The 115343-nt window shown below is 63.4% G+C and carries 97 protein-coding genes, 1 tRNA gene and 1 riboswitch (1 of these 99 running past the window's edge); of the genes, 52 read left to right on the top strand and 46 right to left on the bottom strand.

Annotation, left to right across the window (positions count from 1 at the left end; genetic code table 11):
- Both AC5RU3_RS12110 and AC5RU3_RS12105 read right to left on the bottom strand, forming a co-directional pair.
- Positions 1-87 carry the start of a DUF3618 domain-containing protein gene (locus AC5RU3_RS12110; protein ID WP_493965701.1) on the bottom strand. It extends 402 nt beyond the left edge of the window, so 87 of the gene's 489 nt are visible here — the first part of the coding sequence; it begins with the start codon at positions 85-87; its stop codon lies off the left edge, out of view.
- 206 nt (positions 88-293) lie between these two features.
- Entirely contained in the window at positions 294-1103 is an 810-nt protein-coding gene (locus AC5RU3_RS12105) for a hypothetical protein (protein WP_493965700.1), read from the bottom strand.
- A gap of 296 nt (positions 1104-1399) precedes the next feature.
- Between AC5RU3_RS12105 and AC5RU3_RS12100 the strand changes: the two genes are divergently transcribed.
- The 4 genes from AC5RU3_RS12100 to AC5RU3_RS12085 all read left to right on the top strand — a co-directional run bounded on the left by AC5RU3_RS12100 (position 1400) and on the right by AC5RU3_RS12085 (position 4993).
- Positions 1400-3220, top strand: coding sequence for an ABC-F family ATP-binding cassette domain-containing protein (locus tag AC5RU3_RS12100; protein WP_493965699.1), 1821 nt, complete (start codon positions 1400-1402; stop codon positions 3218-3220).
- A 139-nt stretch (positions 3221-3359) separates the two neighbouring features.
- The gene (locus AC5RU3_RS12095; RefSeq protein ID WP_309072816.1) at positions 3360-3827 is read left to right on the top strand and encodes a DUF4383 domain-containing protein; all 468 of its coding nucleotides are present in this window, start codon (positions 3360-3362) and stop codon (positions 3825-3827) included.
- 122 nt (positions 3828-3949) lie between these two features.
- Positions 3950-4378, top strand: coding sequence for a MarR family winged helix-turn-helix transcriptional regulator (locus AC5RU3_RS12090; RefSeq protein WP_309072815.1), 429 nt, complete (start codon positions 3950-3952; stop codon positions 4376-4378).
- Positions 4379-4801: 423 nt separating this feature from the next.
- Positions 4802-4993, top strand: coding sequence for a hypothetical protein (locus AC5RU3_RS12085; protein ID WP_493965698.1), 192 nt, complete (start codon positions 4802-4804; stop codon positions 4991-4993).
- 110 nt (positions 4994-5103) lie between these two features.
- Here the strand turns inward: AC5RU3_RS12085 and AC5RU3_RS12080 are convergent, their stop codons facing one another.
- From AC5RU3_RS12080 to AC5RU3_RS12055, 6 genes are all read right to left on the bottom strand, one after another.
- The gene (locus AC5RU3_RS12080; protein WP_493965697.1) at positions 5104-6909 is read right to left on the bottom strand and encodes a choice-of-anchor G family protein; all 1806 of its coding nucleotides are present in this window, start codon (positions 6907-6909) and stop codon (positions 5104-5106) included.
- A complete protein-coding gene (locus AC5RU3_RS12075; RefSeq protein WP_493965696.1) occupies positions 6906-7592 on the bottom strand; it encodes a hypothetical protein in 687 nt (228 codons plus the stop codon). Before AC5RU3_RS12075 ends, AC5RU3_RS12080 begins: the two co-directional genes overlap by 4 nt.
- A 14-nt stretch (positions 7593-7606) precedes the next feature.
- Entirely contained in the window at positions 7607-8170 is a 564-nt protein-coding gene (locus AC5RU3_RS12070) for a signal peptidase I (protein ID WP_493965695.1), read from the bottom strand.
- A 3-nt stretch (positions 8171-8173) separates the two neighbouring features.
- Positions 8174-8842, bottom strand: coding sequence for an acyl-CoA dehydrogenase (locus AC5RU3_RS12065; protein ID WP_309072639.1), 669 nt, complete (start codon positions 8840-8842; stop codon positions 8174-8176).
- Positions 8843-9173: 331 nt separating this feature from the next.
- Positions 9174-13355, bottom strand: coding sequence for an Ig-like domain-containing protein (locus AC5RU3_RS12060; RefSeq protein ID WP_493965694.1), 4182 nt, complete (start codon positions 13353-13355; stop codon positions 9174-9176).
- A gap of 423 nt (positions 13356-13778) precedes the next feature.
- Entirely contained in the window at positions 13779-14117 is a 339-nt protein-coding gene (locus tag AC5RU3_RS12055; RefSeq protein WP_493965693.1) for a hypothetical protein, read from the bottom strand.
- A 56-nt stretch (positions 14118-14173) separates the two neighbouring features.
- On the opposite strand from AC5RU3_RS12055, the gene AC5RU3_RS12050 reads away from it, so the two are divergent.
- Positions 14174-14311, top strand: a complete 138-nt coding sequence (locus AC5RU3_RS12050; RefSeq protein WP_493965692.1) for a hypothetical protein — start codon at positions 14174-14176, stop codon at positions 14309-14311.
- A gap of 9 nt (positions 14312-14320) precedes the next feature.
- Here the strand turns inward: AC5RU3_RS12050 and AC5RU3_RS12045 are convergent, their stop codons facing one another.
- Entirely contained in the window at positions 14321-15079 is a 759-nt protein-coding gene (locus AC5RU3_RS12045) for a FadR/GntR family transcriptional regulator (protein WP_493965691.1), read from the bottom strand.
- Between the two features lie 92 nt (positions 15080-15171).
- Here AC5RU3_RS12045 and AC5RU3_RS12040 point away from each other — a divergent pair, with 92 nt between their 5' ends.
- From AC5RU3_RS12040 to AC5RU3_RS12020, 5 genes are all read left to right on the top strand, one after another.
- On the top strand, positions 15172-16557 hold the full coding sequence (locus tag AC5RU3_RS12040; RefSeq protein WP_493965690.1) for a GntP family permease: 1386 nt from the start codon (positions 15172-15174) through the stop codon (positions 16555-16557).
- Positions 16554-17324 carry a glucose 1-dehydrogenase gene (locus AC5RU3_RS12035; RefSeq protein ID WP_493965689.1) on the top strand — a complete coding sequence of 257 codons (771 nt, stop codon included), beginning with the start codon at positions 16554-16556 and terminating at the stop codon, positions 17322-17324. Before AC5RU3_RS12040 ends, AC5RU3_RS12035 begins: the two co-directional genes overlap by 4 nt.
- 65 nt (positions 17325-17389) lie before the next feature.
- Positions 17390-18409, top strand: a complete 1020-nt coding sequence (locus AC5RU3_RS12030; protein ID WP_493965688.1) for a zinc-binding dehydrogenase — start codon at positions 17390-17392, stop codon at positions 18407-18409.
- Complete coding sequence (locus AC5RU3_RS12025) at positions 18391-19983, top strand: gluconokinase (protein WP_493965687.1); 1593 nt, start codon at positions 18391-18393, stop codon at positions 19981-19983. The genes AC5RU3_RS12030 and AC5RU3_RS12025 overlap by 19 nt, the downstream gene beginning before the upstream one ends.
- A 43-nt stretch (positions 19984-20026) precedes the next feature.
- A complete protein-coding gene (locus AC5RU3_RS12020) occupies positions 20027-20461 on the top strand; it encodes a hypothetical protein (protein ID WP_493965686.1) in 435 nt (144 codons plus the stop codon).
- A gap of 265 nt (positions 20462-20726) precedes the next feature.
- On the opposite strand, the gene AC5RU3_RS12015 is transcribed toward AC5RU3_RS12020, so the two are convergent.
- Complete coding sequence (locus AC5RU3_RS12015; RefSeq protein WP_493965685.1) at positions 20727-20900, bottom strand: hypothetical protein; 174 nt, start codon at positions 20898-20900, stop codon at positions 20727-20729.
- A gap of 170 nt (positions 20901-21070) precedes the next feature.
- Between AC5RU3_RS12015 and AC5RU3_RS12010 the strand changes: the two genes are divergently transcribed.
- The 8 genes from AC5RU3_RS12010 to AC5RU3_RS11975 all read left to right on the top strand — a co-directional run bounded on the left by AC5RU3_RS12010 (position 21071) and on the right by AC5RU3_RS11975 (position 33030).
- A complete protein-coding gene (locus AC5RU3_RS12010) occupies positions 21071-22129 on the top strand; it encodes an LCP family protein (RefSeq protein WP_493965684.1) in 1059 nt (352 codons plus the stop codon).
- A gap of 388 nt (positions 22130-22517) precedes the next feature.
- Positions 22518-22826, top strand: coding sequence for a hypothetical protein (locus tag AC5RU3_RS12005; RefSeq protein ID WP_493965683.1), 309 nt, complete (start codon positions 22518-22520; stop codon positions 22824-22826).
- 327 nt (positions 22827-23153) lie between these two features.
- Entirely contained in the window at positions 23154-24341 is a 1188-nt protein-coding gene (locus tag AC5RU3_RS12000) for a glycosyltransferase family 4 protein (RefSeq protein WP_493965682.1), read from the top strand.
- Positions 24342-24376: 35 nt separating this feature from the next.
- The gene (locus tag AC5RU3_RS11995; protein WP_493965681.1) at positions 24377-26059 is read left to right on the top strand and encodes a glycosyltransferase family 4 protein; all 1683 of its coding nucleotides are present in this window, start codon (positions 24377-24379) and stop codon (positions 26057-26059) included.
- Positions 26059-26952, top strand: coding sequence for an ABC transporter permease (locus AC5RU3_RS11990; RefSeq protein ID WP_493965680.1), 894 nt, complete (start codon positions 26059-26061; stop codon positions 26950-26952). The genes AC5RU3_RS11995 and AC5RU3_RS11990 overlap by 1 nt, the downstream gene beginning before the upstream one ends.
- Positions 26939-27823: an ABC transporter ATP-binding protein gene (locus AC5RU3_RS11985; RefSeq protein ID WP_493965679.1), complete on the top strand. Its 885-nt coding sequence runs from the start codon at positions 26939-26941 to the stop codon at positions 27821-27823. The genes AC5RU3_RS11990 and AC5RU3_RS11985 overlap by 14 nt, the downstream gene beginning before the upstream one ends.
- Positions 27824-27932: 109 nt before the next feature.
- The gene (gene wecC, locus AC5RU3_RS11980; protein WP_493965678.1) at positions 27933-29213 is read left to right on the top strand and encodes a UDP-N-acetyl-D-mannosamine dehydrogenase; all 1281 of its coding nucleotides are present in this window, start codon (positions 27933-27935) and stop codon (positions 29211-29213) included.
- Between the two features lie 55 nt (positions 29214-29268).
- A complete protein-coding gene (locus AC5RU3_RS11975; RefSeq protein WP_493965677.1) occupies positions 29269-33030 on the top strand; it encodes a glycosyltransferase in 3762 nt (1253 codons plus the stop codon).
- An 876-nt stretch (positions 33031-33906) separates the two neighbouring features.
- Here the strand turns inward: AC5RU3_RS11975 and AC5RU3_RS11970 are convergent.
- The 4 genes from AC5RU3_RS11970 to wecB all read right to left on the bottom strand — a co-directional run bounded on the left by AC5RU3_RS11970 (position 33907) and on the right by wecB (position 39939).
- Positions 33907-36750, bottom strand: coding sequence for a heparinase II/III domain-containing protein (locus tag AC5RU3_RS11970; RefSeq protein WP_493965676.1), 2844 nt, complete (start codon positions 36748-36750; stop codon positions 33907-33909).
- Positions 36747-38474 carry a hypothetical protein gene (locus AC5RU3_RS11965; RefSeq protein ID WP_493965675.1) on the bottom strand — a complete coding sequence of 576 codons (1728 nt, stop codon included), beginning with the start codon at positions 38472-38474 and terminating at the stop codon, positions 36747-36749. The genes AC5RU3_RS11970 and AC5RU3_RS11965 overlap by 4 nt, the downstream gene beginning before the upstream one ends.
- Before the next feature lie 94 nt (positions 38475-38568).
- Entirely contained in the window at positions 38569-38763 is a 195-nt protein-coding gene (locus tag AC5RU3_RS11960; protein WP_493965674.1) for a hypothetical protein, read from the bottom strand.
- A 33-nt stretch (positions 38764-38796) separates the two neighbouring features.
- On the bottom strand, positions 38797-39939 hold the full coding sequence (gene wecB, locus AC5RU3_RS11955; protein WP_493965673.1) for a non-hydrolyzing UDP-N-acetylglucosamine 2-epimerase: 1143 nt from the start codon (positions 39937-39939) through the stop codon (positions 38797-38799).
- 553 nt (positions 39940-40492) lie between these two features.
- On the opposite strand from wecB, the gene AC5RU3_RS11950 reads away from it, so the two are divergent.
- The 3 genes from AC5RU3_RS11950 to AC5RU3_RS11940 all read left to right on the top strand — a co-directional run bounded on the left by AC5RU3_RS11950 (position 40493) and on the right by AC5RU3_RS11940 (position 43069).
- Positions 40493-40564: transfer RNA gene (locus AC5RU3_RS11950), tRNA-Gln, on the top strand.
- 46 nt (positions 40565-40610) lie between these two features.
- On the top strand, positions 40611-42092 hold the full coding sequence (gene glmU / locus AC5RU3_RS11945; protein ID WP_493965672.1) for a bifunctional UDP-N-acetylglucosamine diphosphorylase/glucosamine-1-phosphate N-acetyltransferase GlmU: 1482 nt from the start codon (positions 40611-40613) through the stop codon (positions 42090-42092).
- A complete protein-coding gene (locus AC5RU3_RS11940) occupies positions 42089-43069 on the top strand; it encodes a ribose-phosphate diphosphokinase (RefSeq protein ID WP_493965671.1) in 981 nt (326 codons plus the stop codon). The genes glmU and AC5RU3_RS11940 overlap by 4 nt, the downstream gene beginning before the upstream one ends.
- Positions 43070-43135: 66 nt before the next feature.
- Here AC5RU3_RS11940 and AC5RU3_RS11935 read toward each other — a convergent pair whose 3' ends face one another.
- Genes AC5RU3_RS11935 through AC5RU3_RS11920 form a run of 4 tightly spaced genes read right to left on the bottom strand, consistent with a single transcriptional unit; the run spans position 43136 to position 47570 of the window.
- Complete coding sequence (locus AC5RU3_RS11935) at positions 43136-43726, bottom strand: GNAT family N-acetyltransferase (RefSeq protein ID WP_493965670.1); 591 nt, start codon at positions 43724-43726, stop codon at positions 43136-43138.
- Between the two features lie 9 nt (positions 43727-43735).
- Positions 43736-44935, bottom strand: a complete 1200-nt coding sequence (locus tag AC5RU3_RS11930; protein ID WP_493965669.1) for a glycosyltransferase — start codon at positions 44933-44935, stop codon at positions 43736-43738.
- A 50-nt stretch (positions 44936-44985) separates the two neighbouring features.
- Complete coding sequence (locus tag AC5RU3_RS11925; protein WP_493965668.1) at positions 44986-46605, bottom strand: ABC transporter permease; 1620 nt, start codon at positions 46603-46605, stop codon at positions 44986-44988.
- On the bottom strand, positions 46605-47570 hold the full coding sequence (locus AC5RU3_RS11920; RefSeq protein WP_493965667.1) for an ABC transporter ATP-binding protein: 966 nt from the start codon (positions 47568-47570) through the stop codon (positions 46605-46607). The genes AC5RU3_RS11925 and AC5RU3_RS11920 overlap by 1 nt, the downstream gene beginning before the upstream one ends.
- A 381-nt stretch (positions 47571-47951) precedes the next feature.
- On the opposite strand from AC5RU3_RS11920, the gene AC5RU3_RS11915 reads away from it, so the two are divergent.
- The 7 genes from AC5RU3_RS11915 (at position 47952) to sufU (ending at position 57597) form a co-directional block, all read left to right on the top strand.
- Complete coding sequence (locus AC5RU3_RS11915; protein WP_493965666.1) at positions 47952-48590, top strand: 50S ribosomal protein L25/general stress protein Ctc; 639 nt, start codon at positions 47952-47954, stop codon at positions 48588-48590.
- An 11-nt stretch (positions 48591-48601) separates the two neighbouring features.
- Positions 48602-49189, top strand: a complete 588-nt coding sequence (gene pth, locus AC5RU3_RS11910; protein WP_493965665.1) for an aminoacyl-tRNA hydrolase — start codon at positions 48602-48604, stop codon at positions 49187-49189.
- Between the two features lie 317 nt (positions 49190-49506).
- Entirely contained in the window at positions 49507-52161 is a 2655-nt protein-coding gene (locus AC5RU3_RS11905; protein ID WP_493965664.1) for a LuxR C-terminal-related transcriptional regulator, read from the top strand.
- A 7-nt stretch (positions 52162-52168) separates the two neighbouring features.
- Positions 52169-54865: a LuxR C-terminal-related transcriptional regulator gene (locus AC5RU3_RS11900; protein WP_493965663.1), complete on the top strand. Its 2697-nt coding sequence runs from the start codon at positions 52169-52171 to the stop codon at positions 54863-54865.
- 207 nt (positions 54866-55072) lie between these two features.
- Positions 55073-55777 (top strand): cation efflux transmembrane domain-containing protein, encoded by a 705-nt coding sequence (locus tag AC5RU3_RS11895; RefSeq protein WP_493965662.1) that lies wholly within the window; start codon positions 55073-55075, stop codon positions 55775-55777.
- A gap of 60 nt (positions 55778-55837) precedes the next feature.
- Positions 55838-57139, top strand: coding sequence for an aminotransferase class V-fold PLP-dependent enzyme (locus tag AC5RU3_RS11890; protein ID WP_493965661.1), 1302 nt, complete (start codon positions 55838-55840; stop codon positions 57137-57139).
- Positions 57136-57597 carry a Fe-S cluster assembly sulfur transfer protein SufU gene (gene sufU, locus AC5RU3_RS11885; protein ID WP_493965660.1) on the top strand — a complete coding sequence of 154 codons (462 nt, stop codon included), beginning with the start codon at positions 57136-57138 and terminating at the stop codon, positions 57595-57597. Before AC5RU3_RS11890 ends, sufU begins: the two co-directional genes overlap by 4 nt.
- An 8-nt stretch (positions 57598-57605) precedes the next feature.
- Here sufU and AC5RU3_RS11880 read toward each other — a convergent pair whose 3' ends face one another.
- The 6 genes from AC5RU3_RS11880 to AC5RU3_RS11855 form a co-directional block, all read right to left on the bottom strand.
- The gene (locus tag AC5RU3_RS11880) at positions 57606-57965 is read right to left on the bottom strand and encodes an ArsR/SmtB family transcription factor (protein ID WP_493965659.1); all 360 of its coding nucleotides are present in this window, start codon (positions 57963-57965) and stop codon (positions 57606-57608) included.
- Between the two features lie 14 nt (positions 57966-57979).
- The gene (locus AC5RU3_RS11875) at positions 57980-59218 is read right to left on the bottom strand and encodes an MFS transporter (RefSeq protein ID WP_493966026.1); all 1239 of its coding nucleotides are present in this window, start codon (positions 59216-59218) and stop codon (positions 57980-57982) included.
- A gap of 55 nt (positions 59219-59273) precedes the next feature.
- Positions 59274-60341, bottom strand: coding sequence for a hypothetical protein (locus AC5RU3_RS11870; RefSeq protein WP_493965658.1), 1068 nt, complete (start codon positions 60339-60341; stop codon positions 59274-59276).
- Between the two features lie 137 nt (positions 60342-60478).
- Positions 60479-61822 (bottom strand): Na+/H+ antiporter NhaA, encoded by a 1344-nt coding sequence (nhaA, locus tag AC5RU3_RS11865; protein ID WP_493965657.1) that lies wholly within the window; start codon positions 61820-61822, stop codon positions 60479-60481.
- Positions 61823-61925: 103 nt separating this feature from the next.
- Positions 61926-62147, bottom strand: coding sequence for an SCO4848 family membrane protein (locus AC5RU3_RS11860; protein WP_309072006.1), 222 nt, complete (start codon positions 62145-62147; stop codon positions 61926-61928).
- Positions 62147-62644, bottom strand: coding sequence for a DUF2505 domain-containing protein (locus tag AC5RU3_RS11855; protein ID WP_309072007.1), 498 nt, complete (start codon positions 62642-62644; stop codon positions 62147-62149). The genes AC5RU3_RS11860 and AC5RU3_RS11855 overlap by 1 nt, the downstream gene beginning before the upstream one ends.
- Before the next feature lie 182 nt (positions 62645-62826).
- On the opposite strand from AC5RU3_RS11855, the gene mfd reads away from it, so the two are divergent.
- From mfd to AC5RU3_RS11805, 10 genes are all read left to right on the top strand, one after another.
- The gene (gene mfd / locus AC5RU3_RS11850) at positions 62827-66450 is read left to right on the top strand and encodes a transcription-repair coupling factor (RefSeq protein WP_493965656.1); all 3624 of its coding nucleotides are present in this window, start codon (positions 62827-62829) and stop codon (positions 66448-66450) included.
- 289 nt (positions 66451-66739) lie between these two features.
- On the top strand, positions 66740-67291 hold the full coding sequence (locus AC5RU3_RS11845) for an alternate-type signal peptide domain-containing protein (protein WP_309072009.1): 552 nt from the start codon (positions 66740-66742) through the stop codon (positions 67289-67291).
- Positions 67292-67337: 46 nt separating this feature from the next.
- The gene (locus AC5RU3_RS11840) at positions 67338-67889 is read left to right on the top strand and encodes a hypothetical protein (RefSeq protein ID WP_493965655.1); all 552 of its coding nucleotides are present in this window, start codon (positions 67338-67340) and stop codon (positions 67887-67889) included.
- Positions 67886-68473 (top strand): signal peptidase I, encoded by a 588-nt coding sequence (locus AC5RU3_RS11835; protein ID WP_493965654.1) that lies wholly within the window; start codon positions 67886-67888, stop codon positions 68471-68473. The genes AC5RU3_RS11840 and AC5RU3_RS11835 overlap by 4 nt, the downstream gene beginning before the upstream one ends.
- Positions 68470-69210: an LPXTG cell wall anchor domain-containing protein gene (locus AC5RU3_RS11830; RefSeq protein WP_493965653.1), complete on the top strand. Its 741-nt coding sequence runs from the start codon at positions 68470-68472 to the stop codon at positions 69208-69210. The genes AC5RU3_RS11835 and AC5RU3_RS11830 overlap by 4 nt, the downstream gene beginning before the upstream one ends.
- Positions 69197-69793, top strand: a complete 597-nt coding sequence (locus AC5RU3_RS11825) for a SipW-dependent-type signal peptide-containing protein (protein ID WP_493965652.1) — start codon at positions 69197-69199, stop codon at positions 69791-69793. The genes AC5RU3_RS11830 and AC5RU3_RS11825 overlap by 14 nt, the downstream gene beginning before the upstream one ends.
- On the top strand, positions 69723-70844 hold the full coding sequence (locus AC5RU3_RS11820) for a signal peptidase I (protein ID WP_493965651.1): 1122 nt from the start codon (positions 69723-69725) through the stop codon (positions 70842-70844). The genes AC5RU3_RS11825 and AC5RU3_RS11820 overlap by 71 nt, the downstream gene beginning before the upstream one ends.
- Positions 70845-71015: 171 nt before the next feature.
- Entirely contained in the window at positions 71016-72032 is a 1017-nt protein-coding gene (gene deoC, locus AC5RU3_RS11815; protein ID WP_493965650.1) for a deoxyribose-phosphate aldolase, read from the top strand.
- A gap of 10 nt (positions 72033-72042) precedes the next feature.
- Positions 72043-73515, top strand: a complete 1473-nt coding sequence (locus tag AC5RU3_RS11810) for an aldehyde dehydrogenase family protein (protein ID WP_493965649.1) — start codon at positions 72043-72045, stop codon at positions 73513-73515.
- Positions 73512-74393, top strand: coding sequence for an aldehyde dehydrogenase family protein (locus tag AC5RU3_RS11805; protein ID WP_493965648.1), 882 nt, complete (start codon positions 73512-73514; stop codon positions 74391-74393). Before AC5RU3_RS11810 ends, AC5RU3_RS11805 begins: the two co-directional genes overlap by 4 nt.
- A 108-nt stretch (positions 74394-74501) precedes the next feature.
- Here AC5RU3_RS11805 and AC5RU3_RS11800 read toward each other — a convergent pair whose 3' ends face one another.
- Positions 74502-74906 carry a DUF1304 domain-containing protein gene (locus AC5RU3_RS11800; protein WP_493965647.1) on the bottom strand — a complete coding sequence of 135 codons (405 nt, stop codon included), beginning with the start codon at positions 74904-74906 and terminating at the stop codon, positions 74502-74504.
- The gene (locus tag AC5RU3_RS11795) at positions 74903-75367 is read right to left on the bottom strand and encodes a cupin domain-containing protein (RefSeq protein ID WP_493965646.1); all 465 of its coding nucleotides are present in this window, start codon (positions 75365-75367) and stop codon (positions 74903-74905) included. The genes AC5RU3_RS11800 and AC5RU3_RS11795 overlap by 4 nt, the downstream gene beginning before the upstream one ends.
- Before the next feature lie 87 nt (positions 75368-75454).
- Here AC5RU3_RS11795 and AC5RU3_RS11790 point away from each other — a divergent pair, with 87 nt between their 5' ends.
- Positions 75455-76486 carry a helix-turn-helix transcriptional regulator gene (locus AC5RU3_RS11790; protein WP_493965645.1) on the top strand — a complete coding sequence of 344 codons (1032 nt, stop codon included), beginning with the start codon at positions 75455-75457 and terminating at the stop codon, positions 76484-76486.
- A 151-nt stretch (positions 76487-76637) separates the two neighbouring features.
- On the opposite strand, the gene AC5RU3_RS11785 is transcribed toward AC5RU3_RS11790, so the two are convergent.
- From AC5RU3_RS11785 to AC5RU3_RS11765, 5 genes are all read right to left on the bottom strand, one after another.
- Entirely contained in the window at positions 76638-77408 is a 771-nt protein-coding gene (locus AC5RU3_RS11785) for an amino acid ABC transporter ATP-binding protein (RefSeq protein WP_458116780.1), read from the bottom strand.
- Positions 77395-78054 (bottom strand): amino acid ABC transporter permease, encoded by a 660-nt coding sequence (locus tag AC5RU3_RS11780; RefSeq protein ID WP_309072756.1) that lies wholly within the window; start codon positions 78052-78054, stop codon positions 77395-77397. The genes AC5RU3_RS11785 and AC5RU3_RS11780 overlap by 14 nt, the downstream gene beginning before the upstream one ends.
- A 100-nt stretch (positions 78055-78154) precedes the next feature.
- Positions 78155-78985 (bottom strand): amino acid ABC transporter substrate-binding protein, encoded by an 831-nt coding sequence (locus tag AC5RU3_RS11775; protein WP_493965644.1) that lies wholly within the window; start codon positions 78983-78985, stop codon positions 78155-78157.
- A gap of 176 nt (positions 78986-79161) precedes the next feature.
- Positions 79162-79434 carry a hypothetical protein gene (locus AC5RU3_RS11770; protein ID WP_309072753.1) on the bottom strand — a complete coding sequence of 91 codons (273 nt, stop codon included), beginning with the start codon at positions 79432-79434 and terminating at the stop codon, positions 79162-79164.
- An 83-nt stretch (positions 79435-79517) separates the two neighbouring features.
- Positions 79518-80114, bottom strand: coding sequence for a LysE/ArgO family amino acid transporter (locus AC5RU3_RS11765; protein ID WP_309124591.1), 597 nt, complete (start codon positions 80112-80114; stop codon positions 79518-79520).
- 70 nt (positions 80115-80184) lie between these two features.
- On the opposite strand from AC5RU3_RS11765, the gene AC5RU3_RS11760 reads away from it, so the two are divergent.
- Complete coding sequence (locus AC5RU3_RS11760) at positions 80185-81051, top strand: LysR family transcriptional regulator ArgP (protein ID WP_493965643.1); 867 nt, start codon at positions 80185-80187, stop codon at positions 81049-81051.
- Between the two features lie 68 nt (positions 81052-81119).
- Here the strand turns inward: AC5RU3_RS11760 and AC5RU3_RS11755 are convergent, their stop codons facing one another.
- The 3 genes from AC5RU3_RS11755 to nirB are packed head-to-tail and all read right to left on the bottom strand — an operon-like array spanning position 81120 to position 85947.
- Positions 81120-82250, bottom strand: a complete 1131-nt coding sequence (locus AC5RU3_RS11755; RefSeq protein WP_493965642.1) for a uroporphyrinogen-III synthase — start codon at positions 82248-82250, stop codon at positions 81120-81122.
- Positions 82247-83314 (bottom strand): uroporphyrinogen-III C-methyltransferase, encoded by a 1068-nt coding sequence (cobA, locus tag AC5RU3_RS11750; RefSeq protein ID WP_493965641.1) that lies wholly within the window; start codon positions 83312-83314, stop codon positions 82247-82249. Before cobA ends, AC5RU3_RS11755 begins: the two co-directional genes overlap by 4 nt.
- The gene (gene nirB, locus AC5RU3_RS11745) at positions 83311-85947 is read right to left on the bottom strand and encodes a nitrite reductase large subunit NirB (RefSeq protein WP_493965640.1); all 2637 of its coding nucleotides are present in this window, start codon (positions 85945-85947) and stop codon (positions 83311-83313) included. The genes cobA and nirB overlap by 4 nt, the downstream gene beginning before the upstream one ends.
- Before the next feature lie 237 nt (positions 85948-86184).
- Here nirB and nirD point away from each other — a divergent pair, with 237 nt between their 5' ends.
- Complete coding sequence (nirD, locus tag AC5RU3_RS11740) at positions 86185-86565, top strand: nitrite reductase small subunit NirD (RefSeq protein ID WP_309072788.1); 381 nt, start codon at positions 86185-86187, stop codon at positions 86563-86565.
- On the opposite strand, the gene AC5RU3_RS11735 is transcribed toward nirD, so the two are convergent.
- Positions 86562-88277, bottom strand: a complete 1716-nt coding sequence (locus AC5RU3_RS11735; protein ID WP_493965639.1) for a phospho-sugar mutase — start codon at positions 88275-88277, stop codon at positions 86562-86564. The genes nirD and AC5RU3_RS11735 overlap by 4 nt on opposite strands.
- Position 88278: 1 nt before the next feature.
- Positions 88279-89091, bottom strand: coding sequence for a purine-nucleoside phosphorylase (locus tag AC5RU3_RS11730; protein ID WP_493965638.1), 813 nt, complete (start codon positions 89089-89091; stop codon positions 88279-88281).
- A gap of 116 nt (positions 89092-89207) precedes the next feature.
- Here AC5RU3_RS11730 and AC5RU3_RS11725 point away from each other — a divergent pair, with 116 nt between their 5' ends.
- From AC5RU3_RS11725 to AC5RU3_RS11715, 3 genes are all read left to right on the top strand, one after another.
- Positions 89208-90605, top strand: a complete 1398-nt coding sequence (locus AC5RU3_RS11725) for an NAD(P)H-quinone dehydrogenase (RefSeq protein WP_309072626.1) — start codon at positions 89208-89210, stop codon at positions 90603-90605.
- Between the two features lie 226 nt (positions 90606-90831).
- Positions 90832-91233, top strand: coding sequence for a hypothetical protein (locus AC5RU3_RS11720; RefSeq protein ID WP_493965637.1), 402 nt, complete (start codon positions 90832-90834; stop codon positions 91231-91233).
- The gene (locus tag AC5RU3_RS11715; RefSeq protein WP_493966025.1) at positions 91233-91655 is read left to right on the top strand and encodes an endonuclease domain-containing protein; all 423 of its coding nucleotides are present in this window, start codon (positions 91233-91235) and stop codon (positions 91653-91655) included. Before AC5RU3_RS11720 ends, AC5RU3_RS11715 begins: the two co-directional genes overlap by 1 nt.
- Before the next feature lie 138 nt (positions 91656-91793).
- Here the strand turns inward: AC5RU3_RS11715 and AC5RU3_RS11710 are convergent, their stop codons facing one another.
- From AC5RU3_RS11710 to AC5RU3_RS11700, 3 genes are all read right to left on the bottom strand, one after another.
- Positions 91794-93320, bottom strand: coding sequence for an FAD-dependent oxidoreductase (locus AC5RU3_RS11710; RefSeq protein ID WP_493965636.1), 1527 nt, complete (start codon positions 93318-93320; stop codon positions 91794-91796).
- On the bottom strand, positions 93317-95407 hold the full coding sequence (locus tag AC5RU3_RS11705) for a molybdopterin oxidoreductase family protein (protein WP_493965635.1): 2091 nt from the start codon (positions 95405-95407) through the stop codon (positions 93317-93319). The genes AC5RU3_RS11710 and AC5RU3_RS11705 overlap by 4 nt, the downstream gene beginning before the upstream one ends.
- Positions 95408-95483: 76 nt before the next feature.
- Positions 95484-96890: an MFS transporter gene (locus tag AC5RU3_RS11700; protein ID WP_493965634.1), complete on the bottom strand. Its 1407-nt coding sequence runs from the start codon at positions 96888-96890 to the stop codon at positions 95484-95486.
- Positions 96891-97153: 263 nt separating this feature from the next.
- Between AC5RU3_RS11700 and AC5RU3_RS11695 the strand changes: the two genes are divergently transcribed.
- The 4 genes from AC5RU3_RS11695 to AC5RU3_RS11680 all read left to right on the top strand — a co-directional run bounded on the left by AC5RU3_RS11695 (position 97154) and on the right by AC5RU3_RS11680 (position 101793).
- Positions 97154-98554 carry an MFS transporter gene (locus AC5RU3_RS11695; protein WP_309072486.1) on the top strand — a complete coding sequence of 467 codons (1401 nt, stop codon included), beginning with the start codon at positions 97154-97156 and terminating at the stop codon, positions 98552-98554.
- A 152-nt stretch (positions 98555-98706) separates the two neighbouring features.
- Entirely contained in the window at positions 98707-99897 is a 1191-nt protein-coding gene (locus AC5RU3_RS11690) for a serine/threonine-protein kinase (RefSeq protein ID WP_493965633.1), read from the top strand.
- Entirely contained in the window at positions 99894-100724 is an 831-nt protein-coding gene (locus AC5RU3_RS11685) for a hypothetical protein (protein ID WP_493965632.1), read from the top strand. The genes AC5RU3_RS11690 and AC5RU3_RS11685 overlap by 4 nt, the downstream gene beginning before the upstream one ends.
- Positions 100717-101793 (top strand): squalene cyclase, encoded by a 1077-nt coding sequence (locus AC5RU3_RS11680; protein ID WP_493965631.1) that lies wholly within the window; start codon positions 100717-100719, stop codon positions 101791-101793. The genes AC5RU3_RS11685 and AC5RU3_RS11680 overlap by 8 nt, the downstream gene beginning before the upstream one ends.
- A gap of 47 nt (positions 101794-101840) precedes the next feature.
- Here AC5RU3_RS11680 and AC5RU3_RS11675 read toward each other — a convergent pair whose 3' ends face one another.
- The 7 genes from AC5RU3_RS11675 to AC5RU3_RS11645 all read right to left on the bottom strand — a co-directional run bounded on the left by AC5RU3_RS11675 (position 101841) and on the right by AC5RU3_RS11645 (position 111235).
- Positions 101841-103646 (bottom strand): acetyl/propionyl/methylcrotonyl-CoA carboxylase subunit alpha, encoded by a 1806-nt coding sequence (locus tag AC5RU3_RS11675; RefSeq protein WP_493965630.1) that lies wholly within the window; start codon positions 103644-103646, stop codon positions 101841-101843.
- A gap of 125 nt (positions 103647-103771) precedes the next feature.
- On the bottom strand, positions 103772-104392 hold the full coding sequence (locus AC5RU3_RS11670; RefSeq protein ID WP_309072719.1) for a Maf family protein: 621 nt from the start codon (positions 104390-104392) through the stop codon (positions 103772-103774).
- 117 nt (positions 104393-104509) lie between these two features.
- Positions 104510-105901: a dicarboxylate/amino acid:cation symporter gene (locus tag AC5RU3_RS11665; RefSeq protein ID WP_309124373.1), complete on the bottom strand. Its 1392-nt coding sequence runs from the start codon at positions 105899-105901 to the stop codon at positions 104510-104512.
- Positions 105902-106037: 136 nt separating this feature from the next.
- Positions 106038-107660 (bottom strand): DUF885 domain-containing protein, encoded by a 1623-nt coding sequence (locus AC5RU3_RS11660; protein WP_493966024.1) that lies wholly within the window; start codon positions 107658-107660, stop codon positions 106038-106040.
- Between the two features lie 209 nt (positions 107661-107869).
- On the bottom strand, positions 107870-109114 hold the full coding sequence (locus tag AC5RU3_RS11655; protein WP_493965629.1) for a glycosyl hydrolase: 1245 nt from the start codon (positions 109112-109114) through the stop codon (positions 107870-107872).
- 16 nt (positions 109115-109130) lie between these two features.
- A riboswitch (cyclic di-GMP riboswitch) is annotated at positions 109131-109205 on the bottom strand.
- Positions 109206-109373: 168 nt separating this feature from the next.
- Complete coding sequence (locus AC5RU3_RS11650; RefSeq protein ID WP_493965628.1) at positions 109374-109604, bottom strand: acyl-CoA carboxylase subunit epsilon; 231 nt, start codon at positions 109602-109604, stop codon at positions 109374-109376.
- Positions 109601-111235, bottom strand: coding sequence for an acyl-CoA carboxylase subunit beta (locus AC5RU3_RS11645; protein WP_493965627.1), 1635 nt, complete (start codon positions 111233-111235; stop codon positions 109601-109603). Before AC5RU3_RS11645 ends, AC5RU3_RS11650 begins: the two co-directional genes overlap by 4 nt.
- Positions 111236-111466: 231 nt before the next feature.
- Here AC5RU3_RS11645 and AC5RU3_RS11640 point away from each other — a divergent pair, with 231 nt between their 5' ends.
- The 4 genes from AC5RU3_RS11640 (at position 111467) to AC5RU3_RS11625 (ending at position 115075) form a co-directional block, all read left to right on the top strand.
- Positions 111467-112315, top strand: coding sequence for an SDR family oxidoreductase (locus AC5RU3_RS11640; RefSeq protein ID WP_493965626.1), 849 nt, complete (start codon positions 111467-111469; stop codon positions 112313-112315).
- A 92-nt stretch (positions 112316-112407) separates the two neighbouring features.
- A complete protein-coding gene (locus tag AC5RU3_RS11635) occupies positions 112408-113292 on the top strand; it encodes a biotin--[acetyl-CoA-carboxylase] ligase (protein ID WP_493965625.1) in 885 nt (294 codons plus the stop codon).
- A gap of 39 nt (positions 113293-113331) precedes the next feature.
- A complete protein-coding gene (locus tag AC5RU3_RS11630) occupies positions 113332-113940 on the top strand; it encodes a PH domain-containing protein (protein ID WP_493965624.1) in 609 nt (202 codons plus the stop codon).
- Positions 113941-113992: 52 nt separating this feature from the next.
- The gene (locus AC5RU3_RS11625) at positions 113993-115075 is read left to right on the top strand and encodes an adenylate/guanylate cyclase domain-containing protein (RefSeq protein WP_309124374.1); all 1083 of its coding nucleotides are present in this window, start codon (positions 113993-113995) and stop codon (positions 115073-115075) included.
- Positions 115076-115343: the final 268 nt, after the last annotated feature.

The raw sequence follows: 115343 nt of genomic DNA, 5'->3' as shown, positions 1-115343 counted from the left end.
GCCGTCAATTGTTGTGTCACCGTTCAACCCGAGGTCGGCGCGGGTCTGTTCGATGTCGGCACGGATTTCTTTGGGTACTTGGCTCATGGGGTGTGCTCACCTGGTTTCAGGGTAGGAGGGATTTCTTTGACGGTTGCGGCAGTGGCTGGCACTCCGCAAATGGCTTTCATTTCCTTCTTGCCCGAAGGGCAATGGACAGGTCCCGGGTTACATCACCGAGGAGGTCCCCCAGCGACTTCTTGTCATGCTCCTGGGTGCGGTAACGCTCGTTGGTAGCGATGAAACGGAGGAACTCATGGCCGTGGGCCGGCTTCCGGATTGTCGGTGTACGCTCCCACGCCCGCCGGCGGTGCGTCCGCAGCCCACACCACGCCCGCGTCACTGCTGCTCGCGGTGCCACCCAGCGGGGCGGCAGGAATCGTCGGTGGATGCACAGGAGCAGGGCCCAGGTCCTGTGGTGAGGACCCGTTACCGGCCGTAAGACCCCGGGCCAGGCGCCCGGCCAGGAGGCCCGCACCGGCGGCAACGAGCAGGAAAGCTCCGGGACGACGACGGGCGAAACCCGTGACCTCGTCGAGGAGGGAGCCGGGATCGCGGCCGTCGAGCCATCCGGCCACGGCATCGGTGCGCCGTGCTGCCTGCTGCGCCAGGTCCTTGGCCAGTCCTTCATCGGTACTCTCTGCCATGGAGGAGAGCTCATCGCTGATTGAGCGGATGCCATCCGTCACCTTCTGTTGTTGGCTCCCGGCCTGGCTCTTCAGGTCGGAGCCGAGCTGTCCGAGGAGGTCCTTGGCCTGAGCGCCTGCCTCCTGGGCTACGTTCTTCACCTCAGCGCCGGCTGTCTGTGCGACGTTCTTGGCCGCATCGAGACCTTCATGCCCAACGTCAGTTGCTTCCTGCTTCACCGCGGTGGTGGTCGAAGGCGATTCCGGGGTTCCGTTGTCGGGAACGGGAGGGGTTGATGTAGCCGGTGCTACCAAAGGATCTTGTGACCAGTCAGTCGTCATTGCATCCATCGATTCTGTTCGGTGCTGTCCCTTGAAGAACAGCAGGTGCTCGGAAGATCCGGCGAACCGGATGTGAAGCTGGCTTACTAATTGCAAGCTAAGCATGCTTATTGTCTCTACACAAGAGCGCAGAACCGCATGACTCTGCCTACGGGACGCTCACCGGGGAAGATGTGGTGTCGATCCTCTTACGCTGTCGCAGTCAGTAGACTGGGTGAAGCATCCCCGAGTCGCGTGGGGATGGGCATCGCCGTGGTAGGTCAATAGGGCGCGTATTTGTCCGCGCCCTATTGTGCGCCCGCGACCGCAATCGGTCGTCGATAGCGCCGCCTGCCGCACGTCGCCGGCTGATCGCGGCTCCAGATAGACCTCTAACGAAAGCAGTATTCACGTTGGCCCACCTGCTCGGTGCTGAGAACATCAGCGTCACCTTCGCCACTCGGACTGTCCTGGACGGCGTCACCCTCGGACTGGAGGAGGGCGACCGGATCGGCATGGTCGGCCGCAACGGTGACGGCAAGTCGACCCTGATGCGCCTGCTCGCCCAGCGCACCACGCCCGACGACGGCCGCGTCACCAAACGCCGCGACGTCACCGTGGGCTACCTCAACCAGAACGACGTGCTCGACGGCGACCTCGACGTCGGTGCCGCCATCGTCGGCGACCAGGCCGACCACGAGTGGGCCTCCAACCCGAAGATCCGCGACGTCATGGGCGGGCTCGTGGCGGAGGTGGACTGGCACGCCCGGGTGTCCTCGCTCTCGGGTGGGCAGAAGCGCCGCGTGGCGCTGGCCAAGCTGCTGATCGGGAACGACGACGTCATCATGCTCGATGAGCCAACCAACCACCTCGATGTCGAGGGTGTGGCCTGGCTCGCGGAGCATCTGAAGCAGCGCTGGCGTCCCACCGAGGGCGGGCTGCTCGTGGTCACCCACGATCGCTGGTTCCTCGACGAAATCTCCACCCGCACGTGGGAAGTCCACGACGGCATTGTGGACGGGTTCGACGGCGGTTACGCCGCCTACGTGCTCGCCCGCGCCGAACGCGACCGCATGGCCTCCGTTGTCGAGGGCAAGCGCCAACAGCTCGTGAAGAAGGAACTCGCGTGGCTGCGCCGCGGCGCCCCCGCGAGGACGTCCAAGCCGAAGTTCCGCATCGAGGCAGCCAACGCGCTGATCGCCGATGTCCCGGAGCCGCGCGACTCGCTCGCTCTCAGCAAGCTCGCCACCGCCCGATTGGGCAAGGACGTGCTGGACCTTGAGAACGTCTCGCTGGAGCTGGGGGAGAAGCCCCTGTTCAAGGGAATCACCCTGCGGCTCGCCCCGGGCCAGCGCCTCGGGATTGTCGGCGTCAACGGCGCCGGCAAGACCACGCTGCTGCGGCTGCTCAATGGGGAGATGGCGCCGACGTCGGGCCGGCTGAAGCGCGGCAAGACCGTGCAGACGGCGATCCTGTCGCAGGACGTGCGGGAGCTCGACGACGTCAATCACCTCCGCGTCACCGAGGTGATTGAGCAGGAGAAGCGGGTGGTGTCGGTCGGCGGGAAGGAAGTGTCGGCGAGCCAGCTTGTGGAGCAGCTCGGGTTCACGAACCAACGGCAGTGGACTCCCGTCGGTGATCTGTCCGGTGGCGAGCGGCGGCGTCTGCAGCTCCTGCGCCTGCTGGTGGGGGAGCCGAACGTGCTGATGCTCGATGAGCCCACCAACGATCTCGACACCGATACCCTCGCCGCGGTGGAAGACGTGCTGGACGGCTGGCCGGGCACGCTCGTGGTGGTCTCGCACGACAGATACCTGCTGGAGCGCGTCACCGACACGCAATTGGCGCTGTTGGGTGACGGCAAAATCCGCGACCTGCCCGGAGGCGTGGATCAGTACCTGCAGCTGCGCCGCGCGGCAGACTCCGGTCAGGGCTTGGCCGGCACTCCGCTTTCAGCGGACGGCAACGGTACGACGGCGGCAGCCGGTTCTGCTGGCCCGTCGCCGGAGGAGGCCCGCCAGGCGAAGAAGGACCTGACGCGCATCGAGCGGCAGATGACCAAGACCAGTTCGCAGATCGAGAAGATCAACCAGCAGATGAGCGACGCCGGCAGCAAGGCAACCGTCGACTTCGAGAAGATGGCCGACCTCGACGCGAAGCTGCGTGAGCTGCAGGGGGAGCAGGAATCACTCGAGGAGCAGTGGCTCGCGGCCGCGGAGATCCTGGGGGAGTAGCGCCCACTGCGCCACCGAGCCCGCACTTGCACCTAAGTACTAAGGGTGCTTACCTTGTAGATAGTAAGGGAGCTTCATTAAGGGCCTTACTTGCCGAACAGAAGTTGCCAGACATTTATCCGTATCAAGGGAGAGCATCATGACAACAGCAAACACACCCGCCGCAGGTGACAGAACAAGGACGGATATTCAGAAGGCCGCGACCGCGGTCGGCGCCGTTTTCCTGCTTGTCGGGGTCCTTGGATTTATCCCGGGCATCACCAGCCAGTACGACCAGATGAGCTTCGCGGGTCACGACTCCGAAGCGTTGCTGCTTGGAATCTTCCAGGTCTCAATCCTGCACAACATCGTCCACCTGCTCTTCGGTGCAGCCGGTCTTGCCATGGCTCGCACCGCTGCCGGGGCACGGAACTACCTGATTTACGGTGGTGCCGTGTACCTGATCCTCTGGATCTACGGTCTGGTCATCGACCAGGACTCGGCCGCCAATTTTGTGCCGGTGAACGGCGCCGATAACTGGCTGCACCTGCTCCTTGGTGTAGGAATGATCGCCCTGGGTCTGCTGCTGAGCCGTAACCGCACCCGGACGACTCATACCAGCCACTAGACGATTGCGTCCGCGTCGGCCGGTGCAGGGGTGCAACAATCCTTTGCGCCGGCCGAAGGCCTTTAACCCGCCTCTGTTGGAGGAATCGATTCTCACAATGCTGTCTCTCAGAAGCGCCCCCCATGTCGAACCTTGATGAGTGGCCCACTGGACGCCTGATGTTCACCGCCGCACGGTTAGTCGAGAACGCTTACAACGAGGAACTCGCCGCCTACGGAATCACCTATGCCGCGCTCACCATCCTGTCGGTGCTCGCAGTCCGAGGGGCTCTGTCACAGAACCAGCTCGCCACGGACTTGAAGGTGCAGTCCCAGACGCTGGGGAAAATGGTGGACGCACTTGTTCGGAAAGGCCTAGTGACCCGCACCCGTCATTGGCGCGATCGCCGAAGCCACCTGGTCGACATCACACCGAACGGGCTGAACATTGTAGAAGATATCGCTGCACTCGAAGAGAAATTAGAGCAAGCTGGTGCTGCGCGGGAAGCTACCCTCAGAGATCACGCTCAGATGCTCATCCGAACCTTCGATCGAGAACGGTACATACCCTGAAACGGTGTGACACCGGAGCTTAGAAGGCTTTCGCTTCCGCCCGCGGTTCCTCCAGACTGTGATCGTCCTGTGGCCGGGGTTCAGGTTCTACGCGCGCATCCCTATGTGTCAACGCGGAGGCTGGACTTCCTAGCTTGGCGGTGCCACTATGGCCGCATAGCGGGCGGTCGCTCGGCAACAGCGCTCTGGAGGGGGAGGAGTAGTACCCATGTCTGCGCCCGTGGATGTGATCCTCGAGCAGATCTCCTTGTCATCGATAGCTCAAGAGTGACTGACACAAGTAGGTGACGATTGACTGGCACATCGATGACGCCGCACCCTGGTCAGCACCGTGCGGCAGCGTGGGCTCGCCGCCACCGGACCGCGGTCGGCTTTGTGGGTGCTGCGGCGGCAGCAGGTTTAACTGCGGTTTGGCTGGTAGTAGTGCCCGAGAAGGCTGATCAAACAACTGGGTTGCAGGAATTCGCCATTCGCTGGGGACACCCGCTCTGCTGGGTTTTTCTGGCGGTGGTGGGGGTTCTCTTTGCCCTCGATTCACCTAAGCGGATTCGTGATGGGTTTGCCTGGGCTGCGGCAGGTTCCTATGCAGCCTTCTTGGCCGGGATGGTGTTGTGATGCCCCCGGAACGCAATATCGGTTCGACGTAGGATTGCTGCTCCGGAACTCGCAGCGGGGGAGATCCCGGGGAAGTAGAGCGCCAGTCACCTGGGTAGGTGAGTAGGGGATCATCGCACGGTGTTAGGACCTATCGAGGAGCGCGCTAGGTCCAGAGTCACCAATCCGGGTGACCCGGGGACGTTGATCCGGAGGGCGGCGACGTCGTAGCGTCCTGTTCCCTCAAGCTCCGGGTAGGGGTCTGGCGCTACCCAGGCAGGATTTGAACCGGACATCTCCGCTGGGTCTGGCTGGTTTTGTGCATTGGCCACCAGTGAAAGGACGCTGTCGCCGCCAAAGAGTTCCGCTAGTGCGGAGGAAACCAACGAAACCAGCGGATCGGCCAGAGCGTGCAGGTCGGTTCTGAGGCCGGTGACCAGCGGCTGAAGATTGTGGTCTAGAACCCCGGCAAGGAGCGGACCCAGAATCTGATTCGACGCGAAGCCAGCCAGACTCTTGGTAACACCATCGACCACGCTGCAAAGGGAGCCGACGAGGGTGCCGGAACAGACTCCGGAAGCAGTCACATCTACTTTTATGTCGCCCTGTCCCGCCCTCAGTGCTGCCAGGCTGACTCCTGTCCCGGTGGTCGAGTCTCCAATGGAGATACTAAGCATGCCTACTTCGACGGGCAGCAGCCCGTTCATCAGCTTGAGCGGCAAAGTAATGCTGAGCTGTACTTCGATAGCGTCCAAACTGTGTTCGATCGCCGTCAAGACCCGGACGGTCCATTCGTCCAGTGTCGATTTCAGGGCGTGCGTCAGCGCGTCCAAACCCGTGTGGTTGATCAGCAACTGAGTATTGGGAGCCAAACCGTTCAGGCCGGCCGAATCCTGATATTCCGGGCCTAGCAGCGCAGCCAAATCTACGATGACAGTGCCTTGCTGCGGAGCGATAACCACGGTTCCCTGCGCATTGCTAATCGGCTCCGTGAGGAGAGATCGTACTGCGGAAAGATTTATGGTGAGGCCTAGGTCCGCCACCATGTTCTTCTCATCCAGCAACAGCGCGCCGAGCACTGGTCCCAGCCCGCTGGGGCCGAGGACGAGATCTGTTGTTTCGTCAATCGCCCCGGTAGGGCCGCCCAGCTTTGACACCGTTGACTCGAGGTCGCTTAGCCCGGCATTCGTTGTGGAGGTGAGACCTCCGACGAGGGGAGTCTCCAGCTCGGCCTCCACACCCGCAATCGCGTACTGCCGGCTCATCGCGGAATAGATGTTGCCTTGCCAGTCGGCCGTGCACTTGTCCAGTTGTGCCCTGCTGGCCACCGCTCCGATGCCGAGGCGTACGTCCGTGAGGTTGGTGATAGCGGCGCCCGTGCCTTCGCCCAAGACCAGGTCCAGGACCGTGCCCAGTTCAAGTGTGGCGAAGCGCGGGAGCTCGGGGTCTGTTTCGGGGTGCAGGTCGATGCCGCCGGAGTTGCTGACCGTGCCGGCCGCGCCCGCGGAGTAGCCGGTCTCCTTCGCCTGGCCGAACTGATTGATCATGCCCGCTTCGGCTCCCAATGGAAGGACCAGCACGCCCGTGAGCCCGGCGTTGGCCGACTGTAGCGCCTCGACATTCAACGGGTTGGCGTAGGCATCATCGCCGAGTCCTGTTGCGTTCTGGGGATCGACGCTCGACTCTATTCCGTCATGAGCAACGACGACGTCCTGCACCCCTGCGAGCGTGTCCAGATCTGTGCCGAGCACCTCACCCCCAAGTAGCTTGCCGGCCCCTCGGGTTGTTGCATTGTCGGTGGTCGCGCAGTCGAGCGTGCCGACGGCGGCATGGTTCCATTCACGGTCGGTCCAGCTTGCGGCAGAAGTGGGAATGATGAGGGTGCCGATAAGGGCGAGCCCGGCAGAAGCGGCAACAGGCCCACGCAGTGGCCTCATGACTCCACCCCTTTGTGCTTTCGGAAACGGACGGCGATTCCGGTAACGGCAAGCAGCAGGCCGAGACCACCCAGTCCGAGGAGGCCACCGGCCCCGGTATCTGCGAGCGGTGTGCGCGGAGGGTATGAGGTTGGAGGCGCGTTGGTGACGTTCTCGGCATCACCGAGCGCGTTGAAGCCCAGCCCGAAAGTGGCGGCGCTGTCCTGGAGGTGGTCGGGCAGGTTCATCGGCATGGTGAACCTCGCGTGGATGTACACGCCCTGCTCCGCTGACAGGAAGCCCAGGTCATGCACCCGCTCAGGATCGATGACGTTGAGCGGCGCGTCGACGATGCGAATCGCGCCGGAAGCGCACTGTTCCTGTATCCACGGCTGACCGCAACGTAGCAGCGTGAGCTGAGCACCGGCGTCGTTTTCTGCCAGGGGTCCGGCCGAAACTATTTGTAGGCTCAGGGGGCCGGAGAAACCCACCTGCAGCTTGGGCGTGACAGTCCATGCAACCGAGTCGCCCGGCGTGAGGTCCTTGAATTTGAGTGGATAGGGGGAGACCTCCAGACTCAGGGGACCATCCGTGGTGTTGACGACAGCCAGCGCATGCTCCTGAGAGGTTGCATCCTCTGCGCTGGCAGGTAAGGAACCCATGAGGCAGGAAAGGAGCAGCACTCCCGCTGCCCGTAGAGTCATTGCCAACATTCGAGCTAACTTTCGATCGGTCTGGCTAGGGTGTTCTTGCCTGCCGGCCAGAGCACCCACAGCACTAATGAGCTGAACAGCACGGTCAGTACGCCCATGCCCACTGGAGACCGGACGAACTCGGCCATTTGACCGCCCCACGGGACGCCGACGATCATCAGACCAACGCGCTCGACCAGATACGGGTGGGGATCGTCCGTCTCATTGGCGTCTCCGCGCAGCGTGAGCGCGATTCTGCCGCCGGTCTCAACTGAAGGCGGAGCGACGGCGACCACCCGGTGTGTCACGGGGCGGTGGTCCGGGCGCTGGACCATCACCACATCGCCGGGCACGACCTCGGCTGCGGGAGTGTCCTTGACCACCAGCAAGGCGCCGGCGGGCAGGCTCGGAGACATGGATCCAGTTACCAGTCGCACAGTGTGCAGGCCGGCCACAGGACCCACCACAGCCACCGCAACAACCAGAGCTGCAATGGCCATGGACACGGCATAGAGGATTCCGGACCGGTCGATGCGATTGTTGCCCCGGTGCCTGGGCTGTCGCCTGGTAGTGACGCTGAAGGGAGCCACGAATTACTTGGAGATGGCCTCGAAGTTCCAGACTGGGGAGGCAGCCTGGCCCTGAAGTTGTTTATTGGCAGCGTTGGCTTCGGTGTTTGGCAGAGTGAGAGCGAAACAGAGAGTTTCTTCGTTGCCGCTGTCGGCCTTTAGTTCAAATTCGCGTTCTTCATCTACCGCGTTCAAAGCAGAACCGGCAGCAACGATTTGCTTGCCTTCAGTAAGACTCTGAGCGAGACCCACAGCGTTACATGCCTGAGGGCCGCTGACCCGACCCGCCTGATACGTGAGCGCGCTGTACAGCAACTGGGAAGAGCCCTCAAGCGGAGCCTCAGCGTTCAGCGTCAGATCACCGGCGTCCGAACCGCTTGCCGTCCTGAGGCGAACGAATGCATACACCGTTTCGCCCGGTACCAGCGACGACGCTTCTGCGCTGAAGTCGATTCGGCCGCCCGGACGTGTTTCCCTATCGGTCCAGGAGGTAGCGTCAGCGGTAACGTTCTGCTGTACATTGAAGCTGCTTGTGCCGATGAGCCCAGGGTCTGCGCCCGCGCCACCAAAAATCCATTCAGTGTCGGTCCAGGCTGCGAGCGAGGTGACGGTGGCCCCTGCCACCAGGACGAGTCCTGCGGCAGACAGCGCTATAGCCTTTTTTTGAGTTGCCTGGCCATGATGGTTGCCCATTTGATTCCCCCATTTGTACGTTCATCCGCCAGCGACTATCACGCTGGCAACATCCAATAACGGCAGGGGAGATAAACCCGGTTTCCCCAACCGCGAAGTCCATTGATGAATATTTCATCTCCCAACTATGTTTTCGGCCCAAACCGCTCAAATTATTCTCAACTTTTCTTCAAGATTCCGTTTGAGAAAAGGGGAGCGGTAGCTGGCGGCACCATGGGGAGAGCGCCGCAGGCGTGGAGGGTCCAATCTCTTAGACCCTCCAGTCCCGAACTGTTGCAGGACGCAGGGAAGGTCCGGCATCGAGATGCCGGACCTTCCTTTCTACCTTCCGCTATGCTTGGCGCCGACGGAGAACGAGCACCAGACCTGCGCCCAGCAATGCCAGTGCGAGAGTTACGGCGCCACCAATCTTCGCTCCGGTGTCCGCCAGCGGCTGTCCGCCCTTAGCCGGTGTCTTGTCGGCGTCGTCCGTGACCGGATTGCTGCCGCCGTCGTCCGTCACCGGATTGCTGCCGCCGTCGTCCACGACCTCTACGGGCACGTAGGTGACTGTCACCTGAGCTTCTACGGTGTTTCCGCGGGTGTCGGTCACCGAGTAGGTGATCGGCGTCGGGTTACCGGTGAAGCCGTTAGCCGGGGTGAAGGTGATCGCGCCGGTTTCGGTGTTCACGGTCCAGCTGCCCTGTCCGGCTACGACCAGCTCGGTGACGGGGTTTCCTTCACCGTCGATGATGCGAACGCTGCCGGGGTCCAAATCGCCCTGGTCGTTGCCGATGACGTCGACGGTGACCGGGGTGCCCTGCTTATTGTCCAGTGACTCGTCGTTCGCAGCTACCGGGGTGTATGCAACGGTGATCTCGGCCTGGACGGTGTTTCCGCGGGTATCGGTCACCGAGTAAGTGATCGGCGTCGGGTTGCCGGTGAAGCCTTCTTCCGGCGTGAAGGTAATCGCGCCGGTTTCGGTGTTCACGGTCCAGGTGCCCTGTCCGGCTACGACCAGCTCGGTGACGGGGTTACCTTCACCGTCGATGATGCGAACGCTGCCGGGGTCCAAATCGCCTTGGTCGTTGCTGATGACGTCGACGATTGCCGGGGTGCCCTGTTCGTGGTTCTCGGACTCGTCATCGATGGCGATGGGCAGGTAGGTGACTTCGACCTCAGCCTCCACGGTCTTTCCGCGGTTGTCGGTTACCAAGTAGGTGATTTCCGTCGGGTTGCCGCTGAAGCCTTCTTCCGGTGTGAAGGTGATGGCACCAGTGTCGGTGTTTACGGTCCAGGTGCCTTCGCCGGGAACGACGAGCTCGGTGACCGGGTTTCCTTCGCCGTCGATGATGCGCACGCTGGTTGGGTCCAGATCGCCCTGATCATTGCCGACGGTGTCGACCGTCACCGGTGTGCCCTGCTCGTTATCCTCGGACTCATCATCGGTTGCAACGGGCAGGTAGGTGACCGTTACGTCAGCTTCGACTGTGTTGTCCCGGGTATCGGTCACTTCGTAGGCGATCGGTGCTGGGTTGCCGCTGAAGCCGTCCGCCGGCGTGAAGGTGATGGCGCCGGTTCCGGTGTTGACCGTCCAGGTGCCCTGGCCGTCAACCACGAGCTCGGTGACAGGGTTGCCTTCGGCGTCGAGGATGCGAACACCGGTTGGGTCCAGGTCACCCTGGTCATTAGCGACGACATTGACCGTCACCGGTGTGCCCTGCGCGTTGTCGAGGTCCTCGTCATCGGCAGCTACCGGAAGGTAGGCGACGGTGACGTCCGCCTCTACGGTGTTGCCGCGGGTATCGGTCACCGAGTAGGTGATCGGGGCGGGGTTGCCGGTGAAGCCGTCGGCCTGAGTGAAGGTGATGGCGCCGGTGTCGGGGTTCACCGTCCAGGTGCCTTGGCCATCAACCACGAGCTCAGTGACGGGGTTGCCTTCACCGTCGAGGATGCGGACGCTGGCCGGGTCGAGCGCGCCTTGGTCATTGGCGACGACATTGACCGCCACCGGTGTGCCCTGGGCGTTGTCGAGGTCCTCGTCATCGGCAGCTACCGGAAGGTAGGCGACGGTGACGTCCGCTTCTACGGTGTTGCCGCGAGTATCGGTCACCGAGTAGGTGATCGGGGCGGGGTTGCCGGTGAAGCCGTCGGCCTGAGTGAAGGTGATGGCACCGGTGTCGGGGTTCACCGTCCAAGTACCTTCGCCGGGGACGACGAGCTCGGTCACCGGGTTCCCTTCGCCGTTGATGATGGACACGGTCGAGGGGTCCAGGGCACCCAGGTCGTTGCCGACGACATCGAGGGTCACTGGTGTGCCCTGCGCATTGTCCTCGGACGCGTCGTCGGTAGCGACGGGCAGGTACGTGACCGTTACGTCAGCTTCAACAATGTTGTTCCGGCTGTCGACTACTTCGTAAGTGATCGGTGTCGGGTTGCCGCTGAAGCCGTCGGCCGGGGTGAAGGTGATGGCACCGGTTTCAGGGTTCACGGTCCAGACGCCCTGGCCGTCGACCACCAGTTCGGTGACGGGATCGCCGTCACCGTTCAGGATTGCCACGGCGGAGGGGTCGAGGTCGCCCTGATCATTCGCGAGGACATCGAGCGTCACCGGTGCGCCCTGCGCGTTGTCGAGGTCCTCGTCATCGGCAGCAACCGGCACGTAAGCGACAGTCACTTCTGCTTCTACGGTGTTGCCGCGGGTATCGGTTACCGAGTAGGCGATCGGCGCCGGGTTGCCGGTGTAACCATCCGCCGGGGTGAAGGTGATGTCCCCGGTGGCCGGGTTCACGGTCCAAAGGCCCTGACCTTCAACGGCCAGTTCCGTGACGGGGTTGTTCTCCCCGTCGATGATGCGGACGGTGCTTGGATCGAGATCGCCCTGGTCGTTGCCGGCTACGTTGACTGTGACGGCCGAACCCAGGATGTTATCGAGATCCTCATCGTCAACTGCCACTGGCGAGTAAGCGATGGTGACCTGAGCGTCGACGGTGGTGTCGCGGGAATCAGTCACCTGATAGGTGATCGGTGTCGGGTTGCCGGTGAAGCCTTCGGTCGGTGTGAAGGTGATTGCACCGGTTTCGGGGTTCACCGTCCACACGCCCTGGCCGTCAACGACGAGTTCGGTGACCGGGTTGCCGTCACCGTTGACGATGGAGACGCTGCCCGGGGTCAGGTCTCCCTGATCGTTTTGGAGGACGTCGAGCGTCACTGCCGAGCCCTGCGTGTTGTTCAGGGACTCGTCGTCGGCTGCGTCCGCGGGAATGGGCGCGTAGGTGACGGTGACCAGAGCGTCAACGGTGTTGTCGCGGGAATCAGTCACCTGATAGGTGATCGGTGTCGGGTTGCCGGTGAAGCCGTCCGCTGGGGTGAAGGTGATTGCGCCGGTCTCGGTGTTCACCGTCCAGGTGCCCTCCCCGTCAACAACGAGTTCCGTGACGGGATCACCCTCGCCGGTGATAATCCGGACGCTGTCGCGTTCCAGGTCACCCTGATCGTTTGCGACGACGTCCACGACAACGGGGGTGCCATTCACGTTATCCAGTGATTCATCATTCTCTGCTTGGGCCGGAGTCAGAGCGGTGGACGTGAAACTGCACGCGACGTTCTGCACTCCGGCCGGAAGAGTGAACTCACCCACGGTGCCGCTGCCGGACGCAATAACCGCGCCGGTGGCAGGGTCGATGCACTGCCATACGGTGCTGTAGTTGTTTGGATCGGTTGCACCTTCGGGTGTCTGCTCAATCGTATAGGTCTCACCCGGCAGGAGCAGGAGCGGTCCTACCGTGGCGGAAGCGTCTTCACCGACGGTGGTTGCGATGTTGCCTGTGCTGATACCGCCCCCGCCGATCGTGATCGTGAACTGGTCTTCGGGATTGACTCGGCCGCCGGGGAGAGTGACGGACGCCGAACCCGTGAAGGGCACAGCATTAGTTGCAAGGTCGGTGACTGCGACGCTCAGAGTCCGGCGTTCGAGGACGGCCCCGGTGATTGGATTGACCCGAAGGAAGCCGTTCTGTCCGCTGCCGGCGATGTAGAGGTAGCCGTCGTTGGCGAAAGCCATGGAATTGAGCGCCAGGCCGGAGCTGATGGAGGCGCCTACCCGGGTTGCCCTTGCCGTGCCAGCACCGAGCTGGCCCGCATCCACCCGGTAGAGCTGGGCAGAGGATGTACTACCCGACACGAAGTAGAGGTTTCCCAGGCTATCGAAAGCCAGGTCGCCGTTGCCGCCGGGGGCACCGTCGGCTGTCACAGCGATCGTGCTGGCCCCAACCACGTTGGTAGCGGGGTTGTAGGTGGTGAAGGTGAAGACGTTCCCGTTGGACTGGCCGCCGAAGTAGTACAAACCGGTCACCGGGTCGACACCGCCCATGGTGTTCGCAACCGCAGTGCCAGCACGGGAAGCTGTTTCCCAGGACTCTGTGGCCGCGGTGTACTCGTAGACCGTCGTACTCGTTGTGAAGAACAGCTTGCTTCCATCACCGGCGACGCCGATCTGGTTGAGCCCTGTCACGCGGCCCGGTGCGGTGAGCACGGTGCTTGTCTCACCAGTCGCCCGGTCGACAACGACGATGTTTGATGAGTTCGTTTGCGTCGCGTACATCGCCGACGCTGGGAACGGCTCCGCGGCGAAGGCCTGCTGAGGAATTCCTATCAGAGAACCTGCAAGTACTGCTGTGGAGAGAGTGGCTCCCCCGATTTTCGGGAATTTTCGGGCATGACTAAGAGACTGGTGAGACTCGGGTGACAACGATCTTCCTTCCAAAACAGGGCATGGCGCGGCCCCAATGCGCGTGTGTGAAAGCCGGTTTTCCCCCAAAACCAGGATCGCGGCCTGTTTCACTCTAATGCCACTGTGTAGGGCTTTTTCAACGCAGAAGATAACAAGTCGGATACGGTTCAAACTGGCACAGTGATCGGTCACTCCGAAGCGCGCGGGTCATGCGGGGACTAGGGCTCAGATTTCCCTAAGTTCCTTCCGCTGGCTCTCCCCGGAGGAAGCCCGCCAGGCGAAGAAGGACCTGACGCGCATCGAGCGGCAGATGGCCAAGACCAGTTCGCAGATCAACCGGGAACCCGGCGCCATTCCTCGGAAGGGCCCCTCTATGACATCGCCGCAGAAACCCCTATTGCGCCTTATTCGATCGATCCGCGGTGGCACGAACTGAACCACGCGGGAGGCTTGTCCGGCGATGACGCCGGCTTGAACCGTTTTGATCCCAAGCACTTCCTCTTGCTTGGCGGCGTTATCCCTGCCCGGCCGCGAGGCGACCCGTGTGTGGGCGATCTCCGCCATGAAGGCGAACATCGCGACGGGAAGCAGGCGACCAACATTGGTGGCCCATAGTGAATGTGGATTACTTTCCGACGCGGACCCGATTCCTCGACGGGTCCGGAGCAGCCGACAAACACACGATCGCGGTCGACTTCCTGCATTGGATCACGGGAAGGGTCCTCGCCACGCGCACGGTCGCCATCACGGCCGGCTGATCGTAGGGCTCAGAGCTGGTCTATTTCCCGCCAGACCTCCATCACCACAGCTCGGGCGAACTGCTCCGCTTTTTCGGGTTCCCTGTCGAGGATTGCGCGGGCAACGCCTTCGTGGTTGTCGAACGAGACCGGCGCCGGGTTGGCCGGTGAGAGGCCGAGATCGGTACGACCGGCAAGGACCTCGGTCACAATGCCGTGCAGTGAGGTGAGCATGTCGTTGCCGCTGGCTGCAAGTAGCAGCGCGTGGAAGGCGATATCGGCTTCGAGGTAGGGCTGCTGATTGCCCTCACCCTTCTCCCCGAGCGTCCGCAGTGTCCGGGCCAGCTCGAGCAGCTCATTGGCCACCTCAGGGGTTGCGCGGGTGGCGGCGAGGCGGGCAGCGGTGGGTTCGAGTGCCAGCCGCATCTCGGTCAGGCGGCTGAGTTGGGCGACGCGTTCGGATCCCATGAGTCGCCACCGGATGATCCGGGGATCGAGGACGTTCCAGGCGCTGACGGGAAGTACCGTGATGCCGACGCGCCGGCGGGACTCGATCATGCCCATCGACTCGAGGATCCTCATCATCTCGCGGAGAACTGTCCTGGAGACGCCGGTTTCCTCCTCGAGCCGGGCAAGGGTGATCACGCTGCCCGTCGGCCTGATCCCCTGAGCAATCTCAATGCCGACGCGCTCAAGAACCGAGTTATGCAGTACGGGGGCAGGTGCCGCCGACCCGGCCTGCGCGGACGGCGCGGGCAGTGAAGACGCCGCACCATGCAAAGATGTCACCTTTTCTTGCTCCTGCATTGAAGTGTGTGCCAGACTACGAGGCGAATCGTCATTTCGCCCTGCCTGGGCCCCGGAAATCAATGGAGAATCGTATGGAGAATTTCACCCAGACGCTGGGGGCGGGGCCTCTACTGGGGATTGCCGCGGGCGCGATCGCCCTCATCCTCATATTGGTCATCAGGTTCAAGGTACACGCGTTCCTCACACTGGTCCTAGTCTCCCTCGTGACAGCGTTCGCCACTGGAATTCCTACCGGCGAAATCGTCAACGTGCTCGTATCGAGCTTCGGCGGAACGCTCGGATCTGTCGCATTGCTCATCGGTCTTGGAGCGATGCTCGGCAAGATGGTCGAACACAGCGGCGGCGCCAGGGTCCTCGCAGACAAGCTGGTCGGCGCCTTCGGTGAGAAGCGCGCCCCCTTCGCCCTCGGCCTCGCCTCGCTCATCATGGGCTTCCCCATCTTCTTCGACGCCGGCCTGATCGTCATGCTGCCCATCATCTTCGCCGTGGCCCGGCGGATGGGCGGCAACAACGTCCTGCTGTACGGTATCCCGGCCGCCACCGCCTTCTCGGTGATGCACGTCTTCGTGCCGCCCCACCCCGGCCCGGTGGCAGCCACCGAGCTTTACGAAGCGAACCTCGGTTTGGTGCTTCTCATCGGCCTGCTGATCGCCTTCCCGGTCTGGTACGTGACGGGTTACCTGTGGGGCAAGTTCGTTTCCTCGAAGTACGTCATTCCGGTCCCCGCTCTGTTCGGATCGATCGACAACGACCAGCCCGTCAACCCGCCCAAGGCATCCACCGTGGTGGCGATGCTGCTGCTGCCGCTGGTGCTCATCTTCATGAACACAGGTCTCGACTACCTGAACGCTGCCGGCGTCGTCAACGCCGATGAACAGGTCTGGGTACAGGTCCTGACCACTATCGGTTCATCACCGGTGGCGCTGCTGATCTCCGTGCTTGTCGCTACTGCCGTCCTGGGTCACCGTCGCGGTGAGAACGGCACGGCCCTGGAGAAGGTGCTGGATTCCGCGCTGGGTCCGGTGTGTTCCGTCATCCTCATCACCGGTGCAGGCGGAATGTTCGGTGGCGTGCTCCGTGCGTCCGGCATCGGTGACGCTCTCTCGGATTCGCTCGCAGAAGTCGGCCTGCCGGTTATCGTGGCTGCCTACGTCGTCGCGGTGATCCTCCGCGTTGCGCAGGGTTCGGCAACAGTGGCGCTGGTAACGACGGCGGGCCTCATGGCACCGGCTGTCCTGGCCGGCGGGTTCAGCCCTCTCCAGATTGCTGCCGTCGTGCTCGCCAGTGCTGCAGGTTCGGTCTTCGCCAGCCACGTCAACGACTCGGGCTTCTGGTTGGTCGGCCGACTCATGGGCATGGATGTGAAGACCACGCTGAAGACTTGGACCGTTCAGCAGTCACTCCAGTCCGTCGCCGGTTTCCTGCTGACCCTCGTTGTCTTCTGGATCGGCCGATGACGGCGAATACCTTCGACATCACCGGCCGGCTTGCGCTGGTCACCGGCTCCTCCCGTGGCTTGGGCTATGCCCTCGCCTCAGGCCTGGCGCAGGCAGGCGCGCGGGTTGTGGTGCACGGACGTGACCCTGAAGCCGTGCAGCGTGCCGCAGACTCCATCGGAGAAGCAACCGGTACGACGCCGGCGACCACCACGTTCGACGTCACCGACGCCGGTGCCGCCGCACAGGGCATCGAGGCGCTCGTTGCCGAGCATGGAGTGCCGGACATCCTGGTCAACAACGCGGGCATCCAGCGCCGCGCACCGTTCAACGACTTCGATCCGGCCGACTGGGACGCCATCGTCACCACGAACGTGTCCAGCGTCTTCTACGTTTCCCAGCAGATAACGCGGCGTATGGCCGAGCGCGGTTCGGGCAAGGTCATCAACATCGGTTCGGTCCAGTCGATGCTCGCACGGCAGACCATTGCGCCCTACTCAGCCACCAAGGGCGCCGTCGCCATGCTCACCAAGGGCATGGCGGCGGACCTCGCGCGTTACAACATCCAGGTCAACGCCATTTCCCCGGGCTACTTCGCCACCGAGATGAACCGTGCCCTGGTTGAAGATGAGGCCTTCAACTCCTGGGTGATCAACCGCACCCCCGCCCAGCGGTGGGGGAAGTTTGAGGAACTCGTTGGAACGCTCATCTACCTGTCGTCCGATGCATCAACCTTCGTGTCGGGACAAAACATCTTTGTTGACGGTGGGATGACGTCCGTCGTCTGACGCCGCGCTTGGCGGCCACCGTCGTCGTCAGCTGAAACAGTGGAAATCGAAGGAGAGCCACCACCATGAAAGCCCTCGTCATCAATGGGAAGCTCGACCTCGTCGAGACGGAACTTCCCACGCCCGAGCCCGGACCGGGGCAGGTCCGGCTCCGGATGGCCTTCGGGGGCATCTGTGGATCTGACCTGCACTACTACAACGAAGGCGCCAACGGCGAGTACGTGGTGCGCGAACCCCTCGTCCCGGGCCACGAAGTGTCAGGCACCGTGGATCTGGACCCCTCCGGGGAGTTGGCCCAGGGCACCCCTGTGACAGTCCATCCGGCTACCTTCGGGAACCCCGAACCCGGGATCGAGGACCGGCGCCACCTGTGGCCCGGCGGCGCGTACCTGGGCAGTGCGTCGACCCAGCCCCACACCCAGGGTGGTATGAGCGAGTTCCTGATCGTGGGCAAGGACATGGTCCGGGTGCTTCCGGAGGGCCTATCGCTGCGGCGGGCATCCCTGGCGGAACCACTGGCCGTGGGGTTGCACGGGATCACCGTCGCCGGCGGAATGCGGGGCAAACGCGTGCTCGTGTCCGGCTCAGGGCCGATCGGTCTGCTCGCCGCCGCCGCGTGCCTGGCTGAGGGTGCCGCTGAGGTCGTTGCGAGCGATGTGCTGCCGGGACCGCTCGAACGAGCGCGGCGCCTCGGTGCCCACGGCACCATCCAGGTAGGGGCCGAAGACATCCCGGCCATGGCGTTCGACGTCGTCCTGGAGTGTTCCGGCGTTCCCGCCGCCGTCAGTGCTGCGCTGGTGGCCGCGCGGCGGGCCGGCGTCGTCGTTCAGGTAGGAATGGTGCCCAACGAACCGCGGGCGATCAACCTCGCACCGCTGGTGTCCAAGGAGATTCAGCTCCGAGGGGCCTTCCGATTCAATGACGAGATCGACCGGGCCATCGAACTGCTTGAGGAGAACCCTGCCATCGAGGACGTCATCACGCATGAACTTCCGGCGGACAGGGCGCTTGAAGCTTTCGCGATGGCCAAGGATTCCGAGAAGTCCGGCAAGGTCATCGTCTCGCTGTGGCAAGACGAACGATGAGCACGCTGAGCGAGCACCAGGTGACAGGGGAGACCGGGAAGGTTGTCCTCGGGGTCGACCTCGGCACAACCAGTACCAAGGTGGTTGCCTTCCGGACCGACGGCACGCTTGAAGCGTCGCACTCCGCAGGCTATCCGCTGGATGAACCGCATCCGGGACACGCCGTGCAGGACCCCCAGCTCATCCTTGCTGCGGTGCTCGAATGCGTCCGTGAAGTTGTGGCCGAGGTGGGCGCGAACCGGGTTGCGGGGCTGTCGTTCAGTTCGGCGATGCACAGCCTGATCGGTCTTTCCCCGACCGGAAAGCCGCTGACCGGCGTAGTCACCTGGGCGGACACCCGCGCACAGGTTCAGGCGGAGCGCCTGCGTGCCTCGGCCGGTGGCCTCGCGCTGCACCGGCGCACGGGCACGCCGTTGCATCCCATGTCGCCGTTGCCGAAGCTGGTCTGGTTCCGGGAGCAGGAGCCAAAGCTGTGCGAGAGCATCGGCTTCTGGGTCGGCATCAAGGAGTTCGTCCTCTCAAAGCTATGCGGTGCCCTGGTCGTCGACTATTCCGTGGCCTCGGCAACCGGGCTGCTGAACATGAACACCCTTGCCTGGGATGAAGAGGCCCTCGCCATCGCCGGTGTGCAGCCAGAGCAGTTGCCGGAGGTGGTGCCGACAACCACCGTGCTGCCGGCCCTGACTGACGACGCCGCTGCCTGCATGGGCTTGCCGGCGGCGACACCGGTGGTGGTCGGCGCCGCGGACGGTCCCCTCGCTAATCTCGGCGTGGGCGCGGTTCATCCGGGTACGGCGGCGTGCTCCATCGGAACGAGCGGGGCAATGCGGGTTGCTGTGGAGCGCCCGGCCGTCGACCCGCTCGGCGGTGTGTTCTGTTACGCGCTCACGGCTACCCGTTGGGTGGTCGGCGGCGCGATCAACAATGGGGGAGTGGTGATGGGGTGGGCTGCTGATTCTCTCGCGCCTGACCTGGCCGACCCGCCGGAGGAGGAATTGCTCGCGCTCGCGGCGAAGGTTGCGCCCGGGTCCGGCGGGCTCCTGATGCTCCCGTACCTGCTGAGTGAGCGGGCCCCTCATTGGAGCTCGCTCCCGCGGGGGGCCTATGTTGGTCTCACCCGTGCACATCGCCGGGAGCACCTGGTGCGGGCGGCAATTGAAGGGGTGTGCCTCCAGCTGGCGCTGGTGCTGCATTCGATGCGGTCGGCCGGGCTGGAGGTGAACCGCATCCGGGCGACCGGTGGTGTGATGCGGAGCCCGCTGTGGCGGCAGCTGCTGGCGGATACGTTCGGGATGCCCGTTGAGTTCGCGAGCGGCCAGGAAGGGTCGGGCTTCGGTGCTGCGCTGCTGGGTATGGAGGCTCTGGGGCTAATCGAGTCGATCGACGTGGTTGAGGACATGGTCCAGATCGAGGAAACCGTGCGGCCGCACCCTGCTTCTGCCGCTGTGTATGCCTCCCTGCTGCCGGTCTTCTCCGAGCTGTATAACGCGCTGGTCCCGACTTTCACGTCCCTGCGTCGGCTTGCCCCGTCGCTGCCGATCGACCTCGCCGAAGATTCGGCTGGACCGGAGTAGCGCTGGATAGAATCGGGTGAACTGATCTCACCTTGGGGGATTCATGAAGCGCCTTTTGATTCCGCTCGTCCTTGTGATCGCTGTGACTGGCTGTACAACGACGACGCCGGACCGAGCTCCCGCCACGACCTCGGAGCAGGCGTCCGCACCGAACCCTGAAGCGATGGGTCCAGGCGATTATGCGTTTGTTACCCAGTCCGGTGCTGAGGGCGTGGTCTCGATCCCGTCGACAGGCGGTGCCACGAGTATCGCCGTCTCGGTCGACAACACCGCCGGCACGGACCCCGTGAGCTTGACCGGTGTGACCATCCAGGGGACGGACGGCCAGGAAATCCTCTACACGAACCCAGGGGGCGACGTGCCTCCCTTGAGCGAGGAGAACCTGGTGTTCACGGGCGAGGAGATCCCGTCAAGCTTCAGCGGCGTGTCGGTGCATGAGTTCGAGGGCTCGTCCGTCAACGCGGTTCCGGCCGAATAGGCAGGCTCTCGGCTTCTAGCCATTCAGCCGCGGCGGCCGACGTGCCGAGAGAGTAGTTCGCACTTAGCGCTGCAGGCTTTTCGCAAGGAGTCTCGGGCAATCTCTGAAGGTGCGCACTGTTGCTGCTGAAGGGCTGGTGAGAAGCATGAGGCTCATGAAAAGAACTGTTACGGCCATCAAACGGTTCCTTCAGAGAGTGCGGAACAACATCGTGATACTCGAAGGCCCGGACGAGTTCACTTACTGACACCCTCGTGGGTGGTTGCTAGGGCCGGCGCCGTTTCCTGAACTTGCTGCGTAGCTTGTTCCAGTCCAGAGACGTGAACCCGATATATAGGGCTATGGCGCCACCAATCAGCAGGGCCACCATGCCGATGATTGCGACGACGCCGGCGGCCCCGGGCCGGTCGATGTGGAATCCGTGAAGGCGAATCGCCAAGATGATCGCTCCTAAACCGGAGATAAGAGCGATTCTCGCTCGGCGCGGTTGAATCCTCATCCGCCGACTCTATCCCGCTGTTTCCTACCGCTTGTACCCCACCGCCGGGATGCACCGACCATTACCGATACCATTAGGGGTCAGTCTTTGGGAACAGGGGAGCCATTCGCTTGAGTACGCAGAACTATTACGACGACGACGCCTCGCCTCGTCCGGTTAAGAGGAAGCACCCTGTCCGAAACGTTCTTCTGGTCCTGCTCGCGTTCGTAGTGATCGCGGCGGGAATCGTCGCGGTGTACACACTTAGCCTTGCGAACTCGTTCAACTCCAAGACGACCACCATCGAGACGGCGTTTCCTGAGGAAGCGACGCGGCCGACCCGGGCCGCTGCCGCTGAAGGGGCAATGAACATCCTGCTGATGGGAAGCGACGAACGAGCCGCTGATACGGGCGCCGACGCGGCGCCCGTAGGCGCGGATGGCGGGCGCTCCGACACGATGATGTTCATGCATATTCCGCAGGACAGAGCGAACATCTACGTCATGTCGATCATGAGGGATACCTGGACTGCGATTCCCGGCCACGGCGAGCACAAGATCAACGCGGCGATGTCTCTTGGCGGGGTGCCGTTGGTCGTCCAAACTGTCGAGACAATGTTCGATGCACCGATCGATCACGTCGTGATGGTGGATTTTGAGGGTTTCCAAGGTCTCACCGATGCCTTGGGAGGCGTAACCGTCAACAACCCGGTTGCTTTTCAGTCCCGTGGCAGCGAAGGCGAGTTCTTCGAGCAGGGCAACATCAACCTGGACGGCGAATCTGCGTTGAAGTTCGTTCGTGAGCGGTACGCCTTCAGCGACGGTGACTATCAACGCGTACGCAATCAGCAGCTCTACATCAAGGCTGTTATGTCGGAGTTCCTCAGCCGGGAAACGCTCACAGACCCGGCCAAAATCAGCCGCATAGTGGACGAGATCTCGCCCTACCTGAGCGTTGATGAGGAATTCGACGCTGGGACCGTCGCATCGCTGGCTCTCGGCATGCAAAGTATCCGGACCAACGATGTCGAATTCTTCACACTCCCAAATCTCGGCACCGGCAGCTCCGCCGACGGTCAATCAATCGTCATCAAGGATGATGCGGCGATTGCAGAGATAGCCGGTGCCCTGGACGAGGGTTCGTTGGGGGAGTATCTCGAGTCTGCAGACCCCGCGGCAGCCGGGTCCTGAGGTCGCGATGAGAATTATCTTCGCGGCGGTTATCTGCCTGCTTATGGTGTCAATGCCTGCGCCGGCCTTGGCACAGGAGGACGGGCCGCGTTTGATACTCCCGGTGGTGACACTGCCGTCACAGCAGCCGGTTCCCGCTCCGACCTCAGACCCAGCCCCTTCGCAGGAACCCGCCCCGGACCCGGCGCCGGCGCCCGCCGAACCTCCCGCGCCGGCACCAGCGCAGCAGCAACCCGTCCAGCAGCCGGGTCGTGCAGTCGACCCTGAGACAGGGTTCGCAATTGACCCGGTGACCGGATACCTGGTCGAACCCCAGACCGGGTTTCTCATAGAACCCGGAACGGGAAACCTAATCGACCCTGCAACATACTTCTATACAGATTTTCGTTTGGACTTTGAGACTGGGGCCGTCGTCGAGATTGAACCCGAGACCGACGAGCCCACAGATGAGCCTTCCACGGAGGAACCCGAGCCGTCGCCGACTGCGACGACACACAGCGCCACACCGTCCCCATCGCCTTCCCCGTCAGCCACCACTGCAACGCCCAGCCCCACTGCAGTTGACTCAGAAGCGACGGCTGACCGGGACGAAGTTTCGGTTGGAGCACATCCGATCACGCGCGCACTGGTCATTCTTATGCTTATAGGTTTGGGAGTGCTCTACTACGCCAAGCTGCGCGGCAGTAGCCGACGCTGACGGGTCTTTAGTAGATCAGTAAGCCTATTCTTCTGGTGCGGCGAGCACATTGATCTCGCTGCGCGCTCTGACAGCGATTATTCTCATCGGGACTAGCACTCTGCCTATTGCGCTCTTGATGAGATTGTCAACTATCGGCTTCGAACGGTTCATCGCGAATCCCTTCTAACGGTCTCACTGAGGTAGTAAGCCTACTTCGCTTATTGTGAAATCATTGCCCGTATCGGGTTGATAGTCGCACGATTGTTAGACTGTCAAGAGGTCCCACGCGATTTAGCGTGAAATGTCAGGAAATGAAGGGGGGATCTGCATTTGCGTGTGTTACTTATGACGCACTCTTATTCGCCTGAACACAGCCCCCCACAGCGCCGTTGGACCCAGTTCGTCCAGTCGTTTCGGGCCGCTGGTTGGAATGTCGACGTGGTGGCGCCAGTAGCGCACTCACCGCATGGGCGTAGGACCCTGCCGAAGAAATTAGCAGGACGCGCGTTCAGAGCTGACACCGGCGCGTACGGAGAGATTGTCCGCCGTGTTCCCTACCTTTGGCACCCGACTACGCGCATCGGCCGGCTGATGAATCATCTCTTTTCGGCCGGGATGAGCATCCCCGTCGCCGCACTTTGCGCAAGGCCTGACGTCGTTATCGTGACAGTACCAAGCCTGCCGATACTCGGCGCTGGGTATGTGGTGGCGCGCATGCTCAAGCGACCGCTAGTTGTTGATATGCGGGATGCCTGGCCGGATATCGCCCGCGACGCTCGCCTGATCCAGGGAAGCGCGAAGAGCATCACCGAGCAGGTGATTATGGCGATCCAGGCCCGCGCTAATCTGGTGGTGACGGTGACGTATGGTTTCGCACGGACGTTGCGCGAGCGGGGCTTGAAGAATGTAGCGACCGTCAGCAACGGCGTGGACATCGACCGGCTGGAAAAACTGGACCCGGTCCCGCTTGAGAAGAGCCGGTTGGACGTGCTGTATCTGGGAAATCATGGTGAAAGTCAGCATCTTGATATTCCCATCCGCGCGGCAGCACTCGTCGGGGACCGAATGCGCCTCACAATGGTGGGCCACGGCGTGCGGCGGAATGAGCTGAAGGAACTCGCGGCGGGGCTCAAGGCCCCAGTGGAATTTCATGATCCCGCGTATGGTCCCGAAGTGATCGAGTACTACCGTCAAGCTGACAGTTGCATTGTGGCGCTGCGGGACGATTGGAAATCATTCGAAACAACTGTGCCCTCCAAGACCTACGAGGTCCTTTCGATCGGTCGGCACGTGACTGGGATGGTCCGCGGTGAGGCCAGGAAGATCCTGGAAGACGCCGAAGCAGGCCATATCGTGAAGGCCGACCCCGACGCGCTCGCCGAGCTCTGGCGGCTTCTCGCCGATGATCGCACCCAACTGCAGGTGAACGGCAGCGGGCGCCTCTGGGTGCAGCACAATGCTCATGTGCATACGCTGGGACAGTCCTACATCGACCTGCTTGCTGAAGTTGCGGGCGGCGGCCCGCACAGGTGAGCCTCCTTCGCAACGCCCGACTTATTGCTGCAACTGTGGCACAGCACTTGGGCGACGATCCCGTTTTGCTTGCATTGCAGATATTTCGCCGTCTGCCTGCACGATTGATGCATCCGGCGGCACATGCCTTGCGCCTCCTTCCGGGCCCCGTTCCACAAGCGATGGGAGCCCATCTCCTCGGAAATTATGACGTACGCAATCGCGTACTCGATAAGGCATTGAAGTCGAAATTATCGAGAGCGAAGGCAGCCCGGCTGGCGGAAATTGCTCTGGCTGCCAACGAGCCGGAGAGGTGCGATCGCTTACTCGCCCAAGCAGGTTCAGCATCAGCCACCCGTGCCCGGCGCCGTTGGTATGACGGAGACATGACCGGCGCAATCGCCGAACTCTCTACTGCCGGTCAACTTAAGAAGGCACAGCGCCTGCAGAGTGAGTTGCGGGTTTTTCAGGGTTGGTCCCCGAAGCTCGAAGCGGTTCAAGGGTACAAGCCGAAGAGGAAGACGGTTCTTCACATTCTGACAAATTCCATTCCACACACGGGGAGCGGGTACGCCCAACGATCCCACTCAATATTGAGTGCCCAGTCACAGCTCGGATGGTCGGTGCATGCAGTAACGCGGTTGGGTTACCCCGTGCAGATCGGCAAATTTCTCGCAAAGGATCAAGACGTGCTGGACGGCGTCAATTACCACCGCTTGCTGCCCGGTACCATGCCGACGGGCTTTGACGAGCGTCTGCAAGCTCAGGCGGAAGCGGTTTTGCAGCTCGCGTTGATTGTAAGACCAGTCGTCCTTCACACCACAACGCACTTCGTGAACGGACTGGTCACTCGCGCAGTGGCTGACGCTCTTGGTATCCCGTGGGTGTATGAAGTGCGCGGAAACCTGGTGGACACTTGGGCATCCACGCGTAGTGATGCGGTTAAATTTAGCGAGCGATATAAACTCTTCACTGAGTGTGAGGCGGCTGTGACACAAAACGCGGCCCTAGTGGTTACTTTGGGCGAGGTCATGAAGCAGCGAATCCTGGACGCGGGCGGTGTCCGTCGCGAAGTCCTGCTGTGCCCAAACGCCGTTGGAGGCAAATTCCTGGACGAACCTATGGAACCAAGTGCTGCTCGTGAGCTCCTTGGGCTGCGCGGGGACGGTGTCTTCGTCGGATCAGTAAGCAGCTTGGTGGATTATGAGGGACTGGACACGCTCATCCGGGCCGTTGCACTTTTGGCCGATGACCGTCCCAACTTGCGGTGCTTGATAGTTGGGGACGGTGTCGCGGCACCGGGACTAGAGCAACTTGCCCGGGAGCTGGAAGTCGACTCCCGTGTCACCTTTACCGGTCGGGTACCGCGCGAGCAAGCCCACCTGTACCACCAAGCGCTGGACGTGTTTGTGGTGCCGCGAAATGACCTTGAAGTAACGCGAACTGTAACTCCGCTGAAGCCTGTGGAGGCCATGGCTGCAGCCCGACCCGTGGTGGTTAGTAGACTTCCGGCGCTGTGCGAAATAGTGACCAGCTCAGTGACGGGCCTCTCGGTTGAACCGGGCGACGTTGCGGCGCTGGGTCGCGCGTTGATGGCGTTGACTGATGCTCGCGGTGCGCGGGTCACTCCCGCGGCTATTGCCATGGGAGCAGCGGGACGGCAGCGTGTACTGGCAGAGCGCACATGGGCTCGTAACTCACAATCCATCGTCGACGCGTATGGCAAGCTAGCCTGCTGATGGCCGATATGAACTCACCCATATCGCTGCCAGATCCGGCAGGTGTTCGCTCTTTGCCGATCGACACGCGGGGTCTGATTCGGGTGGGAGCCCGGCCGGGATTCATCGATTATTTAATTCAATTGTGGGAACGTCGTCAATTCATAGTTTACGATGCGAAAGCGAAGATTCAGAGCGGAAGCCGAAAGGATCGTCTCGGCAGCTTTTGGCTAATCCTGAATCCGGTGCTGAACGGTTTAACCTACTTCCTCATTTTTGGCTTGCTTCTCCAGACGAGCAGGGGCATCGATAACTTCATCGGGTACCTGGTCATAGGTGTTTTCCTCTTCCAGATCTCTTCGCGTTCCATATCCAACGGGGCTAGATCACTTCAAACAAATCGATCGATAATAAAGGCGTTCACATTCCCTCGGGCGACCCTACCCATAGCGGCTAACATGCGGGAGCTCCTCGCAGCAGTCCCCGTCGTGATAACGATGCTGGTCATCATCCTTCTCCTGCCACCAACCGAGGATATTACTTGGCTTTGGTTTCTTCTGCTCCCCGCTCTTGGACTCCAGATCATGATGAACCTTGGACTTAGCCTCATCTTGGCGCGGATAGTCTCCCACGTGAATGACTTCGCACACCTGATCTCGTTTGGACTTCGACTATGGATGTATGGGTCGGCCGTTTTCTTCTCCTATGACAGGTTCATTGGAAACGACTTCTTGCTTGCTTTGGTAAAGCTCAATCCTCTCTTCAACGTGTTGGACATCGCACGGGATTGCCTCCTGTACAGTCAATTGCCCACCTGGCAGTCCTGGGCGATTCTTTCAGCTTGGGCGTTGGCATTCATTGCATTTGGCACCGTTTTCTTCTGGCGAGGTGAGGAATCTTATGGTGCCGAGTGAGTCAACAGTGAGCACTTACATGCGGGCGCGTCCCACAGTCGTCATCGACCGGGTGAGTATGAGGTATCAAGTCACCTCGTCAAGCGAGCGCAATACACGACCAGTCAACCGATTAGCATCGCGATTACGGCGGGGAAGGTCGACGGTTACTGTGCGGGCGCTGAATGAGATGTCGCTTGTTGTGAACCATGGCGAGTCCGTGGGAATCATCGGTAGGAATGGTTCTGGCAAGAGTACTCTCACCAGGCTAATCAGCGGTCGAACGCGTCCAACTAGTGGCTCTGTATACGCATCAGATATTCCAGTGATGTTGGGCGTTAACGCAGCGCTGATTCCTGAACTTGCGGGAGATCAGAATGTCATATTGGGCTGTCTGGCCATGGGTATGGATCGTAGAACAATTTCCGCGAGATTCCCTGACATCGTCGAGACTTCGGGATTAGGCGATGCAATCTATCTTCCTATGAAGTCGTATTCTTCGGGTATGGCGTCACGGTTAAGGTTCGCAATCGCCACCTCGATTGACCCCGAGATCCTCCTCATCGATGAAGCGCTGAACACAGGAGATGCCCAATTCCGAGAGCGAAGCAAAGTTCGAATTAGTGAGTTGCGGCAGGAAGCAGGGACTGTCTTTATTGTCAGCCACAGCCTGAGCACCGTCGCTGACATGTGCACGCGGGCAATTTGGTTGGACAAAGGGGACCTACTGATGGACGGGGATGTAGGTACTGTCACTGAGGCGTACTCGCGCTTCACCTCCTTACTATCAAAGGGAAACGACGCCTCAGCTGAGGAACTACGCAGAGCTGCGCGCGAGAGTCTGATCGCCACGCAGGTGTTGGAGCGGGTAACGGGTAGGCGAAGTGCGTGAGAGGTGCCCCGCGCTTCTGGGCGTTGCGGTCGTTCGAATGGGCAACCAGGGCGACGTCGCTCGTACGCAACATGTCTCACGTTGGGCAAATGACTAGAAGGGGAACCGAATGAACAAGATCACAAACGTTGCTGTAATAGGACTCGGATATATAGGCCTGCCCACCGCCGCGATCCTGGCGACTAATGGGTTGGATGTAACCGGCGTGGACGTCAACGCGGAGACTGTTGAAGCGGTCAACAGGGGAGAAGTACCCTTCGTTGAGCCTGACTTGAGCGTGCATGTTGCTGGAGCGGTAAGCCAAGGTCATCTGTCTGCATCAGCAGAAACTCCAAAAGCGGAGGCATATATCGTCGCCGTGCCGACCCCGTTTTTGCACGACAAGAGCGCGGATTTGAGCTACATCGAGGCTGCAGCTCGCGGCATCGCGCCTCAACTCGAAGGTGGAGAGCTTATTATCCTCGAGTCCACGTCCCCCCCAGGAGCTACCCAGTATCTTGGGGAATATCTGATAGATCTTCGGCCAGATCTATCACTCGACGGCAAGGATGGTAGGCCCGCGATTCTCCTCGCGCACTGCCCAGAAAGAGTATTGCCCGGACGAGTGATGATTGAATTAGTGACGAATGACCGGATCGTCGGTGGTATCACGCGAGAGGCAGCCATAGTTGCAAAGCACCTTTACGAGGTGTTCTGCCAAGGCGCAATTCATCTGACTGATGCAAAGACTGCAGAGATGGCGAAACTGGTTGAGAACTCCTATAGGGATGTGAACATCGCCTTCGCAAACGAGCTATCCATTATCAGTGAGAAGATTGGGGTCGATGTTTGGGAACTCATCTCGCTGGCAAACCACCACCCGCGCGTCAATATCTTAAAACCTGGCCCGGGTGTTGGAGGGCACTGCATTGCCGTCGACCCTTGGTTCATAGTCGCTGCTGCCCCCGATGAATCCCGGCTGATCCGCGCGGCACGGATGGTCAATGACGACAAGCCAGAATACATTCTTGACCAGACATGTGCTGCGGTTGCGGCGACGGGTGCGACGGCAATCGCGGCCCTCGGGCTAGCCTTCAAAGCGAACATTGATGATCTCCGCGAATCTCCAGCGGTCGACATCGTTGATGCCTTGAGTTCTCGACTGCCGGAGGTCGCTGTTAATGTAGTCGAGCCTCACATTCGGGAGCTTCCGTCCCGCCTGTCGAATGAAAACGTTCAACTCATGTCCCTCGAGTCTGCGCTGTCGGATGCTGGAGTCCTCCTCCTTCTCGTTGACCATGATGATTTCCTCGAAATACCGAGCGAATCGCTATCGCATGTTCAGATCATCGACACTAGGGGATGTCTAAGGACGAGCCCAGAGGTCGCAGAACTGGTGGCTCGGGCTTGATCAGCTGAGAGATGCGCGGTGGTGAATAAAGACGTTGCCCTGAAGTAGGAGAACTGTGAGAGATTTACGCAAGATTAAATTAGGCAAATGGACCAAACTTCTCCTGATAAGCAGCGCTATTTTCATCGTGACTTCATTGGGGCTAGCGGTATTAATTGGTGGAACCTCACCGGCTGGTAGCGTCTCTTCGCTGGTGTTTCTTGCCCTAGCGCTTATGATTTTCTCGCTTGGTGGGCTAGTCGAACTGCGCTCGAGATTCATTCGTTCCTCCCGTAAACAATCAGCGCTTAATAATGGCGCCCTCCTCCGGCAGGAGAGCGATATCCGGTCGATTCTGGATCAGGAGCGCGCTTGGGTTCGGGACGCACTCAAGAGGGTCGACACTCAAGGTCTGATGCGCTCTCTTCAATCGGCTATTTCTCAGCAGGATAGGGAGAGGCGCGCAACTAATCGTCGGATAGTTCAACTGGCGGTAGAAACGGGTGCCTGTAAGGGGCTCTTCACTGAGACTGAACTGCTGCAGATCGTGCCCGACATGATTCAGGATGACCCACTGACCGCCTTTTGGTTGCTAGACCAAAACGGCGTGCTTCAGCTGCTTCCACTTACACCCCGGCGCAGGTTGTCAATCGAATTGCGTTCTCGCGGCTACTTGGAGAAGAGCCTGATGGTGCTCGATAGCATCGCATCAGTCACCCGAACGGAGCGGGACCTCAGCGCACTCGCCAGCCGGCAGTCCGAACTCGACGTCCTTCGTGGGAATTATGCTTCGAAGCTGCAACCGAACGGTACCACGCTAGAAACGATCCCCGGGCATGTCCTTCACATCGTAGGAAAAGCGTTCCCGAAGACAGAGTCTGGTTACACTTTGCGGACGCATTACACTGCGCGCGCGCAACGGGACATTGGCTTTCAAGTCTCGGTGGTAAGCCAGGTAGGTGAGAATTTGGAGCCCGAGCAATCCAATTGGGAGACGATCGAAGGCGTGACCTATTACACGCTCGCGGGGTCCCCGAGGTCAGGTCGATCGTATTCTGATTGGCTTGATGAAAATATCGAGGGGGTGCGAGAGGTGGTTGAACGCGCACGTCCAGCCCTTCTGCATGCCCATTCGGACTTCTTCAATGCCATCACTGCTCAAGCAATTGGTAATCATTTCGGTATTCCGGTCATCTACGAGAACCGCGGTTTCTGGGAAGAATCATGGCTCTCTCGCACCTCCCAAAAGTATGGTATCGAAGACTGGACCGATATTGAGCGCCGGTGGGGAATGCCGGATGCCTATACGTTACGCCGGGATCAAGAGGTGGAGCTTAGGTCTTCAAGCGCGCATATCGTCACGTTGGCTGAAGTGATGAAGGGGCACATATCTCAGTCTGGTTACCCTGCTTCGCAGATCAGCATCGTCCCCAACGCGGTGAGTGTTGACGATTTTCCTGTTCTGACTGACGAATCTGACGATTTGCGCGAAACCTATGGCATTCCCGCTGGCGCTATAACTGTCGGCTATATCTCTTCGATCGTCGAGTACGAGGGTATTGACACCCTCATTGAGGCATTTTACGACTTGAGGGAGCACGTGTCCGAGGATGTGAGACTTGTAATCGTCGGAGACGGTCCTCACCTGCTCAAACTTGAAGCGCTCAATGCTCGACTCGGTGCAGCGGGGGTGACGTTCACAGGACGTGTACGCCATGATGAAGTCCTGCGATATTACGGTCTCATAGATATTTTCGTAGTACCACGACGGCCTTCGAAGGTGTGTCAGCTTGTGACTCCGCTCAAACCATTCGAGGCGTTCTCTACAGGTCGCACGGTTGTGATGTCCGATGTAGAAGCATTGAAAGAGATAGCTGAGGACTCAGGAGCGGCCACTCTATTCACTGCGGGTGATAAAGATTCGTTGTCGGACACTTTGCGCGGACTCATCGCTAGCGAGCAGCAGCGCAAGTCACTTGCACACGACGGTGCTGCTTGGGTTCGCTCGGAACGAACGTGGGCATCTAACGCGCAACGCTACGCTGAGGTCTACGCCAACTTTGAGGTGTTGCCCTATACCGCGAACGTCGTGCTGGCCGAAGCAGCCGACAAGGTTGACTACGAGGAACTTCAACGATGGATTTTGGCCCGCGACATCTCCGATTACATTCGGTGGTTCGACACTGAAACTGGAGCTTCTCCGGAAGAGATCGAAACTGTTGGATGGACTCTAACCGGGTTCCCCCCGGTTCCACTTTCCCTGCCACTAGACTGGGACACCCTATGCACCACTAACCGATCCTGGGCTTTTCACCTGCACGCCTGGGAATTCATGGATCCGATGGTGCGGGCCTATATGGCGTCGCGAGATCTGCAACTGCTCGAGTGGTGCTTGGATCGGGCTCTCTCATGGCTCGATACTTACGTAACTCGCGACTCCGGTCGGGACGACAGTATGGCTTGGTACGACATGTCGCTTGGGCTGCGCTCTCCGCGTTTGGTCGGACTGATCGCCCTTGCGTTCGACGCGGGAATTGATGCCTCTGTTGTCCGGCGTTTGCTACTTGGTGCATTCAAACACCGCCACGAGCACTACCTCGATAAGTCATTCAACCCGCGAACGAATCATGGTTACTACGCTGCGGTTGGTCAGACAGTCCTGGGACGCACCTTGCGGCCGCTGGTCGGAATGGCAGAGCTAGAGAGCCAAGGGGAGCAACGCCTCGGAATGATGGCTGCGGCTCAATTCAAGGAGGATGGTTTACATAGTGAGCATTCACCTGATTATCACCGCATGGTTCTCCGGTCTTTCGAGCTCTGTATAGAGCAGGGCTTGATTCGCGATCCCGAAGTGATTGAACGAGTGGAAAAGGCTGCTCATGCTCTTGGCTGGCTTATCCAGCCAAATGGGCGACTCGTTCAATTCGGTGATACTCCTGAACGCGTGATGAGTTCGAATAGAGCTCCGCTTTCGGCAGACGATAACACCAACTTCCTTATATCTAACGGCAGTGTAGGCCGCCCGAACGATAAGACCTTGGCGGTTTACCCCCACGCTGGATATGCGTTCGTGCGGCAGCCGCAACCCATGCAGGCATCGGCCTTCGATGGGTCTTCTTATCTTGCTTTTTCCTCTGCGTTTCATTCGCGGGCGCACAAGCACGCGGATGACCATACTTTCGTTTGGTATGACCGCGGTGCCGAAATATTGGTAGACGCCGGTCGGTTCGGCTATGGGGAGTTGCTACCGATGGACTCCCCACTCCGGTCGAAGGGCTACTACTACAGTGCTCCCGAACGACAGTATGTAGAGTCGACCATTGCTCATAACACCGTCGCACTGGACGGTGAGAATCACGAGCGTAGGCGGCGAAAGCCATTTGGGTCGGGTCTAAGGGACTGCTACCAGGAGGATGAGATCTATGTCCTCACTGGTGTTGTCGACCACCCCGACTGGAGCCATCATCGTCGGCTGACGTTCCTCCCGGGACGATGGTTGGTGGTCGAAGACGATATTGCCGACAACAGCGGACAGCCACGAGACATGCGTTCTTGGTTCAACCTAGCCGGCAACTTCGATTTGGAAGTGTATGACAATACAGTGAAGGTATCGTGCGAGGATTGGGACGAACCGTTGTGGGTCGCCAGCGACGCTCCGGATGGTTTGATAGTGCCCGTACGAGGCCAAACAGACCCGCTTAGGGGTTGGAGGTCGGTACGTGACAGAACGATGACCGAGACCTGGTCATTAGGTTTCGCTGCGTATCAGGAAACCGCAGCAGTGCTGACTACGGTTTTCAATTTCGGAGAATACCCTCTGCAAACGGATCCGCGCTGACTTCAGGGCACCGCCGCCGTGCAAATTGCGACTACCGCCCATGTTCGCGGTGTCCCGGTCCCCGATCACCAGACCTCGGACCTGCCCGCAACTGCGGCATTACCGTGCTGGCATGCCAATTTGCGGACCTCGCAGCCAAGGGCGGGGTCGGTGCGGCGGTGAGAACTCGCCCAAGGCCGACCTCGTTCGAACCGGCGCAAATTCCTGCGGCGACAACGCGTCCTCAACTGAACTGGATGTGCCGGGCGAGGTGGCCAACCGGGTGCGGTTGAAGTTGCGAGCGCCGCGGTGCTCGTGCAAGCAGTCCGGCCATGATTGATGAGCCCTTCCGGGAACCACGACCCGGACCCCGGGCGATTACACAGTTGAGGCCTGCACCGCCGACGAGGCCGGGTTCCTCGACCTCAATGGAGGTACTCGGACCTTGCTGGTCGAAGCAGCCACCACGGGCGCCTAGCGTATGAACGCGAGGATGGCCGAAGCCCTCACCCTGGCCGCATCCTGCGCCACCCCCGTGTCCTCGGAACGCCGCGCTACAGACGTTTTCGCGCGGCGACCTATCCTCAATACTCAACGCCTTCACCAGCCGTCCACCACACACGCTGCCAAGGAGAACCGATCCCTGACCCAAGGCACGTAGCCTGGTACAAGCTGGGGAGCACAGAGGAGGCAGCTGAATAAGCCAGCTCAAACGACGATCGCTCCGCCGGTGCCAGTCCGGAATCTTAAGAAGCGCCCTAGGAAATCGATTTGTTCCCGCTATACGAAACATTGCAGGTCAGGAATCTTTGGATAGCTCCGTTACGTCTGAAAAGAGTGATGAACGGAGATGAGCCGCGGCAAAATGAGTGCACGCCAGTTTCTCAACGACAGGTTTCATCTCCCAAGAAACATCTCCATACCTTTACGTACTTCTTGCATGTATTCGTCCGGTGGTGGTACACGGTGCCCGGGGCCGAGGTCAGGTGTGTACACCCGAAGGTTGCCTGCATTGTTCGAATTCTCGAAAGCAAACTTCAAAGGTAAGAAGTGCTCTTGAAAGTGATGGTCGTCACCCGTGTTCTGAATCAGATATACGCGCCGGTCGAAATCAATTTCCTCGAACCGTTGGATTACGTCCATACGCGAGGCCAGATTGGGGTCGTCCGAAACACTGGAACGCCCAAACAGGTTTTGATGAGCCTCTTCGGCGATTCGGGGGGCGTACCTGTCGATTGTTACCTGAGGGTTGAACGCGACGACGGCCGACTCAGGTAAGTAGCTAGATACTTGAAGAGCTGTGAATGCACCTCCAGAATTGCCTACGAGAAGGACTTTCGATGCTCCTGTTGACCGAGAAATCCCAACTATTGTCTCAGCAATCTTTGCATGCAGGTTCAGATTCTCCCGGCCGGCGTACCATGACAAAATCATGTTAGCGTCCAGATCAAGACACGGATCCGAGAAGAATGCTAGGGGGCCGCGCTTTAGTGTCTCCATTGACCGCATTCGTTCGAAGCGAGGCATCGTATTTCGTACGCGGTCGGTGGCGCCGTGGAACATCACAGAGAGGATTGAGCCAGAGCTTTCAAAGTTTAGATAGGACGGCAGTACAAGCTGACCAAAATCAGTCGTCCAAATGTACCGGCTGGGCGTCGTTTCGAAGTGGGTGGGGACCTTCGTTCCAGTGACCAGGGGAACCCCATAGTATTCGTGATGAACGGCGACATCGTTACTCCAGTTAACGACGGGGGTTCTCTTCTGCTGTGAAACAAGGCCGCAGCGGTTTACTAGATCCTTGTATTCGGATCCAGCCAGATCAATAAGTGCGGCGCCCAACCCATAATCGCGGTACCCGACGATTTCGTGTTGCTCGATAAAGGCTAGTAGATTCTCTATTCCCTGACGCCTAGAGCTGATAGTTCCGTCACTTGAACGAACTACATTCTTCGCGGTCTCGATAGCCGCAATGGCCTTCAGTTCTAGATCTTGTGAAGCATTCGCATCACGCCCACCGTGAAGAGCGCCATTTCGAATCGCTTCTGCGATTTCGTCGGCGGGGGACTCGAAAGACCCAACCCCCGCGCCCTCAGGAGTAACCACTAGCTGTTCTCGATGAGCTCCTTTTGTGACTAGAACGGCTACGCTTCCACCGTCCATCGGCACTCTAGACACGTCGAGCGGGTTCTTTTTGCTTACCTCGCTAATCAGGACGATGAGACGTGTGCTGCGCGCATTGATACGGACGAATATCCTTTTTCCGAGCAGCGCGTCCTCTCTAGCCGTTTGCCGGATGGGCTCGACTCGGACTTCGATTGGTTGATTGAGCCACTCAATAGCTATCTGTTTTCCATTTTGATGGATTACGACGCCGGAGCCCGTCACTTCTACTTCAGCGTCAGGGGGCACAACCCAGTTCTGGGTCCCCACGTGAGCCTCAGTACTCCTGAGCTGATCGATCACTAGTAGGTAGTCGCCAGACTCTGAGTAAATGACACGACGCCTGAACTGAACAGGACGGTACGCAAGATCGTTCAGCACATACTCTCGTGACCGCATCGCTCGCCGGATGCGAACAATTTCTGACTTTCCATGCGGCCTATAACGATAATTGTCTATCTCGATAGTGTTGTGGAGATACCGTTTGTCGGCGTTGCCATCCTTGAACGCTAGATGCGAATTGATGTCGGTAAGCCATTGTTCGCCGTTAGTGAAGAAAGTAAGTGCTCCGTTGTCGGGGCGCCGGCCTTCCGTTCGAGCATCACCATAGCGAACCGAGAAGAAAGTCTCGTCCTCAGCCGCCCGCTCTGTCTCTCCCCAGCCACTTCTGCTGAAAATCCAGCCGGACGAGGCGATGAAATCTAATTCTGGCGGGGGATCTCCTTCCGCTCCCGCGGTAAGAGCATAAGATTCAGTCCTGGTTCTGGGGGGAAAGACGTCCCACTCATTTTGGCCATCGACGCCAGCGAGGTACCCATCTGGTCGGGTGGCATGTACCAACAGGTCGCGCGCCCCGGTGAGTCTCTGTTCCCACGCGGAATATTCTTCGAAGCAGGAGCGGAACTTTACGACCGTGTTGAGCCACATTTCGGCAGCTCGAACTGCGTGCCCGGGCGATGCACCCTGCGGAAGGCCCTTCTCATCGACGAACGTGTTCAGAGCAAGCCTGAGAAACTCACTGATACGCTTTTGCGGGTTTGGAAGCACGAAGGAACACAAAGCGTGCACGCTGAGAATCTCTTCGAGGTAGGCGCCTCGACCGGCTTTGATTCGATTAGAAAAATACTGGAGGTGATTCTCGAGCGCCCCATGTAATGTTTCGACGTTCGTTGCTGATGGCATATTGGCGGCGAGACCACGCGCGATCACCTCGGCTCTCTGAAGGGCGGGGATAAGCCCCCAAGCGCTCTCCGGCACTTTCCCAGATTTTTCTGCTGCGCACCAATCAGCTACGATTTCTTCCCAAAGATGCTTATCACGCGAATGGGTGGGCTCATTCCTCCGGAGCACATCTACCCAACGCAGCGAATTCAATTCCATCTGCCACAGACGATCACCATAAGGATCTGATATCCATATTTCGGAGGCGGGTAGATCCCAAAAGGCACCTCGAATCCAAGCGCTCCGTTCGTGGAGTCTGACCGCCTGCTGATCATCTGTACGGCGAGCCCGCAAGAGTCGCAATTGATCATCTAAAGCGTTGCGCAGATCATCACACATCTCTAACTGAAGCCCTGTCATGCCAATGCCCGATTTTTGGCTGACGATATAACCCTATTGAGCCGAGACACATGCTCCGGAAGAAAATCAATCCATATTGCACGGTTGAACCAGGATTCATGAGAACCAACTGCTTCGTTTTGATCGACGAGTTGCAGAAAGTGTGTTAGCCGCTCGTTCTTCAGATAACGATTCCATAGTTTAGGACTTTGAATTGTATGGCGGAAGTACTCAGCATCAATATGCCAAGTACGCAAACCCTTATTGTTGGCAACCTTACTTTCCGCCGCCTGCGCTTTATAATACGGGACACCGTCCCATTCAGGGATCGCAAGCTTTGCGAGGGTCCGTGGAGCTAGTTTATCAATGCGTTGCTGAACCGTCAGGTCATACGCTGCTCGAATGTACGCGGCCGTTCCAAGCAGAACAGTGCTTGTCGTGTTAAGAGATTGATTGTGCCACCGTCGCAGTTTCTCCCTTAGGTAGAAGACATCAAGACTCGCTAGCCCACTCTGCCCTGCGCTGCTTGCCTGCTCGTATTCCTCGTCGAAAAAGTCCGGCAACAGGGAGTGCGCGAACTCGGTTGGTACGTTTCCGGAGTACACGCGCTCGAGGCGCTTGAGCGGATGCGGCAATTTAGAGATTTGCTCGGTGAGGCCCGGGCGGCTGTAAAAGTATCCGTGTGTTATCTCGCCGTTAGTTCCGCCAATCGAAAGGGCGGCGGCAGATGCCGGCGGGCGAACGTTGGTCTTCATGTTCGTCGGGGCTGCGTCGCCGTCCCACATATCGAAGGCCTTCGCGAGGCGTTCTTCGATGGGCATCGTTACACCTGAAGGTTTCGGCTCGGTGACACGGTGGGTTATGCCTTGCGCTTGGAAATCGACCCGACCCGCATATATGTCAAGCAACTGGCGGGCAATCTCCACCTCTCTTTCGAGCACGCCCAGCGTAACTACGTTCGCGCTGCTTCCCCCAGACAGCCACAGGCCTGCCGTCATTCTTGAGTCTTGGCCACCGCTCAGGTAAACGGTCGGAGTCTTGTGGCTCAGGTTGTCCAAGTTTCTTGCTACTACCCGAGACTGTCGAACTGTGTCCGCGAAGTCCACTGGCTGGTCCCTTGCGCCCACAAGTTCCCTTAGCGGAAGGTAAGTTTCGCGCGTAATCGATCCGTCTTGGCCTACGTTTATGCGTGCAGCGGCAGGCACTCTCTCGATTCCCACAAAAGGAGTTGAAGAACCACTGAACCACCCGAAGTTTGCGAACTTGCCCACAGCGGCATCGTCGATTTGGACTTCTTTCTGAAGAAAGAATGAAACCATCCCGATATGGTTACTAATTGCTACGAATTCGTCATTCTCCACCATGTAGCAGCGTCCGAATCCAAGGATATCTGTCCAAACCTCAACTCCATGATCTCGCCGTACGCGGTAGCCGAAATGATTGATCAAGAACTCGTTCTGCTGAGCCCTTCGCACCATCGCAACGATAGTTTGTGACCAGGTAGATGATGTGACTTCTTGGTTAAGTGGAACCGGTGGTTGAGAGAATCCGTATATCTCACCGTTCTCCTCCAGCCAAGTCGGCACCGTCCAAGTACGGCCCATGCGGTTGGCGTTGAAGGCGACCATGCCAGATGTTCGATGGATAGCGTTCTTGTCTGACTCGCCAAACACTTCGTCGACATGTGCAATAGCTGAATCAGCCAGCGTCGGCAATAATGCTCGACCTTTGACATTTCGTGCCACGCAGATGAAGTTTACGTTCACTTTCCACCGTCTCTTCTAATCTGTGAGCATTGCGGCGCAGACTTGAGCGCATTTCTTTACGTGTTCTAAATAGTTACAGCTTCGCTACCGGCGATGTTGGCTGGCGAGGGAAGTTGCGCTCGGCTGACTTTCCATCCAGCAACGAGTATGCTGCGGCCAGATCGCGAATATGCGGAGCGTTGGCAGTCACGTTCAACCCTCGGTTGATTGCACGCAGAATCTCCAGTTTTACGCCATCTACTGACGGTGCGTTCTTTTCATTGCTCATTACTATCTCCCTCTGCTTGAGTATTAGGTGTGTTCACGCTGAGAAATCAACTAGTCGATGTCCAAGTCCAACGAGTTGATTGATGGCCGCGATTGTTCTGACGGAGGCAAGCCCATCGCCGTACGGGTTGACGGCATTGGCCATGGAATCGAAATGCTGCTGGTCATTGAGGAGGCGGCGAACTTCTGCGACAATACGATTCTCGTCAGTGCCGATGAGCGTGACGGTGCCGGCTTGAATGGCTTCGGGCCTTTCCGTGTTGTCACGCATCACGAGGACGGGCTTCCCGAGACTAGGCGCCTCTTCTTGGACGCCGCCAGAATCGGTCAATACAATGTGAGAAACGCTAAGCAGGCGGGTGAACTCACCGTAGCCCAGGGGCTCCGTCACGATCACGTTCGTTTTTCCCTCGAGCGAGGGGAGGACTGCTTCTCGAACCGCAGGGTTCTTATGAACAGGTAGCACGATAACAAGCTCCGGTTCGTCGTCCGCAATGCGGGCCAGAGCTCTTCCGACCCCTCTCATCGCATCACCCTGGTTTTCACGACGGTGGGTTGTTACGAGCAGGATTCGGCTTCCCGCTGCGGCGAGCTTCTCAAGCCGATCATCGATGAACGGAATCTCCTTTTTCACCGTTGAGAACAACGCATCAATGACTGTGTTGCCGGTGACTACTATGTCAACTTCCGGCACTTTCTCGGCAAGGAGATTGGTTTTGCTGGTTTGTGTTGGCGCGAGGTGCAGGCTAGCAATCTGAGAAGTGATTTTGCGATTCGCCTCCTCGGGGAAAGGGGAGAAGAGATTGCCAGAACGAAGACCCGCTTCCACATGGACCACTGGAATGCCGTGATAGAAAGCGGCGATCGCTCCAGCGGTAGAAGTGGTGGTGTCGCCCTGAACGATCACGGCATCAGGTTTGGAGGCGCTGAATAGTCGGTCCAACCCATCTATGGTCTTAGTCATTATCGAATTCAGCGTCTGACGTTGCTCCAGGATATTGAGGTCGTGATCCGGGATGATTCCGAACAGATCATTCACCTGATCCAGCATCGCCCGGTGCTGTCCTGTCACAGTCACTACGCAGTCGAAGTGTTCCGATTCCTGAAGAGCTTCTATGATGGGAGCCATCTTGATGGCCTCGGGACGGGTGCCATATATGGGCATGATGACAGGCAAGAGCGCTCCCTCACTACTTGATAAGTGACTACGCCACCCTATCCCAGCAGAACCAGCGCGAGAATTAGCGTCGGGATTGCTACTACGACTAGCACAGATAGAATCAGCGCAATCGCCCGCTTGCGGCGATACGAGGGTGCATGCGCGGTTTGTGTAGTCACTAAAGCAGGAGCGTCCAGCTCACCGCGGGACTGGTCGTTTGCAATTTCTCCGCGACGGCGACGCTCAATTGCCCTTGTTAACCCGGATGCCCCCTGACCTCTCGCACCAGGATTCATATGCCGTGCCGCGGGCAAGGAAGACTCGTGATCGGCCAAGCCGCAAACCTCCGCATCTCCTTGCCCCCGGTTCTGCACCACTATAGTGAATGGATTCGTAAAGCCACGTCAATCAACAAGGTGCGCGACTCTGCGATGTCGGTGTGCCGGTTGTTTTGGTTGAGCCAGCTTGGCGGCCAAGGGAGTGAATCAACCTGCTGAGTCGCAGGACATTGCCCCGACATGGCAAACTAGGTAGTCGCGTGCACTAGCCCGGGAACGCCGGGCGCACGCGGTCCGCTCTGGTGTAACGGCAGCACCCCAGCCTTTGGAGCTGTGGAGTATAGGTTCGAATCCTATGGGCGGAACGGCAGGCCAGCAGGCGTCAGAGACAGGCAAGGAGCGGCCCCTTACGTGAGCCACGAGAACCAGTCCACCCAGGCGGAGTCAACGCCTGCAGCAGTGATAGTTCTGGCAGCCGGAGCCGGGACCCGAATGAAGTCCCGGACACCCAAAATTCTTCACCGCCTCGGTGGCACCTCGATGGTCGGGCACGCTCTCGCCGCCGCCCGTGGGCTCGCTCCAAAAGAGCTCGCTGTGGTCGTCCGTCATGAGCGGGACCGCGTTGCCGCACATGTCGTGGAGCTGGATGCCGGAGCGCTCATCGTGGATCAGGACGAAGTCCCCGGCACCGGACGCGCCGTCCAGGTCGCGCTCGACGCTCTGGATGCGCGACTCACAGTTGAGGGAACCGTCGTCGTTACCTACGGCGACGTCCCGTTGCTTGACACCGCAACTCTGCAGGAGCTTGTTCGGACGCATGAAAAGGAAGCGAACGCTGTAACTATCCTCACGGCAGTCCTCGACGACGCCAGCGGATACGGACGTATCGTCCGTGCCGAAGACGGCACCGTAATAGGCATAGTGGAACACAAGGACGCGACCGAGGAGCAACGCGGAATCACGGAGATCAACTCCGGCATCTACGCGTTCGACGCTGCAGTGCTCCGCGAAAGCCTCACCAGCGTTGACTCGAACAACGCACAGGGCGAGATGTACCTGACGGACGTTCCGTCCATTGCGCGGAAGGCAGGCGGTCGCGTAGCAGCGGTCATCTCCGCGGACCGCTGGCAGGTCGAGGGCGCGAACGACCGCGTCCAGCTTGCAGCGCTCGGAGCCGAACTCAACCGGCGCACACTCGAACGGTGGATGCGTGCCGGCGTGACCATCGTCGATACCAACAACACCTGGATCGACGTCGATGTCCAGCTTGACGAGGACGTCACCATCCTGCCAGGAACTCATCTCCACGGCTCGACGCAGGTCGCAAGGGACGCAGTTGTGGGCCCTGACTGCACTCTTACCGACGTCGTCATTGAAGAAGGCGCCAAAGTGATCCGCACACATGGCAGCGGTGCGCGCATCGGTGCCGGAGCATCAGTGGGGCCCTTCACCTACCTGCGTCCGGGCACCGTATTGGGGGAGTCGGGCAAGATCGGCGCCTTCTACGAGACCAAGAATGTCACGATCGGTCGCGGCTCCAAGCTCTCCCATCTCGGCTATGCCGGCGATGCGGAGATTGGCGAGAACACCAACATCGGCTGTGGAAACATCACCGCTAACTATGACGGTGTGAACAAGCACCGCACGGTCATCGGCAGCGAAGTGCGGACTGGCTCCAACACCGTCTTCGTTGCCCCGGTATCCATCGGTGACGGCGCTTACACGGGCGCGGGCGCCATCGTACGCAAGGATGTTCCTGCCGGCGCCTTGGCCATCGTCGCCGCGTCCCAGCGGAATCTGGACGGTTGGGTTGAAACAAACCGCGCCGGTACTGCCGCCGCCAAAGCTTCCTCATCAACGACAACATCAACGGAAGAAAGCGATCCTTCATGAGCGAGATCACGGCACGCGGGGAAAAGAAGCTGGTCCTCGCCTCGGGCAGGGCTCATCCGGAACTCGCGGAGGAGATTGCGAAGGAGCTTGATACTGAGCTTCTGCCGGTCTCCGCGTACGACTTCGCAAACGGCGAGATTTACGTACGGTCGGGCGAGAGCGTACGCGGCACTGACGTATTCGTCATTCAGGCACACCCTGCACCACTGAACAACTGGCTGATGGAGCAGTTGATCATGGTTGACTCGCTGAAGCGCGCCTCAGCGAAACGCATCACCGTAGTGTCTCCGTTCTACCCCTATGCTCGGCAGGACAAGAAGGGCCGCGGCCGCGAGCCCATATCCGCACGGCTGGTTGCTGACCTGTACCACACAGCGGGGGCCGACCGTCTGATGTCCGTCGACCTTCATACTGCTCAAATTCAGGGCTTCTTCGACGGGCCGGTTGACCACCTCATGGCGATCCCGCTTTTGGCGGACTACATTCGAGGCCGAGTTGACGCCGACAACATCACCGTGGTCTCACCCGATACAGGACGAGTCCGAGTTGCTGAACAGTGGGCTGAACGCCTTGGTGGAGCGCCGCTCGCCTTTGTACATAAGAGCCGGGACCTCACGGTTCCGAACCAGGCGGTATCGAAAACTGTAGTGGGTCAGATTGAAGGCCGTACGTGCGTGCTGATCGACGACATGATCGACACCGGTGGAACCATCTCCGGGGCCGTGCAGGTACTGAAAAACGCCGGAGCCAAGGACGTCATCATTGCGGCGACGCACGCCGTGTTCTCTGATCCTGCAGCTCGCCGTCTGGCCGAATCAGGGGCGCGCGAAGTTGTTGTCACCAACACCCTTCCGATTGGACCCGAGAAGCGTTTCCCGCAGCTAACGGTTCTCTCGATCGCGCCGCTGATCGCGCGCGCCATTCGTGAGGTCTTCGACGATGGATCGGTGACGAGCCTTTTCGACGGCAACACCTGAGCCGTCACAAACTGGGGAGCCGACCGGCGTTACTGCTGGCCGGCTTCCTTATTTTAGCCCGTGTAGCTAAAGCCTCCGCAGCTTCTCGGTCAGTGCGAGCCGGATCGTGGGCCACTCGCCGTCGATGATCGAGAACACCACCACGTCGCGGACGGTGCCGTCCCGCCACAAGTCGTGATTGCGGAGAACGCCGTCCTGCTTGGCGCCCAGTGCGGCAATGGCACGGCGGGACTGATGATTGTGCCAGTGGGTGCGGAACTCGACGGCGATGCAGTCCAGCGTCTCGAAAGCGTGGGTGAGCTGCAGCAGTTTCACCTCCGTGTTGAGGCCGGTGCCCTGCGCGCTCGGAGCAATCCAGGTGGAGCCGATCTCCAGGCGCCGGTTGTCGGCTCGGATGTTGAGGAAGGTCGTCATTCCGATTGCGCGGCCGTCACTCATCCGGCGGATGGTCCACGGAACTACTGTGCCGGCGTCGTGCTTGTCCAGGCGGTTCTGGATCTCCTCAGCCATGCCGGCAGGGGAGGGGAGCCGGGTGTACCAGGCTTTGTAGAGGTCGTTCTCGGCTACAGCGTCCGCGAGATCCTTGGTGTGCTCTATCGCCATGGGCTCGAGAGTGGCGAGTTCGCCGGCGAGGGTCGGGATCGAGAGGAAGTCCATAGCGAAAGGCTACGACCCGGTAAGTGTTTCCAGGACATTAAGCGCAACGGCGGTTCCGTTCTCCTTTCGCATCAGCTCGCCAGTACGCGTCGCCTGCTTCCTGTACTTCCCTGCCTGCGCCAGGGCGCCCGTCAGCCTCTCCACGGTGAGCTTCCGATAGGGGATCGGCCCAGGACCGAGGCCGCGCTGATGCAGGAGGTGTCCCCAGAACGGCTGGTCGGCGATGAAAGGCACCACCACAGACGGAATGCCCGCCCGCACTACGGCATGAACAGAGCCTGCACCTCCATGGTGGATCGCAGCGGAAGCATGCGGCAGGACGGCATGGTGGTCTACTGATTCCCTCACCAACAGGTCGCCGCCGCTTCGGGCTTCAGTGGGAACGTCGATTCCTCCCCAGCCGCTGGCCACCAACACCCGCAGACCGTTCCTGCGAGCCGCCTCGACAATTGCGTCACCCCGAGCGCTCGCGTCCCCGGCCTTCATCGAGCCAAACCCCGCGTAGACAAAGTCGCCGCCCTCCACGAAATTCTTCAGTTCCCGATCGATGTCTTCGGCCGACGCGGAGTGTCCCGTCCAGTGACCCGTCAGATGCACCGAGGCCGGCCAGTCTGCAGGCCGGTGCAACAGCAGGGGACTGATTGGAATCAACGTTGCCCGCGGAGACGTGACAGACCGTGGTGCGGACGGAAGATCTTTAACGGCTGCCGCAAGCTCCTTCTTGAACATCAGCGTCGCCACGTTCGCCATGCTGTAACTCGCTTTGTTCAGCGGACCCAGATTGCGGGGGATGAACGGGGCCGGAAACTCACGGGTTGGCGTCGACATCGGAATGGTTTCCACCAGGGCCGAGGGAATTCCCAGCCTCTCCGCCGCGATCGGAGCACTCAGGACTTTCGGGTGGTACACCACAACGTCCGGGGCGAAGTCGGTGATGAGTTCCACAGCGGTCGACAAAAGTCGGCCAAATGACGGCCGGACAACAGCACGGAATTCCTTGGCCGCGAGGCCCGGTGAAACGCCGTGGTCGCTGATGAACTGGGCGAAATCAATACGGAGACTGACAGTATCGAGGCCGGTAGTGTCCACCCCGGAGTTGTCCGGGATGGCAGTCCGGACCTGGTGTCCCCTGCCAGCGGCCGCGCGTGCCAGAGCAATGAACGGTTCCACGTCGCCGCGGGTCCCGGCGGTCAGCAGCATAATCCTCATTGCAGGTACTCCATTGTCCAGAATGAATAGGGCTCAGATAGGGCTCAGCATCAGGCGGCCACGTCCCGCCGGCGGAGGAACAGCGCTGCCAGCGCAGCACCGGCAGCAGCAACGACGAACAATCCCCATGCCTCGGCCTGGTTGAAGGATTCCACCGGCATGGCAGAGGTGTGCCGGAACGGACTGGCGTCCTGCAGCCACTCCGGCAGACCGAACAGCCCCCCGAACTCGCCCAGCACAAGGCCCGCAGCGAGCACCCCCCAGCTCAAGGCGATGCTGAGCCGCGGAACCAGGGCAAAGGCCAGCGCAGCCGCGGCGAGAAACACCAGGGCGGCCGGTACATGCGCCAACGCAGCCGGAATCAACGACCAGGCAGGCCCATTGCCGGTGCCGGACAAGCCCAGGCCTACCGCGGCCGCAACACCTGCTGTGGCGGACACCAGAGCCGCGGACACGACCGCGACCAGCAGATTCGCACCAAGCCACCGTTGCCGGGAAGCAGGGGTGGACATCAGGAGCTCGGCCCTGCCCTCCGCTTCCTCGGCCCGCATGCGCAGGACGGCCTGAATGCCCGCCGCCGCGGCGAAGACACCGACGATGCCCAACAGTGCCGTCACGAAAACATCAACCAGCCCGCTCTGCCCACCCGGTGCAAGCCGGGCCAGAAGGTCGCGCAACTGTTCCACTCCGGACGCTGTCTCAGACACCAGCGGGCCAAGGGCCCCGGCCATGGCCCCCAGGACGGCGGCCGCAACGCACCACCCGATGACGGCGGAACGCTGCAGGCGCCACGTCAGGCCCACGAAAGATGCACCCCCGAGGCCGGCCCGCTCCCTGCCGTTGCGGTGGGAGAGCAGGCTGGCACCCAGGTCCCGGCGTCGTCGGATCAACACGGCGAGTGCTCCCAGGGCAACGGCGGCAGCGAGCGGGACCAACAGCGCGGTCAGGTTGGCACTGGTGAACGGCCGCACCTGCTGACCCCAGCCGATCGGCGAGAAAAGCGCCGGCCAGGCGCTCGTCACGTGAAGCAGGTCTGCCGAGGGAGTGCCCAGAGCATCCCCGACGCCGCGGACAAGATACGCCGCACCGACCAGGCCCGCAGCCGCCCCGTTAGCGCTCCTGCCGGTGGGCATAACCTGGACTACGACGGCCGCAACGCAGGTGAAAAAGAACCCCACCACCCCGACGGCGGTCCCGGCTGCAAAAGCCCCGTCCACAGGCAGCCCGGCAGCGGTGAAGGCAACGGCAACAACGATGACGAGCACCAGGTTCGCCATAGCGCCAAGCACCAGCGTCGCGGCGAGGCACGCCGTCCGCGGAAGAGGCACGGCACCGAGAAGTTCGGCCCGTCCCAGCTCTTCATCCGCACGCGTATGCCGCACCACCAGGAACGTGTTCATCAGGCCGGCCAGGACAGCCGTGAACGCGTACCCCTGGAAGAACACCACCGCACCCACGCCGGTCCCGTCCGGCAGGCCGCGGAGAAACAGGAACGCCGGATTCGTCGCTGCCAACTGGACGATGGCCGCCCGCGATGCCTCATCGTCGAACTGCGTGGCGACGGCGGTCGAGGTGACAAAAGTGAGCAGGGCGATGCCCAGAATCCAGATCGGCAGGGTTACACGTTCCCGCCGGCCCTGAAAGCGGACCAGCCGCAGCACGCCCGGCATTACACAACCTCGCCCGTGCTGCCTGCGCTGCTGTTGCTCGTGGCGGCATTGCTGCTCGGTGCCGTCCTGCTGCCATCGCTGTAGTGGCGCAGGAACAGAGACTCCAACGACGGCGGAGCCACAGACAAGCTGCTGATTCCAGGCTCAGCGATACCCGACAGAACGGCACCCAGATCTCCGGCGTCGGCGTCGAACTCGACCGCGCCGGAACCCACACTGACGCCATGGGCACCGCTCAACGCAGCCACGCGTGACGGGTCGGAGAGACCCGTCACGCGGAAGTGTGTGCGTTGAAGGTGCCGCAACTCGGTCAGTGTGCCCGATTCCACTGCGGCTCCGGAGCGGATGATGGTCACCCGGTCGCACAGCTGCTCGACTTCACTCAGGATGTGGCTCGACAGCAGAACCGTGGCCCCATCGCGGCTGACGCGCTCGACCTGGCGGCGGAACACGGCATCCATGACCGGATCCAGGCCGGCGCTCGGCTCATCCAGCAGGTAAAGGGGTGCAGGGCGGGCAAACGCGGCTATGAGCGCCACCTTCTGCCGGTTGCCTTTCGAGTAGGTCCGGGCCTTCTTCCGCGGGTCGAACTCGAATTCATCGATGAGGTCGCGGCGCAGCTGCTCGTCGCCGCCGCCGCGCAGCCCGGCGAGCAGATCGATAACTTCACCGCCGGATAGGTTCGGCCAAAGGCTCACATCGCCGGGGACGTAGGCGATGACCCGGTGGATTTCAACCGGATCCGACCAGGGGTCCAACCCGAAGACCCGGGCGGTCCCGGCCATAGGACGAATGAGGCCCAGGAGAATGCGCAGAGTAGTGGATTTGCCCGCTCCGTTCGGCCCCAGGAAACCGTGCACCTCTCCGGGTGCGACGCTGAGATCGAGGCCGTCGAGTGCTCGGGTTCCGCCGAATTCCTTCACCAGGCTTCGGGCTTCAATAACAGGTTGTGCTGGTGCGTTCATAGCCGTAACTCCTAGCTGGTACCACGAACGCCCGCGGCCGCGCCGGGGCGTTCCGCAGGTCATGCCTGCGGGCCGACCAGGCTTCCCGGCTCTCCAATCCACAGCATATAGCCGCCCTCATCCCCGCGGAAGCGCACTGCCGACCCCCAAACTCCCGGGTCCCGCTGGGAGATTGAAACCCGAGCAGACGCCGGCATGCTGTAGGATTGACCGTTGATGCCTAGGCGAGGGAACGCTTCGCTCTGATTCCAGAGCTTGTTCCGTTATCGACGGTGGCTGGCGGCTTTCCTGACAACGCGCATGTTCGCGGGTAGGGACGGTGCCGGGCTTCGTTGCAATCGCTCGGTACGTCCAGAAGACCATAAACACTCAGGAGACATCATGTCCGAGCAGAAGCTCGCCGCAGAACTGCGCACCGATTTCGGTAAGGGTGCTGCCCGCCAGGCACGCCGCGCCAACAAGATCCCCGCCGTCATCTACGGCCACGGCGCAGACCCCATCCACGTGCTGCTGCCCGCGAAGGCAACCACGCTGGCGGTCCGCCACGCGAATGCCCTGCTCAGCATCGACGTCGACGGCGAAGCACACCTTGCCCTCGCCAAGGACGTACAGCGCAACCCCCTCAAGCAGATCGTCGAGCACATCGACCTCTTGACCGTCCGCTCCGGTGAAAAGGTGACCGTTGACATCAACATCCACGTCGAGGGCGAGCCTGCAGCCGGCGTTGTGACCAACCTTGAGCAGACCACGGTGTCCGTAGAAGCTGACGCTACCCACCTGCCCGAGTCCCTGACGGTGAACATCGAAGGCCGCAAGGTTGGACAGCACGTCCACGCTTCGGACCTTGAGCTCCCCAAGGGCACCACTCTGCTGACGGATCCCGAGACGCTGATCATCAACGTCACCTCCCCAGTAGTTGCCGACCTCGGCGAGGGCGAGACCACGGTTGACTCCGACGGCGGCGACGCTTCTGCTGAGGAAGCAACCGGCGACGTTGCTCCTGAAGTTGTCGAAGACTAAGCACCTCCTCAATGGCTGACAACACCTGGCTCATAGCCGGGCTCGGGAACCCCGGGCCCGGTTATGCCGGTAACCGCCACAACGTGGGCCAGATGGTCCTCGACGAGCTCGGTGCGCGGCTGGGTGGCAAGTTCAGCAGCTCCAAAGCACGCGCCGTCGTGCTCGAAGGGCGCCTAGGGATCGGTGGGCCGAAGCTGATCCTGGCGAAACCGCTCACCTACATGAATCTCACGGGCGGACCCGTGTCGCAGCTGGCAAAGTTCCACGGGATCGAGCCGGACCACGTGGTGGCGGTGCATGATGAAATCGACATCCCCTTCAACACGATCAAGCTGAAGATCGGTGGGGGAGAAGGCGGCCACAACGGTCTGCGCGACATCAGCAAGGCCCTCGGTACCAAGGACTACCTGCGGGTCCGCGTGGGCGTGGGACGCCCTCCCGGCAGGCAGGAAGCCGCCGATTACGTGCTGCGAGACTTCAGCACCACCGAGAAGAAGGATCTGCCGATCCTGCTGGAGGAAGCGGCCGACGCCGTCGAGAGCGTGGTCCTGAACGGGTTAACGGAAGCCCAACAGAAGTTTCACACTGCAAGCAAATAGCGGTAAACTGGTCGTGCAGTTCCTGACCGGACTGCCTGGCCTGATGGCCCCAAAAGCGGGGGCCGACGTTGGGCGGCCTCTGAGACTGGGCCACCCCCATCCCAACGTCGGTCCCTTTTTTGTACCTTGTCTAGGTAGCCGAATATTCAGGTTGATTGAGTAATCAGAAAACTTTGGGTGCAACGCTGCCCGGACGGGCGTAGTCTATTGCCCTAACGCACGACGTGTTGGGGCGGACTAATGGGAACTTGCGTGATGTCCGGTGCTGACGAGGAGCTGTCTGTACCGCGAGTAGATGAACTACGGCCAGATTGCAGATGGCTGCGAAGAGCTGGGACGCGGCGATGCTGAATGTCCACGGTGAGTGGCCGCTCGTAGGCCGCGATACGGAGCTTGAGGACGTCCGCGACGCTTTGCTTGACAGCAGTTGCAGCGGAGTGATCGTCACCGGCCAGTCTGGAGTGGGAAAGACCGCGCTGGCTCAGCGAATCGCACGTGATCTCGATGACTCCTTCGAACTTGTGTACGTGCGCGGTTCTGCGCTCGCGTCGAAAATGCCCTACGGAGCCCTTAGCTTTGTCCTCAGCGATCTCGACGACGCGATCGTGGACAACCCCCTGATGCTGTTGCGCGGACTGCAGGAACTGTACCAACGCCGTGAAGACGGCAGGATGACCCTTATCCTCGCCGACAACCTCGAGGAGCTTGACTCCTCCTCTGCCATGGCCCTGGCCCATTTGGTGCGGGTCGGCGCGGTGAAGCTGATTGCTATCTGCCAGTCCATCGACGCCTCGCCCGAGGAATTCGGCGACCTCTGGAAGGACGGGGCGCTGCGCCGGATCGATATTGCGCCGCTCGGCCTCGCCTCCACCACCAAGCTGCTCTCCGCGGCGCTGGACGCGCCGGTTTCGCGTGCCGCCGCTGCGAGCATGTGGCACACCACCGGAGGCAATCCGCTCTTCCTGCAGGCGCTCACCCGCGAGCAGGTCGATACCGGGGAAATGCAGGAGCGCGACGGCGTCTGGGTGGCCAAGCCTCTCTCCGCGCCGAAGACGCGGCGCTCGATGACGGACTGGATCATGGTGCGCGTGCGCCGCCTGCCGGCGGGGGAGCGCGAGGCGATCGAGATGATTTCGGTAGTGGGGGTCATCCCGCTTGAACTGTTGCTTCGCTTTGTGCCGTCATCCGCTGTTGACGGTTTGCAGCAGAAAAAAATCATCTTCATTGAGCGGAGGGACACTCCGCTGGTGCGGATAACGAACGGCCTCGTGAGCGAGGTGGTCCGGACCCAGGTGCCGCTCGGGCGGGGACGCGAACTGATGCGGGCACTTGCGCTCGAAGCACGGGAGTGGGACATTCCGCCGATTGCCCGCATGACTTTCGCTGCGTGGTGCATAGATACCGGCGCGGACATCGGTGCGGAAAGCCTTATCAACGCTGCGTGCCTCGCCAACCGGCACCGTCAGGGAACGCTGGCTCTGCGCTTCATCCATGCGATCCCCAACTACTCAGCATTTCCCCAGGCAGTCATTGAGGAAGCAAAGGCCCTGGGAGTCGAGGGAGAAATCGCTGAGGGTCTTTCGGTTCTTGACCAGTTCCTGAACACGCACGCTGCGCCGGAACTGGAGGACTGGGTTGAGATCCGGCTGCTCCAGTGCCGGTTGCTTATGCGAAGCACCATCCGTTACGCGGAAGCCGATCCCCTCCTGGTCGAGGTCCGCGAGCGGCTGGCGGTCAGTGGCGGCACGGACGTCAGCAGGGAACTCGCCCTCGAAGCCGATGAACTGGCCGCTGAACTCGCCGTCCATAACGGCCGCTACGCAGAATTGCTCGACGAGTACGGCCACCTGCTTACCGACCATTCCGGCGAGCACGACAATGCTGCAGTGCTCGGGTGGCTGTCCGAAGCACTCGCCATGACCGGCCGGCAGGACGACGCCATCAGGCTCGCCTCCTCGGTGCTGTCGCGGCTGGTGGACAGCGGCGGCGATACCCTGCTGCAGGAGGCCGCGATGGCGCGGCTCTTCAAGCTCCTGGTCCTCTCCGGCCGCTGGCTTGAATGCATCGAGATGGCCGCCTCGCCGGCGAACCACGGTAAGGAGAGCGCCTACGACGGATCGGCATCCGAGTTCGCCGAGGGCTGCCTGCTGGCCTACGCGGGGCGGGGAAGCGAGGCTCTGGATAAACTGCTGCCGGCCCTGAGTCAGATGCGCGTCCGCGACCGTCAGCACACCCTGCCCGTAGCCGAGGCGACCACTGCCTACGCCTATGCCCTCGTGGGGGAGGCCCGTGCCTCGCAGGAACATCTGGACCGCGCCCAACACAGGATGGAGCGGCTCCCCTGGCACACCGGGCGAGCGGCTGTGTATTTCGAAACGCTCGCCACCATCGCCACCAAGGCGCCGCTTGAGGTGGCAGAGCGGATGCTCGAACTGGCAGATGAAGACCGGGCGAGGGGCAACCACGGCCATGAATTGCTGTTCCTCTGCCAGGCGGTGCAGCTCGGGCTCGATTCCGCGGCTGACCGGCTTGTGTCCTCGGCACTGGCGTCCCAGGGACCATTCGCCGAGGTCAGCGCCCTGTACGGCAAGGGCGTTGGGTCCCGCGACACGAACCAGCTGCTGCTGGCGGCGCAAAAAGCCGCGGAACTCGGCAACTGCCGACTGGCGTCAGACGCGGCCCGCCTGGCTGCTGAACTCGCGCAGCAGGGCGGCGATCAGGTGACCGTCACAGAGGCCGAGAAGGTACTGCGCGACGTCGGGGCTCCCGGCGTTGCCGGACGGCGCGGAGCACTCGATTCCCTCACCGACCGCGAGCGTAGCATTGCGGTCCTGGTCGCCGAAGGACGCACCAACCGTGATATAGCTCAGGTCATGTGTGTATCCGTACGGACGATTGAAGGGCACGTTTACCGTCTCTACTCGAAACTCGGGGTGTCTTCGCGTAGTCAGCTTGCACTGCTGCTGGAATAGCTAGGCGATGGGGGAATACGGTGATGGCGGCCAGGAACTGGTGGGCCGCGCGGATCTGATCGAGGAGATTGTCGAGGCGCTCAAGGGCTCACAGTATCTCGGTGCCATTCTGGTGGGCGAGGCCGGCGTCGGGAAGACCGCGCTCGCGAGGACCATCGCCAAGGAACTGGACGGCAACGTCTCAGTACTGCCCATCGCAGCCAGCCCCTCGCTGCGGAAAGTTCCCTTCGGGGCGCTCTCTCCGTACTTGCACTCGCTGTCCATCAACGACGTCGGCTCCTCCGTTGCCGTATACCGCAGCATCATGGCGCACCTAGAGGCCAGCTCAAACGGCAGCAAGAAGATGCCGCTGTTCCTGGTGGATGATTCCCATGAACTGGACGACAACACCAGCGTGCTGCTCTCCCAACTTGTTGCGGGCCGTCGTGCACGGCTCCTGGCCCTGGCCCGCACAGCCCCGGGTCCGACGTCCGAATTCGGTTCCCTGCACCAGGACGGACTGCTGCGGCGGTACCACGTTCGACCGCTGAACCAGGACGAGGTGGCTGAGCTCTGCCGCCGCGAGCTTGGCGGCGACGTACTGGCCAGCGTCAGCGCCACCCTCGCACAGATGTCCGGCGGGAACCCGATGTTCCTGCTGGCCCTGCTCCGTCAGGGCAAGCGCTCCGGATACCTCGGTGTGCGGAATAAGGTGTGGCGCCTGGTCGGAGCACCGCCGCCTCTGGACGTCAGCCTCGTCGATCTGATCAAGGTGCGCTTCCGCCGTCGTACGACTGAAGAGATGCTCGTGCTCGAGACGCTGGCGTTGGCGGAGCCGATGCCTATGGACGCCCTGGTGGCGTGCACGGACAGCTCGGCGGTGACCGCGCTTCAGGAGGACGGCCTCATCGCTGTCACCGGCGGCAGGGACCGCCTCGTCAGCCTCAGCCATCCCCTGTACGGCGAAGTGATCCGCCAGGACGTTCCCGCCGGGCGCAGTCTCACCATCCGGCGCCGGGTTCTGGAAGTGCTGGACCAAGAATCGACCACCGCCGAAGGGTTCCTGCGCTTCGTTGCGTGGGGGCTGGACTGCGGGCTGCCGCCGGATGACACGATGCTGCTGCGTGCGGCCGTGGTTGCGAATCGCTTGCACAACGCCGAGTTCGCCCTGCGCGCCGCCCGCGCCGTTCACACGCCGGAGCTTCGAGGAAATGCTCTGGTGGAAATCGCCCGCGCGCAGATCACCCGGGGAAACCTCGCTTACGCCCGGGAAATTGTCGACGAGGTCCTGGACGGGTGCACAAGCTTCACGCTTGCCAAGGAAGCGGCACTGCTGTCCGTGGCCTTGCGGGTCCGTGAACCCAACACGGCCGACGCCATCCGCGCCGACGTCGCGCGGTGGGAACAGATCGCTAACCGAATCGCTGCGTCCTTGGGGGATCCGGAAGACCCCGAGGTGAAGGTTGGCCTTGCCGTCTCCCGCAATGGCTACCTGGTCCTGGAAAGCTTTGCACTGAACTATGAGGGCAAGTTTCGGGAGGCCGAGCCGATTCTGCGGGAGATCCTCGCCGAAGAGTACTGCACCGACGAGGTGCGGCTGGCCGGACTCAGCCTGCTCGGAGAGACGCTCGGCTCCACCGGCAGGGCAATCGAAGGCACCAAGGCCACTGCAGAGGCCCTGCAGATCATCGGAAAGTACGGGACCAAGTTCGTAGGGCACACCGAGTTTGTCATCACCCGGCACTTCGTCTCCATGGCCCATGCGGGGCTCTGGGACGAGATCGAGGAGTTGCTGGACTCGCTTGTCCGCGCCAAGAGTAGCGGACCCGCGGCCTTCACCGGCATCACCGAGTTGGCCGAGGGGCTCATAGCCCTCCGCAAGGGGCTCATGACGAGCGCCCGGACCGCGCTGATCCTCGGCGTTGAGGGCCTCCGGGAATCCGACTCGAACCAGTTGATGCCGATGGCTCTCGGGCTGGCCGCCTTCGCGTGCACGATGGTAGGCGACACGAGCCGCGCCCGCGCGTACTCCCAGGAATTTGAGAGCAACGCAAGCCTGGGCACCCGGCAAGCACAGCTTTTGGGCAAGGCCCACGTGATCGCGGCCAACGCACTGTTTCAGGGTGCGGCCCGGAGCATCGAGGAGCTCCACACCCTGGCCAAGCAGGCTGAAGCGGACGGCATGACCGTACTTGCCGCCGTCGCGCTTGAGCTGGCGAGCCGGCTGGGGGATGAGCGCTGCTTCGAACCGCTGGCCCGGCTCACCTCGTCCTTCGAGGGGCCGGAAGGACGCGTACTGTGCACGACGGCGAGGGCCGCCGCTGCCAAAGACCCAACTGCGCTCATCGAAGCCGCCGACCTGGCACAGTCCTGCGGCTACCTGCTGATCGCCGCCGAGAGCCTGGGCAAGGCCATGCGCTACCTGTCCCAACGCGGCGAGGAACAGAAGTCACGTGCCATCCAGCAGCGCCTGAACGTGATTGTGGGGCAGCTCGAGGGCCTGCAGAGTCCCCAGTTCGAGACGGTCCGCTCCACCTCGAAGCTGACCCAGCGCGAACTGGACATTGCCCGGTTGGCGGGAAAGGGCTACTCCAACCGGGAGATTGCAGAGGCGCAGGGCGTGTCCGTCCGCACCGTGGAGGGCCATCTCTACCGCATCTTCGCGAAGCTCGGCATTACACGCCGCGACGAGCTGCCGGGGGCCGATGGATCGAGTATCGGCTGAGTACTCGGACGGCTGGAAAGGGTAGAAAAACGGGTATCTACTACTCGTGTTCGAAGTAGGTAGCTTTCCTAGAGTTATCAGTGGAGCCGGCGACGTCGAAGCCTTCCCCAGACTAAGGCTCGTCCCCAGCCGTCGTCGGCTCCTTCACGCCTTGCGCGAGTTCGTTCCGGACGGTGTGCCCCCCGGAACGAGGGATATCGTTGAGAGGTGACGATTTCCCGTGACCTTCCTGCTTCTCCGCTTGCCGACCGGCGGGCGGTGTTGTCCCGGCGCATCCGGTTCTTCGTCGCGGCCACCATCACGTACAACGTGATCGAAGCGGTGGTGGCGATCAGCGCAGGGTCAGTGGCGTCGTCGAGCGCGTTGATTGCCTTCGGCCTTGACTCCATCATCGAGGTGACCTCCGCAGCCGCCGTCGCGTGGCAGTTCTCAGCCCCGGATCCTGAGCGGCGCGAGAAGACCGCGCTCCGGTTTATTGCCTTCTCATTCTTCGGCCTTGCCCTGTTCGTCGGCACCGACGCTATCCGCACGCTGATGTGGGGTGGGGGAGCGGAGCACTCCACGGTGGGTATTGCGCTCGCTACGGTGAGCCTGGCCATCATGCCGCTTCTGTCTCTCCTCCAGCGGAGGGCCGGACGCGAACTGGGTTCGAAGTCGGCAGTCGCTGACTCCAGGCAGACCCTGATCTGTTCCTACCTCTCCGGGGTGCTGCTGGTGGGGCTCCTGCTCAACAGCCTGTTCGGATGGGCCTGGGCCGATCCCATCGCTGCGCTGGTCATCGCAGGTTGGGCCGTCAAGGAAGGCCGGGAGGCGTGGAAGGGCGACGCGTGCTGCGTCAATCCTCTCGGTCGGCCCGAACCGGACGAGGCGGAGACCGCCGCCGGGAACGGTTGCTCCTGCTGCTCAGCCTGACCCTTCGACCGTGCCCCGGCGGTAGAATGGAGAGCGCACATTCGCCGTCGAGGGAGTTCCATGCCCATCCTGTCAGCTCCGTCACATCCTCTCTCCGATGATGAAGTGAGCCGCATCCGCAACGACTTCCCGCTGCTCTCCACCGAGCTGAACGGCCGGCCGCTGGTCTACCTCGACTCGGGAGCGACCTCGCAGAATCCGGTCAGCGTCATGGAAGCCGAGCAGGAGTACTACGAGCAGCGCAACGCCGCCGTACACCGCGGAGCACACTCGCTCGCGGTCGAAGCGACCGACGCCTACGAGAACGCGCGCACCCTCGTCGCATCCTTCATCGGTGCCTCTCCGGAGGAGATCGTGTTCACCTCCAACGCCACGGAGGCACTGAACCTTGTCGCCTACAGCCTCTCGAACGCGTCCCTGGGGCTAGGCGGCGAGGCCGCACGGCCCTACGCTCTCGGGCCGGGGGATTCGATCGTGGTCACCGAGATGGAACACCACGCGAACCTCATTCCCTGGCAGGAGCTCGCCGCCCGCACCGGCGCAGCCCTGCGCTTCATCCCAGTGGACGACGACGGCGCCCTCCGCCTTGAGGAGGCCGCCTCCGTGATCGACGGCAGCACCCGCCTGCTCGCGTTCACCCATGCGTCCAATGTGCTCGGCACCATCAACCCGGTGGCCGAACTGGTCTCCCTGGCGCGTCAGGTTGGGGCGCTCACCGTCCTCGACGCGTGCCAGTCAGTGCCGCACCTGCCGGTCAACGTGGCGGACCTCGACGTCGACTTCGTGGCCTTCTCCGGGCACAAGATGCTCGGACCCACGGGGATCGGAGCGCTGTACGGGCGGTCGAAGCACCTGCACGCCATGCCGCCGTTCCTGACCGGCGGATCGATGATCACCACCGTCACCCTGGAACGCGCGGAGTATCTTCCGCCGCCGGCCCGGTTCGAGGCAGGCACCCAGCGGATCTCGCAGGCCGTTGCCCTCGGCTCTGCAGTGAACTACCTGGCCGAGACCGGCATGGACCGCATCGAGGAGTGGGAGCGGATCCTGGGGGAGCGTCTGGTCTCCGGCCTCGAAGCGATCGAGGGCATCCGCGTCCTTGGTCCGCGTGCCGGGCGGCCGCGCATCGGCCTTGCCGCGTTCGACGTCGACGGCGTTCACGCCCACGACGTCGGCCAGTACCTGGACTCCCGCGGCATCGCCGTGCGAGTGGGCCAGCACTGTGCCCAGCCGCTGCACCGCCGCCTCGGCCTGACCGCCTCCACCCGGGCCAGCACCTACCTGTACAACACCACCGACGAGGTGGACGCGTTCCTCGCCGCCGTGGCCGAAGTCCGCTCGTTCTTCGGAGCCTCAGCATGAGCAGCGAACTAGAAAGCCTGTACCAGCAGATCATCCTCGACCACGCGAAGCGGCGGGTGGGGCAGGGGCCTACCGATCAGTCGTCGGGCGCCGACTCATTGGCAACCGGTGAATCCCACCAGCTCAATCCCATCTGCGGCGACGAGGTGACCCTGCGGGTGTGGCTCGAGGACTCGCGGATCGAGCGGGTGGCCTGGCAGGGCGCGGGCTGCGCCATCTCGATGGCGTCGGCGTCGGTCCTCACCGAGCTGGTCAGCGGCAGCACGCGCGACGAGATGATGGAGCAGCTTGACCGCTTCCGGGAACTGATGCGCTCCCGGGGAACAGTGGAGCCCGATGAGGAAGTGCTCGGTGACGCGGCTGCCTTCGCCGGCGTCTCCCGCTTCCCGGCGCGCGTCAAGTGCGCGATGCTCGCATGGGTCGCCTTGGAGGAAGCGGTTCTCGCAGCGAACCGGTGAGGACACCGTTATTCGTGCGGGGGTTCTCCGGTGACCTTATGGTCCGCGTGGTTCATGCCCTCGCGGACTAGGCGAGCCAGGTGCCCGCCGCTGATGCTGTAGATGACGTTTCGGCCTTCTTTACGCGTGGTGACCAGGCCCGAGAACCGGAGCTTGGCCAGATGCTGGCTCACGGACGTCCTTGAGGCGCCGGTGCGTCCGGTCAGGGTGCCGACGTCGGACGGTGACTGGGTGAGCAGCCACAGCAGGTGGAGCCGCGTCGGGTCTGCCAGCATGCTGAAGGTGGCCGCACCGGTGTGAAGTCTGGAGGAGTCGGGTTCGTGGTCGTGATGGAGGCTTGGTTGCCGCTCCAGGGGGAGCTCACTCATACTTCTTCCTCGCTCTATCCTTGCCGACCACTCACCGCAGCCGCGGCTTCCTGCATAGCCGCTTCACGCGGCCACAACCGGAACGCGGCCACTGTGCTCAGTGTAGCGAGGATGGCAAGGACAGCGGCGGACGCCGGTTGCCCGGCTATCGCGCCCACCCATCCTGCCACCGGGTAGCCGATGATGAAGCAGGCGTGGGACAAAGAGAACTGGGCGGTGAAGAGGTAGGAGCGCGTGTCGTCGGTAGCGGCCCGGCGCAGGAGCCGCGCCGAGGGCGTGTTGATCATCGAGGTGCCTACGCCCAGCAGAACCCAGACGGCCAGGAGCACGACCCAGGACGGTCGCAAAGCTGCGACGGCGGCGGCCAGCGCTACCCCGAGCGTGACCAGTGCAGCGCCGGCGAGCATCAGGTCCTGGTCGCTGACACGGTCCAGGATCGCCGGAGTCGTGAGTGACACCACCATGGAGCCGGCACCGTAGCAGGCCAGGGCGACAGCGACCCCGACGTTCGATCCGCCGAACAGGTCCCGCACGTAGACCACGGTGTTGACCAGCACCAGGGCGGTACCGCAGGCGACAACCAGGTTCAGCGCCATCAGCCCGCGCAGGGATGGTTCGCTCAGGAAGATCCGGGTGCCCAGCGTGGTGCGGCGCAGCAGGGAACCCGCTGACTTCGACGGAGCGACGAGGGGAAGCTGGGTGTTCATGACCATCAGGGCCGAGACCACAAACCCGGCCATGGTGCCCACGAACAGGTTGTTGTAGGACAGTACCGTCAGGAGCGCCGCGGCCAGGACGGGACTGAGGAGGGACTCGAGATCGTAGGCGAGCCGGGACAGCGACAGTGCCCGGGTGTAATCCTTCTCCTTCGGCAGGACCACCGGGATCAACGCCTGAAACGCCGGTGTGAAGGTAGCCGAGGCTGCCTGCAGAACAAACACAAGCATGTAGATCTGCCACACCTGGTCAATGAAGGGCAGCATGACGGCGATGGCGGCGCGCACCAGGTCGGCTACCACCAGCACGGCCTTGCGGGGGAGCCGTTCCACCAGGGCTGCCATTACGGGGGCGACGAACACGTACGCGAACATCTTGATGGTGAGCGCAGTGCCAAGCACGGCACCGGCTTGTCCACCCGCGAGGTCGAACGCCAACAGGCCCAGCGCGACCGTGAGGAGGCCTGTTCCGAGGAGCGCCACGACCTGTGCGGTGAACAACCTCCGATAGGCGCCGACTCGCAGAACTTCAATCACATGAGCGATACTATCCATATGTGCACAGTTGAGCACATATCATTCCAAAAGAGACCTAATCTGACACTCTGGCGAAACCCATCGGCGGGACACCATGCCAGCGGTAGAGCTCCAGCCGTGCGGACTCCTGCCTGCGGCCGCTTGAGTAGTCGTAGAAGTTGCGGGCCACGTAGAAGTAGCCGTTGGCTAGAGGTTCGAAACCGACGTCAGCCTTGAACTCCCACCCATATATGCCGGTGTCCTCGGACAGGATGCCTTCCTGCAACAGCGGGAGGACCAGCCCTTTCTCCTCCCTGGGCTGTCCCTCCAGCAGCTCTACTTCCGGCTGGGCCGTCCCATCCACGATGTACAGGTTGTGGTTTGGATACCCGGGTTTACTGCCCCTGTACACGCCCAGGAACCAGAGCCTGCTCGACCGGTCGTAGGACAGATTCTGCACACCGTACCGGGTGTTGCCGGTATGGACGAAGTACTTGCCGTCCACGTCCTCGGGGCCTGAACGGTGTGGGTTCACCTGGGTGAGGGCTCTTTCGTACTCGCTCCACCGAGACACGTCATACTGCAGGATGACCTGGTAGTTATTGTCATCCCGGATGTTGTTCTCGTAGATGCCGTACGCAACCATCAGCTGCTGCGGGCCTTCCGCGTTTCCGAACTCCGGTCCGAAGGAAATCCCGTCAATGCCGCTACACCCATAGCGGTGGTCTGCGGTATCCGCGGTATCGCCGTCGAAGATGCCGTCGCTGTCCATGTCGGCGGTGTAGTCGGCGACGACTTCCCTGAGGTGTACGGCGGTCACAACTCCCGAGGTCTCGGCATCCATCCCGATCCGGACCAGGTTGTCGACGTCGAAGATGGCGACGTAGAAGGCCTCCTCGGCCTTGTATTCCAAGGATCCGTAGACGCGGCCGTCCATCTCGTTGAAGTCAACATCGCCGAGGTGTCCGGTGAAGCCTTCGACTGTGCCGAGGACGTTGCCGTGAAAATCCGTCTTCACGAGCATCCGGGTGAACGAGGAGTAGACATAACCGTTCTTCTCGTCGACGGCGATCCCTTGAATGTGCCCGGTGTCCCAGGACCCGGAACTGATCTCGGTCGGATAAAGCTCGGTCGTGAGCGCCATGAGCGGGGTCTCCCTGGTTGCCTCGGGAGATCGCTCGATCTCCCGTCCCACGGTCCCGAACGTGCGTGAACACCGGGCAACCCGAAACAGGAGCACAGACGAACACCCCGGGTAATTCCGGGGTGTTCACGCAGTGATTAGCGGCGGTTCTCATCCTCGAAGAGGTCGGGGATGCCGTCGTTGTCGGCGTCGACCTTTTCGGCTTCCTCAATCCTGCGGTAGCGCTTGTTGCGGCTGCGCAGGAGCACCGTGGCCAGCAGGGCGGCCAGGAGGGACGCCACGAGGATCGCGACCTTGGCATGGTCATTGTGCTCGGAACCCTGCCCGAAGCTCAGGTCGTTGACCAGGAGCGACACGGTGAATCCGACACCGGCCAGGAGTCCGACGCCGAGAAGGTCCACCCAGCGCAGGTCTGGATCGAGCGTTGCCTTGGTGGTTTTGGTGATCACGAAGGTGGTCAGCAGAATGCCGATGGGCTTGCCGAGGACAAGGCCCACCACAATGCCGACGGTGACCGGATCGGTGAACGCCGAAACGAGTCCCTCCATGCCGCCGATCGCCACACCGGCTGAGAAGAACGCGAAGATCGGCACTGCGATACCCGCGGACAGCGGACGGAAGCGGTGCTCAAAGGTCTCCGCGAGGCCGGGCTTGCCCTCCTCCGGCGGGATTACCTTGCCGTCCCTGCCCTTGCGCAGCACAGGAACCATGAAACCGAGCAGAACGCCGGCCACCGTCGCGTGGACGCCGGAAGCATGCATCAGTGCCCAGGCGACCATCCCGATCGGCAGGAGGATCACCCACGCTGCGGGGGTCCTGCGACCGAAGAACTTCGGGTTCTTTTGCGCGAGGAAGGCAAAGAGCGCGAGAGGAATCAGGGTCAGCAGCAGGGAGGTGAATTCGACTTCCTCGGTGTAGAAGAACGCGATGATGGCAATGGCAATCAGGTCATCCACCACGGCCAGGGTCAGCAGGAAGATCCGCAGTGCACTCGGCAGGTGCGAGCTGATGACGGCCAGCACGGCAACCGCGAAAGCGATGTCAGTGGCCGTAGGGATGGCCCAGCCCCGCAAAGTGTCGGGAGAGCTGAGGTTGACCAGAACGTAGAACAGGGCGGGGACAATTACGCCACCGGCGGCAGCGGCCACCGGGACGATCGCGCGGGCGGGACTTCGGAGGTCGCCGGCGACGAACTCCCGCTTGAGTTCAAGGCCGACGAGGAAGAAGAAGATTGCGAGCAGGCCGTCTGCTGCCCAGTGCCCGACCGAGAGCTTGAGGTGCCAGGGCTCGTAGCCGAACTCGAAATCTCGCAGCGCGAAGTAGCTGTCCGAGAAGGGGGAGTTGGCCCAGATGAGCGCCAGAGCTGCGGCGATGATCAGGAGTATTCCGCCGACGGTCTCCTTGCGGAGTATCTCGCCGATCCGCAGGTATTCGGGGTAGCTGGACCGTCCAAGGACGTTCCTGGGCTGGTGACTCGACACGTAGGCCTCCTTAAGCGGGCAGGGCAAAACACTGCCGACCAGACTTCCCGGCACACCGGCTACCTACCCTAACAGGCGGGCTTGCCGATGCGCCGGGATATGGCTAGGCCACGAGGGTGCGGATGCCGATTACCAGGGTTGCTGCACCGAGAATCATCGACGTGCTCACCAGCATGAAGTGAACCTTCAGGAAGCGGGTGGCTGCACCGTTCTCATCACGCGAGCGGGGGTCCTTGAAGACGCGGCGTAGGAAGGGCGGCCACACGATGAGCGTCCAGATCCCGGCAACGATCAGAACGATGGATAGCGGTGTGGGCAGGTCCATCAGCGGTTCTCCAGCCAGTTCTTCGCCTGGGTCGCCTGAAGGTTCAGGGCCTTGCCGATCATCGGCTCGGCTGCGTCGGCAATCTTGGCACCCATGAACGGGATGGAAGAACTGACATTGCCCTCGACGTCCACACGGGTGGAGGTGCCTTCGGCAATCAGGCGCTGAACAGCGTCGGCCGAGACCGGGACGCCCGCGATGGTGATGGACAGCTTGGCCTCGCGGGAGCCGTCGGCCAGCGGAGCGGTCCAGTTCTCGGTCTGCGTCACCGTGAGGCTTTCGCCGACGAACTTCCGCGCGAAATCAGGCAGCCGGGTGGTGGGCAGGGTGCGCACCGCGGTGAGCGTGAAGGCGGCGGAGGTGTCGCCGTCGACCGTGAGGGACTTCAGTTCGCCTCCCACGTGCTCACTGGTGTGCTTGAGGAACGCTTCGTCGGTGAAAACACTGGTCACCGTTGCGACGTCGTAGGGCAGGGTGGTCGAGGCGCTGAGTGCCACAAATCCTCCGGGGTTTGAGAGTTTTAGTCCTCGTCCATCCTAGGCGAGCCTGAGGATTCAGCCATCGGGCACCGATCGGCGCTGCGCGGTAAGGTTAACGCCGACTCCCGGGATTCTTCGCGAATTTCGGGCTTTCGTGTTGTCTACGTCCCGTGTTGTTCCAAATCCGGCGAAGGATTGTCATGGCCCCCAACGGACCCACCCTCAACGGCCTCCGCGCTGCCCTGCAGGAGGACCCCACCTTCGCCCGCGTGCGCACCAACGCATCCCGTTCCGTCGCTGACCGCAGCACAGACCTCCAGATCGGCGCCCCCACCGGGCTGCGCGCCGCACTGCTGGCTGAAATGGTGGACGGCCTCGCGACAGCAGCCGACGACGGCGGCAGCGGCGTGCCGCAGGCGGTGGTCGTAGCGGTCACCGCCACCGGGCGGGAGGCTGAGGATCTTGCAGCTGCGCTGCGCAGCTACCTGCCGGCGTCGTCGATCGAAGAGTTCCCGAGCTGGGAAACCCTGCCGCATGAGCGGCTTTCGCCCCGCTCCGACACGGTGGGCCGGCGTCTGTCGGTCCTGCGGCGGCTCGCACACCCGGGGGATGACCCGGTGCGGGTTATCACCGCACCGATCCGCGCCGTCGTGCAGCCGCTGGTCGCGGGTCTGGGCCAGCTGGAACCGGTTGCGTTGAAGGTAGGCGAGGAGCGCGAGTTCGATGAGGTCGTCCGCGCGCTCGCCGACGCCGCGTACTCGCGGGTGGACATGGTGACGCACCGCGGTGAATTCGCGGTCCGCGGCGGCATCATCGACGTCTTCCCGCCCACCGAGGACCACCCGATCCGCGTTGAGTTCTTCGGCGACGAGGTTGACCAGATGCGCTGGTTCGCCGTTGCCGACCAGCGCTCGCTGCCCACCGACGGTGACCGGGGTGCTCCGACCGAACTGTATGCGCCGCCGTGCCGTGAGCTGCTGATTACGCCGTCGGTCATGTCCCGTGCGGCGAAGCTGAAGGATCAGCTGCCCGCGGCGGCCGGGATGCTGGAGAAGATCGCCGGCGGGATTGCTGTCGAGGGCATGGAGTCCCTTGCGCCGGTGCTGGTCGACGCCATGGTGCCGTTTGTCGGCGAGCTGCCCGCCGGGTCGATCGCCGTCGTCGTCGAGCCGGAAAAGGTGCGTGCGCGCGCCCATGACCTCGAGACGACCAACGAGGAATTCCTCCAGGCTGCGTGGGCTACAGCGTCCGACGGCGGTGCGGCGCCCGTTGATCTGAGCGGACAGTTGGGCTCGGATCTGGAGGCAGCGAGCTTCCGGTCCCTGACCGACACGCGGTCGTCGGCGCTCGCGAACGATGTTGCGTGGTGGGCGATCACGTCCTTCGGCTCCGATGACCTGCTGACCGACGTCGACAGTTTCACCGTTGCCGCCCGCGAACCGCGCGGGTACCAGGGCGACGTCGCCGAGATGATGGAATTCATCGGCGGGCGCGTGCGTGACCAGTGGCGCGTCGTCGTCGCCACCGAGGGTCCCGGTCCGGCTCAGCGCCTGGCCGAGCTGTTCCACGATGCCGACATCCCGGCGTCGCGCGTCGAGTCCCTCGACGGCGCGCCGCAACCAGGAATCATCGAGATCACCACCGGGTGCGAGGGCCGCGGTTTCGTGCTCGACGGGCTGAAGCTCGGTTTGCTGACCGAGGCCGACCTGCTGGGCCGCACCACGGCTTCGGGCACCCGCGACATGCGGAAGATGCCCTCGAAGCGTCGAAACGCCGTCGACCCCTTGCAGCTGCGCGAAGGCGACTTCGTGGTGCACGAGCAGCACGGTGTGGCGCGGTTCGTGGAGCTGATTCAGCGGTCGACGGGCGCGGGACCTACAAAGACCATCCGCGAATACCTGGTGCTGGAGTATGCGCCGTCCAAGCGGGGGGCGCCGGGAGACCGGCTGTTCGTGCCGACGGACCAGCTGGACCAGGTGACTCGTTACGTCGGCGGCGATACGCCTGCGCTCTCGAAGATGGGCGGTTCGGACTGGGCGAAGACCAAGAGCCAGGCGCGCAAGGCCGTTAAGGAAATCGCCGGGGAGCTGATTCGGCTGTACTCGGCGCGGATGGCGTCCCGCGGGCACGCGTTTGCGCCGGACACGCCGTGGCAGCGGGAGCTTGAGGAGGCGTTCCCGTACATCGAGACGCCGGACCAGCTGACCACGATCAACGAGGTCAAGGCCGACATGGAGCGCGAAGTCCCGATGGACCGTCTGGTCTCCGGCGACGTGGGCTACGGCAAGACCGAGATCGCCGTCCGTGCCGCGTTCAAGGCGGTGCAGGACGGGAAGCAGGTGGCCGTGCTCGTGCCGACCACGCTGCTGGTGCAGCAGCACTTCGAGACGTTCTCCGAGCGGTTCTCCGGGTTCCCGGTGCGCATCCGTGCGCTGTCCCGGTTCCAGACCTCCAAGGAGTCCAAGGAAACGGTGGAGGGACTCAAGAACGGAAGCGTCGACGTCGTCATCGGTACGCACCGGTTGCTCTCCACCGAGGTGCAGTTCAAGGACCTCGGCCTCGTGATCGTGGACGAGGAGCAGCGGTTCGGCGTCGAGCACAAGGAAGCGCTGAAGAAGATGCGCACCAACGTGGACGTGCTCGCCATGAGCGCGACGCCGATTCCGCGAACGCTCGAGATGTCGCTGACCGGGATCCGCGAGACGTCGACGCTGGCGACACCGCCGGAGGAGCGGCACCCCGTACTGACGTATGTTGGCCCGTACACGGACAAGCAGACCTCGGCGGCGATCCGGCGCGAGCTCATGCGCGAGGGACAGGTGTTCTTCGTGCACAACCGGGTGTCGTCGATCGACCGGACGGCCTCGCACCTGCAGCAGCTGGTGCCGGAGGCGCGCGTCGCCGTCGCGCATGGGCAGATGAGCGAGTCGCGGCTGGAGCAGATCATCGTGGACTTCTGGGAGAAAAAGTTCGACGTGCTGGTATGTACGACGATTATTGAGACCGGCCTGGACATCTCGAACGCGAACACGCTGATCGTCGACCGCGCCGACAACTACGGCCTGTCGCAGCTGCACCAGCTGCGCGGCCGTGTGGGGCGTGGGCGCGAGCGGGCGTACGCGTATTTTCTGTACCCGTCGGAGAAGCCGCTGGGTGAGGTGGCGCTGGAGCGGTTGAAGGCCGTCGCGTCGCATAACGAGCTCGGCGCCGGTATGCAGTTGGCCATGAAGGACCTTGAGATCCGCGGTGCGGGCAACCTGCTGGGCGGTGAGCAGTCCGGGCACATCGCCGGTGTGGGCTTCGACCTCTATATACGGCTGGTCGGCGAGGCCGTGGCGAACTTCCGCGGCGAGGCCGAGGAGAAGGCCGCAGAGATGAAGATCGAGCTGCCCGTCAACGCACACCTGCCCCACGACTACGTGCCGGGGGAGCGGTTGCGGCTCGAGGCATACCGGAAGCTGGCGTCTGCCTCGACCGATGGTGCGATCGACGAGGTGGTGGAGGAGCTTCGCGATCGGTACGGCGACCTGCCCGCTCCCGTGGTGAACCTGGTGTCTGTTGCTCGGTTCCGGGTGCGTGCTCGGGCTGTGGGGCTGACCGACGTCGCGATGCAGGGCAACTTCATCAAGTTCGCGCCGGCCAACCTGCCGGAGTCGAAGGAGATGCGCCTGAAGCGGATGTACCCGGGTGCATCGGTGAAGCCCGCGATGAACGCGGCGCTGATTCCGAAGCCGAAGACGTCGTCCATCGGTGGGCGGGACCTCGCCGACGCCGCGATCCTCGAGTGGGCGCAGAACGTCGTTGATGCGGTGTTCGCGGCCTAGGGCTTTGTTTGTGCGTCCTTGCGCGGGCTGGTTTCCCCGGGTTCTAGGCGCGTGTGCGGCGTGTCGCCGGGGACACGCCGTCGTACTGGGGGCCGCCGGGTAGAAGGTGGGGAATTCGGCACCGCGGCTCAGGACGCCGCCTGTCACCCTTTTAGTATTTACAGCGATATAGAAACTTTGGGAAACATGAGAGTAACCACCGGTTTCCCTTGAACTTTCGTTCATACAGTGGGGCTTATCGGGGCCAACGTATGGGACGGGGCCGACAGAATTCAGAGAAGGTCTCGTTATGAACAAAGTAACTAAGGGCACGCTTGCGGCCGCTGCGGCCGGCGCACTCCTCCTCGGCGGTGCCGGAACCTATGCAGTCTGGACGGACAGCGCAAGCCTCAACGCAGGCAACGTGTCAACGGGTGTCCTCACGCTCGACGCAGTCTCGACGCAGGGCTGGTCCTACGACGGCGGAGACACGATCGTTGGTGACGATCCTTCGACCGAGGGAGCAATTGAGACGGCCACTCCGGACATCGTTCCCGGTGACACACTAACTGCCGTCTACAACGTCGACGTCGTTGCCGAAGGTGACAACATCAAGGGCAGCCTCAGCCTGGCAGGCATAGATCAGGCAACTCTTCCGGCGGGCACGACGGTCAGCATTGTGGCCGACGGGGCTGGTGCGGGCCTCGGAGTGAACGGGGCCGACTTGACCTTCACCGAGGCCGCCACCTACGACTTCAATGTCACTGTTACGGTCGATTTTCCCGTCGACTCAGAGGCTGGCCAGAACGGCACCATCGATCTCGCCGGCGCGGAGTTGGTTCTGACTCAGACTGCTTCCTGATTACGCGCCCTTCGGCACCAGACGGCGGAAACGAACCGGCGGGGTAATGAAAAACAGGTTGTGGCTGGCATTAGCCGGAACAGTGGTGCTCGTCGTCCTCGCGACAACGGGCACCGCGCGTGCCCTATGGCGCGATGAAGCTTCCATCAACCCGGGAACGGTCAGCACCGGTAACCTCGAACTGCTCGCGGGCGGCCAGCCCGAGAACTACGTCTTCACCGCACTGAGTGCCAGCAACCTCGCACCCGGACACGAGGTGAGCGCTCCGCTGACTATCTCCAACGGCGGGTCGACGGATCTGGTGTACCGGCTCGCAGGAGTTGCCACTGCCACTTCGACGGCCGCGGACAGGGACCTTGAAGCTGGACTCTCGCTCATCGTCACGAACGACACCGCGTGTGGGGACGGGAGCACCGGGAACGTCGCCACGCTTTATCAGGGACCACTTGCAGCAGCGAGCTATACCGGGACGCAACTTGCACCGTCGTCGTCCGCCAGGCTGTGCCTAACAGTGTCACTGGCTGATGATGCACCGCTGAGCGCGTCCCAGGGGGCAGTTACCGCAACCTTCACCTTCAGAGGAGACCAAGCCCAATGAGGCACGTCAGGCACGACAACGCACCGGAGAAGTCCGGTGTGCTGTCGTGGGTGGGCCAGGTTCTCTCCTGGCTGTGCCTTCTGGCGGTTCTCGGTCTTGTCACGGTGATGGTCGTTATTCCGCAGCTGTTCGGCTCCGGCTCCTATACCGTCCTCACGGGGTCGATGCGGCCGGGCATGCCGCCCGGGAGTCTCATTGTCACCAGAGAAGCCAACCCCGAGGAACTGCGTATAGGCGAGGCAATCACCTACCAGATCCGTTCCGGCGAACCGGCAGTCGTTACGCACCGCATCATTGCCCGTACCTCGAGCAGCGATGGCATCACCTTGACTACGCAGGGCGACGCCAGCCCTTCACCGGACGAGGAACAGGTACGGCCGGAGCAGATTCGCGGCGTCGTCTGGTACACGCTGCCGCTGGTCGGATATGTCAACGGATGGCTGACCGGCGAGCAGCGTATCTGGGCAGTGGGTGGCGCTGTCGTCCTATTGCTCGGCTATACGGCCTTCATGTTCGGCAGCGCCCTGATCGAAGGTGCGCGGTCACGCAGATCGGCCGAATCCGTTGCGGGTGACGTCCAATGAGGAATCGACTGTGGGCAGCGGCTGTTCTCTCCGCCGGACTTGTCGGCGTTGGCGCCATGCCGGCAGTTGCGGCGGATCCCTTGTTGTTCAGTCTCGATGGGAAGGAATGGGACACCGAACTGACGGGCCCAATCTTCGACGAAACACCGGTGCTCGTGCCTGGGGACGAAACTTCGGCGAGTTTCTGGGTGCGTAACTCAAGCCCAGACCCGGCTGACCTGAAAGTCGCACTGGTTGCGGACTTGCCGGCGGCTGGGGAGGACGCGTACCAACTAAGGGTTCGCGCAGCGATGGACGACTCGCCCGCAGCGTCCGGCGGTGAAACCGACCGCGTGCTGCTCGGAGTCGACAGTATGGACCCGCAGGACAGCCGAAAGGTCACAGTCACAGTTGGCCTTGATGCGGCGGCCGGCAACAGCACCCAGAACCTGAACCAACCCATGGCGTTCGACGTGCGACTGACGCAGTCGATCCCCGGCGGAGGTGGTCAAGACAGCGATAGTCCTGTCTCGCCCTCACCAAGCCCGGATCGACAGGTTCCGGCAACGCCCGGGTTGCCCGGGGGACAACCCGAAGCACATCCCGGTGAGCCGTTCGGGATGCTTCCGGACACAGGCTTCACCGCTCTGTGGTGGGCAGTATCGGGAGCAGCGCTCACAACCGGCGGTTTACTCGCGGTGGCATCCAGCCGTAAGAAGAAGAACACCAAAGAAGAAGGTGGCCATGGGCCGGCATAATTCAGCCAACGCGACGCGCTCAACACGGACCGCAGGAGTCCGCCTCCGCGCTCTTTTGTCGCTCGGCATGGTGGCTGGGCTCGGCGCAGTCGGAACTCTTGCGGCCTGGACCGATGAAGCGACTGCCACGGCGACCTTCAGCGCCGGGAAGCTGGACCTGACGCTCAACGGCGATCCTGATGACGCCGTCGACCTGACTTCCCTCTCCATGACGAATATGTACCCTGCGGTCCAGAAGGCGGCGATCGTCGGTGTGTCGAATACCGGCACTCTTCCCTTCACCTACAACATCACTGCGGGTGGAGCGACATCCGCCTTGCTCTCCGCGCTGACGGTTGCAGTGTATGAGACTGACGCCACCGGGCAGCTGAGTACGAACGGCACGACCTGCGTAGGGAAGCTGCTGGCTGCGAGTTCAACGACTTTCGATGCCGCTGAACTGCTGAGCGTTGACAGGCCACTGGGACCCACGTCCTCAGAGCAGTTATGCATTCAGGTGACGTTGCCGGGTAATGCAGCAAATGAGCTTCAAGGCACAACGGCGGAAGCTCTCTTCACCTTCGTTGCTGACCAGGCGCCGTAACGTGCGGCGTACCTCGAAGTTGCAGGAAGCCCTCTTGACCGTCGGCGCGGTCCTCGGCTCGCTGTGCCTGCTGGCTGCGTTGGCCGGCGTGCTCTTCGGGGTGAAGCCCCTGATGTTCAAGTCCGGCTCGATGGAGCCAACTATTCCTACCGGTGGACTCGCGCTAAGCGTTCTGGTGGACGCGGACGACATCCGTGTGGGTGACATCGTCAGCACCGGGAACGCAGCGGGCGTTCGCATCACTCACCGTGTCGCCGCCGTCGGTTCTGCCGACGGGTTTACAGCGTTGACTCTGAAGGGCGACGCGAACGACGTCGTCGACGCCGAAACTTATGCCGTCACGGAAGTGGACCGGGTCTTCTGGTCTGCGCCACTTCTTGGGTATGCCGTGGCCTGGCTCAGCAGTCCCGTGGCGCTGTTCCTCGGCGGTCTGCTCACGGCGTACTTGCTGTATGTCGCGTTCGCTTCACGGGCTCGCGCGGGTGACGATGAGAGTGACGGCGCGGACCATTCAACGCCGAGATCAGGACGCCGGGCATTGCGACAGGCACCACGTCGACGCAAGCGCGAGCTATGGAGAGCGACGAGCATGGCAGTCAGCGCAGGACTGGTTCTTGCCGGTGGAGCGTTCAACGCAGGATCCCCAGCGTGGGCGCAGTTCACGGATGGAGCGACAGCGCATGTTCTATCCGGCGCCGGCTCGCTACCTGCGCCTGGAGTCACCTGTGAGAACGTCACGAACGGGGTCAGGCTGAAGTGGACGTACCAGAGCCTGCCAGTTACACCAACCTTCACTGTTACGTGGAGATCCGGCAACGCCGCGTGGTCCGTATGGAACAATATGACGGCTGTGTCCGCGAAAGAGTTTTCAGTGTTCAGAAGCTCGTTCGACGAGGGGATACTTGCGTTGGGCGGAAACTCGGCGGTGCAATTTCGAGTGCAGGCGCAATCCGGCAACTGGCTTTCCCCGTACGGGACTCAAACTACAAGCTATACGGCGCCGGTGAAGGTGCTGATCTCCCTAACACCGTCGAGTCTCAGGTGCGCGTAGCTCGCAGAGACCGCTGCCGCCGTCGTTACCCGGTGGTAAAGTCGTAGCGTCCATGCGGGTCCGATCACCTGTCCCGACGCTATCGATACCCCCGGCAACCACACCGATCAACGGGTGCGGCGGGAACCGTTCCGGCATGGCAGCGAACAGAAGTATGGAGAACATGTGACCATGGAAACCACGCGCGCCGGAACCACTGTTGCACCGGCGTCGAGGGCCCTGGACGTGATCGGTGGCGACCTCACCGAACGCAGCCTGCGCCGCTACCTCGAAGGCATTCCGGGCGTCGATGCCGTGGGCCTTGAAGCCCGCACCGCAGCCCTCGGGACCCGCTCGATCAAGACCACTTCCAAGGCCTGGGCGCTGGACACCATCATCCGGCTCACCGACCTCACCACACTTGAGGGCGCCGATACACCGGGCAAGGTGAAGTCCCTGGTGGCCAAGGCCCTGGTCCCTGACCCGGACGACATGTCCACCCCGCGCGTCGCCGCCGTCTGCGTTTACGGGGACATGGTGCCGCACGCCGTGGAAGCGCTCGGAGCAGCGCACGACGACGGCGCCCCCAACCGCATCAACGTCGCAGCCGTGGCAACCGCCTTCCCCAGCGGCCGCGCGTCCCGCTCCGTGAAGCTCTCCGACACGTCCGACGCCGTCGCTGCCGGAGCCGACGAGATCGACATGGTCATCGACCGCGGCGCGTTCCTCTCCGGCCGCTACGGCCAGGTGTTCGACGAGATCGTCGCCGTCAAGGAAGCGTGCAAGCGCCCCGACGGCACGTACGCCCACCTCAAGGTCATCCTCGAAACCGGCGAGCTGAACACCTACGACAACGTGCGGCGAGCCTCCTGGTTGGGCATTCTCGCCGGCGGTGACTTCATCAAGACGTCCACCGGCAAGGTGACCCCGGCCGCCACGCTGCCCGTCACGCTGTCCATGCTCGAGGTCGTCCGCGACTGGCACCGCCTCACGGGCGAAAAGATCGGCGTGAAGCCCGCCGGCGGCATCCGTGCTTCCAAGGACGCCATCAAGTACTTGGTCACGGTCGCGGAGACTGTGGGGGAGGAGTGGCTGCAGCCGGACCTGTTCCGCTTCGGCGCCTCAAGCCTCCTCAACGACGTGCTCCTGCAGCGCCAGAAGCTCACCAGCGGCCGCTACTCCGGCCCGGCCTACGTCACGATCGACTGAAGGACCAGCCATGACTTTCCTCGACTACGCCCCCGCGCCCGAGTCGGCCGCGATCCTCAACCTCAAAGACGAATACGGCCTGTTCATCAACGGTGGTTTCGTCTCCGGCAACGGGGAGTCCTTTACCACCATCTCCCCGGCCACCGAGAAGCACATCGCCACCGTGTCCTGCGCCAACGAGCAGGATGTGGACACCGCCGTCGCCGCCGCCCGACGTGCCTATGAAAAGACGTGGTCACGCATGTCCGGTGCGGACCGCGGCAAGTACCTCTTCCGCATCGCCCGCCTGGTGCAGGAACGCGCCCGCGAACTCGCTGTCGCCGAGAGCCTCGACAACGGCAAGCCCATCAAGGAAAGCCGCGACGTCGACATCCCTCTGGTCGCCGCCTGGTTCTTCTACTACGCCGGCTGGGCCGACAAGCTCGAGTACGCCGGGATGGGCCCGAACCCGCGTTCGCTCGGCGTCGCTGCCCAGGTGATCCCGTGGAACTTCCCGCTGCTGATGCTCGCGTGGAAGATCGCACCCGCGCTCGCCGCCGGCAACACCGTGGTGCTCAAGCCCGCCGAAACCACCCCGCTGACCGCGCTGCTCTTCGCCGAGATCCTGCAGCAGGCGGACCTGCCGGCCGGCGTCGTCAACATCGTCACCGGCGCAGGTTCCACCGGCTCCGCGTTGGTCAACCACCCGGACGTCAATAAGGTAGCCTTCACGGGCTCGACGGCGGTGGGCCGGGAAATCGCCCGCTCAACCGCCGGCACGTCGAAGAAGCTCACGCTCGAGCTGGGCGGCAAAGGCGCGAACATCGTGTTCGACGACGCCCCGATCGATCAGGCCGTCGAGGGAATCGTCAACGGCATCTTCTTCAACCAGGGCCAGGTCTGCTGTGCCGGCTCACGCCTGCTCGTGCAGGAGTCCATTCACGACGACGTCGTGGACCGGCTCAAAGCCCGCCTCGCCACCCTGCGTGTGGGCGATCCGCTCGACAAGAACACCGACGTCGGCGCCATCAACTCCGCGTCGCAGCTGGGCCGGATGAAGGAGCTTTCCGACATCGGCGAGCAGGAGGGCGCCGAACGCTGGAGCCCCGCGTGCAACCTGCCGTCGGAAGGTTTCTGGTTCCCGCCGACCATCTTCACCAACGTGTCCACCAGCCACCGGATCGCCAGGGACGAGATCTTCGGCCCCGTCCTGTCCGTGCTGACGTTCCGCACACCGGCCGAGGCGATCGCCAAGGCCAACAACACGCCATACGGCCTGTCCGCGGGCATTTGGACCGACAAGGGCAGCCGCATCCTGGCCGTGGCGGACAAGCTGCGTGCCGGCGTCGTCTGGGCCAACACGTTCAACAAGTTTGATCCGGCCTCGCCGTTCGGCGGGTACAAGGAATCCGGCTACGGCCGCGAGGGCGGCAAGCAGGGCCTCCACGCGTACCTCGCGCCGTCTGCCCCTACCCGCGCTGCTGTTACCGGAGGTGCTCGATGAGCCGCCTGGCTGTCCCCAAGACCTACAAGCTGTACGTCGGCGGCAAGTTCATCCGGAGCGAATCCGGGCGCGTGTACGAGGTTGCGACCACGAAGGGGAGCTTTTCGGTGAGTTCAGTCAACGCCGCGAAGGCCTCCCGGAAGGACGCCCGCGACGCCGTCGTGGCCGCCCGCGGCGCCGTCAGCGGCTGGTCCGGCACCACCGGGTATAACCGCGGGCAGGTGCTGTACCGGATTGCCGAGATTCTTGACGGCCGCCGGGCGCAGTTCGCCGAGGAGATCGCCGCGTTCGAGGGCGTTTCCCTGTCGACGGCAACCGCGCAGGTCGACGAGGCCATCGACCTCTGGGTCTGGTACGCCGGCTGGGCCGACAAGTACGTGCAGGTCGCAGGGAACGGCAACGCCGTGTCGGGCCCGTTCTTCAACCTGTCCGTGCCGGAACCCACCGGCGTCGTCGCCGTCATCGCGCCGCAGGCTGCGGGCGCGCCTGGTTCACTGCTCGGCTTTGTCCGCGCTGTGGCGCCGGTCCTCGTGAGCGGGAACACCGTCGTCGTTATTCCTTCGGAGCGTTCGCCGCTCGCGGCGCTGAGCCTCGGCGAGGTCTTCGCGACCAGTGACGTGCCGGCAGGCGTCGTGAACATCCTGAGCGGGTCACCGGCGGAGATCGCGCCGTGGCTCGCAGCGCACGCGGACGTCAACGCGCTGGACCTCCTCGGCGCCGGCGAGCTGGACTGGGTGGACCTGCAGATCGCTGCCGCGGACACCCTGAAGCGCGTGCTTCCCCCGGAGCAGGGGCCCGACGCCGGTGCACCCTCCCTGGACCGCATCACCTTCTTCACGGAGACCAAGACGGTGTGGCACACGAAGGGTCTGCTCTAGCCACCTCCGGGAACGGTCCGTCCATCCCACTGAATGCCTCGTTTCAGTGGGATTGTCCGGACAATCCCACTGAACCACCGGGTTCAGTGGGATCTTCGGTCCAGATTCCTACGCGACGGCAACAGCCACAAGCGCCACGAGCGGGGGAAATCCCTGGCCGATCGCTCCTCCAATCCCGTTCCCGCGCGGACGCCCCATCGCCATGCGGTCAGCGATCACGAGTACCAGGCCCGACAGGAACATGAACCAACACGTGTAGACGACCAGCGTCCGACCAACTGTTTCGTTCCCTGCCATCCAGGCGGCTACCCCGGTGAACGCGCCCAGCCCGAGGAACAGGTTGTAGAACCCCACACCGAACGCCCACAGACGAACGGCGGGGACGTCCTGGGTAGGAGTGGAGAAGATCCGCTGATGCACTGCGGGCCTGGGGAAGATCAGGGCTTCCCACACGAAGACGAGGACGTGCAGAGCGGCAGCGATCGAAGCGAAGACCCACGCGACGGTGATCATTCCGGCACCCCCGTCCATTCCACGGTCACCCCATGCCGGTCCAGCACCTGCCGGATCTCCGGCTCGACGTCCTGCACAGAGCGTCCGAGCGGTACCGAGGAAGCCATGTCGGCATGAAACTTGCCCATCGCTGCCGTCTGGCTGAACACGAGGAACGTGGCCGAGGGTGTCAGGACCGTGAAGGTGTGCAGGGCGCTAGGCGGAATCGCGATGGAGGAACCGGGGCACAGGTCAAAGCCTTCGCCGTCGACCTGAACCACGATCCGGCCCTGCAGCACATAGTAGGTCTTGGCCCAGCCTGTCCGGTGAGGCGGAGTTGGCTCCTCGCGAGGGGCATCGACCTCAAAGACCTCGTAGGCGCCTTCCGTATGGTCGGCATCGACTTTCAGCGTGAGGGTGGCATCCGGCGCACGCAGTTCGAGGCCGTCACCCGGTTGAAGATGTTGCACTGAGTAGCTCATGCCAGCAACGGTAGGCTCGGCTCTCGCGTGACCATATCCCAGATTGTTGGGGGTGACCGGTCAGCAGATGAGTGCCAGACTAAAGGCGTGTGGGAAGAGAGAGCCCGCCGGGCCCGCAGGGATATCGCAGCGCTGGCTGCCTCTGGACTCGGCGTCAATGACCTGCACGCCGCGGCAATCCAGTTGACAGGGCGCGACGTCGGCGCAGAGCTGACCTGTTGGGCCACCATCGATCCTGAAACCCTTGTCATCAGCGCGATGGTCAGCGGCGAAACTCGCCTGCCGCCCGCCTATGAGCCGCTGCTCGCCGATGCCGAATACTCGCCGGATGAGCTCAACACCTTTGCCGCCATGGCACGGAGCCGGAAGCCGCTCGCCCGGCTGTCCGACGTGCCGCGGCAGGATCAGGAGCGGAGCGTCAGGTACCGGAACGTGTGGAAACCGCTCGGGGTCACTCAGGAACTGCGGATCCTTTTCAGCGCCGACGGGTCCTGCTGGGGTGCCGCGGGCATGGTGCGCACAGGGACGGACTTCAGCGACCGCGAGGTTGAGTACCTGACCCAGATTGCGCCCTCGGTCGCTGCCGCAACCAGGCTCGCGGTACGCACCGAACTCTCAGCCCATCGAGGGGGGTCGCAACCGGCGATCGTTGTCCTCGGCTCGTCCGGCGAGGTGCGTTCGGCCACCCCGGGAGCCCGGCAGTGGCAGGAGACGCTCGACGAGTTCGCACCCCACCGCTTCGAGACGATGCTGCACATCATGGTGCAGGGACTTCGGGGCAACTCCTCGACCGGCTTCCGCGCGACTATTCGCGACGGCCACGGTCAGTGGGCCCTGATGGAGGCCAGCCCCCTCACCGGCGGAGACGACGAGCAGATCGCGGTGACAATCAACCCCGCAGCCGGTGCACAGCTCACCAGACTGCTGTTCTCTGCCTACGGATTGTCCGCGCGGGAACGGGCGATCTGCCATGAGGTACTCGCTGGAGCGCCGACCCGGCACATCGCCCGGCACCTCTCGGTGACACCGAACACCGTGCAGGATCACCTGAAGTCTGTGTTTGCGAAGACGGGTGTGACGAGCCGCGGGGAGCTGGTCGCCCGGCTGCAGCCCCAATAGCCCGCGGCGTGCGGGTTGTTCCGTCCGAACTGTCCCACTGAACCCGCTGGTTCAGTGGGATTGTCCGGACAATCCCACTGAGGCACCGGGTCCGGTGGGATATCCCAAACACGACGACGACGGCCACTAGCCTCTGAGAGGTAGGCCCTGCCTAGAAGGGGTGCAACAAGCGGTGCACGAACCGCCGGGTGCGCTCCTCGGTGGGGTTCCGCAACACCTTCTCGGGCGGACCATGCTCCACCACGACGCCGCCGTCCATGAAGACCACCTCGGTAGCGACCTCGCGGGCGAAGGCGAGTTCGTGGGTGACCAGCACCATGGTCCAGTCCTCGTCGGCGAGCTCCTTGATGACGGAGAGCACCTCGCCCACCAGCTCGGGGTCCAGGGCCGACGTCGGCTCATCGAACAGGAGCAGCGTCGGCTTCAGGGCCAGTGCACGGACGATCCCGACGCGCTGCTGCTGACCGCCGGACAGCTCGTGCGGGTACTGGTCTTTCTTCTCCGCGAGCCCCACGCGGGCCAGCAGCGCCTCGGCGTCGCTGACGGCGTCCGCTCTTGATCGGCGCTGTACCTGCACCGGACCCTCAATCACGTTCTCAAGGACCGTCATGTGCGGGAAAAGGTTGTAATGCTGGAACACCATGGCGCTGCGGTCGCGCAGCGCGGCGATCTGCCGCTTGGGTACACCGCCGCCGAAGTCCACGGCAGGGCCGCCATTGAAGGTGATGCGGCCGCCGTCGGGAATTTCCAGACCGTTGAGAGAGCGGAGCACGGTCGTCTTGCCCGATCCGGAAGGGCCCACCAGGGCGACGACGCCGCCGGAGGGGACGGACAGGTCAATCGAGCGGAGCACCTCGTTATCCCCGAAGGACTTCCGCAGCCCCTCGACCTGCAACACCAGTTCACCGTTAGTGCGCGACATAGCGGTCCAGCCTCTTCTCCAGTCGGGACTGCCCTGCGGAAAGGACAAGGCAGATGACCCAGTAAATCGCCGCAGCCTCGATATAGAGCAGCATGAACTGCTGGCTGAACGCGGCTATTTCCTGGGCCTGGCGGAACATCTCGGTCACGAGAATCAGTGACGCGAGCGAGCTGTCCTTCACCAGCGAAATGAACGTGTTCGAGAGCGGCGGCACCGACACCCGCGCGGCCTGCGGCAGGATGATGCGCCGCAGGGTCAGGGTGCGGGACATGCCGATCGTGTGCCCGGCTTCCCACTGGCCCCGGGGGACCGAGAGGATGGCGGCCCGGATAATCTCCGCCGCGTAGCCGCCGACGTTGAGCGAGAACGCGATAATGGCGCTCGGCCACGGATCGATGGTGAGCCCAATGGAAGGCAACCCGTAGAAAATAACGAACAGTTGGACCAGCAGGGGAGTACCGCGGATCACCGAAACATAGGCACGTCCGATCCATGAGACCAGACGGTTCCCACTGAGGCGCATGAGGGCCACCAGAAGCGCAAGAACCAGACCGAAGGCCATGGATGCCAGAGACAGGGGAATGGTTCCGGTGAGGCCGCCCTGAACCAGAGGCCAGAAGGATGTCAGGGCCAGGTCCCAGTCAATGTCCATAAGTTCCTACGCTATCCCAGTGGTTTCTTCGTGGAGCATGCACACGCAAACGGCGAGCACCTGCCGCAGCCGGTGCCCGCCGTCGTCGTGATGGTTACTCGGCGCTGACGTCTTCGCCGAAGTACTTCTCGGAGATCTCAGTCAGCGTTCCTTCGCTGCGGAGTTCCTCCAGCGCGGTGTTGACGGCCTCGACCAGGTCATCGCTGCCCTTGCGGAATGCCAGTGCGCTGCGGGACTGTTCCTCGGTCTCCGCTGCGACCTTGATGGCGTCGTTCGGGGTGGACTTCTGGTAATCGAGGAAGGTCAGCTCGTCGTTGATGGTGGCGTCGACGCGGCCCTGCTCGAGGAGGGTCACCGACTGCGCCCAGCCTTCAACGGCTTCGACCGTGGCGCCGCTTTCCTCTGCCAGCTCGTACCAGTTGCTGGTCAGGGACTGCGCGGTGGTCTTGCCGTCGAGGTCCTCGAAGGAGGTGATGTCGGTGTTGTCGGCGGTGGTGACGATGACGCCGTTGCTGTAGGTGTAGGGATCGGAGAAGGCGTACGCTTCCTCGCGCTCCGGGGTGATCGAGACCTGGTTCGCGACGACGTCGAAGCGGCCTGCCTCCAGCCCGGCGAAGATGGCGTCGAACTGGGTCTCTTCGAACTCGGCCTCGACACCGAGCTTCTCGGCGACGGCGGTGATGATTTCGACGTCGTACCCGGTCAGCTCGCCGGCGCCGCCCTCATGGTAGGTGAACGGCTTGTAGGTGCCTTCGGTGCCGACAGTCAGCACACCCGACTCCTGGATCTCAGCGAGGGTGGTGCCGCCGGCGGTCTCGGTGGCCCCTTCCGAAGCGGTGTCGGAGGAAGCAGAGGAACCGCAACCGGCAACCGCAAGAACGATGGCGGTCGCGGCGCCGAGCAGCGGAAGACGGCGAGAAATCATGTGGGACATCCTTTTGACGCTTGAACGGTGGTGCCCGGGTGCGGGCTATTCATTCCAGCAGTCGACGGCGGGTGGTTATTCCCCGCCGTCACATTGCGTAACATTCGGGATCTGTTCCCGGGAATGCGAAAGGGGACCGCTTCAGTGAAGCGGTCCCCTTTGCGTGAACGAAGGGCTTAGGCCTTGCGGTCGCCCTTGGCCATGCGGTACCCGGTATCCGAGCGGCCGAGGATGGTCTGCGGGATCCAGAACGCCAGGAAGAAGAGCACCAGGCAGACTGCGAACGGCCACACGTTGGTGCGCTCGAAGAACGTGAGCGAGTAGATCGAGCCCGCGAACAGGATGATCATCAGGGCGAATGCGACGATGGTCGCGCCAAGCTTTCCTTCGCCGGAGTGCTCAGGCCGTGACTTACGGTCGTCGCGTGTTTGGTTTACCGGGTGTGCCATGAGTCTCCTCGGTCTGGTGCGTGGCGTCTTTAGCTTAACTCTAGCGTCAGCGGAGCGGCCGCAGGAGCCGAAGTGCGCAGGGCTCAGCCCAGGACCAGCTTGAGCGCAAGCGCCAGCATCACCACGCCGATCACCACGTCCACCACTCGCCAGGTACGCGGACTCTTGAGCACTCCGGACAGTGCACGGGCTCCGTAACCCAGCGCGCAGAACCAGATGATGCTCCCGACGACTGCGCCGGCCGCAAAGACCCACCGCGTCCCGTCGCCCTGCGCGTTGGCGAGGCTGCCGAGGAGCACCACGGTGTCGAGATAGACATGAGGGTTGAGATACGTGAGCGCGAGGGTGGTCGCGACGACGGAGCCGCGGCTCCTCGGTGCCTCGGCGGTGAGGGCAGCCGGCTTCAGCGCTGACATGAACGAGCGGACTGCCCACCAGGTCAGATACGCGGCCCCGCCCCACCGCAGCACATCAAGCACCAGGGGAAAGCTGGACACCAGGACGCCGATTCCGGCGGTCCCGCCGAGGATCAGAAGGGCGTCGCTGACGATGCACAGCGCCACCACCACGCCTACGTGTTCCCGGCGGATGCCTTGACGGAGTACGAACGCGTTCTGGGCTCCGATGGCAATGATGAGCGCAAGCCCTGTCATCAGTCCTGTGCCCCAAATACCTACCATGCCGTCAACGGTACGGAGCAGACCAACTGTAGACAAACGATAGATATTACGGATGCATTAGATTTCCTTCATGCAGTTCGAACAGTTACGCGCACTGGCAGCGATCATCGACGAGGAGTCCTTCGAAGGCGCCGCGGACGCCCTGCGGATCACGCCGTCGGCCGTCAGTCAGCGCATCAAGGCGCTGGAGGCCTCGGTCGGCCAGATCGTGGTGCGCAGGGGATCACCGTGCACGACGACGGAGGCCGGCTCCGCGCTGTTGCGCATGGCCCGTCAGGTGCAGATCATCGAAGCGGAGACCCGCGCAGCCCTGGGCAACGGAGTCGCGGCCCGGACCGTCACCCCCGTCGCCGTGAATGCTGACTCACTCGCAACGTGGTTCGTCCCCTTTCTGGCAGAAGCTGCCGAGTGGGCGGACACCACGCTCGATCTGCGGGTCGAGGACCAGGACCACAGCAGCACGCTCCTGCGGCAGGGAGATGTCATCGGGGCGATCACCTCCGACCCGGCACCGGCCAACGGGTGCCGTGCGGAACTGCTCGGGCACATGCGCTATCTTCCGGCCGCCACTCCCGCTCTGAGCGAGCGGTTCCGCACCGAGGACGGCCTGGACTTCACGCGCATGCCGATGCTCCAGTTCAACGCCAAGGATGACGTGCAGCAGCGGTTCCTGAATGCCCACGGGGTGACTGAGACACCGCCCAAGCACCTCATTCCGTCGTCGGAAGCGTTCCTCGCGGCGCTTCGGGCAGGGCTGGGCTGGGGGATGATCCCGGAGTTGCAACTCGGAACGGACCTCACGGACGGATTCCTGGTGATGCTGGAGGAAGACGCGTACCAGGACGTGCCCCTGTACTGGCAGACGTGGACGCTGAAGTCTGAACGCCTCAACCGGATCACCGAGGCCATCCGCAGGGCCAGCCGCCAGTTGCATTGAGTCGGCAGGACGCGCCCCGGCTAACCGAGGCGGTTTCAAGGGGTGTGTCCTGCCACCTCAACGCGGGGTCAGAGCTGCAGCCGGTACCCGCGCTTGATCACCGTCGCCACCAGCCCGGCCTCGGGCAGTGACTTCCGGAGGCGGCTGATCGTCATGTCGAGCGCGTGCTCGCCGGCATCGCCCGCGAGGACGCCGGCCAGCTGTTCCCGCGACAGTACGGCTCCGTTCGCTTCGATCAGCGTTCGGAACAGGCTCATCGGTGCCGGCGCCAGTTCCACGGCCTGCCCGTTGATGCGCAGGTTCTTCCCGCGCAGCTCGATCAGCCCGAAGCGGCTCGGATACTGCATCACCCGGTGCTGGCCCAGGTATTCGCCGACCAGCCTGATCAGCGCGCCCATGCGGTAGCGCTCCGGAATCAGCGGGGACACTCCCGCGTCCACCAGGGGTTGCGCTGTCACAGGCCCGACGACGGCGGCTGCCACCGGCCCTTTCAGCGCCTGGATGAACGCTTCCCGGCTTCCCATCTCGGATGCCGTGCTGAGTACAGCGTCGACGGCCGGGGCACTGGTGAACGTGACGACGTCGAGCCCGCCGCTGCAGACGGCCTCGATAAGCCGGGGTAGCTGGTCGGCCCCGGCAGGCTTCACCCAGCGGTAAGGCGTCGCCGTGAGGACGGTGGCCCCTGCCTGCCGCAACCTGTCGAGCTGGCGGTAGTCGGTGTAGCCATGAAGCTGAACGGCTACGGTCTTTCCGCGCAGCTCAAGCCCGAGCATCATGTTCACGAGGGAGGCCGTCGTCTCGTCGTGACTGATGCCGACGTCGTTCAGTCCCGCAGCTCGAACAGCACCGCGTGCCTTCGGTCCGCGGACATAGATCTTCGCCTCGCCGAGCACCGCAAGGAGGGGATCGCCGACGCCGGCGGCATCCGCGGCCTCGGACCACCGGCGCAGTCCGTAGGCGGTGGTGACCACCGCGTAGTCGGGGCGGGCAGCGATAATTTGCCGGGTGTCCTCGATCAGCGGCAGGTCGGCAGCCACCGGCGCAATCTTCAGCGCCGGAGCATGCAGCACCGTTGCACCGCGCCGCTCGAGCGCGTCAATCAGGTCACCCGAGCGCCGGTCAGAGGTCACGCCGATACGGAAACCGGCCAGCGATCCGTCAGCCGGAGCATCGGGAAGGGCCGGCGCCGTCACTGTCACGACACCACCAGGGGCCGGCTCAGAACCTGCTCAAGCGTCGCCTGAAAGTCGTGGTGCTGCCGCACCACCTCACCGATCACGACGACGGCGGGGGACGTGCAACGGGCCAGCCCGGCTGCCGTGACAGCCTCGCCCAGGTTGGTGACGGTGGTTCGCTGCTCGGGGCTGTACCCCTTCTCGACGATCGCGACGGGCACAGTCGACGCCAGCCCCGCCTTGCGCAGGCCGGACGTCAACTGCGGAAGTGTGCCGATGCCCATCAGGACAACGATAGTCCCGCCGAGCTTCGCCAGCGCATCGAGTTCCTGCTCCGTCAACGGCTGGTGTCCCGACACGACCGTGAACGCATGGGCAACGCCACGGTACGTGACGGGGATGCCCGCTGCAGCCGGGACCGCGATGGAACTGCTGATGCCAGGCACCGTGGTCACCGGGATGCCGGCAGACACGCACGTGTTGACCTCTTCGCCGCCGCGCCCGAACACGAACGGATCACCGCCCTTGAGCCGCACGACGTGATGCCCTTCCCGGGCCTTGGCAACCATGAGCTTCTCGATGTCCGTCTGGCTGACCGGGTGATGCCCAGGCGTCTTCCCGACGTCGATCAGCTCAGCTCCCGGTGCCAGCTGCGCCAGCGTGCGGTAGGGTCCGAGCCGGTCATAAAGTACGACGTCGGCCTCCCGCAGCGACTGCTTGGCGCGCACCGTCAGCAGGTCCTCCACTCCCGGACCGCCGCCGATCAGCGTGACCCTGCCACCCGGTGGGGCAGCCTCTTCGGAAGCGGTGAGGATGCGGCGCTCGCGGCATGCCTCGCGTAGAGGTGCCCAGCTGTTCTCATCAATCACGCCGCCGACGTCGTCGGAACTTTCCACCACCACTGTGAGGCTGACTGCGTCCAGCAGCCGCGGGTGAAACTGCCCCGGTGTCGCAATGCGGCGCACGGTGGCACCGCCGGCGCTGTACCGGCGGACGGTGCGGCGTGCCGCCGTCGTCGTTCCTGCGATAAGGACGGTCAGTCCCGCGCAGTCGAGGATCAGCTCAGTTCCAGTGGGCTGCGTGCTCATTCTGCTGCCTCCAGATGCTTCGCCATTCCTGGCCGGACCGGGATGCCCGCGCCCAGCAGGACCGGACCCGTGCCCGCCTGCGCGGCCGCGCGCTCTTCTTCGGTCGCGGGCCGGATCTGGCCGCGCTCGGGAACATTGGCGATCCAGTCGTCCTTTTCATGCGGTGCGTTGACGAAGGAGCGGAACCGGCGCAGGCGCTCGGGGTCCTTGAGCGTGGCCGCCCATTCGTCCTCGTAGTTGTCGATGTGCCGGGCCATCGCCGCCTCGAGGTCTTCAGCGATGCCGAGTGAATCGTTGATGATGACGTCCTCGACGTGCTTGAGGCCGCCGTCGAGCTCGGCCTGCCAGGCCGCCGTGCGCTGCAGCCGGTCAGCGGTGCGGATGTAGTACATGAGGTAACGGTCGATGTACCTGATGAGGGTGTCGTCGTCGAGGTCCTTGGCGAGCAGTTGCGCATGGGCGGGCGTCGCGCCGCCGTTGCCGCCGACGTAGAGGTTCCAGCCATCGGATGTGGCGATGATGCCGACGTCCTTGCCGCGGGCTTCCGCGCACTCGCGGGCGCAGCCGGAGACGCCGAACTTCAGTTTGTGCGGGCTGCGCAGACCCCGGTACCGCAGCTCCAGCTGGATGGCCATCGCCACGGAGTCCTGAACGCCGAAGCGGCACCAGGTCGAGCCGACGCAGGACTTCACGGTCCGAAGGCTCTTGCCGTACGCCTGGCCGGACTCGAAGCCCGCGTCGACGAGGATCTTCCAGATCTCGGGGAGTTCCTCCAGTCTCGCGCCGAACATGTCGATGCGCTGGCCGCCGGTGATCTTCGTGTACAGGTTGAAGTCCTGGGCGACTTTCGCGATGACGCCCAGCTTCTCCGGCGTGATCTCGCCACCCGGGATGCGGGGCACCACCGAGTAGGTGCCGTTCTTCTGCATGTTCGCCAGCGCGCGGTCATTGGTGTCCTGCAGGATGCCGCGGCCGCCGTCGAGCACGTACTCGGCGCGTTGGGAGGCGAGGATGGACGCGACAACCGGCTTGCAGATATCGCAGCCGAGTACGCCGGACTCGGGGACGCCGAAGCGCTCGATGATGCCCTCGAAGCTGTCGAGTTCCAGGACCCGGACGGCTTCGAAGAGCTCGGGGCGGGACATGGTGAAGTGCTCACACAGCGCCTTGGAAACCTCGATGCCGCTCTTCTTCAGCTCGCCCTCGAGGAGCTTCTTCAGCATCGGGACGCAGGAGCCGCAGCCGGTGCCGGCCTTGGTGCAGCCCTTCAGCGGCGCCAGCTCGCGGACGGGCTCGGAGCCCTCGCAGGTGTCGCAGCCGTTGACGGCGTCGCGGATGGAGCCGGCGGAGACGTTGTTGCAGGAGCAGAGGATGGCGTCGTCGGGCAGTTCGGTGTCCGGAGCTTCGCCGGCGCCGGCTGCCGAGAGGTAGGCGCCGGGTTCGGCGCTGAGTTCGCGTCCCAGCAGTGGGCGGAGCGCCGTGTAGGGGGAGGCGTCGCCCACGAAGATGCCTCCGAGGAGGGTCTTCGCATCATCGGTGACCACGAGCTTCTGGTAGAGTCCGCGGGCCGGGTCGGCGTAGACGATCTCAAGGCTGTGCTCGGTCTTGGCGAAGGCGTCACCGAACGCGGCCACCTCGACGCCGGAGAGCTTGAGCTTGGTGGCGGTGTCGAAACCCGGGAAGGTTGCGGTGCCCCCGTTGAGCCGATCGGCGACGATTTCGGCCATGGTGTTGGCTGGGGCCACAAGGCCGAGGCACATGCCTCCGAAGCAGGCCACTTCGCCGATGGCCCAGATGTTCGGGTCCTCAGTGGCGCAGGCGTCGTCGACAATGACGCCGCCGCGCGGGCCCATCGTCATCCCTGCGTCGCGGGGGAGTTCATCGCGTGGGCGGACGCCGATGGCGACGACGACGAGGTCCGCGGGAATCCGGCGTCCGTCGGCCATGTCCACGCCCACCATCCGCCCGTCCTCCACCACGAACTCGGTGGGGAACACACCGCCGTGCACCTCGAGACCCTTGGCGGTGATCAGGCGGTCGAGTGCCTGGCCGCCGCCCTGGTCGAGCTGGGTATTCATGAGCCAGGGGGCGCCGTTGATGACGGCGGCCTTGGCGCCGAGGGACTGCATGCCGCCGGCCGCTTCGAGCCCGAGGAGCCCGCCGCCGATGACGACGGCGTCGATGGTGCGTCCATACTCTTCGGTCAGGCGGGCGACCTCCGTGCGGAGGGTGCGGACGTCGTCGACCGTTCGGTAGACATGCGCGGCATCCATGCCGGTGAAGGGGAGCCGTGCGGCGTTGGAACCGGTCGCAAGTACCAGTTGGTCGTAGGGGTAGACATCACCGGCCTCGGTGGTCACGGTGCGGGCCTCGCGGTCCAGCGTTACTGCCCGCGAGCCGGTCGCCAGCGTGACTGCCGGGTGCTCCCACATGGAGGCCTCGCCGAGCGTGAGGTCGACGTCGGCCAGCAGTGCCTGACTCAGGGCAACCCGGTCATACGGCAGCCAGCTCTCCTCGGTGAGAACCGTGACGGAGAAACCGTCCAGTCCACGGGACACCATGGCTTCGACGAAGCGGTGGGCCGCCGGGCCGCCGCCGATGACGAGGACTTCTTGCGTTGACTTGAGGGACATGAGGTGCACCTTTCGCGCTGGGAGTAGTTCTCCGCACTTGGTTATCGAGCGTACGGAGGCCCAGTTGCCCGGTGATTTCCCTTATGTAAACGAAGATTAACTTCACGCTCACCGGCGATTGGTCCCTCGGTGAGATGCGTTTTACGCGCCCGCAACACTCGCGGCAGGAACGTGTAACGCGTTGTTCGTAGCGTCGGATGCAGGCCAACAAACCCGGCACACCGAACGGAGAGACGCATGACTCTGCAACTCGAACACACTCCCGGCCTCGCCCTTGAGGTCGAGGCGTCGTACGACGGCGCCTGGTACCCGATCTGCCGGCTCGAGGACCTCGAGCTGTGCTGGGGCGAAGCCGCGCTCATTCACGGCCGCCAGGTGGCGCTGTTCCGGGTGGATTCAGCAACGGTGTTCGCTGTTTCCCACCGCGATCCGGTCAGCGGCTCACAGGTGATGGCACGCGGAATTGTAGGCTCCAAGGGGCAGAGGTTCACCATCACCTCGCCCCTGCACAAGGAGGTCTACTACCTGGACTCCGGCGAACCCGCATCGGGAACAGGGACGGCTCTTCGGAGCTTCCCGACGCGGGTAATCGACGGAACGGTGGAAGTGCTCGTCTAGAGCCCGAGGGCTTCCTCGACATCGCGGATCACGGCATCAAGCCTGGTCCGCGATGTTGTTTTTGCGTTCCCGACTTCGGCGGCCGAGTCGACCGGCTCGATGACCTCGAGGTAGCACTTGAGCTTCGGTTCGGTGCCGCTGGGGCGGATGATCACGCGGGTCTCGTCGCGGGTCAGGTAGAGCAGCCCGTCCGTGGGCGGGAGGTGGGCGCCCTCGGCCAGATCCTCGGCGACCACCACATCGGACCCGGCAAACGACGACGGCGGTGCCTCACGCAGGCGGTTCATCATCGCGCCCAACAGGCCGAGACTGCCTACCCGCACCGACAGTTGGTCGCTGGTGTGCAGGCCGTGAACGAGCGCCAGCTCATCGAGCACGTCGAAGAGGGTCCTGCCCTCGGCCTTGCAGGCGGCGGTGAATTCGGCCAGCAGCAGGGCTGCGGACAGCCCGTCCTTGTCGCGCACCAGTTCGGGCGCCACGCAGTAACCGAGCGCCTCCTCGTACCCGTAGGCGAGGTTCGGAACCCGTGAGATCCACTTGAACCCAGTAAGAGTCTGGGCGTGGCTGACACCCGCAGCTTCGGCGATCCTGCCAAGCAGCCGCGAGGACACCACCGAATTGGCGAACACGGCCGTGTGCCTGTCGGCCTCACCCAGCCGGGCCGCGAGGTGGAGCCCCAGGAGCGCACCGGTCTCATCACCGCGCAGCATCCGCCACTCGCCCGTAGCGGGGTCTTTCGCAGCGGCGGCCATGCGGTCGGCGTCGGGGTCATTTGCCAGGACCAGGTCGGCGTCCTGGTCAGCGGCGGCTGCCAGCGCCAAATCGAGTGCACCCGGTTCTTCCGGGTTCGGAAACTCAACGGTAGGGAACGCAGGATCCGGCTCGGCCTGCTCCTTGACGACGTGCACCGTGTCGAACCCGGCGGAGGCCAGTACCTGCTGGGCCGTCCGTCCGCCGACGCCGTGCATGGGGGTCAGGACAATCGAGAGGTCACGGGCCGGATACGCCTCGCGGTCCGCCAGGGCGACGACGGAGGCGACGTAGTCGGTTTCGATGCTCTCGGGGAGGACGTTCCAGCCGGGAGCCAGCTGGATGTACTTCGCGGCAGTGATGTGCTGGGCGATCTGCGCGTCATGCGGTGCAACGATCTGAACACCCCGGGCGGTGTCCTCGACCGCGCGCCCGCCGAGGTAGACCTTGTATCCGTTGTCCTCGGGCGGGTTATGGCTCGCCGTAACCATCACGCCCACCTCGCACTCAAGTGCACGCACCGCGTAGGCGAGCACCGGCGTCGGGAGTTCGGTGGGCATGAGGAAGGTTTCGAGGCCCGCAGCGGTGAAAATCGCTGCCGTCTCCTCAGCGAAGATGCGCGAGTTGCGGCGGGCATCAAAGCCGACGACGGCGCGCGGCACGTAGGAGCCCTTCGCCAGCTCGAGCGCGTGGGCGGCAACCCCGGCTGCGGCGCTTCGCACCACCACCCGGTTCATCCGGTTGGGACCGGGGCCAAGCGCGGCACGCAAGCCGGCAGTTCCGAAAAGCAGCGGGCCACTGAAGGCGTCCTCAAGCTGCTGCAGGGCAGCGGGCTGGCCGGCGTCGTCGTCGTTCACGGCGCGGGCCAGCAGGTCCTCCAGCTCCGCGCGGGTTTCGGGATCAGGGTCCCGGCTTGCCCATTCACGGGCCGAAGTGAAGAGTTCTGTGTGGGATAGCTGCATGTCAGAGCCTGCCGATGATGTCCGCGAGGAGTTTGGATATGCGCGGTCCTGCCGCCTGCCCGGCTTCGAGGACCTCCGCGTGGCTCAGGGGAACGGGGCTGATGCCCGCTGCGAGGTTGGTGACGAGCGACATTCCGAAGACTTCCATGCCCGCGTGGCGGGCGGCTATCGCTTCGAGCGCCGTGGACATCCCTACCAGATCTGCGCCGATCCGCTTCGCGTACTGGACCTCGGCGGGAGTCTCGTAGTGCGGGCCGGTGAACTGTGCATAGACGCCCTCGTCGAGGGACGGGTCCACCTCGCGGGCGAGTTGCCGGAGGCGCGAGGAGTAGAGGTCGGTGAGGTCAACGAAGGTGGCGCCCTCAAGCGGTGAGGCAGCCGTGAGGTTGATGTGGTCGCTGATGAGGACCGGTGTGCCGGGGGCCCACTGTTCCTGGAGCCCGCCACAGCCGTTCGTGAGGACCAGGGTTTTGACACCGGCAGCAGCGGCGGTGCGCACGCCGTGGACCACTGCACGGACGCCGCGGCCCTCGTAGTAGTGGGTGCGCGCGCCGAGGACGAGTGCCCGCTTGCCGGCGGTCGTGAGGATGGAGCGGACGGTGCCGACATGCCCTTCGACCGCCGGGGCGGCGAAGCCGGGGATGTCGGTCGCCTGCAGCGTGTGGGTGGTCTCGCCGATCAGTTCGGCGGCCTCACCCCAGCCGGAGCCGAGCACCAACGCAATGTCGTGCGACGCCACCGACGTCTCTTGAGCGATGTAGTCCGCTGCAGAGCGGGCAAGGGCAAACGGGTCCGTCGGGGATTCGTCAATCACCGGTCCAACCTACCGGTCGGGGGCGTGTTGTTCCACCTTCCAGGGCTGTGATCCGGTACCGGTGGAAGCAGCCGGGGCGTTTGAGGGCTGGTGCCCGATAGGACACAATGGCACGTGTGACGAGTCAACTGGATTTCAGCGCCCTCCGCCTCGCGATTCTCGGGGGAGGTCCGGGCGGCTACGAAGCGGCCATGGTCGCTGCCTCGCTGGGAGCGACGGTCACTATCGTCGAGCGAAACGGACTCGGTGGCTCGGCGGTGCTCACCGACGTCGTTCCTTCCAAGACCCTTATTGCCACCGCCGACACCATGGCGCGGGTGGCGAACGCCCACAACCTGGGCGTGAAGTTTGCCGATGAGTCGGCGGCGTACGCGGACTTCGCGCAGGTGAATGAGCGGCTGCTGAACCTCGCCGTGAACCAGTCGAAGGACATCTCGGCGGCGCTCGAGCGGGCCGGCGTGAAGATCATCATCGGTTCCGGGAAGCTGCTGGATGACCATCGGCTCGAGGTCGAGACGGACTCCGGCTCCACCACCGTAGAGGCGGACGCGATCCTCCTTGCCGTCGGCGCCCACCCGCGCGAGCTTCCCACCGCTGTGCCGGACGGCGAGCGGATCTTCAACTGGAAGCAGGTCTACAACCTCACCGAGGTGCCCGAACACCTGATCGTCATCGGATCAGGCGTCACGGGAGCCGAGTTCGCGTCGGCTTACCACGGCCTTGGAGCGGACGTGACGCTCATTTCCAGCCGTGACCGCGTGCTGCCCGGCGAGGATGCCGACGCCGCCGAGGTCCTTGAGGAGGTGTTCCGTTCCCGCGGTATGACTGTGTTGTCGAAGTCCCGTGCCGAGGGCGTTGTACGGACCGACGACGGCGTGCGGGTCACGCTCTCCGACGGGCGAACCGTGGACGGCAGCCACTGTCTCGTGGCGGTCGGTGCCATTCCGAACACCTCGGGCATCGGCCTGGAAGAGGCCGGTGTCGCTGTGAGCGAGTCGGGGCACATCAAGGTGGACGGCGTTTCGCGGACCACGGCGCCCAACGTCTACGCGGCGGGGGACTGCACCGGTGTGCTCGCGCTCGCGTCTGTTGCCGCGATGCAGGGCCGGATCGCGATGGCGCACCTCCTCGGTGACAGCGTCACCCCGCTGAAGCTCAAGACCGTCGCCTCGAACATCTTCACGGCGCCCGAGATCGCGTCCGTGGGCGTCTCTGAGGCTGACGTCGAGTCCGGCCAGTACCAGGGCGACATCTTCAAGCTCTCGCTCAGCACCAATGCCCGGGCCAAGATGATGAACGTCAAGGACGGATTCGTGAAGATCATCGCGCGGAAGGGCTCCGGTACGGTGATCGGCGGTGTGGTGGTTGCCCCTCGTGCATCCGAGCTGATCTTCCCGCTGGCGCTCGCCGTCACCAAGAAGCTGCATGTTGACGATGTCGCGAACACGTTCACCGTGTACCCATCGCTGACCGGCTCCATCTCGGAGGCGGCGCGGCGCCTGCACGTCCACTAGCTCCTGCGCTCCTTCCAGGTGGGCCGGATTCCCCAGGTCCTGCCGCCGTCGTCGTTGTTCTGACGGCGTGTCGGCGGGCGACACGCCTTTAGGGTCTTGGTAACCGGGAAATCCGGGCCGCAAGCCGGGCTCGACAGCGCCTCCACAAGCCGCTCCATGCGGGCACTTTGTACACACAGTCCGTTGACGGGGTCAGTTCGCCGCTGGATGCGCGTGCACTGGGACGGTGAACGCAACCAAAGTTCTGCGCGGTGTTGGATCCGTAGCTCGCACACAGACGCTTCGCGACCGCGGTGTCAGCAAGAGACAGATCGCGAACGCCGTGAACCGCGGCGAAATTATGCGTCTGCGCACTGGTCTGTTGGCGTTGCCCGATGCTCCCGCCGATTTCCGCGTTGCCCTCGACAACAATGGGCTGCTGACCTGTGCTTCTGCAGCGAAGCACTATGGGCTGTGGTCGCTGTACCCACCGGATCGCCTTCACCTCAGTTGCCTGCACGGGCACGGGCGTGGCTACGCGAACCATCGCGAACGGACGGTGCCCACGCATGACACCCTGCCCTTGGTGGGAGTCGTCGAGTGCTGGTTCATGCGCTCCGCTGCCTTCCACCGGTGGAAGCGGCCGTGATGGTCGAGTGCTCCCTGCGGCGCAGCGACACTGTTCGACCCTTTCTCCTGGAACGACTGCAGGGTGACCGGAACGGCGGGGCTCGGGCAGCGCTGGATCTGGTGACCGGTTGTGCTGAGTCTGCTGTCGAAGTGGTCGCCCGGATACTGTTCCGAGAAGCCGGGTTCTATGTGGAGACCCAGGTGCCGATCGAGGGCGTGGGACGCGTTGATTTCCTGCTTGAGGGCTTTGTGGTTGTCGAGGTCGACGGCGCTGTCTACCACTCCGACCGCCGCGCCCTCCGCCGCGACCTCCAGCGCAACAACTCGACCATCGCTGGCGGCTATCTCATACTGCGGTACAGCTATGAGGACATCATGTTTCACCAGGACGCAGTTCTCGACCAGGTGCGGGCAGTGCTATCGGGCCGGGTGATCCGATGAGGGCGGGCCTGATTCCCCAGGTACTTCGGCAGAAGAGCCTGTTTCAGCGGCGTGTTGTTGGGCGACACGCGCTTCACCGCGCAGAACCCGGGGAAAGTGGGCCGGGGTTGGACGGGTACGGGTTGGAAAGGCCGGGGATCAGGCGGGAGTGGGCTGGAAGTGCTGCTCGATGATCGACCTGATGTCGCTGTGGCAACCCCCGCAGCCGGTCCCGGCGCGCGTCGACGCCGACACCTCCGCCACACTCGAACAGCCGACGACGGCGGCCTGCTCGATGCTGCCTCGGCTCACGCCCGCGCACCGGCAGACGATTGCTGCGGGGTTGGAGGACGACGACGATGCCGCCCCTTCCGCCCCGTCCAGCCGCAGCAGGCTGGACCTGTCCGCTGGCAGTACCGCGCCGCTCTCGAACAGAAGTACCAGTTCGGCACCGGCCCGCGGCAATCCAATGCACACGAGGCCCTGCAGCACCCCGTTCCGGGTGACCATCTTCGCGTAGCTGCCCTGCTGGGGGTCCGCCCACAGTGCGACGGCGGTGCCGTCGTCGTGCGCTGCCCACGGGTCGGCCGAAGCGTCACCGGCAACAACCGCGTCGAGCCGGCGGGCCTTCAGCATCAGCACCGGCGGCAACACCGCCTCGACGTAACGCGACCCCGTGGGAACAACGTCCGCGACGAACGACTCAGCCAACCACTCGGCCTGCTTCCACCCTGGACCGATCAAGCCGGACGGCGCAGTGTCACCCTGACAATCCGCGCAGTCCGTGGAGGTGCAGCGAATCTCGGCGCAGTCGCCGATCGCGTAGATGTACTCGTCATGATGTACCCGCAGGGAGTGGTCCACCAGGATGCCCGACGCGACCGGAAGACCCGCCCCCTCGGCCAGTTCAACCCGCGGCCGCACACCGCAGGAGAGGACCAGCAGGTCGCCGGAAACCAGCCGGCCGTCGTCGAGACGCAGTGCGGTGAAGGCGCCGGCGTCGTCGTGTTCGAGACCAACGGCCTTGGCACCGGACACAAGCCGCACCCCCTGGGAACGGAGCGCGGACGCCAGAACGCGTCCGCCGCCGTCGTCGATGGTGCGGGCCAGCGGGTAATCGCCGTGGTGGACGACCGTAACGCGGGCACCCTCCTCGGCGGCGGCCAGCGCCGCCTCCAAACCAAGAATGCCGCCGCCGAGGATCACCAGGTCACCCCGGCGTTCGACGACGGAGCGCAGCGCCCGCGCGTCCGCCAGATCGCGTAGGGCGGTCACACCGGCGGGCAATGCCGGGTGCAGCGGGTCGGGATTCAGCCCGGCGAGGTAGGGGATGACGGGCCGCGCGCCGGTCGCGAGGACCAGGCGGTCGTAGGGGCGCACGGTGCCGTCGTCGAGCAGGATCTGCTGCCGGGCGCGGTCAACGCGCCGGACTCCGGCATCGAGCAGCACCTCGGCGCCCATTGACGCCAACCGGGCAGGGTCGCTCAAAGCAATTGCGGACGGCGAGGTGCGGCCCACTCCGACGTCGGCGACCAGCACGCGGTTGTACGCAGCCTCGGACTCCGACCCGATGACCGTCAGCTGCACATCCCCGGACGCCAGAGACGGTTCCAGAACGTCGATGAAGCGGGCGGCCACCGGCCCGAAGCCCACCACTACAACGCGCTCAGCAGGTCGAGAACTCATACGGCCACCGCCTCACTCAGAGCGGGTTGGTGCACGCGCACCGACACCCGCGTGGTCTTGAACTCGGGCATCCCGGAGATCGGATCCGTATCCGACGACGTCAGCACGTTCGCATTGCCTGCCCCGGGAAAGTGGAACGGGAGAAATACCGTGTCAGGCCGCACGGCCGTCGAGAGCTGGGCTTGCGCCCGCACCGTTCCCCGCTCATTGCTGATCTCAACCTCGGCGCTGTCCAGAATGCCGAGGCCCGCAGCCGTCACGGGATGGATCTGCAGCATCTGCCCGCTGCTGGTCGAGACAAGGTCGCCTACCCTGCGGGTCTGCGTGCCGGACTGGTAGTGCTCCAGCAGCCGCCCGGTTGTTAGGGAAAGTCTTCCGTCGGAGGAACGAACGGCAGCAGGAAGGGACGACGCCGGCGCCACCGGATGCAGCACAGCCCGCCCGTCGGGGTGAGCGAAGCGGTCGAGGAACAACCTCGGAGTACCGAGAAGATCACCGGTGCCGGTGCCGGTGCCGCTGCTACCCGCCGGGAAAGGCCAGTAGGCGGCAGCACCGCCGTCGAGCATGGCGTAATCGATGCCGGAGTAGTCGGCGAGACCGCCCGCGCTCGCCGCCCGGAGCTCGGTGAACACCGTCTCGGGGTCCTCGGAGAACGACGACGGCGCGTCCAGCAGTTCCGCCAGTCGCGCCATGACCCACAGCTCGCTGCGCGCGCCGGGGGGAGGTGAAACGGCTGCCCTGCGCCGCAGGATGCGCCCTTCAAGGTTGGTCATGGTGCCTTCCTCCTCGGCCCACTGCAGCACCGGCAGCACCAAGTCCGCCTCCGCGGCGGTCTCGGACAGGAAGAAATCGCACACCACCAGGAAGTCGAGGCGGCGCAGGCCCTCAAGGACGGTCGCGGCATTCGGAGCCGACACCACCACGTTGGCGCCATGAACGAACAGACAGCGCACGCCGTCTGGCTTGCCCAGCGACCCCAGGAGTTCGACGGCGGGAACTCCCGGCCCGGGGATGAGGGACTCGGGCACGCCCCAGACTCCGGCGACGTGTTTGCGGGCGGCGGGGTCGGTGATCTTGCGGTAGCCGGGCAGCTGGTCCGCCTTCTGCCCGTGCTCCCGTCCGCCCTGTCCGTTGCCCTGGCCCGTGAGCGTGCCGTAGCCGCTGCCGGGGGTGCCGGGCAGCCCGAGGAGGAGCGCGAGGTTGATGGCGGCCGTTGCAGTGTCGGTGCCGTTGGCATGCTGCTCAACGCCGCGCCCGGTCAGGATGTACGTCCCGCCGGGTCCTGCCAGCCGGTGGGCAGTTTCACGGATGAGCTCGGCCGGCACCCCCGTGACGGAGGCAACGCGTTCGGGCCACCACGGGGCAACGCTGCGGGCGATGGCGTCGTATCCGCTGGTCCGCTGCTGCACGTAGGCCTGATCGACGAGGCCGTCCATGATGACCACGTGGGTAATGCCGAGGAGCAGTGCGAGGTCAGTCTTCGGCGCGGGCTGCAGGTGCCGCCCGCGGCCCTCGGACGTGAGATCCGCCGTGGCCGACCGTCTCGGGTCCACGACGATCAAACCGCCGGCATCGCGCGCGCCCTGAAGATGCTGCACGAACGGCGGCATCGTGTCTGCGGTGTTGGAGCCAAGCATGAGGATGGTCCGTGCTGCACCGAGGTCCGCCAGGGGGAAGGGCAGTCCGCGGTCCAGTCCGAAAGCGCGGTTCCCGGCCGCAGCGGCGGAGGACATGCAGAACCGTCCGTTGTAATCAATGCGCGAGGTTCGCAGAGCCAGCCGCGCGAACTTGCCCAGTTGATAGGCCTTCTCATTGGTCAGACCGCCACCGCCGAAGACACCGACCGCGTCCGCGCCGTACCGTGCCTGGGTCGAGACGACCTGGTCGCGGATGAGTTCAAGGGCACGCTCCCACGAGATGGGACGGTGCTCGCCGTCGTCGTGCCTGAGAAGGGGCTCGCGGACGCGGTCCGGATGCTTCAGGAGCTCGGCGGACGTCCATCCCTTGCGGCACAGTCCACCCTTGTTGGTGGGGAAGTCCCGGGCGCCCACCTCCACCGAATCGAAGCCGGTGGAGGTCAGCGTCATGGCACACTGCAGGGCGCAGTAGGGACAATGCGTGGCTGTTCCTGAACTAGCTGAGCCCGAAGGAGTGCCGCACATGCTAGACGTGCCCGACGCTCGAGGTGCTGCGGCGCAGGTAGAAGAACCAGGTCACCGCAAGCATGAGGACGTAGGCGGCCACGAAGCCGTAGAACGCGGACTCGTAGGTGCCCGTGGCGCCCTTCGACGCGTTGAGCACCTGGGGGATGACGAAGCCGCCATAGGCTCCGATTGCGGAAATGAGACCCAGAGCAGCTGCGGCCTTGCGTCCGGTGCTCATGGCCCCGTCGGATCGTCCCCGCAGGGCGAAGATCACGGGGATCATGCGGTAGGTGGAACCGTTACCGGCACCCGCCGCTGCGAAGAGCACCAGGAACAGGCCGAGGAAGAGCCAGAAGTTGCTCAGCGGCAGCGTCCACACCACGGTGAGGGCAATCATGGCCATGACGGCGAAAGCGCTCACCGTGATGCGTGCGCCGCCCCACCTGTCGGCAAGACGTCCTCCGTACGGCCGGGCCAATGAGCCGACCAACGGACCGAGGAACGCGAGGGACAGGGCAGCCGGACCGAGTGCGAAGGTGGAGAACTCCGGGAAAGAGTCGAGGATCAGCTTCGGAAAGACGCCCGAAAACCCGATGAACGAGCCGAAGGTCCCGATGTACAGGAAGGCCATGATCCACAGGTGCGGTTCGCGCAGGGCGGCGATGGAGCCGGCGAGGTCGGACTTGGCGCTGGACAGGTTGTCCATGTACTTCCAGGCACCGAAGGCGGCGACGAGGATCAGCGGCACCCAGATCCAGCCGGCCAGCGGCAGGTTAAGCGTCGCGGCCGCGCCGGCGGCGATCACCAGCGGAACAACCAACTGCGCGACGGCGGCACCCAGGTTTCCGCCAGCGGCATTCAGTCCCAGCGCCCATCCCTTTTCACGGACGGGGTAGAAGAAGGTGATGTTCGCCATCGAGCTCGCGAAGTTGCCGCCGCCGAAACCGGCGAACGCCGCGATCAGGAGGAGCATCCCGAACGGAGTGTCCGGGTTGCTGACCGCGATTGCGAGGCCGATGGAGGGGATCAACAGCAGGAGCGCGGAGATAATCGTCCAGTTCCTGCCGCCGAACCGCGGAACCATGAAGGTATAGGGGATCCGCATGGTCGCGCCGACGAGGCTCGGCATGGAGATGAGCCAGAAGATCTGCGAGGTGGTGAAGTTGAATCCGGCTGCGGGGAGATACACCACCACGATTGACCAAAGCTGCCAGACAACGAAACCGAGGAACTCACAGGCGATGGACCACTGCAGGTTACGCCGGGCGATCGTCTTGCCGCCGGAGTCCCACTGATCCCGGTCCTCGGGGTTCCAGTTGTCGATCCAGCGGCCCGGCCGGTGCTCAAGGGCGGCACCGGGCGCTGCTCCTGACGCGGGAGCTGTTGATGATGGGGCATCCGGGGTGACTGCGCGGTCGACGCTCATCGCGAACCTTTCGTTCAAGGGGCAGTACAGCCACACTAGAAAGGGAGCGTTTCGAGTCCGCTCGCGGGATGTAAACGGGATGTGACATCCGGCTATCCGCCTGCGAAGAGGCGCGTTAGCCCGCGGAAAAGCTCCCGCCACACAGCGACAATGTCCACAATGTGGACGAGTTATCTCACTGTTCGGCTGCAGTGATGAGATTAGGAAGCACCAATATCACGGCAGGCTGTGTATTACGCCGTCGTTCAGAGAAAGCAAGAAATATGTCATCGTCATCTTCGACCGTGGAGCCCACCGCCAAGCCGCTGAACTCCCGGGGGCGCGTGATCTTCGCGAGCCTCATCGGTACCACCATTGAGTTCTACGACTTCTACATCTACGCCACGGCGTCGGTGCTGGTGTTCCCGGCCCTGTTCTTCCCCAACTCCTCACCGGCGACGGCGCTGCTTCAGTCCTTTGCCGTGTTCGGCGTCGCCTTCGTGGCCCGTCCCCTCGGATCGATCGTGTTCGGACACTTCGGGGACCGTATCGGTCGCAAGGGAACCCTGGTCGCGTCGCTGCTGACGATGGGTATCGCGACCTTCCTCATTGGCGTCCTGCCTACCGCACAGGTTCCGGGCTGGACCTTCCTCGCTCCGGCAATCCTCGTTCTCCTGCGCTTCTTCCAGGGCCTGGCCCTCGGCGGTGAGTGGAGCGGCGCTGCCCTTCTCGCGACCGAGAACGCTCCCGCAGGCAAGCGCGCGATCTACGGAACGTTCCCTCAGCTGGGTGCTCCGATCGGCTTCATCATTGCCAACCTGCTGTTCGTTGTCCTCAACGCCACGCTCGACCCGGAGGCGTTTATGGCCTGGGGCTGGCGCGTCCCGTTCATCGCCAGCGCGATTCTCGTCATCGTCGGCCTGTACGTGCGCCTCAAGCTCATCGAAAGCCACTCATTCCAGCAGGTCATCGAAAAGGGCAAGGTCGTCAAGCTGCCCCTGGCGTCTGTGTTCAAGCGTCAGTGGCGCCCGCTGCTGCTCGGCACCTTCATCATGTTCGCGACGTACGTGCTGTTCTACCTGATGACGTCCTTCACGTTGACCTTCGGAACCGCGCCTGCGACCGTTGAGTCCGCCGCCGCAGCGGCTGAGGCTGCGGGCAAGCCCTTCAACCCCGACACCTTCGTTCCGGGCCTCGGCATTGCGCGTGGTGACTTCCTCTGGATGCTGATCATCGGCGTCGTGTTCTTCGGCATCTTCACCATCGTGTCCGGTCCGTTGGCCGAGAAGTTCGGCCGTCGTCGTATGCTTCTGGCCACCACCGTGGGCATTGCGCTGTTCGGCTTGACCTGGGTTCCCTTCTTCGGCGGCGGAACCGTCGGCGCCATGGCGCTGCTGATCCTCGGATTCACCCTGATGGGCCTCACCTTCGGTCCGATGGCGGCGATCCTGCCCGAACTGTTCCCCGCCAACGTCCGCTACACCGGGTCGGCCGTTGCCTACAACCTCTCCAGCGTGATCGGGGCGGCGCCGGCGTCGTTCGTGGCCATCGCCCTCTGGCAGGCGGCAGACGGCAGCACCTTCCTGGTGGGGCTGTACCTCAGCATCGCCGCGGTGCTCACGTTCATCGCCCTCTGGATTTCGCGGGAAACCCGGGACCACGATTACGAGAACAACATCGCCTAACCAGCGTTGCGAGCGAAGGCTCCCGGCCATCAGGTAACTGTTGGCCGGGAGCCTTTTGCGTTAGCCCACTACCGCCTCTTCCCAAGCTTTCCGCAGGGACCTCACCGCAAAATAGTCCACAGGCTTACCTTTTCTGGCGGGAGCGGATGGGCATGAATCAGGAAACGCTCGCGAGCGGACGGTACGTCCTCGATCGGGTGATCGGCGTTGGCGGCATGGCCGACGTCTATCGCGCACGGGACACCCGGCTGCACCGGGATGTCGCGGTGAAAATGTTCCGCCGCGGATCTGCCGAGGGCTTGGCACGGGGGTCCGGCGAGGCGAAGATGCTCGCGGGCCTTCACCACCCGGGCCTGGTTCGGGTACTGGACATGGACGCCGAATGCGCGAGGCTCGAACCGTCCTACCTCGTCATGGAATACGTCAGGGGCTCGGACCTTGGGGCAGTGCTCCGGGAGGGCCCGCTCCCCGTCGAACGGGCTGTCACGGCCGGCCTGGACCTTGCACGCACCCTCGAGTACATCCATGCTCAGGGCATCGTGCACCGGGACATCAAGCCCTCGAACGTGCTCACCCGCTGTACGGAAGCAGCGGACGGCAGTTTCAGCTTCCTCCTCACGGACTTCGGCATCGCACGATTCTTTGCCAGCAGCCGCGTCAGCGCGACCGGCAGCCTCATCGGCACGGCCACCTACTTCAGTCCCGAACAGGCCCGCGGCGATCGGGTCGGCACGCCCACCGACATCTACGCGCTGGGCCTGCTGCTGATCGAATGCCTCACCGGAGCGCCCGCCTTCCCGGGCGCCGGTCTGGAGAGCGCCCTTGCCCGGCTGAGCCGCCCGCCCCTGATCCCCGAGACCTTCGGCCGCGGCTGGCATTCACTGCTTACCGCCATGACCCTCGATAACCCGCTCGACCGCCCAAGCGCGGCGGAAATTGTCCAGCGCCTCGGCGCCTTGGACCTCCCCGCAACGGCCGTCGGCCCTCTCCCGACACCGGCCACCGAATCAACGACGACGACGGCGGCACCCTCCGCCCCGGCCGGCACCGAAGAGCGGTTAACCGCCACGAAGGCCAGGTTCTCGGAGCAGCTCACCCTCGACCGGCCCGAGGTCGACGACAGTGAAGCAAGTTCCCGCCCTGCGGAGGCGAGGCGGGCCTCGGTGAAGGTGAGACTGCGCGCGCGGGCGCTGGCCGCCGTCGTCGTGCTGGTGGGTTTGATGTTCGCGGTCCTGATGATGGTTTTCGACATGAACCCTGGGCCGGGACCCACACCTCTGCCCACAATCCCGGGGAGCACCGGTGCCCTGCTGGACAGTCTGTATGAGAGCGTGCAGCCGTGATCATTCGCGCTGCCCTGAGCACTGTGGTGGTCGCCTCCGTGCTCATGTTCAGCGGGTGTTCTGCCCCGCCGATCGAGTCCCGGGTGGCGCAGGAGCTGCAATCCGAGGTGCAGCAGATAGCGGTCCTCACCGCCCGCGGTGACACGGCTGATGCTGTCGCCGCAGCCCATGAACTCGCGGCACGGGTGAGGACCGCCCAGATGGAGGGGAAGATCACGGGTGAACGCGCCGTGATGATCCTTCAGCGTGTGGAGCAACTTATTGAGCGGCTGGTGCGGTCCGGTGCGGCACCGGCACCGCTGGATCTACAGCCGATGGCGTCTCCGATGGACCCGGCGGCACCGGCTCCCAAACCCCAGCCCGCGCCGGAGCCGGAACCCGAATCCGAACCTGTTCCAACCGATCCAACCGATCCAACCGACATCCCGAAACCCGCGGAGCAACCTGCGCCTCCTGCGCCCGTCGAGGCCGCTGACCTACCGGGGCCGGTCGTCATCGAACCTGCACCGGAGCCCGTCGACTCCTCCGGGAGCTCCGGCACCGGATCGGGGAGTGGGGCCGACAGCGGCTCCCCGAACAGCGTCCCGGGCACCGCAGGGAACTCCGGCAGCGGTGTGACGGGGAACGAGACAGTGGGGAACGGTACAGCGGGGAACGGTACAGCGGGGAACGGTACAGCGGGGAACGGTACAGCGGGGAACGGCGTAGGCAATGGAGGAGCGGGCCCCGTCGTTTCGCTTCCGCTCGAGGTCGAGGCCGGGGATGGAGAGATCGAAAGAGATGACGGCGGCAAGGGCCGCGGACGAGGACGGAGCAGCGATGACTGAGCTGAACCTTCTGGAATGGTTGCTCGACACCGATCCGGCCCTGCGCTGGCAGGTGCAGCGAGACCTCGTTGGAGCACCTGTTGCGCAGTGGCAGGCAACGGGCGCCAGCATTGCGGCGGAAGGACTGGGTGCGCAACTGCTGGCCCACCAGGATGAGGACGGCCAATGGGCAGGCGGGGCATACTTCCCGGCGGACTTCGATTTCGAAGGACCCGAAGCCGACCTTGAGGCAGGGCAACCCTACACCGCTACCACATGGTCACTGAACACGCTGCGTGACTGGGGGCTGGACGCAAAGGTGCTCTCCGGAACGGCCGAGCTGCTCGCGGAAAATAGCCGGTGGGAGTATGACAATCTGCCCTACTGGGACGGCGAGGTGGATTGCTGCATCAATGCCTACACGCTGTCGAACGGTGCGTGGCTTGGTGCCGACGTCAGCCGGCTCGCCCAGTGGTTCCCGGACCACCAACTGGACGACGGCGGCTGGAACTGTGAGTGGGTGGAGGGCTCAGAGCGGTCCTCATTCCACTCCACCCTGAACGTGCTGAAGGGCCTGCTCTACTACGAGACCGTCACCGGCCGCTCCGACACGTTGAGCGCTGCGCGCCGGAAAGGGGAGGAGTACCTGCTGGAACGCCGCCTGCTGTACCGGCTGTCCACGGGCGAGCCGGTGGGAGCCTGGGCCACCCGCTTCGCCTACCCGTTCCGGTGGTTCTACAGTGCACTCAACGCGGTGGATTACTTCCGCGCAGCCACGCTGTACGACGGCGGCACGCCTGACCCGCGCCTGGCCGACGCTATGGAGGTCATTCAGGCCGCCCGCCAACCGGACGGCCGCTGGATCCAGGGTCACCGCCATCCGGGACGAGTCTGGTTCGAGCTGGACGCACCGGAAGGAGAGCCGTCCCCGTGGCTGACGTTCTATGCCGTCCGCGCCCTTGCCTGGTGGAACGAGTCAGTTCCGTACACGGCCGATGCGTCAGCTGTGAAGGCTCCGGACGAATCCGAGCCCAGCACAGCAAGCGCGCCTGCCCCACAAGCTGCAGGAGCGCAGCAGAGCCTCAGTTGACTCCAGCTAGCTGACCCTAGCTAGGTGACCACAGTTGATTGACCGGGCTAGCTGATCGCGGCGATGACGGCACCGGCAGACACGGTGTCGCCCGGTGCAGCGGTCAGCCCTGACAGCGTGCCGGACTTGTGCGCAGTCAGTGGCTGTTCCATCTTCATCGCTTCGAGCACCACGATGAGGTCGCCCTCGGACACCTGGTCACCGTCCTGGACCGCAACCTTGACGATCGTGCCCTGCATCGGCGACGTGAGATCGTCACCGCTGGCAGCGGCACCGGCACCTGCTCGTGATCGGGCAACCTTCTTGGACTTCCCGGCGGCCTTGCCGGACGACTTGCCGTTGGACATGCCGAGCGAAGCAGGCAGCACGACCTCAAGCCGTTTGCCGCCAACCTCAACGGTCACGCGCTGCCGGGCGTCCGCGTCGTCGGCCGCGCTGTCGGTTCCGCCGTCGGGAGTCCATGGGGCGATAGTGTTGGCGAATTCCGTCTCGATCCAGCGGGTGTGCACCGAGAAGTGACCCGACGCAGGTGCAAACGCCGGGTCGCTGACCACAGCGGCGTGGAAGGGCAGCACGGTCGGCATGCCGTCGATCTGCATCTCTGCCAGCGCCCGTCGGGACCGCTCCAGGGCCTGGGTGCGTGTGGCCCCGGTGACGATGAGCTTGGCCAGCATCGAATCGAAGTTTCCACCGATTACTTCGCCCGCCTCGATGCCCGAGTCCACCCGGACACCCGGGCCGGTGGGCAGCTTCAGCGTCTGCACGGTACCGGGTGCGGGCATGAAGCCCCGACCGGCGTCTTCGCCGTTGACGCGGAACTCGAAGGAGTGGCCGCGGACAGCGGGGTCGGTGTAACCGAGTTTCTCACCCCGGGCAAGGCGGAACTGTTCGCGCACCAGGTCGATGCCGGTGACTTCCTCGGACACCGGGTGCTCAACCTGAAGACGGGTATTTACCTCGAGGAAGGAGATGGTGCCGTCCTGGCCAACCAGGAATTCGCAGGTGCCCGCGCCCTGGTAGCCGGCTTCCTTGAGGATGGCCTTCGACGCCTCGTACAGGCGGGAATTCTGGTCCTCGCTCAGGAACGGTGCGGGGGCTTCCTCGACGAGCTTCTGATTACGGCGCTGGAGCGAGCAGTCACGTGTGGAAACGACGACGACGTTGCCGTACGCATCGGCGAGGCACTGGGTCTCAACGTGGCGGGGTGCGTCCAGAAAACGCTCGACGAAGCACTCACCGCGCCCGAACGCCGCGGTCGCCTCACGAACCGCTGACTCGTAGGCCTCTGCAATCTCCTCACGGTCGCGGACAACCTTGATGCCGCGTCCGCCGCCGCCGTAGGCGGCCTTGATGGCGAGCGGGAGACCGAACTCGTCGGCAAAGTCGAGGACTTCCTGCACGGATCCGACCGGGTCCTTGGTTCCGGGAACCAGGGGAGCACCCACCTTTTCGGCAATGTGGCGAGCCTGAACCTTATCGCCGAGCTGGGCGATGGATGAGGGGGAGGGGCCGATCCAGGTGAGTCCGGCGTCGAGCACTTGTTGCGCGAACTGGGCGTTCTCGGAGAGGAAGCCGTAGCCGGGGTGGATGGCATCGGCGCCGCTGCGGGCCGCCGCGTCGAGGATCTTGCCCATCACCAGGTAGGACTCCGCCGCAGTGTTGCCCTCGAGTGCATAAGCCTCGTCGGCGAGGCGGACATGCAGTGCGTCGCGGTCGGGCTCGGCGTAGACGGCGACCGACGCGATGCCCTCATCACGGGCTGCCCGGATCACACGAACGGCGATCTCGCCCCGGTTGGCGATCAGTACTTTGGTGACAGGCGCGGCGGCAGGTGCGGACATCGACTCGCTCATGGGTAGGGGCTCCTTTTGGTCTGTTGGGAGCCTAGCGCGGTTTTGTTGCTACCGCCCATAAACCATGCCGATTCCCCGTGTTGAGGAGTCATTATTTGTAGGGAAGCTACAAAAGACTGCTGGTCCTAATTCCAAAGGTCGGTAATGCTGACCCCCGCGGCGCGGAGCAGTTCCCGGAGCGTGGACACGCTGAGGCCGACTACGGCGTGGGGGTCGCCGTCGACCTTGCGGATAAAGGCTCCGCCCCGTCCGTCGATCGTGAAGGAGCCGGCGCAGTGGAGCGGCTCGCCGGTTGCGATGTAGGCATCGATCTCCGTATCGGCCAGGTGCATGAAGTGAACCTCGGCCGATGCCACCGCGCCGGATGCCGAACCAAGCCCGGTGCCGTTACGGGTATCAACGAGCCAGTGGCCGGTGTGGAGGGTTCCGGAGGAGCCGGACATCCGCTTGATGCGCTCCCGTGCGACGTCGGGTTCGTACGGTTTTCCGTGCGCCTCGCCCTCAAACTCGAAGACCGAGTCACAGCCGATGACGAGGGCTCCCTGCGCTTCAGGCAACGCCGCAACCGCCTCTGCCTTGGCGCGGGCCAACAACAGGGACGTGTCATAGGGCGTAGGAGTACCGTGCGCTGCGGTGACGGCATCCTCATCAACGTCGGACACGGTAACGGTATGGGCTATGCCGGCCTCGGCGAGGAGCTTGGTGCGTGCAGGGGAAGCGGAAGCGAGGATCAGCCGGATGGTCATGCGAACCAGCCTAGTGTTCCGCGCCGCCCTTAAACACAAACGAGTTGGCAGGACACGCCCCTGAAAGGGTTCCCATTAGGGGCGTGTCCTGCCAACTCAACGCGGAGGTTCGGGAGATCAGGCCTTCGTCTCGACCAGCTCGGGAGCTGCGTCCGTCGTGGGGGTGTCATCCACGAATGGGTCGCCCGTGCGCTGTGCGTTGTAGAGCTCGGTGTTGAGGAGGTTTTCGCGCTTCGCGACGATCGTCGGAACCAGGGCCTGACCCGCAACGTTCACCGCGGTGCGGCCCATGTCCAGGATGGGGTCGACCGCCAGCAGCAGGCCGACGCCTGCAAGCGGCAGACCCAGCGTGGAGAGTGTCAGGGTCAGCATGACGACGGCACCGGTAGTACCCGCGGTCGCGGCCGAACCCAGCACCGAGACCAGAGCGATCAGCACGTACTGTCCGAAGTCGAGCTGGATGCCGAAGAACTGGGCCACGAAGATCGCTGCGATGGCAGGGTAGATCGCGGCGCAGCCGTCCATCTTGGTGGTGGCGCCCAGGGGTACGGCGAAGGATGCGTAGCTTCGGGGCACGCCCAGGTTCCGCTCGGTCACCCGCTGCGTCAGGGGCAGGGTGCCGATCGACGAGCGGGACACAAACGCGAGCTGGATCGCCGGCCAGGCGCCGGAGAAGTACTGCTTCACCGAAAGACCATGGGCGCGGATCAGGACGGGGTAGACGGCGAACAGCACCAGTGCCAGGCCCACGTAGATGGCGAGGGTGAACTTGCCGAGCGAACCGATGGTGTCCCAGCCGTACACAGCCACTGCCTTGCCGATCAGGCCGACGGTACCGATCGGCGCGATCCGGATGATCCACCAGAGCACCTTCTGGATGACGGCCAGAGCCGATGCGTTCAGTGCGAGGAACGGTTCGGCGGGCTTGCCCACCTTCAGGGCGGCGATGCCGATAGCGACGGCGACCACCAGGACCTGCAGCACGTTGAAGTTGAGCCCTGTGGTGATCGCGCCGGCGTCGTCCACGCTGGACGAGGCCTGCAGGCCGAGGAAGTTGGCGGGGATGAGGCCGGTCAGGAAGGCCCACCAGTCACCGGTGCGGCCGGTGTACTCGCTCGGAGGCGCCGCATTCGTGTTGGCACCCGGCTGGAAGATTGTCCCAAGGCCGATGCCGATCACCACGGAAATCAGCGCAGTGATGGCGAACCAGAGCAGCGTCTGCCCGGCCAGGCGCGCGGCGTTGTGGACGGCACGGAGGTTGGCGATCGAACTCACCACCGCGGTGAAGATCAGGGGTACGACGGCGGCCTTCAGAAGCGAGACGTAGCTCGAACCGATGGTGGCGAGGGTTGTGCCGAGGGCATTGGGTGTCTCTTCGGTGTGGCCGGTGTATTTGGCGATCAGGCCAAGCACGAGGCCAACGATCAGGGCAGCGATGATTTGCGGTCCGAAGGAGGTTACCCAGCGGGGCAACCTGCGGGACGCCGGAGCGGAAGTTTCTGAAGTCACCCGAGAACAGTAGGTTCGTTCCTCTAACAAACAAACTGCTTATTGCGAAATGTTTCATGTTGAACCAAATGGGTCGGCAGGACACACCCCTCGGGAATGCCTCTCGGGGTGTGTCCTGCCAAGTCAACGGGGAGAACTAGCTCAGGAGCGCCCTGCGCAGGGTGTCCAAGCCCACAGAGCCGAGGTTCAGTGCGCGGGTGTGGAAGTCGCGCAGGTTGAAGGAGTCGCCTTCGCGCTGCTTCACTTCGTCGCGGATCTGCTCCCAGAGCCGCTGGCCGATCTTGTACGCAGGTGCCTGCCCCGGCCAGCCGAGGTAGCGGTTGAACTCGAAGTTGAGTTGACCTTCGCTGATGGCGATGTTCTTCTTCAGGAATTCGTAGCCCTTGTCCGGCGTCCAGGTGCCCGAGCCCCACCGTTCGGGGATTTCAAGCTCCAGATGGACGCCGATGTCGAAGACCACGCGCGCGGCCCGCATCCGCTGTGCGTCCAGCATGCCGAGCCTATCCCCGGGATCGCTGAGGTAACCGAGGTCCTCCATGAGCCGCTCCGCGTAGAGCGCCCACCCTTCACCGTGTCCGGAAACCCAGACGGCGTTGCGGCGCCAGGAGTTCAGGAGCCCGCGCTGGAAGGTGGCGGTGGCGATCTGAAGGTGGTGTCCGGGAACGCCCTCGTGGTAGACCGTGGTGGTTTCCTTCCAGGTGGTGAAGGAGTCCTCACCCTCGGGAACCGACCACCACATGCGGCCCGGGCGGGCGAAGTCGTCGCTCGGACCCGTGTAGTAGATGCCGCCTTCCTTGGTGGGTGCGATCATGCATTCGAGCGTGCGCATGATGTCCGGGATGTCGAAGTGCACGCCGGCGAGTTCGCTGACGGCGCGGTCGGACAGCCCCTGCATCCAGGCCTGCAAAGCGTCGGTTCCGTGAAGTTGGCGTTCAGGCGATTCGTCAAGGATGCGCATGGCCTCCTCGATGGAGGCGCCCTCCTTGATCTCGTTGGCGACGGCTTCCTGCTCGGCAATGAGCCGGTCAAGTTCCTCAACGCCCCTCTGGTACGTCTCTTCGAGATCGACTGTGGCGCCGAGGAACTGGCGGGACATCAGCGAGTAATGCTCGCGCCCGACGGCGTCCTTCTCGGGAGCTTCGGGCAGCAGTTCTTCCTCGAGGAACGTGCGCAGATGCAGGTAGGCGCCGCGTGCTGCCTCTGCGCCCGCTGCGAGATCCGTGCGCACCGAGTCCGGGAGACCGCCGTCGTCGCCGGTGGTGGCGCCGCCCACGAACTCATCGAAGTAGCCGCGCTCGGCCGCATACACCGTCACCTGCTCGATGACGTTGCGGACCTGGCGTGCAGCAGGCAGGATGCCGCGGTTCTTCCCCTCGCGAAGTGAGGTGATGTACCCGCCGATCGCGTCCGGCACGTTGCACAGGCGGCCGGCGATGTGGCCCCACTGTTCGGCGGTGTCCGTCGGCATGAGGTCGAAGATCATGCGGATTTCCTGCGCAGGGCAGGCGATGTTGTTCAGGTTGGCGAGGTTGAGCCCTGTCTCGTGGATCTCCAGTTCCAGGCCGAGACGTTCACGCATCGCGTCCAGGGTGACGGCGTCGACGTCGTCAGTGGGCTCCAGGTCATCCAGCCGGCCCAGGGTTTCCCGGGTGGCTTCCGCAAAGGCTTCCAGTCCGGCAGGGGAGTAGTCCCGGTATTCTGTCTCGTGGCCGGGCAGGCCCAGCTGGGTAGCGAATCCCGGGTCGAGCTGCAACAGCATCTCGGTGTAGGCCTCGGCGACGGCGTCGATTGCCGTCTGGGAGCGGGTGGGAGCCACAGCGGTCAGGTTTGCAGTGGGAGTCTCGTTGATCACCCGTAGAGCCTAACGGCACGTTGTTGCCCCCGGCCACAGTGCTGTCGACCCAGAGCCGGGATCGTGACCGGATCGTGTTGCGTGCCGTGTCGAGGTGAAAGCACCGGGCGGGCCGGCTAGCGTCGAGCTGCCAGCGCCTCCCGGAAAGCGGTAGCGGAGGATTCGCTGCTGTCGATCCGCCAGTCCGCCTCCTTGGTGATGTGGAACCAGAGGAGCGCGACGACGTCGGGTTGCGCTGAGACGTACGCGAAGAGCTTCCTGTTCCAGTCCGCCTTGGAGCCGCCCAGTTCGACCGAAGCAATTTCGGCGATTACAACAGGTTTCCCGGGTGCGATCTGCCGCAACTGCGCAAGACCTTCACCCAACAGGGCATCGGGTTCCTGCCATGTGCTCCAGCTCTGGGAAGTACCCCAGTTATAGCCGTCCAGTGCCACTTGGTCCACGTAGCTATCGCCGGGGTAGAGCTGCGCGAGCGGCGTTGAGCCCCAGTAGGGCACATTCGGATTCCAGACCCATCGGATGTTGGACGCTCCCGTTGCGGCAACCACATCGTGGACGTGGCGGTAGGCGGTGATGTAGTCACCGGCTCCGTTGCCGTTCACGCCCTCGGCCCACGGATACCAGTTGCCGTTCATCTCATGTCCGAAACGGAGATATACGGGATGTCCCCAATCACGCAGGGCGTATCCCCAGTCGCGAAGGTATGCGTCGAAGTCTCCGGCGGCGATCCGGTCCAGTGAGTAGGCAGACTGGTCGACCCCGCCTCCCCAGGTCCAGGGCTCCCAGGTGAGCAGGGTTTCCGCTCCGCGGGCCCGAACCGATTCGAGCTCGGCGATAGGGGGAGCCTGATTGAAGTCTTTATAGGAGAGGACGAGCGAGGGTGCTTCACCGGCGATTGCGGCGACCGCGTCGAGTTCGGCGTTTGCCGCAGGACCCGACGCGGTCCCGACCCCGAAGCGAATGCTCTTGCCGCTTCCTGCAGGTTCCGGGTCAGGGCTGGGCTGCGCACTGACGACGACGAACACCGCCGACGCCGACACAGCACCGGCGGTGGCAATGACCTCGACCAAGGACGAGCCGGACGGTATGACGATGCTCGTCTGGAAGGAGCCGGAACCGCCGACGGTCATGGGAGCGGTGTTGGTGCCTGCTGTCACGGTGCCCTTGGCACGCTTCGGGAAGCCGGAGCCCTTGACTGTCACAGTCGATCCGGCCTCTCCCGAACCGCTGCTGAGACTGATGGCAGCGGATGCCTGCGCGGGTAGCGCCAAGCCCAGGGCGCAGAGAGCCGTGATAGCGACCAAAAGGACAAGGCGTTGCAGTCGCAGGAGGCGCGGGCTTGAGGGCAGGGTGGGAACCATGATGACACTTTCGCTGATCGGTAACCCGGCTGACCGCAGGGGTCCCGTGGCTTTGCGTCCCCGGCTCGCACCGGGTTTGCCCTTATCGTCGCGGGCCGATGCCCGTGCTGTCCTGCCGCATGAACGCTGCGTCCTGCGGCACTGCACCAATTCTGCACCGGAAGCCTCAAGTTAGACCGTAAGCCCGATCAACCGGAACGCAGGATCGGCGCAGGTTGTGCTGCACCCGCCAGAACCGTCAGCCGAAGTGGTTCGGAGGCTACCGAAGCGCGCTCCGTCGCCAGGATCCCGGCCCGGGGCGCGGACCCAGCCGCAGCTGGTCCCGCCGAATCCAGGTGCGGTGCGGGGCTGGCGTGCGGTCGCCGTCGTCGTTCTCTTCCAGTCCAAGCACGACGACGGCGAGGGCCGCCAGCTCCTCCGGCGTCGGGTTCCCGGCCACCACCCGGAACAGGGGAGCGTTCTCCTCAGCGGGGATGGTTTCGGTGCTCATAGCGGGATGTTTCCGTGCTTCTTGGCGGGCAGGGCCGCACGCTTGTCGCGCAACGCGCGCAGGCCGCGGACTATCTGCACCCGGGTATCGGAGGGAGCGATCACCGCGTCGACGTAACCAAGCTCGGCGGCCTGGTAGGGATTGAGGAGTTCCTCCTCATACTGGTTGATCACCTCGGCGCGGGCGGCTTCGACGTTGCCGCCGGCGTCGGCAACCGACTTCAGATGGCCGCGGTAGAGGATGTTCACTGCCCCCTGCGCGCCCATGACGCCGATCTGGGCAGTGGGCCAGGCAAGGTTGATGTCCGCGCCGAGTTTTTTCGAGCCCATGACAATGTAGGCGCCGCCGTAGGCCTTGCGGGTGATGACCGTCAGCTTCGGGACGGTGGCTTCCGCGTAGGCATACAGCAGCTTGGCGCCGCGGCGGATGATGCCGTTGAACTCCTGGTCCTTACCGGGCAGGAAGCCCGGGACATCGACGAGGGTGAGGATGGGGATGTTGAAGGCGTCGCAGTGACGGACGAACCGGGCGGCTTTCTCGGAGGCTGCGATGTCCAGGGTGCCCGCGAACTGCATGGGCTGGTTCGCGACGATCCCGACAGTGTGACCCTCGACCCGGCCGTAGCCGATGAGCACGTTCGGCGCGTACAGCGAATGCATCTCCAGGAAGTGGCCGTCGTCGACGATGGTCGAGATGACCGTATGCATGTCGTAGGGCTGGTTGGCTGAGTCGGGGATCAGTTGATCCAGTGCAGAATCGAGCTCATTCAGCTCAAGTTCCTCGGCGAACTCCGCCAGCGGTGCTTCGGCGAGGTTGTTGGAGGGCAGGAAGTCGAGCAGCTCCCGCACGAAGTCGATGGCATCCTGCTCATCGGAAGCGAGATAGGTGGAGGTTCCCGTGGTCGAGTTGTGCTGGCGCGCCCCGCCGAGGGTTTCCATATCCACGTCTTCACCGGTGACTGTCTTGATGACGTCCGGGCCGGTGATGAACATGTGCGAGCTCTTGTCGACCATGACCACGTAGTCAGTCAGTGCGGGGGAGTATGCGGCGCCACCGGCACAGGGCCCCATGATCAGCGAGATCTGCGGGACCACACCCGAAGCGTGCACGTTGTTCCGGAAAATGTCGGCGAACATCGCGAGGGACGCGACACCCTCCTGGATGCGGGCTCCGCCGCCGTCGTTGATTCCCACCACCGGGCAGCCGTTCCGGAGCGCGAACTCCTGCACTTTCACTATCTTCTCGCCGTTGACCTGGCTGAGCGACCCGCCGTAGACGGTGAAGTCCTGGCTGTAGATTGCGATCTGCCGGCCGTCCACGGTGGCATATCCGGACACGACGCCGTCACCGAGAGGCTTCTTCTTTTCCATGCCGAACGCGGTGGAGCGGTGCACCGCGAGGGCGTCGAACTCGACGAAAGAGCCGGCGTCAACCAGCATCTCGATGCGCTCGCGGGCCGTGCCCTTACCCCGGGCGTGCTGCCTGGCGATGGCCTCAGCGCCGGACGGCGCCAGCGAACGTTCCTGCCTCTGTCGAAAGTCGGCGAGCTTGCCTGCCGTGGTATGCAGGTCCGGGGCGGTGTCGCCCTGAATGCTTGCGTCCTGGTCGAGGGGAAGCGTTTCAGGTTGCATCGAGTCTCTTCCGATTGATGTCTTGAGTGGCTGCCGGTAGTCAGTTCCGCAGGTCCCCTTAAGTAGGTTTCCTCCAAAGAACAGAGCTTTCCGCCCAGTCTAGTGAGCAAAATGGTGCCTATGGCTGTAGAACACCTACAACAACTCCTCGAAAGACTTAGCGCAGGCGCCGAAGTTACCCGCGAGTAACAATTAGGTTTTCCGCCCTCTCCCCGCATTAGGGTGTCCCGTATGACTGGCAACGGCGCTCCTGTTCCCCGCACCCTGTCCGGGCGCACCATCCTGATGTCCGGCGGCAGTAGGGGTATCGGCCTGGCCATAGCATTGCGGGCCGCCCGGGACGGCGCCAACGTCGCCATCCTCGCCAAGACCGGTGAACCACACCCGAGCCTGGAAGGCACTGTCCATACCGCTGCGGATCAGATCCGCGCGGCAGGCGGGCGCGCGCTCGCCGTCGTGGGCGATGTAAGGAACGACGACGACGTTGCCTTGGCCGTGGAGGCGACGGTCGCCGAGTTCGGCGGCATCGACGTCGTCGTCAACAATGCCTCGGCGATCGATCTCTCGAAGACTCCTGACGTGTCGATGAAGCGCTACGACCTCATGGCGGACATCAACGTTCGGGGTACGTTCCTGCTGAGCAAGCTTGCGCTGCCCGCCCTGCGCAAGGGCACCAACCCGCACATCCTTACCCTCTCACCGCCGCTGAATCTCGATCCAACCTGGGCAGGGAAGCACCTCGCCTACACCATGGCCAAGTACGGAATGAGTCTGACGACTCTTGGGCTCGCGGAGGAGCTGCGCAGCGAGGGGATCGCTGTCAACTCGCTCTGGCCCCGCACCCTGATCGACACAGCTGCCGTCCGTGCCATGCCCGGCGGCTCCGAGCTGATCAAGGCGGCGCGAACACCGGACATCGTCGCGGATGCCGCGCACGCGGTGCTGCTCCGGCCGGCCAGCGAATGCACCGGGAACTTTTTCACCGACGAGGAGGTCCTGCGGCAGGAGGGAGTGACGGACTTCAGCCGGTACAGCCTTGGCGCCCCGGAAGACCGCCTGATACCGGACATTTTTTTGTAGCCGCTTCCGCTTCATCCTGCGCCCAGCCCCGCTGTGGCCCCGCACCTAGGCCGACGCTCAGTGCCGGGCCCCCGGCCAGTAGGCTTGGACGTATGAGATCCCGCTATTCCAACCTGGAACGTCCCGGCCTGGACGAGGCCGGACTGCGTGAGGCACTGTGCAGCCCGCGAGGTCCCTTCAGCCGGCTGGACCTGCTGGAGGCCACTGGGTCCACCAACACGGATCTCGCCGGTCACGCCACCGAGGAACCGGCGGCGTGGCCGGACCTGAGCGTGCTGACGGCCGAAGAGCAGACAGCCGGCCGCGGCCGGATGGAGCGTACCTGGACTGCGCCGGAGCGTTCCTCGCTGATCGTCAGCGTGCTGCTGCGTCCACACAATTCTGAAGGGCGTCCCCTGCCTACCCAGAGCTATGCGTGGATGTCGCTGCTTGCGGCGCTCGCGCTGTCGGAGAGCATCGAGGAACGCACCGAAATCTCCCCCCAGCTGAAGTGGCCCAACGATGTCCACGTTGACGGACGAAAGCTGGCCGGTGTTCTCGCCCAGCTCGTGCCGGGAGCCAACGGTGAGCCTCCCGCCGTCGTCGTCGGTACAGGCGTCAACGTCAGCCTCACGGACCAGGAACTTCCCGTGCCGACCGCCACCAGCCTCCTTCTCGAATACGCGGCAACCACCGACCGCAATGTCCTGCTGAAGGCCTATTTGCGTCGCCTCGAGGCGCACTACCGTGAGTTCACCGCGGTCGACGGTGACGCCTCCCGCCCCTGGCGAGACGGCACCTCCCTCCTGACCCGGGTGAGCGCCCGCATGGCGACGCTTGGCCAGGATGTTCAGGCGGATCTACCGAACGGCTCGGTCATCACCGGTCGTGCCATGAACCTCGACCCGCACGGTGCCCTGGTGGTGCGTGATGAAGACGGCGAGAGGCACACCGTCTCAGCGGGCGACGTCGTACATCTTCGACCGCTGACGCGGTAGGGGCACCGGAACAATGCGCGATTCACCGAACGGACGGCCATGCGGATAAGGCTGGAACCGGGGGAGCACGTCGTGGTGCGCACCCGGCCTGATCCGCGGCGGTTGATCCTTCCTTTCTGCGGAGCCCTGGTGATCCTCGCCGCCGGCGGCTTCGGGCTGGGCATGTTCAGCCGTTCGCAGTTACCCCTCGGGTGGGAACAGTGGGCCCCGGCGATGGTCACCGGAATCCTTGTCCTTGCGCTGCTGCTTCTGTTCCGCGTATTCATCCGTCCACTCCTGCAGTGGGCAGGAACGCGGTACATCCTGACGAGCCGCCGGCTGATCCGGCGGGCGGGGTTCTCCCGCCGCAGTGAACGGGAGGTCCGGCTCACGGGGATTTTCCAGATCATCATCGAACAGAGTTTGATGGAGCGGTTCACCCGCGGAGGGAGCCTCATCATCGACCTGGGGCGTGACAGATTCCTGTCCTTTCGCGAGGTTCCGCAGGTCTATACCTTCAAGCAGTACATGGTCACAGCGATCGGGGAGCTCCCATTGACCGCCATGTTCGATGGTGTAGATATGGAAGCTGAGTCGATGGACGGAACAGACGACGACGGATGGGACAGGAGCGGTGATGAGCGCCAACAACGGCATGGATGGAACTGAAGCCGGCGCCGGCTCCTTCGAGGACGATCCTGATGAGCCGATGACGCTGTCCATGCCGGTCATCAAGCGCGCGGACCTTCCGCCTCCGCCGGACAAGCTGGACCGCAATGCCATCCGCAAGCTTGAAGTCGAACTGCTGGGGTCGGAACGTACCCTGCGTCGGCGCGAGGTAGCCTCCGGCGCGGGTGTGTCGCTGCTGTCGGCGCGAAAGCTCTGGCGAGCCATGGGCTTTCCCAACATCGGGGATGACGACGTCGCCTTCACCGAGAAGGACATGGCGGCCCTGACCACCATCATCGAGCTGGTGCGCAAGGAGCAGCTCACCGAATCCGCTGCCATTTCGATCACCCGGGCCATCGGGCAGATGACCGACCGCATGGTGGTGTGGCAGATCGAGGCGCTCGTCGAGGAGATGGTGGTTCAGCGCGGAATCTCCGACGCCGCCGCCCGCCGCAATCTCGTCGCTGAACTGCCGCAGCTGATCGAACCCCTCGAGGAAACACTGGTGTATGCCTGGCGGCGGCAGATGAACGCAGCCGTTCAGCGCCTGGCGGTGCGGTCGGAGTCCGGGCTCGCTTCGAGCACCGCCGGGCACGACGGAACCGAGGACGACGCGCCGCTGCCGCTGGCGCGGGCTGTGGGTTTTGCGGATCTGGTGTCCTACACGAGTCTTTCCCGGCAGATGAACGAACGCACGCTGGCCCAGCTGGTTCAGCGGTTCGAGAACAAGTGTGCGGAGATCATTTCCGTTGGTGGTGGACGCCTGGTCAAGACGATCGGCGACGAAGTGCTGTACATTGCCGAAACACCAGAGGCGGGTGCGGAAATCTCGCTGGCACTGGCAAAGGCGTTCACCGAGGACGAACTGCTGCCGTCCGCCCGCGTGTCAATGGTCTGGGGCAGAATCATGTCCCGGCTGGGGGACATCTACGGCCCTACCGTGAACCTTGCCTCCCGGTTGACGTCCCTGGCGGAGCCCGGAACGGTACTCATCGATGCAACTACGGCCGCGACTCTCCGCGACAATGACCGCTTCGTCCTCATGCCGCACAAAGCGCGGACTGTCCGGGGGTTCGGCGAGGTGCACCCCGTGACGCTCGCCCGCGGAACGGGAACAGGTCTGGTTCTGGACTGATCCAGCACTCTTCCTCTTCCCCAAGCTGATGGGTACAAGTCCCCACCCGGCGGTGCGGTCTTGAACAAGCATGAAAGACTGTCTGCATCCAAGCATTAAGCCGGTGGTCCGCTGTGGTCTCGGACGCCAGGTAAGAGTCTCATTCGGGGAAGATTTGTGAACCTGCTGAACCGTCTGCGTCGTTTCAGGACGAAGCACAAGCGCGCGTTGTCTGTCTCTACGGTTTCCGCTGTCAGTGTTGCTGTGGTGAGCGGTGCGCTGTTGTATC

Source organism: Arthrobacter sp. MDB1-55 (genome assembly GCF_059092925.1).
The sequence above is the reverse complement of the archived record's forward strand: the minus strand, read 5'-3'. Positions and strand labels throughout refer to the sequence as shown.

Bases quoted from the DNA above. Each gene is read 5' to 3' on its own strand.
- AC5RU3_RS11970 (WP_493965676.1), bottom strand. From the start codon at position 36,750: ATGACAGGGCTTCAGTTAGAGATGTGTGATGATCTGCGCAACGCTTTA.
- AC5RU3_RS11695 (WP_309072486.1), top strand. From the start codon at position 97,154: ATGTCATCGTCATCTTCGACCGTGGAGCCCACCGCCAAGCCGCTGAAC.
- AC5RU3_RS11920 (WP_493965667.1), bottom strand. From the start codon at position 47,570: ATGAACGCACCAGCACAACCTGTTATTGAAGCCCGAAGCCTGGTGAAG.
- AC5RU3_RS12065 (WP_309072639.1), bottom strand. From the start codon at position 8,842: ATGGGCAACCATCATGGCCAGGCAACTCAAAAAAAGGCTATAGCGCTG.
- AC5RU3_RS11690 (WP_493965633.1), top strand. From the start codon at position 98,707: ATGAATCAGGAAACGCTCGCGAGCGGACGGTACGTCCTCGATCGGGTG.
- AC5RU3_RS11660 (WP_493966024.1), bottom strand. From the start codon at position 107,660: ATGCTGTTGCAGCTCGACCCGGGATTCGCTACCCAGCTGGGCCTGCCC.
- wecC (WP_493965678.1), top strand. From the start codon at position 27,933: ATGAACAAGATCACAAACGTTGCTGTAATAGGACTCGGATATATAGGC.
- AC5RU3_RS11770 (WP_309072753.1), bottom strand. From the start codon at position 79,434: ATGGCACACCCGGTAAACCAAACACGCGACGACCGTAAGTCACGGCCT.
- AC5RU3_RS11775 (WP_493965644.1), bottom strand. From the start codon at position 78,985: ATGATTTCTCGCCGTCTTCCGCTGCTCGGCGCCGCGACCGCCATCGTT.
- AC5RU3_RS12000 (WP_493965682.1), top strand. From the start codon at position 23,154: ATGACGCACTCTTATTCGCCTGAACACAGCCCCCCACAGCGCCGTTGG.
- AC5RU3_RS11715 (WP_493966025.1), top strand. From the start codon at position 91,233: ATGGTCGAGTGCTCCCTGCGGCGCAGCGACACTGTTCGACCCTTTCTC.
- AC5RU3_RS11710 (WP_493965636.1), bottom strand. From the start codon at position 93,320: ATGAGTTCTCGACCTGCTGAGCGCGTTGTAGTGGTGGGCTTCGGGCCG.
- AC5RU3_RS11825 (WP_493965652.1), top strand. From the start codon at position 69,197: ATGGGCCGGCATAATTCAGCCAACGCGACGCGCTCAACACGGACCGCA.
- AC5RU3_RS11845 (WP_309072009.1), top strand. From the start codon at position 66,740: ATGAACAAAGTAACTAAGGGCACGCTTGCGGCCGCTGCGGCCGGCGCA.
- AC5RU3_RS11800 (WP_493965647.1), bottom strand. From the start codon at position 74,906: ATGATCACCGTCGCGTGGGTCTTCGCTTCGATCGCTGCCGCTCTGCAC.
- nirD (WP_309072788.1), top strand. From the start codon at position 86,185: ATGACTCTGCAACTCGAACACACTCCCGGCCTCGCCCTTGAGGTCGAG.
- AC5RU3_RS11940 (WP_493965671.1), top strand. From the start codon at position 42,089: ATGAGCGAGATCACGGCACGCGGGGAAAAGAAGCTGGTCCTCGCCTCG.
- AC5RU3_RS11990 (WP_493965680.1), top strand. From the start codon at position 26,059: ATGGCCGATATGAACTCACCCATATCGCTGCCAGATCCGGCAGGTGTT.
- AC5RU3_RS11915 (WP_493965666.1), top strand. From the start codon at position 47,952: ATGTCCGAGCAGAAGCTCGCCGCAGAACTGCGCACCGATTTCGGTAAG.
- AC5RU3_RS11835 (WP_493965654.1), top strand. From the start codon at position 67,886: ATGAGGCACGTCAGGCACGACAACGCACCGGAGAAGTCCGGTGTGCTG.
- AC5RU3_RS11810 (WP_493965649.1), top strand. From the start codon at position 72,043: ATGACTTTCCTCGACTACGCCCCCGCGCCCGAGTCGGCCGCGATCCTC.
- AC5RU3_RS11680 (WP_493965631.1), top strand. From the start codon at position 100,717: ATGACTGAGCTGAACCTTCTGGAATGGTTGCTCGACACCGATCCGGCC.
- AC5RU3_RS11640 (WP_493965626.1), top strand. From the start codon at position 111,467: ATGACTGGCAACGGCGCTCCTGTTCCCCGCACCCTGTCCGGGCGCACC.
- AC5RU3_RS12030 (WP_493965688.1), top strand. From the start codon at position 17,390: ATGAAAGCCCTCGTCATCAATGGGAAGCTCGACCTCGTCGAGACGGAA.
- AC5RU3_RS11820 (WP_493965651.1), top strand. From the start codon at position 69,723: ATGCAGCAAATGAGCTTCAAGGCACAACGGCGGAAGCTCTCTTCACCT.
- mfd (WP_493965656.1), top strand. From the start codon at position 62,827: ATGGCCCCCAACGGACCCACCCTCAACGGCCTCCGCGCTGCCCTGCAG.
- AC5RU3_RS11675 (WP_493965630.1), bottom strand. From the start codon at position 103,646: ATGAGCGAGTCGATGTCCGCACCTGCCGCCGCGCCTGTCACCAAAGTA.
- AC5RU3_RS11645 (WP_493965627.1), bottom strand. From the start codon at position 111,235: ATGCAACCTGAAACGCTTCCCCTCGACCAGGACGCAAGCATTCAGGGC.
- AC5RU3_RS11735 (WP_493965639.1), bottom strand. From the start codon at position 88,277: ATGCAGCTATCCCACACAGAACTCTTCACTTCGGCCCGTGAATGGGCA.
- AC5RU3_RS11630 (WP_493965624.1), top strand. From the start codon at position 113,332: ATGCGGATAAGGCTGGAACCGGGGGAGCACGTCGTGGTGCGCACCCGG.
- AC5RU3_RS11960 (WP_493965674.1), bottom strand. From the start codon at position 38,763: ATGAGCAATGAAAAGAACGCACCGTCAGTAGATGGCGTAAAACTGGAG.
- AC5RU3_RS11805 (WP_493965648.1), top strand. From the start codon at position 73,512: ATGAGCCGCCTGGCTGTCCCCAAGACCTACAAGCTGTACGTCGGCGGC.
- AC5RU3_RS12020 (WP_493965686.1), top strand. From the start codon at position 20,027: ATGAAGCGCCTTTTGATTCCGCTCGTCCTTGTGATCGCTGTGACTGGC.
- AC5RU3_RS12040 (WP_493965690.1), top strand. From the start codon at position 15,172: ATGGAGAATTTCACCCAGACGCTGGGGGCGGGGCCTCTACTGGGGATT.
- AC5RU3_RS11830 (WP_493965653.1), top strand. From the start codon at position 68,470: ATGAGGAATCGACTGTGGGCAGCGGCTGTTCTCTCCGCCGGACTTGTC.
- AC5RU3_RS11935 (WP_493965670.1), bottom strand. From the start codon at position 43,726: ATGGACTTCCTCTCGATCCCGACCCTCGCCGGCGAACTCGCCACTCTC.
- AC5RU3_RS11925 (WP_493965668.1), bottom strand. From the start codon at position 46,605: ATGCCGGGCGTGCTGCGGCTGGTCCGCTTTCAGGGCCGGCGGGAACGT.
- AC5RU3_RS11930 (WP_493965669.1), bottom strand. From the start codon at position 44,935: ATGAGGATTATGCTGCTGACCGCCGGGACCCGCGGCGACGTGGAACCG.
- AC5RU3_RS11765 (WP_309124591.1), bottom strand. From the start codon at position 80,114: ATGGTAGGTATTTGGGGCACAGGACTGATGACAGGGCTTGCGCTCATC.
- deoC (WP_493965650.1), top strand. From the start codon at position 71,016: ATGGAAACCACGCGCGCCGGAACCACTGTTGCACCGGCGTCGAGGGCC.
- AC5RU3_RS11870 (WP_493965658.1), bottom strand. From the start codon at position 60,341: ATGGCGCTCACGACCGAGCTTTATCCGACCGAGATCAGTTCCGGGTCC.
- AC5RU3_RS12080 (WP_493965697.1), bottom strand. From the start codon at position 6,909: ATGAGGCCACTGCGTGGGCCTGTTGCCGCTTCTGCCGGGCTCGCCCTT.
- AC5RU3_RS11795 (WP_493965646.1), bottom strand. From the start codon at position 75,367: ATGAGCTACTCAGTGCAACATCTTCAACCGGGTGACGGCCTCGAACTG.
- AC5RU3_RS11880 (WP_493965659.1), bottom strand. From the start codon at position 57,965: ATGAGTGAGCTCCCCCTGGAGCGGCAACCAAGCCTCCATCACGACCAC.
- AC5RU3_RS11785 (WP_458116780.1), bottom strand. From the start codon at position 77,408: ATGTCGCGCACTAACGGTGAACTGGTGTTGCAGGTCGAGGGGCTGCGG.
- AC5RU3_RS11760 (WP_493965643.1), top strand. From the start codon at position 80,185: ATGCAGTTCGAACAGTTACGCGCACTGGCAGCGATCATCGACGAGGAG.
- AC5RU3_RS11905 (WP_493965664.1), top strand. From the start codon at position 49,507: ATGGCTGCGAAGAGCTGGGACGCGGCGATGCTGAATGTCCACGGTGAG.
- AC5RU3_RS11705 (WP_493965635.1), bottom strand. From the start codon at position 95,407: ATGACGCTGACCTCCACCGGCTTCGATTCGGTGGAGGTGGGCGCCCGG.
- AC5RU3_RS11900 (WP_493965663.1), top strand. From the start codon at position 52,169: ATGGGGGAATACGGTGATGGCGGCCAGGAACTGGTGGGCCGCGCGGAT.
- AC5RU3_RS11700 (WP_493965634.1), bottom strand. From the start codon at position 96,890: ATGAGCGTCGACCGCGCAGTCACCCCGGATGCCCCATCATCAACAGCT.
- AC5RU3_RS11655 (WP_493965629.1), bottom strand. From the start codon at position 109,114: ATGGTTCCCACCCTGCCCTCAAGCCCGCGCCTCCTGCGACTGCAACGC.
- AC5RU3_RS11840 (WP_493965655.1), top strand. From the start codon at position 67,338: ATGAAAAACAGGTTGTGGCTGGCATTAGCCGGAACAGTGGTGCTCGTC.
- AC5RU3_RS12090 (WP_309072815.1), top strand. From the start codon at position 3,950: ATGTCGAACCTTGATGAGTGGCCCACTGGACGCCTGATGTTCACCGCC.
- cobA (WP_493965641.1), bottom strand. From the start codon at position 83,314: ATGAGCACGCAGCCCACTGGAACTGAGCTGATCCTCGACTGCGCGGGA.
- AC5RU3_RS11650 (WP_493965628.1), bottom strand. From the start codon at position 109,604: ATGAGCACCGAAACCATCCCCGCTGAGGAGAACGCTCCCCTGTTCCGG.
- AC5RU3_RS11670 (WP_309072719.1), bottom strand. From the start codon at position 104,392: ATGACCATCCGGCTGATCCTCGCTTCCGCTTCCCCTGCACGCACCAAG.
- AC5RU3_RS12075 (WP_493965696.1), bottom strand. From the start codon at position 7,592: ATGACTCTACGGGCAGCGGGAGTGCTGCTCCTTTCCTGCCTCATGGGT.
- AC5RU3_RS11635 (WP_493965625.1), top strand. From the start codon at position 112,408: ATGAGATCCCGCTATTCCAACCTGGAACGTCCCGGCCTGGACGAGGCC.
- AC5RU3_RS11890 (WP_493965661.1), top strand. From the start codon at position 55,838: ATGCCCATCCTGTCAGCTCCGTCACATCCTCTCTCCGATGATGAAGTG.
- sufU (WP_493965660.1), top strand. From the start codon at position 57,136: ATGAGCAGCGAACTAGAAAGCCTGTACCAGCAGATCATCCTCGACCAC.
- AC5RU3_RS11985 (WP_493965679.1), top strand. From the start codon at position 26,939: ATGGTGCCGAGTGAGTCAACAGTGAGCACTTACATGCGGGCGCGTCCC.
- AC5RU3_RS12095 (WP_309072816.1), top strand. From the start codon at position 3,360: ATGACAACAGCAAACACACCCGCCGCAGGTGACAGAACAAGGACGGAT.
- nirB (WP_493965640.1), bottom strand. From the start codon at position 85,947: ATGTCCCTCAAGTCAACGCAAGAAGTCCTCGTCATCGGCGGCGGCCCG.
- AC5RU3_RS11860 (WP_309072006.1), bottom strand. From the start codon at position 62,147: ATGGACCTGCCCACACCGCTATCCATCGTTCTGATCGTTGCCGGGATC.
- pth (WP_493965665.1), top strand. From the start codon at position 48,602: ATGGCTGACAACACCTGGCTCATAGCCGGGCTCGGGAACCCCGGGCCC.
- AC5RU3_RS11625 (WP_309124374.1), top strand. From the start codon at position 113,993: ATGCCGGTCATCAAGCGCGCGGACCTTCCGCCTCCGCCGGACAAGCTG.
- AC5RU3_RS12035 (WP_493965689.1), top strand. From the start codon at position 16,554: ATGACGGCGAATACCTTCGACATCACCGGCCGGCTTGCGCTGGTCACC.
- AC5RU3_RS12055 (WP_493965693.1), bottom strand. From the start codon at position 14,117: ATGGCGGAGATCGCCCACACACGGGTCGCCTCGCGGCCGGGCAGGGAT.